The organism is Butyricicoccus sp. AM05-1 (genome assembly GCF_003474415.1).
GTDB classification, from domain to species: Bacteria; Bacillota; Clostridia; order Oscillospirales; family Butyricicoccaceae; genus Agathobaculum; species Agathobaculum butyriciproducens.
Map to the genome: position 1 here is coordinate 1 of NZ_QUDG01000008.1, position 115,343 is coordinate 115,343.

The 115,343-nt window shown below is 57.4% G+C and carries 109 protein-coding genes, 1 tRNA gene, 3 pseudogenes and 1 riboswitch (1 of these 114 running past the window's edge); of the genes and pseudogenes, 28 read left to right on the forward strand and 85 right to left on the reverse strand.

Annotation, left to right across the window (positions count from 1 at the left end):
• The first annotated feature begins 598 nt into the window (after positions 1-598).
• Positions 599-1,189, forward strand: coding sequence for a GerMN domain-containing protein (locus DW088_RS11020; RefSeq protein ID WP_118360759.1), 591 nt, complete (start codon positions 599-601; stop codon positions 1,187-1,189).
• 44 nt (positions 1,190-1,233) lie between these two features.
• On the opposite strand, the gene thiE is transcribed toward DW088_RS11020, so the two are convergent.
• Genes thiE through DW088_RS11045 form a run of 5 tightly spaced genes read right to left on the reverse strand, consistent with a single transcriptional unit; the run spans position 1,234 to position 4,206 of the window.
• The gene (gene thiE, locus DW088_RS11025) at positions 1,234-1,866 is read right to left on the reverse strand and encodes a thiamine phosphate synthase (protein ID WP_118360760.1); all 633 of its coding nucleotides are present in this window, start codon (positions 1,864-1,866) and stop codon (positions 1,234-1,236) included.
• Positions 1,867-1,886: 20 nt separating this feature from the next.
• Complete coding sequence (locus DW088_RS11030) at positions 1,887-2,441, reverse strand: DUF6652 family protein (RefSeq protein WP_118360761.1); 555 nt, start codon at positions 2,439-2,441, stop codon at positions 1,887-1,889.
• A gap of 33 nt (positions 2,442-2,474) precedes the next feature.
• Positions 2,475-3,197, reverse strand: a complete 723-nt coding sequence (locus tag DW088_RS11035; RefSeq protein WP_158574676.1) for a nitrilase-related carbon-nitrogen hydrolase — start codon at positions 3,195-3,197, stop codon at positions 2,475-2,477.
• The gene (locus tag DW088_RS11040; protein ID WP_118360763.1) at positions 3,194-3,670 is read right to left on the reverse strand and encodes a YbaK/EbsC family protein; all 477 of its coding nucleotides are present in this window, start codon (positions 3,668-3,670) and stop codon (positions 3,194-3,196) included. Before DW088_RS11040 ends, DW088_RS11035 begins: the two co-directional genes overlap by 4 nt.
• A gap of 5 nt (positions 3,671-3,675) precedes the next feature.
• Positions 3,676-4,206 carry a DUF1836 domain-containing protein gene (locus DW088_RS11045; protein ID WP_117492121.1) on the reverse strand — a complete coding sequence of 177 codons (531 nt, stop codon included), beginning with the start codon at positions 4,204-4,206 and terminating at the stop codon, positions 3,676-3,678.
• 196 nt (positions 4,207-4,402) lie between these two features.
• On the opposite strand from DW088_RS11045, the gene DW088_RS11050 reads away from it, so the two are divergent.
• The 4 genes from DW088_RS11050 to rbr all read left to right on the forward strand — a co-directional run bounded on the left by DW088_RS11050 (position 4,403) and on the right by rbr (position 7,768).
• Positions 4,403-5,368: a polysaccharide deacetylase family protein gene (locus DW088_RS11050; RefSeq protein ID WP_118360764.1), complete on the forward strand. Its 966-nt coding sequence runs from the start codon at positions 4,403-4,405 to the stop codon at positions 5,366-5,368.
• Positions 5,369-5,769: 401 nt separating this feature from the next.
• Positions 5,770-6,423 carry a PAQR family membrane homeostasis protein TrhA gene (gene trhA / locus DW088_RS11055; protein WP_118360765.1) on the forward strand — a complete coding sequence of 218 codons (654 nt, stop codon included), beginning with the start codon at positions 5,770-5,772 and terminating at the stop codon, positions 6,421-6,423.
• Between the two features lie 349 nt (positions 6,424-6,772).
• Positions 6,773-7,156, forward strand: a complete 384-nt coding sequence (locus DW088_RS11065; protein WP_118360766.1) for a Fur family transcriptional regulator — start codon at positions 6,773-6,775, stop codon at positions 7,154-7,156.
• Positions 7,157-7,228: 72 nt separating this feature from the next.
• Entirely contained in the window at positions 7,229-7,768 is a 540-nt protein-coding gene (gene rbr / locus DW088_RS11070) for a rubrerythrin (RefSeq protein ID WP_110437340.1), read from the forward strand.
• 233 nt (positions 7,769-8,001) lie between these two features.
• On the opposite strand, the pseudogene DW088_RS11075 reads toward rbr, so the two are convergent.
• The 5 genes and pseudogenes from DW088_RS11075 to nth all read right to left on the reverse strand — a co-directional run.
• Positions 8,002-8,403: pseudogene (locus tag DW088_RS11075) on the reverse strand (pyridoxal-phosphate dependent enzyme); the annotation flags it as partial.
• Positions 8,400-9,773: an anthranilate phosphoribosyltransferase gene (gene trpD, locus DW088_RS16750; RefSeq protein WP_118360767.1), complete on the reverse strand. Its 1,374-nt coding sequence runs from the start codon at positions 9,771-9,773 to the stop codon at positions 8,400-8,402. The pseudogene DW088_RS11075 and the gene trpD, both read right to left, overlap by 4 nt.
• A 117-nt stretch (positions 9,774-9,890) precedes the next feature.
• A pseudogene (locus tag DW088_RS11085) lies at positions 9,891-10,052 on the reverse strand (glutamine amidotransferase-related protein); the annotation flags it as partial.
• Positions 10,052-11,146, reverse strand: a pseudogene (locus tag DW088_RS16625) (anthranilate synthase component I family protein). The pseudogenes DW088_RS16625 and DW088_RS11085, both read right to left, overlap by 1 nt.
• Before the next feature lie 459 nt (positions 11,147-11,605).
• On the reverse strand, positions 11,606-12,244 hold the full coding sequence (gene nth, locus DW088_RS11100; RefSeq protein ID WP_118360770.1) for an endonuclease III: 639 nt from the start codon (positions 12,242-12,244) through the stop codon (positions 11,606-11,608).
• A 210-nt stretch (positions 12,245-12,454) separates the two neighbouring features.
• Between nth and glyA the strand changes: the two genes are divergently transcribed.
• From glyA to spo0A, 8 genes are all read left to right on the forward strand, one after another.
• Positions 12,455-13,696 carry a serine hydroxymethyltransferase gene (gene glyA / locus DW088_RS11105; protein WP_118360771.1) on the forward strand — a complete coding sequence of 414 codons (1,242 nt, stop codon included), beginning with the start codon at positions 12,455-12,457 and terminating at the stop codon, positions 13,694-13,696.
• Between the two features lie 223 nt (positions 13,697-13,919).
• Positions 13,920-15,266, forward strand: a complete 1,347-nt coding sequence (locus DW088_RS11110; protein ID WP_118360772.1) for a glucose-6-phosphate isomerase — start codon at positions 13,920-13,922, stop codon at positions 15,264-15,266.
• Between the two features lie 274 nt (positions 15,267-15,540).
• The gene (locus tag DW088_RS11115; RefSeq protein WP_117819228.1) at positions 15,541-16,068 is read left to right on the forward strand and encodes a DUF3592 domain-containing protein; all 528 of its coding nucleotides are present in this window, start codon (positions 15,541-15,543) and stop codon (positions 16,066-16,068) included.
• Positions 16,069-16,420: 352 nt separating this feature from the next.
• A complete protein-coding gene (locus DW088_RS11120; RefSeq protein ID WP_243029890.1) occupies positions 16,421-16,774 on the forward strand; it encodes a putative ABC transporter permease in 354 nt (117 codons plus the stop codon).
• 84 nt (positions 16,775-16,858) lie between these two features.
• On the forward strand, positions 16,859-17,629 hold the full coding sequence (locus DW088_RS11125) for a type III pantothenate kinase (RefSeq protein ID WP_158574677.1): 771 nt from the start codon (positions 16,859-16,861) through the stop codon (positions 17,627-17,629).
• Positions 17,630-17,723: 94 nt separating this feature from the next.
• The gene (locus tag DW088_RS11130) at positions 17,724-18,350 is read left to right on the forward strand and encodes an ECF transporter S component (RefSeq protein WP_118360774.1); all 627 of its coding nucleotides are present in this window, start codon (positions 17,724-17,726) and stop codon (positions 18,348-18,350) included.
• Between the two features lie 178 nt (positions 18,351-18,528).
• A complete protein-coding gene (gene spoIVB / locus DW088_RS11135; protein WP_118360775.1) occupies positions 18,529-19,536 on the forward strand; it encodes a SpoIVB peptidase in 1,008 nt (335 codons plus the stop codon).
• Between the two features lie 347 nt (positions 19,537-19,883).
• Complete coding sequence (spo0A, locus tag DW088_RS11140) at positions 19,884-20,645, forward strand: sporulation transcription factor Spo0A (RefSeq protein ID WP_118360776.1); 762 nt, start codon at positions 19,884-19,886, stop codon at positions 20,643-20,645.
• A 568-nt stretch (positions 20,646-21,213) separates the two neighbouring features.
• Here spo0A and DW088_RS11145 read toward each other — a convergent pair.
• Complete coding sequence (locus DW088_RS11145; protein ID WP_110435046.1) at positions 21,214-21,699, reverse strand: phosphate-starvation-inducible PsiE family protein; 486 nt, start codon at positions 21,697-21,699, stop codon at positions 21,214-21,216.
• Between the two features lie 359 nt (positions 21,700-22,058).
• On the opposite strand from DW088_RS11145, the gene DW088_RS11150 reads away from it, so the two are divergent.
• Complete coding sequence (locus tag DW088_RS11150) at positions 22,059-22,772, forward strand: helix-turn-helix transcriptional regulator (RefSeq protein WP_116704584.1); 714 nt, start codon at positions 22,059-22,061, stop codon at positions 22,770-22,772.
• A 106-nt stretch (positions 22,773-22,878) separates the two neighbouring features.
• Entirely contained in the window at positions 22,879-23,529 is a 651-nt protein-coding gene (locus DW088_RS11155; protein WP_118360777.1) for a YczE/YyaS/YitT family protein, read from the forward strand.
• 551 nt (positions 23,530-24,080) lie between these two features.
• Here the strand turns inward: DW088_RS11155 and DW088_RS11160 are convergent.
• The 7 genes from DW088_RS11160 to DW088_RS11190 all read right to left on the reverse strand — a co-directional run bounded on the left by DW088_RS11160 (position 24,081) and on the right by DW088_RS11190 (position 29,815).
• Positions 24,081-24,890 (reverse strand): zinc ribbon domain-containing protein, encoded by an 810-nt coding sequence (locus DW088_RS11160; protein WP_118360778.1) that lies wholly within the window; start codon positions 24,888-24,890, stop codon positions 24,081-24,083.
• Between the two features lie 92 nt (positions 24,891-24,982).
• Positions 24,983-25,783, reverse strand: coding sequence for a hypothetical protein (locus tag DW088_RS11165; RefSeq protein WP_118360779.1), 801 nt, complete (start codon positions 25,781-25,783; stop codon positions 24,983-24,985).
• A complete protein-coding gene (locus DW088_RS11170; protein WP_118360780.1) occupies positions 25,777-26,481 on the reverse strand; it encodes an ABC transporter ATP-binding protein in 705 nt (234 codons plus the stop codon). The genes DW088_RS11165 and DW088_RS11170 overlap by 7 nt, the downstream gene beginning before the upstream one ends.
• A complete protein-coding gene (locus DW088_RS11175; RefSeq protein ID WP_117492165.1) occupies positions 26,474-26,851 on the reverse strand; it encodes a GntR family transcriptional regulator in 378 nt (125 codons plus the stop codon). The genes DW088_RS11170 and DW088_RS11175 overlap by 8 nt, the downstream gene beginning before the upstream one ends.
• 989 nt (positions 26,852-27,840) lie before the next feature.
• On the reverse strand, positions 27,841-28,770 hold the full coding sequence (gluQRS, locus tag DW088_RS11180; protein WP_118360781.1) for a tRNA glutamyl-Q(34) synthetase GluQRS: 930 nt from the start codon (positions 28,768-28,770) through the stop codon (positions 27,841-27,843).
• A gap of 5 nt (positions 28,771-28,775) precedes the next feature.
• A complete protein-coding gene (locus DW088_RS11185) occupies positions 28,776-29,105 on the reverse strand; it encodes a TfoX/Sxy family protein (RefSeq protein WP_118360782.1) in 330 nt (109 codons plus the stop codon).
• Positions 29,105-29,815: a flavodoxin family protein gene (locus tag DW088_RS11190; protein ID WP_158574678.1), complete on the reverse strand. Its 711-nt coding sequence runs from the start codon at positions 29,813-29,815 to the stop codon at positions 29,105-29,107. Before DW088_RS11190 ends, DW088_RS11185 begins: the two co-directional genes overlap by 1 nt.
• A 234-nt stretch (positions 29,816-30,049) precedes the next feature.
• Here DW088_RS11190 and DW088_RS11195 point away from each other — a divergent pair, with 234 nt between their 5' ends.
• A complete protein-coding gene (locus DW088_RS11195) occupies positions 30,050-31,213 on the forward strand; it encodes a glycoside hydrolase family 3 protein (RefSeq protein ID WP_118360784.1) in 1,164 nt (387 codons plus the stop codon).
• An 883-nt stretch (positions 31,214-32,096) separates the two neighbouring features.
• Here the strand turns inward: DW088_RS11195 and DW088_RS11200 are convergent.
• From DW088_RS11200 to DW088_RS11330, 26 genes are all read right to left on the reverse strand, one after another.
• Positions 32,097-32,699: a Type 1 glutamine amidotransferase-like domain-containing protein gene (locus tag DW088_RS11200; RefSeq protein WP_118037485.1), complete on the reverse strand. Its 603-nt coding sequence runs from the start codon at positions 32,697-32,699 to the stop codon at positions 32,097-32,099.
• A 318-nt stretch (positions 32,700-33,017) separates the two neighbouring features.
• Entirely contained in the window at positions 33,018-34,037 is a 1,020-nt protein-coding gene (tsaD, locus tag DW088_RS11205; RefSeq protein ID WP_118360785.1) for a tRNA (adenosine(37)-N6)-threonylcarbamoyltransferase complex transferase subunit TsaD, read from the reverse strand.
• A 2-nt stretch (positions 34,038-34,039) separates the two neighbouring features.
• A complete protein-coding gene (locus DW088_RS11210; protein WP_118360786.1) occupies positions 34,040-34,495 on the reverse strand; it encodes a GNAT family N-acetyltransferase in 456 nt (151 codons plus the stop codon).
• A 14-nt stretch (positions 34,496-34,509) separates the two neighbouring features.
• Positions 34,510-34,941 (reverse strand): ribosomal protein S18-alanine N-acetyltransferase, encoded by a 432-nt coding sequence (gene rimI / locus DW088_RS11215; protein WP_118360787.1) that lies wholly within the window; start codon positions 34,939-34,941, stop codon positions 34,510-34,512.
• Positions 34,938-35,369: a low molecular weight protein arginine phosphatase gene (locus DW088_RS11220; protein WP_118360788.1), complete on the reverse strand. Its 432-nt coding sequence runs from the start codon at positions 35,367-35,369 to the stop codon at positions 34,938-34,940. Before DW088_RS11220 ends, rimI begins: the two co-directional genes overlap by 4 nt.
• A gap of 49 nt (positions 35,370-35,418) precedes the next feature.
• Complete coding sequence (polA, locus tag DW088_RS11225; protein ID WP_118360789.1) at positions 35,419-38,052, reverse strand: DNA polymerase I; 2,634 nt, start codon at positions 38,050-38,052, stop codon at positions 35,419-35,421.
• A 52-nt stretch (positions 38,053-38,104) separates the two neighbouring features.
• Positions 38,105-38,803, reverse strand: coding sequence for a TraX family protein (locus tag DW088_RS11230; protein ID WP_118360790.1), 699 nt, complete (start codon positions 38,801-38,803; stop codon positions 38,105-38,107).
• Positions 38,804-39,664: 861 nt separating this feature from the next.
• Positions 39,665-39,823, reverse strand: a complete 159-nt coding sequence (locus DW088_RS11235; RefSeq protein WP_242988278.1) for a FeoB-associated Cys-rich membrane protein — start codon at positions 39,821-39,823, stop codon at positions 39,665-39,667.
• Positions 39,824-39,854: 31 nt separating this feature from the next.
• The gene (gene feoB / locus DW088_RS11240; protein WP_118360791.1) at positions 39,855-42,368 is read right to left on the reverse strand and encodes a ferrous iron transport protein B; all 2,514 of its coding nucleotides are present in this window, start codon (positions 42,366-42,368) and stop codon (positions 39,855-39,857) included.
• Between the two features lie 288 nt (positions 42,369-42,656).
• Positions 42,657-42,878 (reverse strand): FeoA family protein, encoded by a 222-nt coding sequence (locus DW088_RS11245; protein ID WP_117752294.1) that lies wholly within the window; start codon positions 42,876-42,878, stop codon positions 42,657-42,659.
• Between the two features lie 21 nt (positions 42,879-42,899).
• A complete protein-coding gene (locus DW088_RS11250; RefSeq protein ID WP_188885631.1) occupies positions 42,900-43,109 on the reverse strand; it encodes a FeoA family protein in 210 nt (69 codons plus the stop codon).
• Positions 43,110-43,697: 588 nt separating this feature from the next.
• Positions 43,698-44,129 (reverse strand): flavodoxin, encoded by a 432-nt coding sequence (locus DW088_RS11255; protein WP_116704598.1) that lies wholly within the window; start codon positions 44,127-44,129, stop codon positions 43,698-43,700.
• 56 nt (positions 44,130-44,185) lie between these two features.
• Positions 44,186-44,746 carry a DUF3793 family protein gene (locus DW088_RS11260; protein WP_118360792.1) on the reverse strand — a complete coding sequence of 187 codons (561 nt, stop codon included), beginning with the start codon at positions 44,744-44,746 and terminating at the stop codon, positions 44,186-44,188.
• A 1,435-nt stretch (positions 44,747-46,181) separates the two neighbouring features.
• Positions 46,182-47,432, reverse strand: coding sequence for a DUF4317 domain-containing protein (locus tag DW088_RS11270; RefSeq protein ID WP_118360794.1), 1,251 nt, complete (start codon positions 47,430-47,432; stop codon positions 46,182-46,184).
• Between the two features lie 1,100 nt (positions 47,433-48,532).
• Entirely contained in the window at positions 48,533-49,120 is a 588-nt protein-coding gene (locus tag DW088_RS11275; protein ID WP_118360795.1) for a hypothetical protein, read from the reverse strand.
• A complete protein-coding gene (locus DW088_RS11280; RefSeq protein ID WP_118360796.1) occupies positions 49,108-49,833 on the reverse strand; it encodes a sigma factor in 726 nt (241 codons plus the stop codon). The genes DW088_RS11275 and DW088_RS11280 overlap by 13 nt, the downstream gene beginning before the upstream one ends.
• 424 nt (positions 49,834-50,257) lie before the next feature.
• A complete protein-coding gene (locus DW088_RS15910) occupies positions 50,258-50,470 on the reverse strand; it encodes an S-layer homology domain-containing protein (RefSeq protein WP_158574679.1) in 213 nt (70 codons plus the stop codon).
• 194 nt (positions 50,471-50,664) lie between these two features.
• The gene (gene fliB / locus DW088_RS11290) at positions 50,665-51,762 is read right to left on the reverse strand and encodes a flagellin lysine-N-methylase (protein WP_118360798.1); all 1,098 of its coding nucleotides are present in this window, start codon (positions 51,760-51,762) and stop codon (positions 50,665-50,667) included.
• A gap of 57 nt (positions 51,763-51,819) precedes the next feature.
• Positions 51,820-52,785, reverse strand: coding sequence for a DUF4373 domain-containing protein (locus DW088_RS11295; RefSeq protein ID WP_158574680.1), 966 nt, complete (start codon positions 52,783-52,785; stop codon positions 51,820-51,822).
• A gap of 245 nt (positions 52,786-53,030) precedes the next feature.
• A tRNA-Ser gene (locus tag DW088_RS11300) sits at positions 53,031-53,121 on the reverse strand.
• Positions 53,122-53,501: 380 nt separating this feature from the next.
• Entirely contained in the window at positions 53,502-54,128 is a 627-nt protein-coding gene (locus DW088_RS11305; RefSeq protein ID WP_117751971.1) for a cytidylate kinase-like family protein, read from the reverse strand.
• A gap of 50 nt (positions 54,129-54,178) precedes the next feature.
• Positions 54,179-54,886, reverse strand: coding sequence for an ABC transporter ATP-binding protein (locus DW088_RS11310; protein ID WP_110435076.1), 708 nt, complete (start codon positions 54,884-54,886; stop codon positions 54,179-54,181).
• A 17-nt stretch (positions 54,887-54,903) separates the two neighbouring features.
• Positions 54,904-55,662 (reverse strand): ABC transporter ATP-binding protein, encoded by a 759-nt coding sequence (locus tag DW088_RS11315; protein WP_110435077.1) that lies wholly within the window; start codon positions 55,660-55,662, stop codon positions 54,904-54,906.
• A gap of 3 nt (positions 55,663-55,665) precedes the next feature.
• The gene (locus DW088_RS11320; RefSeq protein ID WP_118360800.1) at positions 55,666-56,748 is read right to left on the reverse strand and encodes a branched-chain amino acid ABC transporter permease; all 1,083 of its coding nucleotides are present in this window, start codon (positions 56,746-56,748) and stop codon (positions 55,666-55,668) included.
• Positions 56,749-56,760: 12 nt separating this feature from the next.
• Positions 56,761-57,642, reverse strand: a complete 882-nt coding sequence (locus DW088_RS11325) for a branched-chain amino acid ABC transporter permease (RefSeq protein ID WP_118360801.1) — start codon at positions 57,640-57,642, stop codon at positions 56,761-56,763.
• 301 nt (positions 57,643-57,943) lie between these two features.
• Entirely contained in the window at positions 57,944-59,128 is a 1,185-nt protein-coding gene (locus tag DW088_RS11330; protein WP_118360802.1) for an ABC transporter substrate-binding protein, read from the reverse strand.
• A 377-nt stretch (positions 59,129-59,505) separates the two neighbouring features.
• On the opposite strand from DW088_RS11330, the gene DW088_RS11335 reads away from it, so the two are divergent.
• Positions 59,506-60,177, forward strand: coding sequence for a M23 family metallopeptidase (locus DW088_RS11335; RefSeq protein WP_118360803.1), 672 nt, complete (start codon positions 59,506-59,508; stop codon positions 60,175-60,177).
• Here the strand turns inward: DW088_RS11335 and DW088_RS15675 are convergent.
• Complete coding sequence (locus tag DW088_RS15675) at positions 60,162-60,551, reverse strand: hypothetical protein (RefSeq protein ID WP_147356565.1); 390 nt, start codon at positions 60,549-60,551, stop codon at positions 60,162-60,164. The two genes, DW088_RS11335 and DW088_RS15675, sit on opposite strands and share 16 nt — an antisense overlap.
• A gap of 394 nt (positions 60,552-60,945) precedes the next feature.
• On the opposite strand from DW088_RS15675, the gene ispD reads away from it, so the two are divergent.
• The 5 genes from ispD (at position 60,946) to DW088_RS11365 (ending at position 64,528) form a co-directional block, all read left to right on the forward strand.
• Positions 60,946-61,662: a 2-C-methyl-D-erythritol 4-phosphate cytidylyltransferase gene (gene ispD / locus DW088_RS11345; protein ID WP_118360805.1), complete on the forward strand. Its 717-nt coding sequence runs from the start codon at positions 60,946-60,948 to the stop codon at positions 61,660-61,662.
• Position 61,663: 1 nt separating this feature from the next.
• Entirely contained in the window at positions 61,664-62,137 is a 474-nt protein-coding gene (gene ispF / locus DW088_RS11350) for a 2-C-methyl-D-erythritol 2,4-cyclodiphosphate synthase (protein WP_118360806.1), read from the forward strand.
• Positions 62,138-62,214: 77 nt separating this feature from the next.
• Entirely contained in the window at positions 62,215-62,409 is a 195-nt protein-coding gene (locus DW088_RS11355) for a DUF951 domain-containing protein (protein WP_117488760.1), read from the forward strand.
• Entirely contained in the window at positions 62,403-63,164 is a 762-nt protein-coding gene (udp, locus tag DW088_RS11360) for a uridine phosphorylase (RefSeq protein WP_118360807.1), read from the forward strand. Before DW088_RS11355 ends, udp begins: the two co-directional genes overlap by 7 nt.
• Positions 63,161-64,528 carry an MATE family efflux transporter gene (locus DW088_RS11365; protein ID WP_118360808.1) on the forward strand — a complete coding sequence of 456 codons (1,368 nt, stop codon included), beginning with the start codon at positions 63,161-63,163 and terminating at the stop codon, positions 64,526-64,528. Before udp ends, DW088_RS11365 begins: the two co-directional genes overlap by 4 nt.
• Before the next feature lie 355 nt (positions 64,529-64,883).
• Here the strand turns inward: DW088_RS11365 and metK are convergent, their stop codons facing one another.
• The gene (gene metK / locus DW088_RS11370; RefSeq protein ID WP_118360809.1) at positions 64,884-66,071 is read right to left on the reverse strand and encodes a methionine adenosyltransferase; all 1,188 of its coding nucleotides are present in this window, start codon (positions 66,069-66,071) and stop codon (positions 64,884-64,886) included.
• Between the two features lie 80 nt (positions 66,072-66,151).
• A riboswitch (SAM riboswitch) is annotated at positions 66,152-66,256 on the reverse strand.
• Between the two features lie 273 nt (positions 66,257-66,529).
• Here metK and DW088_RS11375 point away from each other — a divergent pair.
• Both DW088_RS11375 and DW088_RS16555 read left to right on the forward strand, forming a co-directional pair.
• Positions 66,530-69,490, forward strand: coding sequence for an acyl-CoA dehydratase activase (locus tag DW088_RS11375; protein ID WP_118360810.1), 2,961 nt, complete (start codon positions 66,530-66,532; stop codon positions 69,488-69,490).
• Positions 69,468-70,736, forward strand: coding sequence for a 2-hydroxyglutaryl-CoA dehydratase (locus DW088_RS16555; protein ID WP_330423307.1), 1,269 nt, complete (start codon positions 69,468-69,470; stop codon positions 70,734-70,736). The genes DW088_RS11375 and DW088_RS16555 overlap by 23 nt, the downstream gene beginning before the upstream one ends.
• Before the next feature lie 54 nt (positions 70,737-70,790).
• On the opposite strand, the gene DW088_RS11385 is transcribed toward DW088_RS16555, so the two are convergent.
• The 5 genes from DW088_RS11385 to DW088_RS11405 form a co-directional block, all read right to left on the reverse strand.
• Positions 70,791-71,672 (reverse strand): aldose 1-epimerase family protein, encoded by an 882-nt coding sequence (locus tag DW088_RS11385; RefSeq protein WP_118360811.1) that lies wholly within the window; start codon positions 71,670-71,672, stop codon positions 70,791-70,793.
• Positions 71,673-71,868: 196 nt separating this feature from the next.
• Positions 71,869-72,216, reverse strand: a complete 348-nt coding sequence (locus DW088_RS11390) for an Hpt domain-containing protein (protein ID WP_118360812.1) — start codon at positions 72,214-72,216, stop codon at positions 71,869-71,871.
• 14 nt (positions 72,217-72,230) lie between these two features.
• Positions 72,231-74,612 carry a diguanylate cyclase gene (locus DW088_RS11395; RefSeq protein ID WP_243029891.1) on the reverse strand — a complete coding sequence of 794 codons (2,382 nt, stop codon included), beginning with the start codon at positions 74,610-74,612 and terminating at the stop codon, positions 72,231-72,233.
• A gap of 276 nt (positions 74,613-74,888) precedes the next feature.
• Positions 74,889-76,736, reverse strand: coding sequence for a ferrous iron transporter B (gene feoB / locus DW088_RS11400; RefSeq protein ID WP_243029893.1), 1,848 nt, complete (start codon positions 76,734-76,736; stop codon positions 74,889-74,891).
• Positions 76,733-76,972 (reverse strand): FeoA family protein, encoded by a 240-nt coding sequence (locus tag DW088_RS11405; RefSeq protein ID WP_117752354.1) that lies wholly within the window; start codon positions 76,970-76,972, stop codon positions 76,733-76,735. Before DW088_RS11405 ends, feoB (DW088_RS11400) begins: the two co-directional genes overlap by 4 nt.
• A 120-nt stretch (positions 76,973-77,092) precedes the next feature.
• On the opposite strand from DW088_RS11405, the gene DW088_RS11410 reads away from it, so the two are divergent.
• The gene (locus DW088_RS11410; protein ID WP_118360815.1) at positions 77,093-78,031 is read left to right on the forward strand and encodes a S1 RNA-binding domain-containing protein; all 939 of its coding nucleotides are present in this window, start codon (positions 77,093-77,095) and stop codon (positions 78,029-78,031) included.
• 57 nt (positions 78,032-78,088) lie between these two features.
• On the opposite strand, the gene DW088_RS11415 is transcribed toward DW088_RS11410, so the two are convergent.
• Positions 78,089-79,339: a replication-associated recombination protein A gene (locus tag DW088_RS11415; protein WP_181967685.1), complete on the reverse strand. Its 1,251-nt coding sequence runs from the start codon at positions 79,337-79,339 to the stop codon at positions 78,089-78,091.
• Positions 79,340-79,611: 272 nt separating this feature from the next.
• Between DW088_RS11415 and hisC the strand changes: the two genes are divergently transcribed.
• Entirely contained in the window at positions 79,612-80,667 is a 1,056-nt protein-coding gene (gene hisC, locus DW088_RS11420) for a histidinol-phosphate transaminase (protein ID WP_118360816.1), read from the forward strand.
• Between the two features lie 71 nt (positions 80,668-80,738).
• Here hisC and DW088_RS11425 read toward each other — a convergent pair whose 3' ends face one another.
• The 32 genes from DW088_RS11425 to DW088_RS11580 form a co-directional block, all read right to left on the reverse strand.
• The gene (locus DW088_RS11425) at positions 80,739-81,005 is read right to left on the reverse strand and encodes a phage holin (RefSeq protein ID WP_118285680.1); all 267 of its coding nucleotides are present in this window, start codon (positions 81,003-81,005) and stop codon (positions 80,739-80,741) included.
• Positions 81,002-81,247, reverse strand: coding sequence for a hypothetical protein (locus DW088_RS11430; protein WP_117752359.1), 246 nt, complete (start codon positions 81,245-81,247; stop codon positions 81,002-81,004). Before DW088_RS11430 ends, DW088_RS11425 begins: the two co-directional genes overlap by 4 nt.
• A gap of 93 nt (positions 81,248-81,340) precedes the next feature.
• Positions 81,341-81,931, reverse strand: coding sequence for an HD domain-containing protein (locus DW088_RS11435; RefSeq protein WP_118360817.1), 591 nt, complete (start codon positions 81,929-81,931; stop codon positions 81,341-81,343).
• A 59-nt stretch (positions 81,932-81,990) separates the two neighbouring features.
• Positions 81,991-82,446 (reverse strand): transcriptional regulator NrdR, encoded by a 456-nt coding sequence (nrdR, locus tag DW088_RS11440; RefSeq protein WP_117488782.1) that lies wholly within the window; start codon positions 82,444-82,446, stop codon positions 81,991-81,993.
• A gap of 286 nt (positions 82,447-82,732) precedes the next feature.
• Entirely contained in the window at positions 82,733-85,123 is a 2,391-nt protein-coding gene (secD, locus tag DW088_RS11445; protein ID WP_118360818.1) for a protein translocase subunit SecD, read from the reverse strand.
• Between the two features lie 176 nt (positions 85,124-85,299).
• Positions 85,300-86,730, reverse strand: coding sequence for an adenylosuccinate lyase (gene purB, locus DW088_RS11450; protein WP_110435104.1), 1,431 nt, complete (start codon positions 86,728-86,730; stop codon positions 85,300-85,302).
• 302 nt (positions 86,731-87,032) lie between these two features.
• Positions 87,033-88,232 carry a pyridoxal phosphate-dependent aminotransferase gene (locus DW088_RS11455; RefSeq protein ID WP_199720433.1) on the reverse strand — a complete coding sequence of 400 codons (1,200 nt, stop codon included), beginning with the start codon at positions 88,230-88,232 and terminating at the stop codon, positions 87,033-87,035.
• Between the two features lie 147 nt (positions 88,233-88,379).
• Complete coding sequence (locus DW088_RS11460) at positions 88,380-89,036, reverse strand: thiamine diphosphokinase (RefSeq protein ID WP_118360819.1); 657 nt, start codon at positions 89,034-89,036, stop codon at positions 88,380-88,382.
• Complete coding sequence (gene rsgA, locus DW088_RS11465) at positions 89,006-89,905, reverse strand: ribosome small subunit-dependent GTPase A (protein ID WP_243029895.1); 900 nt, start codon at positions 89,903-89,905, stop codon at positions 89,006-89,008. Before rsgA ends, DW088_RS11460 begins: the two co-directional genes overlap by 31 nt.
• A gap of 38 nt (positions 89,906-89,943) precedes the next feature.
• Entirely contained in the window at positions 89,944-92,049 is a 2,106-nt protein-coding gene (pknB, locus tag DW088_RS11470; RefSeq protein WP_118360820.1) for a Stk1 family PASTA domain-containing Ser/Thr kinase, read from the reverse strand.
• Between the two features lie 6 nt (positions 92,050-92,055).
• The gene (locus tag DW088_RS11475; RefSeq protein WP_118360821.1) at positions 92,056-92,808 is read right to left on the reverse strand and encodes a Stp1/IreP family PP2C-type Ser/Thr phosphatase; all 753 of its coding nucleotides are present in this window, start codon (positions 92,806-92,808) and stop codon (positions 92,056-92,058) included.
• Positions 92,809-92,852: 44 nt separating this feature from the next.
• Positions 92,853-93,902 carry a 23S rRNA (adenine(2503)-C(2))-methyltransferase RlmN gene (gene rlmN, locus DW088_RS11480; RefSeq protein ID WP_118360822.1) on the reverse strand — a complete coding sequence of 350 codons (1,050 nt, stop codon included), beginning with the start codon at positions 93,900-93,902 and terminating at the stop codon, positions 92,853-92,855.
• 123 nt (positions 93,903-94,025) lie between these two features.
• On the reverse strand, positions 94,026-95,372 hold the full coding sequence (gene rsmB / locus DW088_RS11485; RefSeq protein ID WP_118360823.1) for a 16S rRNA (cytosine(967)-C(5))-methyltransferase RsmB: 1,347 nt from the start codon (positions 95,370-95,372) through the stop codon (positions 94,026-94,028).
• Positions 95,362-96,072 (reverse strand): zinc metallopeptidase, encoded by a 711-nt coding sequence (locus DW088_RS11490; RefSeq protein WP_118360824.1) that lies wholly within the window; start codon positions 96,070-96,072, stop codon positions 95,362-95,364. Before DW088_RS11490 ends, rsmB begins: the two co-directional genes overlap by 11 nt.
• Positions 96,073-96,181: 109 nt before the next feature.
• Positions 96,182-97,102 carry a methionyl-tRNA formyltransferase gene (fmt, locus tag DW088_RS11495; protein ID WP_118360825.1) on the reverse strand — a complete coding sequence of 307 codons (921 nt, stop codon included), beginning with the start codon at positions 97,100-97,102 and terminating at the stop codon, positions 96,182-96,184.
• Complete coding sequence (gene def, locus DW088_RS11500; RefSeq protein WP_110435113.1) at positions 97,102-97,593, reverse strand: peptide deformylase; 492 nt, start codon at positions 97,591-97,593, stop codon at positions 97,102-97,104. The genes fmt and def overlap by 1 nt, the downstream gene beginning before the upstream one ends.
• A 4-nt stretch (positions 97,594-97,597) precedes the next feature.
• Positions 97,598-98,197, reverse strand: coding sequence for a GNAT family N-acetyltransferase (locus tag DW088_RS11505; RefSeq protein ID WP_118360826.1), 600 nt, complete (start codon positions 98,195-98,197; stop codon positions 97,598-97,600).
• Positions 98,198-98,232: 35 nt separating this feature from the next.
• On the reverse strand, positions 98,233-100,683 hold the full coding sequence (priA, locus tag DW088_RS11510; protein WP_118360827.1) for a replication restart helicase PriA: 2,451 nt from the start codon (positions 100,681-100,683) through the stop codon (positions 98,233-98,235).
• Between the two features lie 243 nt (positions 100,684-100,926).
• Complete coding sequence (coaBC, locus tag DW088_RS11515) at positions 100,927-102,123, reverse strand: bifunctional phosphopantothenoylcysteine decarboxylase/phosphopantothenate--cysteine ligase CoaBC (protein WP_118360828.1); 1,197 nt, start codon at positions 102,121-102,123, stop codon at positions 100,927-100,929.
• Positions 102,124-102,126: 3 nt separating this feature from the next.
• Positions 102,127-102,525, reverse strand: coding sequence for a DNA-directed RNA polymerase subunit omega (gene rpoZ, locus DW088_RS11520; protein ID WP_118285692.1), 399 nt, complete (start codon positions 102,523-102,525; stop codon positions 102,127-102,129).
• Between the two features lie 69 nt (positions 102,526-102,594).
• The gene (gene gmk / locus DW088_RS11525; protein ID WP_118360829.1) at positions 102,595-103,152 is read right to left on the reverse strand and encodes a guanylate kinase; all 558 of its coding nucleotides are present in this window, start codon (positions 103,150-103,152) and stop codon (positions 102,595-102,597) included.
• Complete coding sequence (locus DW088_RS11530; RefSeq protein WP_110435119.1) at positions 103,145-103,408, reverse strand: DUF370 domain-containing protein; 264 nt, start codon at positions 103,406-103,408, stop codon at positions 103,145-103,147. The genes gmk and DW088_RS11530 overlap by 8 nt, the downstream gene beginning before the upstream one ends.
• A 30-nt stretch (positions 103,409-103,438) precedes the next feature.
• Positions 103,439-104,314 (reverse strand): YicC/YloC family endoribonuclease, encoded by an 876-nt coding sequence (locus DW088_RS11535; protein WP_110435120.1) that lies wholly within the window; start codon positions 104,312-104,314, stop codon positions 103,439-103,441.
• Positions 104,315-104,332: 18 nt separating this feature from the next.
• Positions 104,333-104,839: a hypothetical protein gene (locus DW088_RS11540; protein WP_118360830.1), complete on the reverse strand. Its 507-nt coding sequence runs from the start codon at positions 104,837-104,839 to the stop codon at positions 104,333-104,335.
• A gap of 1 nt (position 104,840) precedes the next feature.
• The gene (locus tag DW088_RS11545; RefSeq protein ID WP_110435122.1) at positions 104,841-105,473 is read right to left on the reverse strand and encodes a J domain-containing protein; all 633 of its coding nucleotides are present in this window, start codon (positions 105,471-105,473) and stop codon (positions 104,841-104,843) included.
• Positions 105,460-106,392 (reverse strand): DUF5685 family protein, encoded by a 933-nt coding sequence (locus tag DW088_RS11550; protein WP_147356566.1) that lies wholly within the window; start codon positions 106,390-106,392, stop codon positions 105,460-105,462. Before DW088_RS11550 ends, DW088_RS11545 begins: the two co-directional genes overlap by 14 nt.
• Positions 106,393-106,509: 117 nt before the next feature.
• Positions 106,510-106,923 carry a SoxR reducing system RseC family protein gene (locus DW088_RS11555; RefSeq protein WP_158574681.1) on the reverse strand — a complete coding sequence of 138 codons (414 nt, stop codon included), beginning with the start codon at positions 106,921-106,923 and terminating at the stop codon, positions 106,510-106,512.
• A 113-nt stretch (positions 106,924-107,036) separates the two neighbouring features.
• Positions 107,037-108,608 (reverse strand): NAD(P)/FAD-dependent oxidoreductase, encoded by a 1,572-nt coding sequence (locus tag DW088_RS11560; protein WP_243029901.1) that lies wholly within the window; start codon positions 108,606-108,608, stop codon positions 107,037-107,039.
• 5 nt (positions 108,609-108,613) lie between these two features.
• Complete coding sequence (locus DW088_RS11565; protein ID WP_118360834.1) at positions 108,614-109,984, reverse strand: CdaR family protein; 1,371 nt, start codon at positions 109,982-109,984, stop codon at positions 108,614-108,616.
• Positions 109,981-110,841 carry a diadenylate cyclase CdaA gene (gene cdaA / locus DW088_RS11570; protein WP_118360835.1) on the reverse strand — a complete coding sequence of 287 codons (861 nt, stop codon included), beginning with the start codon at positions 110,839-110,841 and terminating at the stop codon, positions 109,981-109,983. Before cdaA ends, DW088_RS11565 begins: the two co-directional genes overlap by 4 nt.
• A gap of 175 nt (positions 110,842-111,016) precedes the next feature.
• A complete protein-coding gene (locus DW088_RS11575) occupies positions 111,017-112,144 on the reverse strand; it encodes an aminotransferase class V-fold PLP-dependent enzyme (RefSeq protein WP_118360836.1) in 1,128 nt (375 codons plus the stop codon).
• Position 112,145: 1 nt separating this feature from the next.
• A complete protein-coding gene (locus DW088_RS11580) occupies positions 112,146-112,355 on the reverse strand; it encodes a putative Se/S carrier-like protein (protein ID WP_158557323.1) in 210 nt (69 codons plus the stop codon).
• A gap of 134 nt (positions 112,356-112,489) precedes the next feature.
• On the opposite strand from DW088_RS11580, the gene DW088_RS11585 reads away from it, so the two are divergent.
• Together DW088_RS11585 and DW088_RS11590 are read left to right on the forward strand one after the other, a co-directional pair.
• Positions 112,490-112,720: a hypothetical protein gene (locus DW088_RS11585; protein WP_118360837.1), complete on the forward strand. Its 231-nt coding sequence runs from the start codon at positions 112,490-112,492 to the stop codon at positions 112,718-112,720.
• 110 nt (positions 112,721-112,830) lie between these two features.
• The gene (locus tag DW088_RS11590) at positions 112,831-114,033 is read left to right on the forward strand and encodes an ATP-binding protein (RefSeq protein WP_118360838.1); all 1,203 of its coding nucleotides are present in this window, start codon (positions 112,831-112,833) and stop codon (positions 114,031-114,033) included.
• 195 nt (positions 114,034-114,228) lie between these two features.
• Here the strand turns inward: DW088_RS11590 and DW088_RS11595 are convergent, their stop codons facing one another.
• On the reverse strand, positions 114,229-115,343 hold the 3' portion of the coding sequence (locus DW088_RS11595; RefSeq protein WP_118360839.1) for a trypsin-like peptidase domain-containing protein. 481 nt of this gene lie beyond the right edge of the window; the window shows 1,115 of its 1,596 coding nt (coding positions 482-1,596); the start codon falls outside the window, past its right edge; the stop codon is at positions 114,229-114,231.

Here is a 115,343-nt window from a genome sequence, read left to right on the forward strand (position 1 = left end):
AGGATAAATTGCACCGAACGCCTAATCCGTAGGTGCTGTCCGCAAACGCCAGACTTACGAGTTGCGCGACACTGTTATGTCGCGCCTGCTGGAAGTAGCCGACCTGTGTAGCAGAACGGTATCTGACACTGCGAACAGGTTGCTCAAGAGGACGGACTCCGAAGGTAGTTCGTCCTCAGCAGAGAAAAAATCCTCTGCCGTTCCCCTATTTCGCAGCGGTCACATGTCGGCAATCTGCGCCAGACCCTCCAAGGGAAAGGGGTGATTCACAAGAGGGTGGAAACCGTAGGTGTCTACCCTCTTGTGCCCCCGCCGGGTAGGCGCACGCCCCGCTGAGGTTCAGCGGAAAACTCTCCGCCCGGAAAGGGCGAACCCGCCTGTGGCAGTTCGCGTCCCCCGCTCAGCCGGTGCTGAAAACAAGCTGCCGCCCGGAAGGGGCGAACACGCCTGCGGCAGTTCGAGCCCCCCGCTTAGCCGGTGCTGAAAAAGGCTGCCGCCCAAACCGGGGCAAAAAGCCGCCGTTTGTTAACAGTATATCCCTTGTATTTTCCCGTCTGGCTTGATACAATAAGCTTGTAAGAGAAAGGAGGCGTTTACAATGAAACGCTCAAAAGTTATTATAGCCGTAATTGCGATCATTGCAGTAGTCGCCGCAGCCTGTGTATATGGATATGTCCGCAGCAAGCCCGCCGATGAGCCGGAAAAGCCTGCTGTTACCAAGCCGGAGAACCCGACCACGCCGGACGACAGCAATTCCGGCAAACCGTCCGATTCCAAGACAAATGAACCTGCCGTACAGCCGGAAAACCCCAATCCGAGCGGCACGGAATCGGTCACGATCTACGTTCCGGATGAACAGGGCGAAACGCTCACGCCGACCGGCGCAGACGCGAAGGACGACTCCGACCAGTCGCTCGTGGACGCACTCATCGCCGCAAGCTCTCTGCCCGAGGGCGTCAAGGTGCAGTCCTCGTCACTCGAGAACGGCACGCTCACGCTCGACATGAATGCCGCCTTCGGTGAGGCGATCCGCGCCTCCGGCACCGCCGGTGAAACGCTCAAGATCTACGCACTGGTCAACACGTTCGCGCAGGCGCGCGGCGCAACCGCAGTGCTCATCACCGTGGACGGCAAGGTGCTCGAAAGCGGACATGAGGTCTACGATTACGCGATCGAACCAAACAACTGACCTGCAAAAGAAAAGCTCCGAAACGCCTGTTTCGGAGCTTTTTCTTACTTATTCATCATTTTCAGGAATTTTTCCTTGATATACGCAGCTGCCGCGCACGGATCGTCTGCCTTCATGACGGCAGAGACCACGGCGATGCCCTTGATGGGGCTGTCGGCCAGCACGTCCATGTTATCCGCGTTCAGGCCGCCGATGGCAACCACCGGAATCGGGACCGCGCGGCACACATCGTTCAGCACGGAGACCGGCGTAACCTTGGTGGTAACGTGGGTGGTCGTCGGGTAAATGGCGCCGGTGCCGAGGTAATCCGCGCCGTCGTTGTACGCGGCAACGGCCGCTTCGACCGTCTTGGCAGTTGCGCCGACGATCTTATCCGGGCCGAGCAGCCTGCGGCAGACTGCCACCGGCAGGTCGCTCGCGCCGACGTGCACGCCGGCCGCATCGCAGGCAATGGCAACGTCCACACGGTCGTCGATGATGAGCGGCACGCTGTAGCGGTCGGTGACGGACTTGACCTGCTGCGCCAGCTCAAGGTAGCTGCGTCCGCCGGTGTCCTTCTCGCGGAGTTGAATGAGCGTTGCACCGCCCCTGCACGCCTCGTCCACCGCGCGGAGCAGGGTCTCGGTCGTGTGGTAGGTACTGTCCGTAATGACATACAATGTAGGATCAAACTGCATGATGATACTCCTTTTTTAACTTATTGTGCCGTTTCGCATTCTTTTACCGTCTTGCGAATGAAAAACAGGCTAATGACATCAACAACGTAAATAAATTGGGAAATGACCTGCAGGACTGCGGTTCCGGTGCTGATTTTGCCCTGCCTGCGCGCATACAGGATGAGCGCAATACAGTAGCCGGACGAGGCCATCATGGCAAACCAGGCAACCAGCATTTGTAAGAGCACGACCGGCAGCGTCATCGGGAAAATCAGCGTAAACATGCCGTAAATCATGCCGAAAAAGAAATTCAGCAGGAACATTGGAATCGCGATGCACTTCATTGCAATGATGCAGCGCCACAGCGTCTGCCGCACCGCCGGGTCGGACAGCCGCCTGTACATCACAGCAGCGCAAATCAGATTGCAGATTGCCAACGGCCCAATAAGCAGCCAGAACAGGAATAATCCCATCTGAAATATGTCCTTATCCGTTCCTTGCGCCACAAAAGCGCACAGAAATTCGCCTGCATACGACAGCGCCAGGCCGACAAAGCAAACGATTTCACAGATGCTGAAAAACCTTGCAGCCTTCATTCGCTCTCCCCTTTCACTGCATGTTAATTTTCATCAATTGATTTTCACGATAAGCAAATTCTGCTCTTCCCCGAGTTCACCGAGCGCGGTGCCGTCCGGCTGAAACGCCATGCTGTGCCCGACAAATTTTCCGGGCGCATACTGATCTGCACCGAGCACGGTCAGACCGTTCTCGATGGCTCGCGCGCACAGCAGGGTGCGCCAGTGCAGCAGCTTGTTCTCGCCCTGCACCCAGCCCGCCGGAACGAACAGCGTCTCGGCGCCGCGCGCCTTCTGCTCGGCGGCAAGCGCCGGAAACCGAAGCTCGAAGCAGGTAATGATACCCAGTTTTCCGACAGGTGTCTCGATGGGCGAAAACGGCTTGTCCCCTGCCCGGCACTCATCGGATTCCCGATAGCCGAACGCATCGTACAAACGGTTCTTGCGGTGCGTTCCGCGCAGGCGGCCGCGGTCGTCAAGAACCGCAATCGTGTTGTACGGCAGACCGTCCGTGCGCTCGTACATGCCTGCGGCAATCCACAGGCCGTATCTCCGGCAAAGCTCACCGAGCGCAATAATGAACGCGCCGTCACACGGCTCTGCGGCCTCGATATTTTTCGACCGTGCGTTCACTTTTGCGTAATACATGCTGTATTCCGGTAAAAACAGCATTTTTGCTTCATTTTCCGCCGACTTTTGTGCAAGGCGTTCTATTTCCCTGAGATTGGCATTTTTGTCCTCTCCGGCGCTGAACTGCCCGATGGCAACCGTGCTCACGCCTCTCTCCAGCCCTTGCAGATGTCCACCCATGCCTTGAAACTGGAGAATTTCTCCAGTTCCGGGATGGTGACCTCGATGGCTGAGTTAGACGAGCCGCACGCCGGGAATACCGTCTCGAACCGTCGGAGCGATTCATCGAGATAGACCGTTACGCCGTCGTTCACACCGAACGGGCACACGCCGCCGACCGCATGGCCGATCTCCGTCTCGACCTCCTCAAACGCGAGCATCCGCGCCTTGCAGCCGAACCGCGCCTTGTACTTCGGGTTGTCGATCTTGGTGTCGCCTGCCGCAACGATGAGGATCACGCCGTCATTCGTGCGGAACGACAGCGTTTTTGCGATGCGTGCCGGTTCGCAGTGGGCAGCTTCGGCGGCCAGCTCCACGGTCGCGCTGGACACCGGGAATTCGATCACGCGATCCTCTGCGCCGAACTGACGCAGATACGCTTTTGCTTTTTCGATGGACATGGATCTCAATCTCCTTCTGTCTGCTGCGGGATATCGTCGATCATGCTTTCGCACAGCCGACGTAAATAATTTGCAATTTCGCTGAGCGCAAGGCATGTGCACAGCCGCTCCTCCGGGTCATCCGGCGTCTCGGGCAGCTGGGCGGTCAGCAGCGGTGGAATGGCTTCGCGCATGCGCTTCTTGTCCGCGAGCAGATGCTCGTAGCACGCCGCAAAGTCCACATCGTCCCGACCGGTCAATGCCTTCACATCGTTTAAGCGCAGCGTCTGCTTCAAATGGTACACGCAGAGCAGCTGCATGATTTGCTGGCGCGTGTATTTTTTGCCCTTCACCGGCGTCATAAGCCCTTCCTTGACGTAGTTGTTGACCATGGTTTTTGTCAGCAGCTTATCCTCCGGCGTGCGCTTGCTGCCCGATAAGCACTGATCGAACAGCGTCAGCACCTGATCCATATACAGGTCAAGCTGCGGCACCTCGTCGGGCATGATATCGCGGTCGGCAAAGACCGCTTCTATGGTTTTCTCCAGCCGCGGCATGGCGTTCACCTCATCTTTTTACAAAATATTAACAATTGCAACATTGAACAGAAACACGCAATTTTTCGTCTGTCCATGCAGCCTGCAATGCTATTATTATAAGCCTTTTGCGCGCTTCACGCAAGAGTTATGCCGCTCGACAAACCCACTATATTATGGTATACTGAACGAACAATAAGCGGTAGGAGGCTTACATATGAAAAAATTCTGGCAACGCCTGGTTCTTTTCGGACTGACAGGTGCATTTTTTGTATCCTGCATCAGCTGCAGCGCGGCAAATACTGCCTCGAAGGTTCCGATTCTGATGTACCACAACCTGACGAACGACCCGTCCGCCGTGACGAGCATGACCATCACCGGCGAGCGGTTTCAGGAGGACATGGAATATCTGGAATACAACGGCTACACGCCGCTGCTCTCCTCGGATTTGATCGACATCCGAGCCGGAAGGGAGTCCATGCCCGAGCGGCCGGTCATGATCACCTTTGACGACGGTTATCGCTCCAATTACGATATTGCGTACCCGATTCTGCAGAAAACCGGCATGAAAGCCGTCATTGCACTGATCGGCAAAAGCATCCGCGCAAACGACAACACGGAAGCGAACCGCTTTTTCCTCAAGTGGGACGAGGCAGCCGAAATGGCTGACAGCGGTCTGGTAGAGCTGGGTTCTCATACCTACAACCTGCACAACCCGCAGTACGGCGGACTGACCGCACCGGACGGCATCAACGGCATCCAGCGGCTGAAGGGCGAGTCGCAGGCGGCGTATAACAAGCGCGTCGGCGAGGACCTCAAGCAGAGCATCGACCTCATCACGCAAAATACCAGCCAGAAAAACGTGCTGTTTTTCGCATATCCGTTCGGCGCGCGCGACGAGTGGATGCAGCCGCTGCTGCAAAAAAACGGTATTCAGGTCAGCGTGCTGACCAACACCGGAACGGCGTCTATTCAGCGCAAATTGACCGATCTGCCGCGTTACCGCATCACGATGGACACCAAACTGAGCGATATTCTTCCGGCGAACCCGAACGCCTCGCACGATATTACCGTGCGGGCGCACATGCCGACCATGATAAAAAATGAAAAAATCCGGCAGGAAGTCGCCCGGCATCTTCCCGCACAGGAGAGAACCATAAAGATTCCGAAATCGTATACCTGATTGCCCAAGCACTGTCTTTGATTAACAAAGACGGTGCTTGAGACTGTCGAAAAACTTTGTTTTCCGAACAGCCTCTCGCTCGAAACCACGCTTTCGAGCGAATCTCGAAGAAAAACCGCGTCCTGCGGACACATTTTTTCTTCCCTTGTATAAATTCCGAGATACATGCTCCCGGCATTTATGAATTTGCAAAGCAAATTCGATTGAATGTGTGCTGCCGCACGAAGCATAAAAATCGAATATTGCTTTTTCGACAAGCTGAAGCACTGTCTTTGATTAACAAAGACGGTGCTTTTTTCATGGTGACAATTTGGAGAAAGCACTTGCAATTTTCAGAAAATGTGGTATCATAACAGATGTGATATAGTTTTTAACTCTACATAGCAAAAGGAGGAGTTTGTATGCCTCGTGCATTTCTCAAGGCCCGTGAGCCGTTTTCCAGTTACTCTCATTTCATCGGTGCGGTGCTCAGCGGCGCCGGACTGTTCGTGCTGCTCGTGCGGCTGCTGTTCGATTCGTCCGTCACCGGCTCGCTGGCGGCTGCTGCCGTGGTGTTCTGCCTGTCGCTGATCGCGCTGTACTCCGCAAGCAGCGTGTACCATTTCTCCGGCCGCGGCGAAGCCGTCCTGCGGCGGCTGAAAAAGCTCGACCACAGCATGATCTATGTGCTGATTGCGGGCAGCTATACGCCGATTATTCTCAAATTCATGCCTGCGCCGCGCTGCTATGTCTTTCTCGGCGTGATCTGGCTGATTGCGCTGACCGGCATTGCCATCAAGCTGCTGTGGATTGACGCGCCGCGTCTCATCGGCACCGCGCTGTACCTCGCGCTCGGCTGGGCGATCGCGTTTGATTTCGGAGTTGTGCTGTCCATGCCCTCGCCTGCCATTGCCCTTCTGGCTGCCGGAGGTCTGGCGTATACGGTCGGCGGCGTGATCTATATCGCAAAAAAGCCGAATCTCGGACTGATGATCGGGTTTCATGAGCTGTTTCATCTGTTCGTAATCGTCGGCAGTGTTTGTCATTATCTGATGGTGTTTCTTTATGTACTATAACAAACGAGCCGTGAATCTTCATGTGATTCACGGCTCGTTTTTGTTTTCATCCGCACCCGGCAAACCATTTTTATTACTGCTATGGCGGAACACTCCATAATTCGGATACTTTATCCACGGATAATCCGGCTCTGTACCATAATTATTCCGTATATATTTTTTCTAACTCCGTTCGATTCATACTGCCATCTCCATTCCCCGGTTTATATTACTCTCCGTATCGCCTGCAACCTTTTCAAAATCTCCTCCCATACATTATTCAAAAAAGTATTTCTTACCGATTGACAAAAATACAAATTTACAATATACTCTTAATTAAGAAGTAATACTAATAAAGGAGGTGCATTTTATGCAGACCAGAAACACCATTCAGCGTCAGATTGTATTGCAGGCAGTGAATCAGCTGCACAACCACCCTACCGCGGATGCGATTTATGCCTTTATCGCGGCGCAGCACCCGACCATCAGCAAGGCCACGGTTTACCGCAATCTGAACCAGCTGGCAGCTCAGGGCGAGATTTTGCGCGTGCCTGTGCCGACCGGTGCCGATCACTTTGATTTCAACATCAAGCCGCATTATCATGTGCGGTGCACCAAGTGCGGCGGCGTTTTTGATGTATTTATGCCGCCTGTCACCGATCTCATCGACCGCGTGGAGGATTCCTCCGGCGTGGAGCTGCATCGGTACGAAATTCTGTTCGAGGGTATTTGCAGCGCTTGCAGGAAAGACTAAAAGAGCAGTCAGAACGGTCTGACCGTCAAGGGAGACTGGAAGAATAAGAAAAGTGGAGAAAGGATAACTGTTATGGCAGAACTCAAGGGCACCCGCACCGAAGCAAACCTGCAGACCGCATTCGCAGGAGAATCCATGGCACGCAACAAGTACACGTTCTTTGCCTCCAAGGCGAAAAAGGACGGCTATGTGCAGATTGCGAAAATTTTCGAGGAGACCGCTGCAAACGAGAAGGAGCACGCGAAAATCTGGTTCAAGCTGCTCAACGGCGGCATTGATGACACCGCCGCCAACCTCAAGGCTGCCGCAGAGGGCGAAAACTACGAGTGGACCGACATGTACGCTACCTTCGCCAAAGAGGCGCGTGAGGAGGGCTTCGACCACATCGCGGACCTGTTTGAGATGGTCGGCGCGATCGAAAAGGAGCACGAGGAACGCTACCGCAGGCTGCTCAAGAATGTCGAGGACAAGCTGGTCTTTTCCCGCGACGGCGACTGCGTATGGCAGTGCTCCAACTGCGGACATATCGTTGTCGGCAGACAGGCGCCGGAGGTCTGCCCGGTTTGTGCACATCCTAAAGCCTACTTTGAACTCAAGGCTGACAATTACTAATTGAAAATGGAGAATGGAGAATGAACCTTTTGATTTACCATTCTCCATTTTATTTACGAATGTGCAAACGGGTTGGGAAACGGCGGGATGAGGTCATCCCGCCCTGCGATAACATGAACAATCAACGCAAAACATTACACCATAATCAATATGAAACGAGGGAGAAACAACCGTTTCCCCCTCATTTTTGTTTAGTTTGCGGAGCGTACTGCGTCCTTCATGCTCTTGACGTACTCCTTGACGTGCGGCACGCAGTCCCTGCCCATGAGAGCGGCAGCGGTCGCGGTCGCAACGCCGTGCTGACCGGCGCCGCTCTCTGCGATCAGACGGGTCTTGCCCATCTTTTTCGCCAGCAGCGCCTGACCGAGCACGTTGTTGATTTTATGGGCGCCCGTGTGGTTCAAATCCTCGCGTTTGAGGTAGATCTTCGCACCGCCGAGGTCGCGGGTCATATGCTCCGCAAAGTACAGGCGCGACGGACGGCCTGCGTAGTTGTTCAGCAGCTCGGTCAGCTCTGCGTTGAATTCCGGATCGTTCTTATAGTGGTTGTAGGCTTCCTCCAACTCGATAACCGCGTTCATCAGCGTTTCCGGCATGTACTGACCGCCGTGTACGCCAAAACGTCCCTTGCTCATTGGTTTGCTCCTTTCACAAGCGCCGATACGCGGCGCATCTTGTCAATATCCTTTACATCGTCCGTTTCAATGCCGCTGGACAGGTCGAGCGCATACGCGACGGTCTGTGCGGCTCTTTGGACGTTGGTTTCATTCAGCCCGCCCGCGAGAAAATACGGGTGGTTTACCTGCCCGATCAGCGACCAGTCGAACGTCTTGCTGCTGCCGCCGTAGGCGTGCTTCACATAGGTAGCCAACAGCAGATAATCCACCGGCAGGGTGTCCGCCTGCTCAATGTCGCGGTGGGTCTCCACGCGCACCGCGTAGACGATGGGCGCGTTCGTCAGCTTCCTCAGCCTGTTTATATAATGTAAGCTCTCGCCGCCGTGCAGCTGGATAATGTCGATAACCTCATCGCGCACGAGCGCGGCAATATGCTCCGGCTCGTCGTTTACGAACACGCCGACCGCCTTGATGTGCGGGTCAAGGTGCTCCTTGAGCCGCGCCGCGTCTAAATCCGATACATGCCGGCGGCTCTCCGCGAACACAAAGCCGATGAAATCGGGTTTTACTTTGTTTGCGGCTTCGATATCCGCTTTGCGGGTCAGTCCGCAGCATTTCAGCTTCATTTTACCGCCTCCCGCAGGGCATCGAGCGCCTGTTTCTGATCTGCGGCACGCATGAGGTACTCGCCTACCAGAACGGCATCCGCACTGGTCTTTCGCAGTGCCGCCGCCGCAGACCACCATGCCGCGCGTTACGCCGAGGTTGGAGAGCACCTGCGCCATCGGCATGACCAGATTTTCGTCATACACGCCGAGCAGCTGCATCGTCGCGCGCGCCGGATTGGACAGCGGGCCGAGCACGTTGAAGATGGTGCGCTCGCCCATGCCCTTGCGGATGGGAGCCACGTTCTTCATCGACTTATGATAGCCCTGTACGAACAGGAAGCAGATGCCGGTGTCCGCAAGCACCTTCTCGTTCTGCTCGGGAGACAGAGAAAGGACAACGCCCAGTTCCTCGAGCACGTCAGCCGCGCCCGACTTGGACGAAACCGACCGGTTGCCGTGCTTTGCAACCGGCACACCGCCTGCCGCCGCCACGAATGCGGCGGTCGTGGAGATGTTGAACGAGCCGACTTCGTCACCGCCGGTACCGACAATGTCCATGACCGCGCCCTTCGGCTCAATGTGCGCGCCCTTTTCGCGCATGACCTCGGCGCAGGCGGTAATCTCGGTGATGGTTTCGCCCTTCATGCGGAGCGCCGTCAGCAGGGTTGCCATTTCGATGTCGGTCGCGGTGCCGTCCATCATTTCCTCCATTGTTGCACGAGCGATGGTGTAGTCCAAATCACGACCGTTGATCGCTTCGTGAATTGCAAGCTGAATCATTATATATCGACCTTTCTATTACATCTATTATATCATTACTAATTGATATCTTCTCCGTAGGGCAGCCCGCCCTACGGTTCTGGTCAAACTTTACATAGACAGAAAGTTTTTCATATAGCCAGGACCCGGAGAAAGAATGATGTGCGAGGGATTCAGTCCCTCTATTTCGCTGACGGTGAGCGCGTCATTGCGGACAACGCGCATATCCGGCTCGATAGCCGCCGCCTGCTGAAACAGGTTATAGGAAAAAGAATCGTAATTGTCGATCAGGAGAATCATTATCCGTCTACCTCCGATGCACGCTCGATGGCGTTCATAACTGCCTTTGCCTTGTTTGCGCTTTCCATATACTCGTTATACGGCACGGAATCCGCGACGATGCCGCCGCCCGCCTGTACGGTCACGATGCCGTCCTTCTTGGCAGCCATGCGGATGGCGATGCAGGTATTCCATATTGCCGGTGAAATCCAGATAGCCGAGTGCGCCGCCGTACACGCCGCGCGGCTCGCTCTCCTGCTCCTCGATGATCTCGCAGGCGCGGATCTTGGGTGCGCCGGACAGGGTGCCCGCCGGAAGCACCGCTTCGATGGCGTCGCACGCGTCGTACTTTTCGTCAATGTCGCCCTCGACCTGAGAGCAGATATGCATGATTTTAGAATACCGGTGTATCATCATGTAATCGGTGACTTCGACCGTGCCGATCTTGGAAACTCTACCGAGGTCATTGCGGCCCAGATCGACCAGCATGTTATGCTCGGAAAGTTCCTTCTCATCGGCAAGCAGCTCGTTCTCGAGCGCCTTGTCCTCCTCCGGCGTTTTGCCGCGCGGACGAGAGCCGGCCACCGGGAAGGTGGTCAGGCGGCCGTTATCCAGTCGGACGAGCGTTTCCGGAGAGGAACACATGATCTCGTCCCCATCAGATGTATTCGCGGGTTTTCTCCACGATGTCGGCGTACTGCGCCTCGGTGACGTTGCAGGTGAAGTTCGGCTTGCTGGTGACTTTGAGCGGCGGAAGCGGGGTCTGGTCGTTGATCAGCGCCGCCATGCCCTCGAGTGCCGCACACGCCTTGCCGTAATTCTCCATCACGCTGTCGGTCTTCATGTTGACCACGAGCACGATCTTCGCCCTCAAGCGTTACCGCGCCGTTTTTGCAAGTCGCACGGAGGATCGGGTCGTAGCCGAGAAACGAGTAGCGCGCCCATTTTTCGCCGCCCTCGACGCTCTCCAGCAGGAAAAAGCGGTCGGAACGCGTCTGCAGGCGGCGCAGCAGCGAAATCGGCGTTGTCATATCGGCGTAGATCTCGCGGCAGACCGGAATGGTCGTATACTCCTTCGCGAGTTCTAAAATCTCATCACAGCTTGGCGTAATCATTGTGTTTTCCTCCATCTGCATAACAAGCGCGGTAAAAACCGTATTCATCGGGTTTTATCTGTTGGGTTCGTGCAAGCGTCGTAGACGCAATAAAAAAGGCTCTTGTCTCACGATACAAACGTATCATGGGACAAAAGCCTGTTACTTCTGCGGTACCACCCAAATTGGCGTACAAAAACGTCCACTCTGTCGTGTGCAAACACACACGCTCCCATGATAACGGCGGGAATCCCGTCAGCCATACTCTCCCTGCGGATTTGAGGCTGCCCTCACAAGTCCATTCAGCAACGTCCTCTGCTGCTCTCCTCACACCACCGGAAAGCTCTCTGAAAGCGCAGTCTTGCTCTTACTCACTCTTGTTCTGCGGTTTTGCTTTTTCTGAAATCAGTATATTCCTACGATGAAAATTTGCCAAGTGGATTTTCTGTGTTTTTTCGCAAATCCCACTTTTTCTCTATGTTATTTCGCAATGGGATACGACGGGCACACCGCACCGAGCGGACAGCCCTCGCACTTCGGGCTGCGGGCGGTGCAGTGCTCGCGGCCGAACAGCACCAGCCGGTGGCAGAAGTCGGACGATTCCGCCGGGTTGAGCAGCTTTCGCAGGGCATTTTCGACCTTTACCGGGTCCTTCTCGTTCTTGACAAAGCCCAGCCGGTTGGACAGCCTGATGCAGTGCGTATCGCACACAATGGCCGGTTTGCCGAAAATATCCCCGAGGATGAGGTTGGCGGTCTTGCGGCCGACGCCCGGGAGCTTGAGCAGCTCCTCCATGGTATCCGGCACCTTGCCGCCGTAATTGGCAATCAGCATCATGGCGCACGCCTTGAGGTCGCGCGCTTTGGTGCGGAACAGGCCGCAGGTCTTGATGGCCTCGGCAATCTCCTCCTCGGACGCATCCGCGAAGCTCTGCAGGGTCGGAAACTGCTTGAATAATTTTTCTGTCACAATATTGACGCGCGCGTCCGTGCACTGCGCGGAAAGCCGGGTGGCGAACAGCAGTTCATAATCGTGTGTATAATGCAGGGCGCAGACCGCCTCCGGATAGACGGTTTTCAACAGCTCGGTAACGGTGGCGGCACGTTCTTTCTTAGTCATTTTGTTATCCTCTCTCCACAAGTTTTCCTACGATAATTGTAGCATATCGTCGAAAAAAGGGCAACTGTTTGCACAAAAATGCACAATGTAACAATTTCACTATAAACTGCTAAAGCGTTAACGCAAAAATCAGATGTTTGTCAATAGATTCCATGCGAAAAATGTGGTTTAATTATAATAGTAAATTCTTATCCGGCAGGAGGCTGTATCATGGTTCGTCAAGCAATGGACTTCGTGACAGCGTTCGACCCCGAACTCGGACGTATGATCGAAGCGGAATACAAACGACAGGCGCGCAACATTGAGTTGATCGCCTCGGAAAACATAGTCAGCGAGGCTGTTATGGCGGCAATGGGCAGCGTGCTGACCAACAAGTACGCCGAAGGCTATCCCGGCAAGCGCTACTACGGCGGCTGCGAATGCGTTGATGAGGTGGAAAACCTCGCCATCCACCGCGTGTGCCAGCTGTTCGGCGCGAAATACGCGAACGTGCAGCCGCACTCGGGCGCGCAGGCGAACATGGCGGTCTATCAGGCGCTGTGCAAGCCGGGTGATACCGTGCTCGGCATGAGCCTGGACAACGGCGGTCACCTGACCCACGGCTCGCCGGTCAATCAGTCCGGCCTGCTGTACAACATCGTGCCCTACGGCGTGGATGAGAACGGTCTCATTGACTATGATGCGCTCCGTGCCCTTGCAAAAAAGGAGCAGCCGAAGATGATCATCGCCGGTGCGTCCGCGTACCCGCGCGCCATCGACTTTGCAAAATTCGCCGAAATCGCACACGAGGTCGGCGCGTACCTGTTCGTTGACATGGCGCACATTGCCGGTCTGGTAGCTGCCGGTCTGCACCAGAGTCCGGTTCCCTACGCGGATGTCGTCACCACCACCACGCACAAGACGCTGCGCGGTCCGCGCGGCGGCGTCATCCTGACGAACGATGAGGAGCTGGCGAAGAAATTTGACAAGGCCATCTTCCCCGGCACACAGGGCGGCCCGCTCGAGCATGTCATCGCCGCAAAGGCGGTCTGCTTCGGTGAGGCACTCAAGCCGGAGTTCAAGGCATATCAGCAGAATGTTGTCACCAATGCCCGCGTGCTCGCGGACGCACTCCGGAAGCAGGGCTTCGATCTGGTCGGCGGCGGCACGGACAACCACCTGATGCTCATTGACCTGCGAAAGACCGGCGTGACCGGCAAGGAGCTGCAGCGCCGTCTGGACGAGGTATACATCACTGCCAACAAGAATGCCATCCCGAACGACCCGGAAAGTCCGTTCGTCACCTCGGGTATGCGCATCGGCACGCCCGCTGTCACCACCCGCGGCTTCGGTGCGCCGGAGATGCTCCGCATTGCCGAGTTCATCTGGCAGGCCGCAACCGATTTCGACAACAAGGCAAACGATATCCGCCGAAATGTACGCGATATCTGCGCAAATTTTCCAATTTACTAACAATTTTTGCCGATTCTCTACTATGGGAATCGGCTTTTTTGTTAGCTTTGTTCGGTTTGCATAATGCAAAATTACCTGTCAGAAACAGTCGAGCAGATAAAGTTTTTGTAAGGTTTGAACAAAATGCTTGCCTTTTTCCGTCAGTATGCTATACTTAGATACGAGAGGGAGAGCAAATCCCGCCAAATGGCTTGGAGGAAATAACAAAAGGGGAAATGCAGTAATGGGAATTAAACTGAAACTGACCGGTCTCCGGCGATTTGTCCGAACCGAGGCCGAGATTGCGGACTACACCGCGCAGGTCGCGGCAGCGCAGGACACGCTCGTGAACGGCACCGGCGCCGGAAACGATTTTCTTGGCTGGCTGAATCTGCCGGTGGATTATGACCGGGACGAGTTTGCGCGCATCAAGCAGGCGGCAAAGAAGATTCAGCAGACCTGCGATGTGCTGATCGTCATCGGCATCGGCGGCTCGTATTTAGGGGCACGGGCAGCCATCGAGTTCGTAAACGGTCAGTTCTACAACCAGACCCGCCCGGAGGGCATTCCGGAGGTGTACTTTGCCGGCAACAACATTTCGTCGTCCTACTTAAACGACATTATCAAGATGATCGGTGACCGCGATTTCTGCATTAACATCATCTCGAAGTCGGGCACGACCACCGAGCCTGCCATCGCCTTCCGCGAGCTGAAAAAGCTGTGCGAAAGCAAATACGGCAAGGAGGGGGCGCGCGAGCGCATTTTCGCCACGACGGATAAGGAGCGCGGCGCGCTCAAAAAGCTGGCGGATGACGAGGGCTACGAGACCTTTATTGTGCCGGATAACATCGGCGGCCGTTTCTCGGTGCTCACGCCGGTCGGTCTGCTGCCGATGGCTGCAGCCGGTCTGGATATTGACGCGGTGATGGCAGGCGCTGCCGCCTCCCGCGAGGACTATTCTCAGGGCTCCTTGCACGACTGCGCGCGCTATGCGGCACTGCGCAATCTGCTGCTGTTCAAGGGCAAGACCATGGAGATCATGGTAAACTACGAGCCGTCGCTCGTCATGCTCGGCGAATGGCTCAAGCAGCTGTTCGATGAGTCCGAGGGCAAGGACCATAAGGGTCTGTTCGTCACCTCGGCGAATTTCTCCACCGACCTTCATTCCATCGGTCAGTTTATTCAGGACGGCTCGCGCATCATGTTCGAGACCGTGCTGTGGGTCAAGGAGCCGCGCTCCGAGATTACCATCGAGCATACCGAAGAGGACATCGACGGCCTGAATTATCTGGCAGGTCAGACCGTACAGTACGTCAATCAGAAGGCGTACGAGGGCACGCTGATCGCCCATATGGACGGCGGCACACCGAATATCATCATTGAGATCGACCGCACGGATGCTTGGCATTTCGGCTATCTGGTCTACTTTTTCGAGAAGGCCTGCGGCATTTCGGGCTACCTGCTCGGCGTAAATCCGTTCAATCAGCCGGGTGTTGAGGATTATAAGAAGAATATGTTTGCACTTCTGGGCAGATCGGGTTTCGAGGAGCGGAGAAAATACCTTGAGGCTCGTGTCAAGCTGGAAGACTGATCGTCCCTTTTACCCTTTTTGTTGATGGGGTATAACTCCGGTGATTTCACTAAATCACGCACATAACCGATACTGGATACCCAAAAGATGCCGAAGGCAACTTCGGCATCTTTTCATGCCTCGAAAGAAGCACAAAAATATTGTATGATACGAAAGAATTCTCCCTTTTCAGAATTGTGTACTTATGGGAAATGAGCTTATAAATATACATTGCAAACAGCAGACATCTATTTTATAATCAAATATAAAAATCGGAACTTGAGGTGATGAAACTATGGCTGAAATACAAATTGCATGGTTAGAATTGATGACAGTTGGAGGTCTTGGTGTAATATTAGTTCTACTAGGAGTTACTTTCAATATCATTGTAAAAAGACAGAATAAATTGTGTACAAAAAAGACAGACGGTATTGTTAAACAATATGGGTTTCCTGGAAATGGAAGAGTGTACCCAATCGTTGAGTACTTTGTGAATGGAACTTGTTATAAAGCAAAGAAAAAATTTCGAGGAATTATAACAACGCAACTATCAGGAGTACCTGTACCGATGAAATCAGAAGTCTATGAAGATGAAAAAGGATGGCTACATGTAAAAACTGGAGCTATTGCAAATTTGCGTCAATTTGCGGAGCAGTTGTGGCCTATCAACAGTAAGATGACAGTTTATTATAATCCAAACAATCCTAAAAAGTGCTATGTTGATAGACCAATTTCAAAAAGTTTTACTTCCATGATGTTTATCATAATGGGGACAGTAACAATACTCTCGAGTGTACTGGTATTCTTTTTGATGCAGTTATAAATTGCAAAAGATAATTGCTAATCAGACAACTTCCAGTTTGTTGAACTGAATAGCATATTCTGACCGATAGGAGCAAGGTTAAAACCCATCTTGCTCCTTTTCCAATGCTTAAAGTTCCGTCCAATCGACGGAGGGATTGGCGGATAGGCTTATATCAACACAAAAGGTACAAGGGAGGACTAATCCCTCTGCCGTATTCAAGGAGAGCGCGCTGTGCTCCCTCCTTTTTATTTTGCGCGTATGCCAAATTGAGAATGGAAAATGCCAAATCTCCACGCTCATTCTCCATTCTCAATTACTCCACCCTTGCGTAAATCCAGCCATTCCGGGCAAAATAAATGCGGTGATGAAAATGAAACTGCAAACTCCCGCAGTCTTTGCACTGGGTGCGGTCGGCTACGCCGCGCTTGAGCTTCTCTGGCGCGGACGCACCCACTGGACCATGGCGCTGACCGGCGGTGCGGTTCTGGTCGGTCTGCGGCGGCTGCGGCGGCGCGTACACGAGGAAAACCCGCTCTCCCGCTGCTTATGCGGCGCGGCGTGCATCACGGCGGCGGAGTATGTGGTCGGCTGCACGGTCAACCGGCATTTCCGGCTGCGCGTGTGGGATTACTCGCATGAATTCGGCAACGTTCAAGGACAGATCTGCCCGAAATACGCGGCGCTGTGGGCGCTGCTCTCCGCACCGATCATGCTGCCGAAATAAGGCAGAAATGTGTACCTCTCCCCTTGCAATACGGTTTTCAATGTCTTATAATAGTGGTAAACTATGCAGAAAAGGAGACACACCATGCTGATTGCAGTCAATGCAGGAAACAGCCGCGTTTTGCTCGGCGGCTATGAGGAGGACGGACAGGTTTTCTCTGCCTCCATCGCAACCGAGCCTAAGCTGACGCGCGACGACTACGCCTGCAAGCTGCAGCAGGTGCTTTTGCTGTACGGCGTGAACGTGCGCCGCATCCACGGCGGTATTGTCAGCTCGGTCGTTCCGAGCATGGTCGGCGTGCTCGAGGGTGCGCTGCGTCTGCTCGGCATCCGCGATGTCATCGAGGTATCGAGCGGCGTCAAGACCGGACTCAACATCCGCTCCGAGCAGCCGCGGCAGGTCGGCTCGGACCGCGTAGCCGCTGCGGTGGCCGCCCGTGCCAAGGGAAAGCTGCCGTGCGTGGCGGTTACGCTCGGCACCGCGACCACGTTCACCGCGCTCGACGGGTCCGGTGCGCTGGTCGGCTCAGCCATCACGGCGGGCGTGCAGCTGAGTCTGCTCGCGCTCCGCGAGCAGGCAGCGCAGCTTCCGGCGGTCGCCATCGACGCCAAGGACGAGGGCATTCTCGCCCGGAACACGGTCGATGCCATGCGCGTCGGCGCGGTTTACGGTGCGGCGTCGCTCGTGGACGGTATGGTCGAACGCTTTGCGGAAGCACTCGGCGAAACGCCCTATGTGGTGCTCACCGGAGAGCTTGCGCCGCTCGTCACTCCCTATCTGCGTATCCCGTTCGAGTACGATGAAAGCCTTGTGCTCGATGGTCTGCACCTGATTTGGAAGAAAAATCGGGGTTGAAAGAGATTTGGCAGCGAATTTCTATCGCTGACCACCACAATTTTTGTATTGCGCTGTACCTGTCAAAGCAGGACGGCAGCAGGAGGAATTACAAATGAATAACAAAACTACCAATGTACGGTATCTCGCGCAGCTGGCGCTGCTGGCGGCGATCGAGGTCGTGATGAAGCTGATGGGTCTGGGCAGCGTGCCGGTTGGTCCGCTGTACATGTCGTTCCTGACCGTGCCGATCGCTGTCGGCGCGATGACCATGGGGCCGACCGCCGGTGCGATTCTCGGCGGCGTATTCGGCTGTGTCAGCTTTAAGGATGCGCTTGCAGGCGGCGGTATGACCGGCATGTTCTTCCAGATCAGCCCGATCAACACCTTCGTTCTGTGCGTTGTCATGCGCGTGCTGATGGGCTGGTGTGTCGGCCTGCTGTTCCGCGTGCTGCGCCGCATGGACCGCAAGAAAAGCTGGAGCTATTTCGTCGGTGCGATGTCCGCGCCGCTGCTGAATACCATTTTCTTCATGGGTTACATCGTTCTGGTGTTCTACAAGACCGACTACATTCAGGAGCGCGTTGCCTCTCTCGGCGTGGCTAACCCGCTGTCCTTCGTGGTTGCACTGGTCGGCGTGCAGGGTCTGATCGAAATTATCGTCGGCTGTGCGGTCGGCGGCGTGCTCGCCCGTGCGGTAGCATCGTTCCTCGGTCATCGTGCGCCTGCAAAAGCAGAATAAATGATTGCTAATTTCGGCAGTTTCTCTCATTTTTCGCAGAGAAACTGCCGTTTTGCGTTCCCGGAAAACCTTTCCGCGCCCAGAGAATTTCCGTGCCGCCAAATGTCCGGCAGAATAGAAAAGGTTCACAGCGTTGTTTTCATGCTCTGCGCGGCATAGTAATAGCGGAGGTGAAAAAATGCAAAAAAATCACGCAAAACGCACGGCGCTCGCTCTGTTCCTGCTGTTTGCGGTAACAGTCTCCGCGCAGGCGGCAAAAATCGCCGAGGTCATCCCGATCGGGCACACGGTCGGCATCAAAATGCAGGCGGAGGGCGTGCTGATCGTGCAGCTGACCGAGGTGCAGGGCGCGGACGGCACGCGCTCCCCTGCGAAGGAGGCGGGCGTGCAGGAGGGCGATGTGCTGTGCCGCGCCGGTGAGACCGCGCTGCACTCGAACGACGATCTGCAGAAGCAGGTCGCGCTCTCGGCGGGACAGCCGATCAAGCTGACGCTCGAGCGCGGAGACGCGGAGAAAAGCGTCACGGTGACGCCGTGCAGGGACAAAACCGGTGCGTACCGCATCGGCGTGCTCGCGCGCGACAGTCTGGCAGGAATCGGCACGCTGACCTACGTTGACCCGCAGACCGGCGCGTTCGGCTCGCTCGGTCACGGCATCTGCGACAGCGAGACCGGTGTGCTGCTGCCGCTGCAGGAGGGCACGATCATTCACTCGACGGTGAGCAGCGTGCAGCGCGGCAAAGCGGGTGAACCGGGTTCGCTGCAGGGCGAATTTTCGACCGAAAAACCGCTCGGAACCGTGGCGCAGAACACAGAAAGCGGCATTTTCGGCACCATAACGGACGATTCGCTGTACAGCGAGCTGCAGTGCGTGCCGGTCGCGTCGGCAGACGAAATCAAAGTCGGTGACGCGGAAATCCTGTCCAACGTGGACGGTGACAGCGTGCAGCGTTATTCTGTCCAGATCGTCAAGCTCTATCCGGCGAACGACGAATACGGGCGCAGCATGATGCTCCGCGTGACAGATTCGCAGCTTGCGGAGAAAACCGGCGGCATCGTGCAGGGCATGAGCGGCAGTCCGATCCTGCAGAACGGCAAGCTGATCGGCGCGGTAACGCATGTGCTGGTCGATAATCCGATGGAAGGGTACGGAATTTCGATGGAGAAAATGCTCAAAGCGAGTTAGCTTTCATGAGCAATCAGGAATCAGCAGTTCGTAATTTGTGATGGGTTTACCTTGCGTTTGGGCGCACATTGTGCGCCCTTTCTTTTGGGTTAATCGCCACTGTTTTGTTGTCGAAAACCGCAGTTTTGCTTGTATTTTGTCTATTTCCGGGGAATTTTGAAAATATGTAGAAATTGCAAAAGCGGTCGGTCTGACCGGTCGTTTCGGGTAAATCGACAGATTTTGTCGAATTCTGTCTGCAATTTTCCGTCCACATTTTTACAAAAGGTCTTGCAAGTTATGGTAGTATATGGTAATCTATTGCCAAGAAAAAGAGATAAACTTTATCGGAAAGCTGGTTATGACATATGGATGAGAAAATTAGAGTTTTACTTGCAGACGACGACACCGAATTTTGCGCGCGTATGTCGGCGGTACTGGACAGTGCGGACGATTTTGAGCTGGTCGGCATTGCGGAAAACGGTGAAAAGGCACTTTCCGCAGTCAATGAACTGCGGCCGGATGTACTTATCATTGAACTGATGCTGCCGGTGATGGACGGCATGAGCGTGCTCAGCCGCCTGCACGAACAGGACGGACCGCATCCGGCGGTGATGGTATTCTCGGCGTTTGCAAGTCCGCAGATCGGCGCGGAATGCGCGGCGCTCGGCGTGGATCTGTTCCTGCGCAAGCCGATGGAGCCGCAGGCGGTCTGCGAACGGCTTCGCCTGTGGCGGACCGGTCAGCTGCGCGCGGTCAAGGCCGAGGAAAGCATGGCGCTTGAGCTCCGCGTGACCGAGGTGATTCATCAGGTGGGTGTGCCGGCGCACATCAAGGGCTACCAGTATCTGCGCGAGGCCATCATGATGGCGGTCGAGGATATCGAGTCGGTCAGCGCCATCACCAAGGTGCTGTACCCGTCGATTGCCAAAAAGTTCAAGACGACCTCCTCTCGCGTGGAGCGCGCCATCCGGCACGCGATCGAGGTCGCATGGGATCGCGGTGACATCGAAACCCTGCAGAATTACTTCGGCTACACAGTTTCGGGCATCAAGGGCAAACCGACTAATAGCGAATTTATCTCGATGATTGCCGACCGGCTGCGGCTGCAGATGCGGTTTGGGGCGTAAAGCAAATTTACAACGCAAAAAGCAGTAATATCATTCAGAAAACGATTTATCGGTATAGTATGCGTACTATTTACGCTGTTATGTGAATCGCAGTAAATCACTTGCAAGCCTGCCAACATAACGAAAGTATGAGTGAAACGCAGGTTTAAGCCTATAAGCTTTTTCTGATATTGTGAATAACTGAAACAATTTATCTGCAGCCTTTCCAACGAAAAACCGCAGCGCCCTCTCGGGCGCTGCGGTTCAGCTTGTCGAAAAAGTTAGATTTCTATTTTGTGCTTCGTGCGACAGCACGCATAAAATAGAATTTGCGCAGCAAATTCATAAAACCCGGGGGCGTGGTCCAGACCCCCCTCTCTTGCCGCTATGCGGCAATTCACCTTGTGTACCTCGGTTTTTATACAAGGGAAGAAAAAATGTGTCCGGAGGACGCGGTTTTTCTTCAGCATTCGATCGAAAGCGTGGTTTCGATCGAGAGGCTGCTCGAAAAACGATAGTTTTTCGACAGCCTCAACCGCAGCGCCCTCTCGGGCGCTGCGGTTTTCAGGTGATATGCATTTTCCTTATGTCAAATCAATGAGCCAATCTCGGGCGGTTCCGGCTTTTTCGGCTCGTTACGGTTTTCCACGCCGAGAACCTCTGCGCGGATGTCCTCCTCGATCTCCTTCTTGCTGCGGCGGCGGTCCAGACGCGAAATATACAGATACTTCCGGATCACGAACAGGATGCCGATCGACAGCACGGCGATCAGGTTCTCGATCGGCGAGGTATGCTCGACGATCATCTGACGCGCGATGGCGAGGAGCATAACGTCAACCACCGAGTCGATGGTGTAGCTGGTGATCATCTTGATCAGCTCGATGCCGATGATGATCAGGCAGGCCGAGCTCATGCGCGCCTGCAGATACGCCGGATCACCGAACAGCTTGTTCATATCGGTCATGGCGACCATGCCGATACCGGACACGATGCACGCGATCAGAATCACCATGCCAAGGGTGATCTCAACCGCTGTTGCGGCGTTGGAGAGCTTGTCTCGAAAATCAGAATTCATGGCAGTCTCCCTTTCTCTACTCCTCATTCTTTACATTCCCTTTTCTTCAGTTTTGTAATTTTTTATCAGTCTGTGTCTCATTCCTTGATATAAATTTAACATAGTTTTCACGCCTTGTCAATTATTTTAACAAGTTTTGTATGGTTCACTGGTTTTTCACAAGTTTTTTATGCACTTTATCCTCATTTTAGTTATTTTGCATAATAACTTTTTATTTTTGTTGTGAGAAATTATTCGCGTTTATTTTTTGACAAACTTATCATTGTTAAGCTATAATAATATTAGAGTAAACTAATAAAAAGGCAATGCCATGCAATCAAAGGCACTGCAAAGAAAATTCTTTGAAACGGGGTGGGCAAATGGCTAATCCGCTGTTGCAGCACTACATCAAGCTGACAGAATTTCTCGGACAGGCACTTGGACCGGATTATGAGGTTGCTCTGCATGATATGACCGACAAAAACCGCTCTATAGTAGCCATTGCCAACAATCACATCAGCGGCCGGGAGATCGGCGCACCGCTTACCAATGTGGCGCTCAAAATCCTGATGGACAAAAGCTACGAAACGCAGGACTACCGCCTGCACTACTGCGGTCTCTCTGCCGAGGGCAAAACGCTGCGCTCGAGCACAATGTTCATCAAGCACAACGGCAAGCTGGTCGGCATGCTGTGCATCAACTTTGACGACAGCCGGTATCTGGCCGCCAGCGAAAACGTGCTGCGGCTGTGTCATCCGGATATTTTTATCGACGACCATATTGCACCGCAGCAGGCCGAACCCGGTGATCCATTCCCGCGAGCGGTTCCGGCAACGACCGAGAGCTTCCACAACTCGATCGACGCGGTGGCAGGCGATGCGGTCGGCCGCGAGCTCATCCGCCTCGGCGTGACCGCCGACCGGCTCACGCCCGATGAACGGATGCAGATCATTGCTTCGCTTGAAAACGGCGGTATCTTCCTGCTGAAGGGCGCGGTCAAGGATGTGGCCGACGCGCTGCACTGCTCGCAGGCCAGTGTGTACCGCTATCTTTCCCAGATCAAAAAGGACGACAGCAATTCCGCTTCGGAATAACATTTTCACAATGCAAATGACAAAAACGGCAGAATCCGAGCGGAATGCTCGCGGTTCTGCCGTTTCACTTTTTTATCTGCTAAATTGCTCACAGGAGGTATACATTATGTTTCGAGAGTACATCCACCGGTTATTCTGGCTGATCCTGGGTGTTGCGGTCAGCTCGATCGGCATTGCGATGATGCTGCAGGCGAATGTCGGACTCGAGCCGTGGAGCGTGCTGCAGCAAGGCATGTCGCTGCGAACCGGCATGACCTATGGTACGGCGTCCGCTATCGCAGGCGCGGCAGCCATCCTCACGGCCGTGCTCTTCGGTGAGAGCTTCGGCTTAGGCACGATCATCAACATTGCGGGCTGCGCAGTCATAATCGACGCGATTCAGGCGGCGCACCTCATCCCGCAGATGCACGGATTGGTGAGCGGCATTGCCATGCTCATCGGCGGTCTGGAGCTGCTTGCGCTCGGCACCTGGCTGTACATGAAAAGTGCGCTCGGCAGCGGCCCCCGTGACGCGCTGATGGTCGCGCTCGCGCGTAAGTTCGGGCGGTCTGCCGGCGTGTGCCGCGCGGTCGTGGATGTGCTCGTAACGGTCATCGGCTTCTTTCTCGGCGGTCCGGTCGGTGTCGGCACCATTATTTCCGCCGTCGGACTGGGTCCGCTGATCAACCTCAATTTTGCAGCCGTGCGGTTCCGTCCGGCAAAAGTGCATCAGGAAAATGTGGCGGAAACCATTGCGAGAATTTCCGGAAAACGGTAATTCTCCATTTTTCATCATCAATTTCAATTTATTTGTGGTCGCATCTCCGGCACTGAATCATCTCGCTCATTGGGTCTGCCTTGAAAAACGCACCCGACCACGCGCAAATGCTCTGCAGGATCGGCACGGCATCCGTTTATGAGTGACTTTTCTTTTGCATATGCACAAAATTCTCCCGTAAAAACGCAAAAACCGCCCATAAGGACGGTTGATTGACAGGATATTGTCCGCATGCTATAATCAAATCAGCAAACGGTGAAAAAAGGTTGTTCCTCCCTCGATGAGGAGGGAGGTGATCGTGATGTCGCTGTCCGAAGCACTGCTTCTGTTTCAGTTGATCGCCATGATCGTCTTTGGTATCCTCGGATACATGAAGAAATAAACCAACCGCACCCGTTGTAAAGAGCGGCTTTCTTCTCGACATAAAATCGATCTGAGGAACGACCGCTCGGTGCGAACGAGCCGCCGTTTGTAGCTATATTATAGCGCGGCGCCCCGGTTTTGTCAAGTGACAGAACCGGGGCTGTTGTTTTTCACGCTTTTTTACAAAATCACATATTCTGTGCCCGATAATACGGAACCGGATCTGTCGTGCCGAACAGGCCGATGCCATCCATATCCTCGATGAGCAGCGTATCATCGGTTTTGCTGACATACAAATTCAGCCAAATATCGTCGCCGCTATCGGCTATGGACTGACACCACTCGGGCAGGCTCCCTACCGCCTCGGTATCGTACAGCGTGAACGCAACCGTGTACATATCGTACTGATCGGACGGATACGCCTCCGGATAGTAATACTCGTCGGGGTCATCGTACAGACACCACGCGTCGGCCGTGCTCTTGAACGTGCCGCCGTCCGCCGAGGTATACAGAATCGCCCATTCATCATTCGACTGGTCATAGTGCAGACGGAAGGTGTCGCTGTTATCGATCACCATGCCGCTGTCCGTGCCGAGAATGCTGCTGAGATCCTGCGCCGCATAGCTGTAATCCGAATCATAATCCGGCGCGGGGGAATTTCCGAAGCTGCTCTCAATTTCCGGCACCAGATCATCCACCACAAACGCGATCAGCGTCGGCACAAACTGCAGCAGAGCGATAACAATTATCGCAATCACCGCACCCTTTGCGCGTTTTTTCTTCGGCTTATCCTGGATGGGACGCGCCTTGCTCTTCGCCGTTTTCGCCGAGCTGCTGTTCTCTATCGTCGGATGATATTCGGTGTAGGTCTCGCGCGGCTTGCCGTGCCATTTCGGCGCGGGCCTCGTCATGCGGCCCTTACTGCCCGCGCGTGCGCCGCACATCGGACATACGCGTTCCTCATCGTCAAAATGGATACCACAGTGCTGACATTTCACAGGACACACCTCCCTTTTACTACCTCCATCATACCAGAGATATACCGTTCAGGCAAGAGAAAAAGGATACACAAGTGTGTATCCTTTTTCTGTTATTCGAGATTGAGCTTGTGCGTGAGAATCCAGCGCGTCACAAGGAAATACACCGCATCGCTGATGAGTTCGAATACGCAGCAGAACCGCAGCATGAGATGCGCCGCATCCATCGGCGTGATGGTCTGCATGGTGCTGTCAAGCCAGCGTACTATCGCATCGGCAAGCGCCTCCGGCATGACATTGCCCCCGCCCATCATCACCAGAAGCAGGAGAACCTGCAGGGCGGTAGAAAGAACAACGTACCACACGACCGACATCAGCAGGCGGTGCTTGCCCGCCAGATGGCCGAGCGCCATGCACATATAGACGAACAGCGCCATGTCCGCAATGCCGAGCACCGCCAGCACGAGCAGCTCCAGCCCGAACAGCAGGCCGCCGCTCCGCGCCACACCCTTTATCATATCGACAAACAGGGTGCCGAAGGACATATCGGCAAAAATGCCGATGCTGAGGAACGCCGCGATGCCGCTCAGCGCGATCATAACCACCGCGATAATGGTTTTACTGAGCAAATGCTGCGTCACCGTGACCGGCAGGGTGAACATGAGGTAGCCCTCACTGCCGAGCAGGTTTTTGTAAAAACGCTGGATGAGAATGACAGCCGTTACCACAAATGCCGCCATCATCACGCCCATATACAGCATGGAGCTGATGGCCGGCATCATAAAGCCGAACGTGCTGTTCTGCGGGATACTGTACAGCAGGTGCGTGACGAACGACATGAGAATCAGCACGCCGTACAGCGGCAGACAGATACGCGCACAGGCTTTCCACTCATATTTCAACAGCTTTAACATGCAAACACCTCCCGGAACAGTGCGTCAACCGATTTTCCGTGTTCCTCGCGGATATGGTCAACCGTATCGTGCAGCACCATCGCGCCTTCCTTGAGGAAAATGACCTCATCGAGCACACGCTCCACATCCGCGATAAGATGGGTGGACAGCAGAACGGACGCGTCCTCGCTGTAATTCGAGAGAATGGTGCTGAGAATGTAGTCGCGCGCCGCCGGATCAACACCCGCGATCGGCTCATCGAGCACATACAGCTGCGCCTTGCGGCTCATGGTGAGGATGAGCTGCACCTTCTCCTGATTGCCCTTGCTGAGCGTTTTCAGACGGCTGAGCGGGTCGATCCCCAGCGAATCCAGCATATCAGTTGCCTTTACGCGGTCAAAATCCGTGTAAAAATCCGCAAAGAACGAAATCAGGTCGTTGACCTTCATCGCATCGTTGAGATAGTTTTTGTCGGGCAGATAGCTGATGATGCTGTGCGTGTAGGTGCCCGGCGTCTGACCGTCAATGAGCACCGAGCCGCTTGTCGGCTGCAGCAGACCATTCAGCAGCTTGATGGTCGTTGTTTTGCCCGAGCCGTTCGGGCCGAGCAGACCGATAAACTGTCCGCGGCCGAGCGTCAGATTCAGATTATTGAGCGCGGTCTTTTTACCGTAGTTTTTTGTCAATCCCTGACAGATAACCAGTTCGTTGTTATCCATTGTTCTTCTCCTCCCCACTGCGTTTCTCCAGAAGCGCCACAATGTCCTGCTCGGTGAAGCCAAGCTGGCTCATGCCGGACAGAAATTCCGTGATGCGTTCTCCTGCGATCTGCTCTCTTACCTTACCAATCATTTCTCTGTCCTCCGTTACATAGCGTCCGCTCGTGCGGTTGGTGAACATCAGGCCTTCGCGCTCCATTTCCGCAAGCGCACGCTGCATGGTGTTCGGGTTGACACCCGCCTGAGCCGCCAGCTCGCGCACCGGCGGTACCTTTTCACCCGCCGCAAGCTGTCCGCTGACGATCTGCTCGGTCAGCTTTTCCACAAGCTGTTGATAGATCGGACGATCCCCCCGCAATTCCCATTGCATAAGCTCTCTCCTTTCGTTTTATTGTATTATGATAATAATATAAGTATACAGATTTGTCAATAGCCTTTGCTGAAATTTTTCTGCACCGCCCTGCGGGGTGCGCGAACTGCGCAGGCGGGTTCGCCCCTAACGGGCGGCTCCTTTTTCTTCACCGGCTGACCGGGGCACACGAACTGCCGCAGGCGGGTTCGCCCTAACGGGCGGCTCCTTTTTCTGCACCGGCTGACCGGGGCACACGAACTGCCGCAGGCGGGTTCGCCCCTAACGGGCGGCTTCTTTTCCTGCACCGGCTGACCGTGGCACACGAACTGCCGCAGGCGGGTTCGCCCCTAACGGGCGGCTCCTTTTCCTGCACCGGCTGACCGGGGCACACGAACTGCCGCAGGCGGGTTCGCCCTTTCCGGGCGGAGAGGTTTTCGCTGAGATTCAGCGGTGGGGATTCGCCGTCTGCGGACGGCGGGAGCGTCACGGCACCCGCGGCGGGGGCAAAAAGGAAGGACAACCTGCGGTTTTCCTTCCTCTTTGGACTCCTACCTTTCCCTTGCTTCCTAATCTGGCGCAGATTGCCTACATGTGACCGCTCCGACATGGGAAACGGCAGAGGATTTTTTCTTCCGTGTCTTTCGTAACCTGTTCGCAGGGTCAGATAACGTACTGCTACACAGACCGGCAACTCTGCGCAGGCGCGACATACCCGTGTCGCGCAACTCGTTTGCACGTTATTACGCCCAGCACCTACGGGTTTTAATTGATAACAAATGTTACCGTAGGGTGCGACGACCTCGGCGCACCGTATCAAACGGTTGGTACAATCTATCCCGTAGGGGCGAACAGTGTTCGCCCACACAACGCCACATTTGACGGTTTTCCGGGCGCACAATGTGCGCCCCTACGGTTATGTGCGTGCAGAGGGCATACAAAAAGGGCGGACACACTGATCCGCCCCTACGGTATGCTCTACCGTAACGATAATTACTAATTTCTAATTTCTAATTACTAATTCCTCGAAACACGTTCGGCAGGTACAGCTCATGCTTCGGAATCTTCTCCCACGAAAACGCTTTCACGAGCTCCTTCACGGAGACCGGCTCTGCGGTGTCGGTCAGTCCTGCGGCGCAGGCGAGTGCGCCGATGACCTGCTCGGGTGTGAATTTCTCCCGCAGGAGGCCGAGGTCGAGGTCCTCATCGCGCTTGGACAGGCGGCGTCCGTCATGGTCGCACAGCAGCGGGATATGGATAAATTTCGGCGGCGTGAAGCCGAACAGCTCATACAGCCAGATTTGGCGCGGCGTACTGCCGATGAGATCGTGCCCGCGCACGACCTCGGTCACGCCGGACAGGCCGTCATCCACCACGACCGCCAGCTGATACGCGAACACGCCATCCGACCGCCGGATGATAAAGTCGCCGCACTCCTCGGTGAGCGTTTCGGTATACGCGCCGTACACGCCGTCCGTGAATGTGATGGTGCGCTCGGGCACGCGCACGCGCGTTGCAGGCGCACGCTTTCTGCGCTTTTCGGCCACTTGCTCGGGTGTTAAATCGCGGCAGGTTCCGGCGTAGACCACCCTGCCGTCCGACAGGTGCGGCGCGCTTGCGGCGTGCAGGGCCGCTCTCGAGCAGAAACACGGGTACAGCAGACCTTTTTCGCGCAGAATCGCCTCGTATTTCTCGTAAACAGCCGTGCGCTCGGACTGATACGGGATTTCGCCGTCCCAGTCTAACCCTAACCACCGCAGGTCGTCGATGATAAGCTCCGCGAAGCTGCGCGGACACCGCATTTCGTCCAGATCCTCAATCCGCAGCAGAAATTCGCCGTTCTGCTGCCGCGCACTCAGCCATGCCAGCAGCGCGCACAGCACGTTGCCGAGGTGCATGCGGCCGCTCGGACTGGGTGCAAAACGTCCGATGGTGTGCATGTTTTTCACTCCTTATTGCTTTTCTTCTTGGGTTTCGGTGCCGGAAGTTCGTCATACATGGCACGCAGCAGCTTCTGCAGGAAGGCGGCATCGTCGGTTTTCGTCACCCGCAGCATGGGTTTTGCGCCGTCGTACGGAAATTCATAAGGCGCATCCGGAAGGCAGCTTATCGCAGCTTTGACCGGCTTGACCAGCAGGCGGTTATCATAAATTCCGCCGACGATTTTGCCATTGTAGTAGAGTATGTACTCCCCCATCATGGCTCGATGCGCTACGCCGTCCAGTCCGGACAGGTGGTCTAATATTTCCGCGAGAAATTCCTTTGTGGTTGCCATTATCGTCCTCTTTTCCAAGGTTTCTCCGTCACATAGCCTTTTTGATACCAGTATTCATCGTCAACGGGATTCATTTTGCGCTTTTTATGGAACAGGCGGTACATGTAAAACAATCCCTTGACCTTCGCGCACGGCGTGACATTTCCGGCATTTTTCCGAATGGCAGAAACCGTTTTCTCCACCTTTTGCTGAATTTTGTGCATGAAATTCTCGGGCATGCTGCTCCAGTCATATCCCCAGACAGCCTGCGTGATAACATGCGTGCGGCCGACGCCCCAGTAGTTCATGCTGTCGCGCAAATCCCGGACGGTGGATTTCATGCCGCCGCCCGCCGCGGTCGTGATGATGAGCGCCTGCTTGCACATCAGCGACAGGTCGGGACGGTGCACCAGCCAGCGGTACGCAAAGTGGTCGAGCAGGGTCTTGACCTGCCCCGGAATGTGGTAAACGTAGGTCGGCGCACAGAAAATGATCAGCTCGGAGTCGTCCATCGCGGCGATGAGCTTCTGCATGTATTCGTGCCCGCCGCACTTGTTCTCGCGGCCGTTCATACATGCATAGCAGCCCGCGCAGACATGCGGCATATCCTGCGGCAGATAAAATTCGTGCAGCGTGCCGCCCGAAAGCAGGCGGTCGAGCACCATCTGTGCAATGCCGTAGGTGGACGATTTGGTTTTCCGTTTGTGCGGATAGATTATGGTTATGTTCATAGTGAACATCCTTTCTTGTGTGGAACAAGTGACAGGATTAGGGATTTCCGTTTTGTGGACGAACACGGTTCGCCCCTGCGGCTGCACAGGTGCAGATCATTGACGAGTGACACGCTCTCCGCTCTCACGCATCCTCCTGCCCTCAAACTCCTACCTTGTAATATTACCACATTCACTCTATGCTTTACAACTCCCCTGCTCTCTTGTATAATGTAGGCAAACGAGGTGATACACATGAAAAAACGAATGCTTGCGCTGCTGCTGGGTCTGCTCTGCACCGGACTGACGGCCTGCGGCAGCACGGACACCGCCGCAAAGGACGAAACGCCGTCCGCGCCGACCGTCGATCAGCCCGAGCCGGAACCCACGCCGGAGGAGATCCGCCGGACGGCGGCGGAGCAGTATGCGGACGGCTTGACGCTCGAGGAGCAGGTCGCGCAGATGTTCTTCGTGCGCTGTCCGGAGACCGACGCGGCGGCGCTGACCGCGCAGTACGACATCGGCGGCTATCTGCTGTTTGCACGCGATTTTGACGGACAGACCAAAGAATCCGTCGCAAACACCATCGCAGCCTACCAGAATGCCGCAAAAACGCCCATGCTCATCGGCGTAGACGAGGAAGGCGGCACGGTCGTGCGCGTCAGCTCCAACCCGGCGTTCCGTGCAGCGAAATTCCGCTCGCCGCAGGCGCTGTACAGCGAGGGCGGCTTTGACCGCATCACGAGCGACACCGCCGAGAAGGATGCGCTGCTGCGCGATTTAGGTATCAATGTTAATTTTGCGCCCGTGTGCGACGTTTCGACCGACCCGAGCGATTTCATTTACGCGCGCAGCTTCGGCATGGACGCCGAGCAGACCGGCGAATACGTCCGCACGGTGGTCACGCAGATGGTCAGCGACAAGACCGGCATGGTGCTCAAGCACTTCCCCGGCTACGGCAATAACGCGGACACGCATACCGGCATCGCCATTGACGAGCGGCCGATGGACACCTTCCGGCAGTCGGATTTCCTGCCGTTTCAGGCGGGCATCGAAAGCGGGGCGCAGTCGGTTCTCGTCAGCCATAATGTGGTAAACTGCATGGACGCCGACCGACCGGCGTCGCTCTCAGCCGAGGTGCACCGCATTCTCCGCGAGGAACTCGGCTTTGACGGCGTAATCCTGACCGATGACCTGATCATGGACGCCATCCGCGATTACACCGGCGGCGAAAACGCGGCGGTGCTTGCCGTGCAGGCGGGCAATGATATGCTCACCTCGTCGGATTTCGAGACCCAGTACAACGCCGTGCTTGCTGCCGTGCAGGACGGCACGATTCCCGAGTCTCAGATTCACGCTTCCGCCGTGCGCGTCATCGACTGGAAAATGCAGCTTGGACTGATTTCCTATGATGCGTAAACAACAGAGTCCCGGCCTTGTCGCTTGACAAAGCCGGGACTCTGCGCTATAATCTTAAGTACAAACGGCGGCCTGCTGGTAACGGGCGGTCGTTCCCCATAGTTAAGTGTTTGAGGAAACGCCGCTCCGGTTACGGGGCGGTTATTTCTTTATGTATCCTAAGATACCAAAGACGATCGTGGTGATCAACTGAAACAACAGCAGCGTTTCGGAAATTGACATCCAGATCACCTCCCTTTTTATCGAGGGAGGAACAACCTTTTTTCACCGTTTGCACTTTGATTATAGCATGTGTGTCATATTGTGTCAATCAACCGTCTTTTCAGACGGTTTTTATTTTTTGCTGCAAGAGACGGACGCATGTATCCGTCTTTTTTTCTGTCATAAAATGCAAAAAACCGCCCCAAAAGGCGGCTTATTGACAGATTTCGATTTCATATGCTATAATCGAAACGGACAAGTTCACATAGCGGTCAGACCCTCTGTTCCTTTCCCGCTGTCTGCGGCAGGAAGGAGGTGGCGCGAATGCGGAAAAAGGCATTTCAGCTTTTCGTATGTACAGTAATCCTGCTGTACATCTTCTGTATAAAAGCGCGATGACCGCTCGTCTGACTCACGAACGGTCATCATAACAAATTTCGATGACTGAGGGTCTGACTGCTGAACAGTGTCCTCTTGGGTATATTATACCCGAGCAGCCCCGGCTTTGTCAAGCGACAAGGCCGGGGTTCCCTTTTACCTTTTGTGTTGATATAAGCCTATCCGCCAATCCCTCCGTCGATTTGACGGAGCTTTAAGCATTGGAAAAGGAGCAAGGTGGGTTTCAACCTTGCTCCTATCGGTCAGAATATGCTATTCAGTTCAACAAACTGGAATTTTCAAATTAGTCTTTGCAAATAACCTTTGAATCTTCACCATCAATTACAATTCCCTGACGGTTGTTAATTGGGCATAGATTCAAATCCGAAAACTCAGTCATTATTTTCTCGGTAACTTTCTTAAATGGTGCTGTAAGATAATGCGGAAGAACATAGAAATCAATCAAATCAAGCCCTGCATCATCTTCTTGTGAGTAGTCCTCCGGCTTTTCATCCATTTGCTCGATATATTGGATGCTTGGAGCGCATATAATTGCGCCTGCCGACTCACCGATCATCAATTTTCCATTTGCCAATTCCTTTTTCAGCAGTCCATCAGTTCCCGTTTTACGGAGCTGGTCCATAAGAAAGAAAGAATTTCCGCCGGTAAAATATATCACATCTGCTTCTTCAAAAACAGACTGTATCGTTGAATAAGCCTCCGTTGAAATATCAATTTCAGTTACGATCGCTCCCAACTTTTTGAATAATTTTCGAGCCGAGCCGACATAACCGGTGTAGCCTTCACGCAGTGAAGCTGTTGGAATAAATGCGACTTTCTTATTTTCAATTTCTTCCTTTATCAGACTTCCTACACTTGAAAAGTGCGAACATAAAAATAATTTCATCAATATTCTCCTTTATAAATTTCGATTTTTATATTTGATTATAAAATAGATGTCTGCTGTTTGCAATGTATATTTATAAGCTCATTTCCCATAAGTACACAATTCTGAAAAGGGAGAATTCTTTTGTATCATACAATATTTTTGTGCTTCTTTCGAGGCATGAAAAGATGCCAAAGTTGCCTTCGGCATCTTTTTGGTATCCAGTATCGGTTATGTGCGTGATTTAGTGAAATCACCGGAGTTATACCCCATCAACACAAAGGGTAAAAGGGACGGCCGGGGTTTTGCTATGCAGACGAAGTGCATGCTCAATTCATCTCAATCGCAGATATTCTTTCCGATATCCGCGGTGGCGTAGGCATTCTGCAGGGTTTTGCCGCGGGTGCCCGCCTGATACTCATAATACGCCTGACTGCCGATCATGGCGGCGTTATCGCCGCACAGGTGCAGCGGCGGCAGGAACAGCTGGACGTGCTCGCGCTTTGCCATGTCCTGCAGGGCCGCCCGCAGGAAGGAATTGGCTGCCACGCCGCCTGCACACACAACGCGCCGTGCATGGGTCTGCTTGACGGCCATCTCGAGCCGCGGCACGAGCGTATGCACGACAGCCGCGCAGAACGAGGCCGCGAGACCGTTCCGGTCGATGGTTTCGCCCTTTTGCTCGGCGTTGTGCGCCAGATTGATGACCGCCGTTTTGAGTCCCGAGAAGGAGAAATCCAGCGGCGCATCCTTGATGTGCGAATCCGGCAGCTTGTACCGCTTCGGGTCGCCGTCCTGCGCCAGCTTGTCGATCTTCAGGCCGCCCGGATAGCCGACACCGAGCACGCGGGCAACTTTATCGAACGCCTCGCCTGCTGCGTCATCGCGTGTGCCGCCGAGGATTTCAAACTCGGTGTAGCTTTTCACCATCACGATCTCGCTGTGGCCGCCGGACGCGATCAGTGTCAAAAACGGCGGTTTCAGCTCCGGATACGCCAGATAAGTAGCCGCAATGTGTCCTCGGATGTGGTGCACCGGAATGAACGGCTTATTCATCGCAAAGGCGAGCGACTTGCCGAAGTTCGCGCCGACGAGCAGCGCACCGATCAGTCCGGGCGCACAGGTCGCGGCAACCGCGTCCACATCGTGCTTGTCCATTTCCGCGTCCTTGAGCGCCTGCTCGGTCACGCGCACGACCGCCTCCATGTGCCGCCGAGACGCGATTTCCGGCACAACGCCGCCGTACAGCGCGTGCGTGGCGATCTGCGTGTCCACCACGCTCGACAGGATTTTTCGTCCGTCCTCGATGACGGCTGCCGCCGTTTCATCGCACGAGGACTCGATTGCAAGTATTTTCATGGTTAATCTCCTAAATTTTTCTCAAAGCACAGGCAGTTTTCCGCGCCCGCCGGACTGCCGTAGTACGGAATGACGCGATAGCCGAGCTTGGTGTACAGCGCCGCCGAATCCTCGGTCGTGCGAGCGGTCTCGAGGATGGCCTTGGTGAAGCCGTGCTTTGCCGCGTCCTGCTCGAGCGCCGTAATGACCGCGCTCGCAACGCCCTTTCGGCGGAACTCCGGCGCGATGTAAATGCGCTTGACCTCGAATGTCCCCTCGTCGATCTTCTTCCACGCGCCGCAGCCTGCGGGCTTGCCGTCCTCGTACGCGACGATGCGGCAGTCAAACAGATGCGGCAGGTTGTACTTGGCGTAGCGCTTCTCCACCTCACCGACGAGCATGAAATAATACTCGTCCAGCTTGGCGGTCAGGTCGTGAAAATCTCTGTTTTCCGCGTCAACAAAGCGAAGCTCCAGCATGGCAAAATCCTCCTTCAAATCAGTGAAATCGTCATTAAAACCGCGTTTTCTGTGGGATTGCTGTAAAAATTCTTCCGTTTTCCGACCGGCACAAATCCGGCTCCGGTGTAGAGCGCTATCGCCGGCGCATTGCTCTCGCGCACCTCGAGCGTCACAAACGCCAGCTTGTTTTCTCCGGCTTTCGCTGTCAGCTCGGCAATCAGCGCCCGCGCGATGCCCTGCCGCCGGAAGTCGGGCGACACGGCAACATTGGTAATATACCCCTCGTCGAGCACGGTCTGGCAGCCGACGTAACCCGTCGTTCTGCCGTCCTGCTCCGCCACAAGAAAGATGCCCTTGCCCAGCTCCTCGCGCAGCATGTTCTCGCTCCACGGCGCGTGAAAGCACGCGCGCTCGATCTCCGCCAGCGCCGCGAGATGGCGCTCCTGCATCACGACGATGTTCATCGGCTCAGGTTCTTGATGACCGCCTGCACGCCCTTGTCGATCTCGGCGGCAGACCGGCGGTAGGTGGCGAGATCGCCGCCGAACGGGTCGGAAATGTCCTCGGGCAGCAGTGTGAAAATCTTGTCCGCGCAGTCCGGGAACAGCTCGCACAGCCGGTCGTAGTGCGCGCCGGTCATGCAGACCAGATACTTCGCGTTTTCGGCCATCTCGGCGGTCAGCTGACGCGAGCGGTGCGCCGAAATATCCGCGCCGCGTTCTCCGGCTGCGGCAACCGCGTTCGCGGAAGCCGGAAGGCCGTTTTCGGTGTATAATCCGGCAGAAGCCGCCGTTAAACCGGTCTTTTCCTCGCCGTTATGTGCGCGGAAGAAGCCTTCCGCCATCGGGGAACGGCAGGTGTTGCCGGTGCAAAGAAAAATTATGGTGTCCATTTTATCCCTTCTCTAATTCGGAATCTGTTTCGTAGGGCGGGGCAGCAAATTATTTCGCATCGTACCAGCTGTGCCCCGCCTTGGCCTCTGCCACGAGCGGTGCATCCATCTTGAATGCGTTCTCCATCTCCTCGGTGAGCAGACGCATGGCGGTTTCCTGCTCGTCCTTCGGTGTCTCGAGGATAAGTTCGTCGTGCACCTGGAGAATCAATCGGCTCTGCAGACCGTCTCTCAGCAGGCGGTCGCGGACGCGTACCATGGCGATTTTGATGATATCCGCGGCGGTGCCCTGAATCGGGGTATTCATCGCAACACGCTCACCGAACGAGCGCATATTGAAGTTCTTGCTCTTCAGCTCGGGCAGCGCGCGGCGGCGGCCGAACAGGGTCGTAACGTAGCCCTGCTCCCTGCCGGTCTGCTTGATGTCCTCCATATATTTTTTAACGCCCGGATAGGTGTCGAGGTAGGTTTTGATAAACTCGCCCGCCTCTTTGCGCGTTACGCCGATATCCTGCGCGAGCGAGAAATCCGAGATGCCGTACACGATGCCGAAGTTGACCGCCTTGCACGAGGAGCGCATCTGCGGCGTGACCTCCTCAAGCGGCACATGGTAGACCTTGGCAGCCGTCGCAGCGTGAATATCCTGCCCGTGCTTGAAAGCTTCGATCATGTGCTCGTCCTGCGAGATATGCGCGAGCACGCGCAGCTCAATCTGCGAATAATCCGCGTCAATCAGGACGTGATTTTCGTCCGGTGCGACAAACATGCGGCGCAGTTCGCGGCCAAGCTCGGTGCGGACCGGAATATTCTGCAGGTTCGGGTCGGTCGAGGACAGACGTCCGGTGGCGGTCACGGTCTGCTGAAAATGCGTGTGAATGCGTCCGTCCACCGGGCTGATGACCTTGAGAAGTCCCTCAACGTAGGTGCTTTTCAGCTTGGTCAGCTTGCGGTACTCGAGGATGCGCGGCACGATCGGGTGGTCCTCCGCGATACGCTCAAGCACCTCAACGTTGGTGGAATAGCCTGTTTTTGTCTTTTTCGGGGCGTGCAGGCCGAGTTTCTCGAACAGCACCTCACCCAGCTGCTTGGGACTGTTGATGTTGAACTCGCCGTCCGCGTCATGATAAATCTGCTCGGTCAGGTCGCGGATACGCACATCCAGCTTGTCACCGAAGGCACGCAGCTCATCCGGCTCGACCGCACAGCCCGCCGCTTCCATCTCAGCCAGCACGCGCAGGAGCGGCAGCTCGATTTCATAGTACAGCTTCCTCATGCCGAACTGCTCAATCCGGTCAGCCGCCTCGGCGTAAATGGCGCGCAGCGCACCGACATGCTGCGCCACGGCCTTCTCGGTGTCCTCCTGACCGCCGAGCAGCGAAACCGCCGCCGGATCGTCCAGATCCAGCTCCGGCAGCTCGGCATTGCAGTACGCGAGTGCAAGCCGCGGCAGGTCGTAGCCGGACTGGGTCGGGTCGAGCAGGTACGCCGCGATGGCAGTGTCAAACACGATGCCCTTCGGGTCCATGCCGCGCTGCAGCAGCGCCCGCACGGCGGCCTTCGCATCGTGCAGCACGAGGGACAGCGTGCCGTCGAACAGGCGGCGCAGAATGTCATCCCATGCCGCACCGAAGCTCTCCGCGAACAGGATGTGCGCCGTGTCGCCGTCCAGCAGGCAAACTGCACCTAAGGTCTCCGGCACGATGGCGTACACGCGGTCGCAGTCGGTCAACGAATCCATTAAGTTGAACGCTTCGAGCACATTCTGGGCTCGTTCTGTTTTCAGCTCCGGCAGACGCGGCGCGGACACGCTCTCGCCCGAAAGGTCAAACCGCTTGATGAAGTTCTTGAACTCCAGCCGGGTCAGCAGGTCGTAGAGCGCGGTCTCGTCGATGTCCTGCGCGGGCAGGTGCTCCACATCGAGGTCGAGCGGCACGTTGCGGTCGATGGTGGCGAGCCAGAAGCTGTCCTTCGCGGACTGCTCGCCGTTCTGCAGCTTGGTGCGCGCGCCCTTTTTGATGCGCTCGTCCTCGATATTCGCGTACACGCCCTCGAGCGTGCCGAAATCGTGCAGCAGCTGCATGGCGGTCTTTTCGCCGATGCCGGGCACGCCCGGAATGTTGTCCGACGAATCGCCCATGAGCGCCTTGAGATCAATCAGGCGAATCGGGTCGAAGCCGTATTTCTCGCGGAAAGCGGCGGTGTCGTAGGTCTGATAGGTGGTCTGTCCCATGCGGGTGGAGACCAGCATAACGGTCGTGCCGCCGCCGACCAGCTGCAGGCTGTCGCGGTCACCGGTTACGACCACACAGGTGTCGCCGTGCTCGTCCGCGCGGCGGCTGATGGTGCCGAGCAGGTCATCCGCCTCGTAGCCCGCCTTTTCGCAGCGTGTTACGCCCAGGGCATCGAGCACCTGCTTTGTCATCGGCAGCTGCGCCGCCAGCTCATCCGGCATGCCTTTGCGGGTTGCCTTGTAGGTGTCGAATTTGAGGTGACGGAAGGTTTTCTCCTTCACGTCAAAGCAGACGATGGTGCGGTCGGGCTGCTCCTCGTCCTGCAGTTTGAACAGCGTAGCCAGAAAGCCGTAAACCGCGTTGGTGGGCAGTCCCTCGTGGTTGGTCAGCTGCCGGATACCGTAAAACGCGCGGTTCAATATGCTGTTGCCGTCTATCACCATGATTTTCATGTGTATTTTCCTCGCTCATTGATACATTATATATAGTATACCACATTTTCGTTTATCCTGCCACTGCTTCAAGCGCCATCCGCATCGCGCCGATGAGCGCCAGATGGGCGGGATAGTAAATATAGAAAAAGTGCTTCATTTTCCATTTGCCGCGCTCATTGCCGAGCAGCAAAATCGGGAAGATCGCCAGCACGCAGAAGCGCTGCAAGCCGCCCATCACACCGGCAAGCGCCAGCAGACCGATCGCAAAACCGAGCCGCTCACCGATGACCGGCGGAATGTCGGCGAACACGCGCTCCCAGAGCAGACGTCCGGCTTCGGCGTACAGCGGCAGCAGCACGCCGGCGAAGCCGTAGTCGATGTAGACCGTCCGGCACAGCAGGTAAAATGCGGCGGCAAGCGCGGCTGTCAATGCCAGAAAGCGCAGTTTTCCGCTGCTTTCCCACGCCTCCATACCGTACAGCAGCAGAATGGACATACTCAGCGTGATAAGCGCGTTTCCGCAGAAGCCGCCGAACGGCAGGAACGCGATAACGCACACTGCGCCGCACGCGAACACGCTGCCGAAGTATCGGGCTTTGTTCCGCGTATAGCGGCAGCCCTCTGCGATGCAGTAGGAGAACAGCGGAAACGCCAGCCGTCCGATCACGCGCAGCCACACCGCCTGCGGAAAAAATGCCGCGCCAATGTGGTCGAGCGTCATGCACACCATGGCGAGAATCTTCAGTTGGTTCTTGGTCAGCAGTTTCACGCGCGTTCGCCACCTTTATGTATCAATTATAGCACGCCGAGTGGGAAAGGCAAAGGGCGTTTTGCGCCGTACCCACGGCGGTGGGCAAAAAGGGTAGACACCTACGGTTTCTACCCTCTTTGAACACCCGTTTCCCTTGGAAGCCTACCTTGGGTGCAGATAGTAGACTGCGTAAGCAGGAAAAGGAACGGCAGTCGGTCTACCTTTATTGTAGGGGCGCGCATTGCGCGTCCATTTCTCTACCTCTACGCAGTGTCGGATACCGTACTGCTACACAGGTCGGCTACTTCCAGCAGGCGCGGCACAAGGTGAATTGCCCGAAGGGCAAGAGAGGGTCCCCTGGGGGATCCCCGTGCCGCGCAACTCGTAAGTCTGGAGTTTGCGGACAGCACCTACGGATTAGGCGTTCGGTGCAATTTATCCTCATAGGTGCCGTGTGTTACAACGTGCCAAGGATTTGCGCGGCACTGCTATGCCGCGCTCTGCGTTGATTAACCCGCATGTGTAGCAGTACAGCAGCCGAAATGCGGAAAGGTGTTATACCACGCGGTAGTAAAAATCCTCTGCCGTTCCCTTTTTTCAACGCTTACGCAGTCTACCATCTGCACCCAATCCCTTGAGGGAAAAGGGGAGATTCACAAGAGGGTGGAAAACCGCAGGTTGTCTACCCTCTTGTGCGCCCGCCGCGCGTAGCGGCACTCCCCGTCGTGGTTCACGGCAAAACTCTCCGCCCGGAAAGGGCGAACCGCCTGCGCGGTTCGGGCACACCGCAAAAGCTCTGCCTGCGAATCCCTGTCCGAGAGTACGATCTTAACGCAAAAACCGTCCGGCACCGGAGTGCCGAACGGTTTAGAGAGGTGTTTACTTTTTCTTGTCCGGAGGCGCTGTGTGATGACAGCTGCCGCCGCAATGTGCGCAATCGCCGCTGCAGCCGACGGACTTCTTGACGAAGACCGAACGAACCGCGAAGAACACGACAGCCGCTACGATCAATACCAGAATGATATCACCAATACTCATGGTTAAAGCCTCCTTTCAAATCCGAAAGAAATCAGTTGGCGTCCACGCTCATGCGGCGCAGGCCCTCGGTGGAGTCAGCCTTGGCCGGCTTGCGGAACAGCAGGAAGATGATCAGCGCGATGAATGCGATGGCAACGACCGTGCCGACACCGAAGGTCAGCTCGCCGGTGATCAGACCGCCGATCTGATAAATGATGGTGGATACAACGTAAGCGTAAGCACACATATAGCCGATTGCGAAAGCAGTCCACTTGCCGTTGTTCATCTCACGCTTGATGGCGCCCATTGCCGCGAAGCACGGTGCGCACAGCAGGTTGAACGCCATGAAGGCATACGCGCCGACCTGCGTGAAGTCAGCAGCCAGCTCGCTCCAGATTTCGGAGCCGTCCTCGGCAACCTCGCCGACGAAATGATACAGCTGACCGAAGGTAGCAACAACGTTCTCCTTTGCGACCAGACCGGAGATGGCGGCAACGGTGGATTTCCATGTGCCGAAGCCCGGCAGCGTGAAGATCGGAGCGATAACAGAGCCGATACGCGCCATGATGGAGTTGTCGATATCGGCTACCGCGCAGAATGCGCCGTTCTCCCAGCCGTAGCCAAGGGTGAACCACATAAAGATAGTGGACAGCAGGATGATGGTGCCTGCCTTCTTGATGAAGGAGGAGCCGCGCTCCCACATGGAGCGGAATACGTTGCCGGCGGTCGGAACGTGGTAGCTCGGCAGCTCCATGACGAACGGAGCCGGGTCGCCGGTGAAGATCTTGAACTTCTTGAGCATGATGCCCGAGATGATGATGGACAGCACGCCCAGAACATAAGCGGAGAATGCGATGGTGCCGGAGCCGCCAAAGAACGCGCCTGCGAACATTGCGATGATCGGCAGCTTAGCGCCGCACGGTACGAAGCAGGTGGTCATGATGGTCATGCGGCGGTCGCGCTCCTGCTCAATGGTACGGGAAGCCATGACAGCCGGTACGCCGCAGCCGGAGCCGATCAGCATCGGGATGAAGGACTTGCCCGAAAGACCGAACTTGCGGAAGATACGGTCCATGATGAACGCAACACGCGCCATGTAGCCGCAGTCCTCGAGGATAGCGAGGAAGAAGAACAGGATGAGCATCTGCGGAACGAAGCCCAGAACCGCGCCGACACCGGCAACGATACCGTCCATTACCAGGCTGTAAACCCAGCCGTCCTCGTTAACGCCCATGGAGGCGAACAGCTTCTCCAGCAGCACCGGAATACCCGGCACCCATACACCGAAGTCAGCCGGGTCCGGCTCCTCGGCGGTCATGGTCTCCTCGAAGGTTGCAAGAGTAACGTCCTCGGTGGTGACTTCACCGGAGTCCTCGTCCTCGAACTCGGCAGTGCCGACAACCGATGCAGCAGCCGGGTCTGCCTCGATGGCAGCAGCTGCGTCAGCGATGGCGGTCTCGTCAGCCTCCTCGGCCTCGAGCGCCTCGGTCAGAGCAGCAGTGTCGATGCCGGCCTCGTCAGCAGCCTCGAGCCATGCATCGCGGCGGGTGATCTGGTCGTCGTACTCAGCGGTTGCTTCCTCATAGTCAGCAGCGCCGATGGTGAACAGATGCCAGCCCTCACCGAACACACCGTCGTTCGCCCAGTCGGTGAAGATGCCGCCCGCGGTGGTTACGGAAACGTAGTAGACCAGCCACATGACCAGTGCGAAGATCGGCAGAGCGAGGATTCGGTTGGTAACAATGTGGTCGATCTTATCCGAGGTGGACAGACCGGTCTTTTTCTTCTTTACACAGTCCTTGACCAGCTTGCCAATGTACTGATAGCGCTCATCGGTGATGATGGACTCCGCGTCGTCGTCAAGCTCCTCCTCAACGGCGGTGATGAGCTTCTCGATCTTGTCCTGCACGTCCTTGCCGAGCGTAAAGCGCGCCTGCACCTTGCTGTCGCGCTCGAACAGCTTGACAGCGAACCAGTGGCGCTGTGCCGGCTCGGTAACGTCTGCAATCAGCTTTTCGATCTCGTTTACCGCATTTTCAACGGTGTCGGAGAACTTGATGCGTGCCGGAGCCTTGCCTTCCTTGGCAGCCTTCTTTGCCGCCTCGACCAGCTCCTTGGTGCCCTCTCCCTTGATGGCTGCGGTCTCAACGACCGTAACGCCCAGTTCCTTGGACAGCTTCTTTACGTCGATCACATCGCCGCGCTTCTTGACGATATCCATCATGTTCAGCGCCGCAACGACCGGAATGCCCATCTCGAGCAGCTGGGTAGTCAGGTACAGGTTGCGCTCGATGTTGGAGGCATCCACCAGATTCATGATGGCCTGCGGCTTCTCGTTTACGAGATAATCACGCGCAACGACCTCCTCCAGCGTGTACGGAGAGAGGGAGTAGATACCCGGCAGGTCGGTGATCAGGACTTCCTTGTCGCCCTTGAACTTGCCTTCCTTCTTTTCCACGGTAACACCCGGCCAGTTGCCGACATACTGGGTCGCACCGGTCAGATCGTTAAACATCGTGGTCTTGCCGCAGTTCGGGTTGCCGGCAAGTGCCAAACGAATTGACATGTTTTTTCCCCTTTCTTGGGATTAGTATCTGCTAACCCCTATGTAAAAAAAATTTAACGAATTTTCGTCTGCCGCAAAGCGATATCCGCGCTTCGTGCGAAGCACGCATAAAATCGGATTTGCAGCGCAAATCCATAAATTCCGGGAGCATGGCCCAGGCCACCCTCTCTTGCCGCTATGCGGCAATTCACCTTGTGTATCACGGAATTTATACAAGGGACGAAAAAATGTGCCCAAAGGGCGCGGTTTTTCGTCAGCCCTCGATTGAAACCGTGGTTTCAATCGAAATCAGTCTACCTGAATCATCTCGGCGTCTGCCTTGCGAAGCGACAGCTCGTAGCCGCGCACGGTGATCTCAACCGGATCGCCCAACGGCGCTACCTTGCGGACATAGATCTCCGCACCGCGGGTGATACCCATATCCATGATACGGCGGCGGGTTGCACCCTCGCCCTCAATCTTGCGGACGGTTACGGTGGAGCCGACCGGCGTGTTTCTCAGATTGCTCATTTGCGTTTGCCCCCTTTGCAATTAAACCATAATGCGCGAAGCCATCTGCTCGGAGATTGCGACGCGCGCATCCTTCACGTTTACGATCACGTTGCCTGCCAGAGAAGACACAACAGTGACCTTTGCGCCCTCGACAAAGCCGAGATTCTGCAGGAACTTTCTCGTCTGGTCTTTTCCTCGAATGGTCTTTACGGTGGTCTCTACACCAACATCCATTAACGTAAGCGGCATAATGGTAATCCTCTCCTTTTCTGTAATCTCTGCGCGAAAAAAAGTGTTTTGTATCAGGTTAGACCGCTCTAACCTATTTATCATTTGAAGTTTACACCAGCTAACCTTTTGTGTCAATACGGAAAAAGCAAGTTTGTCAAAGCTAACTAATCTGCACAGAGTTTGCCGTGACTAATTGTGCAGTATGCTGTCGCTAACTGTGGGCATCCTGCAGATAGGAGGAAGCCCGCGGCCATTGTTCCGGATGACCGCGGGCTCATGTTATGTTTTGACATACCGGGCAGTATGCCATGGGGTTTCCCCCGGGACAAGAAAGGATATTTGTATCATAACTGATACCGTCGTATCAGTTACGACCGTGAGTTAATTCGTTTGAAACCACGGTTTCAAACGAGGGACTTTGCCGAACGGTGTTCGGACAAGGTCCGGGTCGCAATCTGCGCGCCGCACGCGGCACACAGCATTGCTCTTAGGAGTATAAAAACCGTGATTCATGCTCCCGGTTTTTATGGATTTGCCTTGCAAATCCTATCGAAATTGCGCTTCGCGCAGGTAATATGAAGCGCGTTAAGAGAATTGCGGGATTGTTTAGAATGCTGCGAAGCCCTTGCCGAACTCCTTGCACTTTGCGATGCCGTCGTCGTCCGGGGTTTCGTTGAGGATGAGACCCTCATCGGTGTAGATGACAGCGTTTGCGTCGTTGGTACGCTGTACCCAGTCACGCATCCACTGGCCGTCGCCCCAGCCGTAGGAGCCGAACAGTGCAACCTTCAGGCCGGAAATCTTGCTCTCCAGCTCGGTGAAGAACGGGTCAAACTCGGTCTCCTCGAGAACCTCAGCACCCATTGCCGGGCAGCCGAGAGCGATCTTTGCGTACTTAACAGCGTCAGCCGGGGTGGTGTCCGCAACGTTCAGTACGTCAACTTCCATGCCGCCCTCGCGGATGCCGTCTGCGATTGCGTTTGCCATCTGCTCGGTGTTGCCGGTCTGGCTCCAGAAAATAACTGCTGCTTTGCTCATGATAATTTTGCTCCTTCGCATGTATTGTTCTATATTTGTAGTTCTATCGAGTTATGCTATGCTGCAAACACTTCGAGAAGGGTTTCGCCCTTGTCAACGCGTCTGGTCACGGCGTGGCATACCCGCGATAGGCGGTCAAACAGCCGGGATGCCGCTTCGGCATCGCCGTACACCTTCCAGAGACCGCTTAATTTGCAGCCCTTTCCGGCGTATCGAATAAAGCCCACAACGTCCTCGATCGGGTATCCGAGGAACAGTCCGATCTCGTGCGGAAAGTCCTTGGACATGGCGATGCGGCGCTTGAGATTGCGCAGCAGTACGTCGAGCGGCTGACCGACCGGGTACGCAAAGTGCCGGAGCACATGCTGCACCTGCGGGTCCGCCATGCGGCGTTCAAGCTGCGGCTTGCTGTATACCAGTAAGAGGAAGCGTGCGCTGCAGGCGCAGACGATCTCGAAGTGAATCTCTCGCGCTGCGAAAGCATTGCGGTATTCGCTGAGCCGCTGCGGCAGATCGGGATATAAATTCCGGTCGCACGACACCAGACTTGCCGGTTTGATGCCCGCCAGCGTCGGCGAGCAGTAGGTCGCTAAAAGTCGATCCAAGCCATTTTGCATTGCTGATGCACCTCCCGTTTACAGTATTTCCGGTCTGTACGTTTGGTATGCGGTTTTCCCGAACCGCGCGGCTGCGGTTAGCCATTCAGCCGCGCAACGTTTTAACGGTTTTTGTTCGGAATGATGCGCAAAATACAGAGGAAGCTGTTTCTTTTATAACTTTTCAGCACGTTCCCGTTCCGTGAGGAAGCGTGCCGGTCAACGGGGCGTATCAGTAAGCCTCGGCTAACCATGTATATAAGTTAGCATATCCTAACCGATATGTCAAGCACTTTTTCGAGAGAAATTTTCGACCGGATTCCGCGTGGTTAGGTTTTGCTAACTATACCGTTCGGATAGACGTTTTCTCGGCGTGAGAATGGGCGTTTTTCTGTCTTTTCGGGCGGGAAAATTTTTTCGGGATTTCCCGGATTTTCTGTACCGACCTAACGGGGTGCGCGAACTGCCGCAGGCGGGTTCGCCCTGACGGGGCGGCTCCTTTTCTGCACCGGCTGACCGGGGGGCGCGAACTGCGTCAGCGTGTTCGCCTTGACGGGCGGCTCCTTTTCTGCACCGGAAAGCCGGGGCACGCGAACTGCCGCAGGCGTGTTCGCCCTTTCCGGGCGGCTCCTTTTCTGCACCGGAAAGCCGGGGCGCGCGAACTGCCGCAGGCGGGTTCGCCCTTTCCGGGCGGAGAGTTTTTCGCTGACCCTCAGCAGGGAGGATTCGCCGTCTGCGGACGGCGGGAACGTGCCGCGCCCCGCGGCGGGGGCAAAAAGGAAGGACAACCTGCGGTTTTCCTTCCTCTTTGAACTCCTACCTTTCCCTTGTTTCCTAATCTGGCGCAGATTACCGACATGTGACCGCTCCGAAATGGGGGAACGGCAGTCGGGTTACCGCAGCGTATCTTTCTCCGCCTTTTCGCAGTTCACAGACAGCGTACTGCTACACATACGGGCTACTCTGCGCAGGCGCGACATAACAGTGTCGCGCAAATCCTTGGCACATTGTAACGCACGGCACCTGCGAGGATAAATTTCACCGAACGCCTAATCCGTAGGTGCTGTCTATCATAACGCGCTAACGAATTGCGCGGCACGATTATGCCGCGCCCTGCGTAGATGAACCCACATGTGTAGCAGTAATGTATCTGACACTGCGAACAGGTTGAGAAAGATACGGAAGAGAAACTCCTCTGCCGTACCCCTATTTCGCAGCGGTCACATGTCGGCAATCTGCGCCAGACTATCCAAGGGAAAGGGGTGATTCACAAGAGGGTGGAAACCGTAGGTGTCTACCCTCTTGTGCCCCCGCCGGGTAGGCGCACTCCCCGCTGAGGTTCAGCGAAAAACTCTCCGCCCGTTAGGGGCGAACACGCTAACGCAGTTCGAGCACCCCGCTCAGCCGGTGCTGAAAAACGAAAAGGGCATACCTTTCGGTACACCCTATGTATAAATTATTCCACTTCCACGCCGTTGATACGCGCGGACTCATCCCCGGTGAGCGGTATGACAAGGCATTTCTGCCCTTCCACGACCTCGGTATGGACGTTTACGGCTCTCTCCTGCGGCATACGCACGTCGATGACCGTGCCGGTCTCCCACGGAACATCGTCCTCGTCCGTGTCGGCGGCGTTTGCCGCCTGATGTGCCAATTCCTGCTGCAGCACTGCCACCTTCTGCTCCAGGGCGGCGGTATGCGCCTTGACCGTGCCCTCCTCGACCAGACGGCTGTCCAGCACGTTATGCGCCTGCGGCGGCTGGTCGCCAAACACCTGCTCATACGACTTCTCGATCTGTGCGCGCACCTCGTCCGGCACCTCGGCCTCGGTCGCCAGACCGGAAACCGCCTCGGCGGTCAGCTCGACCGGCGGCAGGCTCTCGTCCTCCTCCCGCTCGGCCACCATCGCGCTGATAGTCTTCTGCATCTGGAAAAACGCCGCGTCCGCCTGCTCCTCATCCTCACCGAAGGCGTCGTGCACCACGTTCTTGAATGCCAGCTTGTCCTCGGCAGCCGTGCGCTGCGCGACACAGCCGAGCACATTCTCGATGAACTCCGGATGCGAGGGACGGCCGGTCTTGACGTAGTACATCACGGCGTTGACATCGCTGCCGCGGTTTGCAAACGCCGGGTACACAAAGCCGAGGTCGGGCAGACCGACCACCCAGTCGCGCTCCCGCGCACCGATGCGGTTTTCGTCCTCCTTATAGCCGAGCGCAGGCTTCGCCAGCTCGACCGGGCAGACCGCGCACACGCAGTACGCATACAGCTCGGTGGACTCGTCCTGGTCCTCGCCCGAGGTGGCCTTGCTCGGCACGTCGTACACATCGTGGTAAACCACGATCAGGTAGTTGCCCGGGTAGCTGTACTCCTCGATCACCTGCTCGTACAGGCGGTCGAGCAGCTCCTCGTTCGCCAGCTTGCTGTCCTTGAGCGTCAGCAGGTATTTCTGGTGCTCGATGCCGCTGTCGCTGCGGTCAAACTCCAATTCCAGCAGGTTTGCGCCGAGCGTGCCGCTGAACGTCTTTTTGGCGATCTCGAGGTACTTGTAGTATTCATCCTCTTCCAGTTCGGAAAACTGCTCGGTGAACTTGGTCACGATCTGCTTGCCGCTGTTGACGTAGCAGCCGCACAGACGCCCGAACGTGCATTCGGTCTTTTTCAAACGGCGGCGCAGCTCCTGCACATCGCCCTTGGTGATATTCATAGGTTTCGCTCCTTAGCGTGTGGATTCGGTATATACAAGTATACGGCATTTTCCATGCAAAAGGCAAGCATTTTCACACAAAAAGCGGCCGACCGGGTAAGGTCAGCCGTAAATTGACAGGTTTTGCGCCTGTGTGATATACTTGTCATAAGGAAACGCCTGTTTGCATGGACAAACGGTCAGCTCCTCTTTTCCTCCCTCGGTTTGAGGCGGAAAGGAGGTGGCGTAAATGCGGAAGAAAGCACTTCAGCTTTTGGTATGTGCAGTCATTGTATTGTACATTTTCTCCGTATATGCGCGATGACCGTCCGGCGGCAACCGTACGGTCATCTGTGAAAACTTTTGACTGAACTTGGGAGCTGACCGTCCAACGGACGGCGTTTCCCTTTAATTACATTATAGCACACTTTCAGGTGCTGTCAACCTGCGGAAATTGACATTTTTCGCACGTCCTGTTATACTTAACTCGTGGAAACGCTGTTGCACACGCAGTGAGCAATCACTGCAGGCGGTCAGATCTTCTTCTTCCCCACGGTCTGTGGGCGGAAGGAGGTGCTGCGCATGAGGAAGAAAGCCTTTAAGCTTTTTATCTGTGCGGTCATTGTACTGTACATGTTCCTTATAAATGCGCGATGACCGCTTGGCTCGTACCCCAAACGGTCATCGTCTTAAAACATGGTGATTAGTTGTAAGGTCTGACCGCTGTACACAGCGTTTCCCTTTAATTACATTATAGCACACTTTCAGGTGCTGTCAACCTGCGGAAATTGACATTTTTCGCACGTCCTGTTATACTTAACTCGTGGAAACGCTGTTGCACACGCAGTGAGCAATCACTGCAGGCGGTCAGATCTTCTTCTTCCCCACGGTCTGTGGGCGGAAGGAGGTGCTGCGCATGAGGAAGAAAGCCTTTAAGCTTTTTATCTGTGCGGTCATTGTACTGTACATGTTCCTTATAAATGCGCGATGACCGCTTGGGCTGGCCCCCAAACGGTCATCTAACAAATGACTACTTAGAAAGGGTCTGACCGCTGCGCACAGCGTTTCCCTTTAATAAAATTATACCACACTCCCGCGCAAAGTCAAGCGCGGGAGCATTTTTATGCCTGCTCTGCGCTCTCACTCGGCCGGCTCTCTCCCGGAGCGTTCCCCGGTTTCTCCGGCGGCTGCACCCTCACCTCGGGCGGGTTTCTCTTATCGCCGGACTGCCGGAACCGCTCGTCAATATGCTCACGGAGCCGTTCGGCGTGGCCGCTGCTGCGCGAGGTCACGGTGATGCTGACGCGCTCGCCTTCCTTTGCTTCCTGCCGGACGGTATGCTCCACCGCCTTGTCAATGTGTACAAACCGCGGAATTTTGCCGTCCGGCGGCTGCTCCTTGCCGGAAACGCGGGTGCCGAGCACCTGATCGAACCGGTTTACCGTATACTCCACGCTGTCCGTGCCGCCCACGACGCTGACGCTGGCATACGGCTCATACGCGGCGTACACGCCGGTGGTCGCCATGCCGCACAGGACAGCCGCACACACCGCCCATGTCAGCGGCTTTTTCCACCGTCTGCGGTGCTTCGCCGGAATACGAATCTCCTGTCCGACCGCTCTGTTCTTCGCGTCTACAAGGTGAACCGTGCCGTCCTCCGCGAGTGCGGCGGCCTTTCCCGCTCGAATATCCGTAATTATCGCACGCATTGCTCTGCCTCCTTGCGCATGGTCTGCAGATAGGTGCAAAGGATGGGGTAATCGCCGTCTATGAGCAGCGCCGCCGCTACAATGTAATCCCGGTGACGGGTTATCGTCCGCGCCGACACGCCGCACTGCTGCGCGAGCGCCTTGATCGGCAGGCTGTGCGCGCTCTGCATGGACGCAAACAGCACCGGCGAATGCAGCAGCGTGCCGACCGCCACGGCGCAGCTGCGGCGCGTCTTGTCCGACTTGGGCGAGCTTGCCGCTAAATCATAAAACGCGAATCCGTACTTCTCAAACACCGTGTTTGCCGCCTCGATTTCCTCCTGTGCGCTGATGTGCTTTGCTTCGCTCATCTGCTCCGCGACCGCCTGCTGCATGGCGGCGTCCGCGCTCTCGCGGTCCACCGTGCCGTCGAACGTCTGCGGGGCAAGCGGCGTTTCCACATCAAACCGGTGCTGACTGCGGTAATGGTCGGCAAGGCGTCTGCCAATCACAAGCGACGCATACGCGCCGAACGGCCCGCTTTCCGGGTCGTAGCCCTCGATGGCTTCGTAGAAGGCCAGCAGCGCGACCGAGTATTCATCGTCGCTGCGCGTGACCGCAAAGCCTGCGTGCCTGCTCGCGCACCGGAGAACGAACGCCTCGTGCGCCTGAATGAACCGCTCCAAAAACGGCTCGTCCGTGCGTGCGCGGACTGCCTGTATGCTCGTCTGCATGCCGCCGCCTCCCTTCCTTTTATATGAGACTATACCGCTATGTGGTATAGTCTTATTCTAGATTTGCTGTGTGTTGAAACGGTGTACCGACTGTTACCGTTCTGCGTAGACTTGCGTATGGTTTGAAGGACACAGACAGCAAAAAGCACCGCAGAATACAAGCTGCGGTGCTCTTTCATTCGTTCAGGCTGTTGCTTTCTCGTTCTCTTCGCGCGTTAGCGCGCATTCAATAGGATTGCATTGCAATCCATAAAAACGGGGAGCATGTATCTGCGCAGCGCGGTCAAGAAACCGCGCAAGGATAGCGCAAATTTTTATACTTCTGGAGGGAGAAAGTTTCAACCAACGGGCGGAACTTTCGGACGACTTTGGAACGGCCCACGGTCCGTTCCTACTTGTCGGCGAAACTGTAGTTTCGCGACAGTCAGAGTGCAGCGAAACGCTGCAGCATCGCCGCGCACTCCGCGCGGGTTGCCGTAGCCTTGGGCGCGAGTGTCGAGGACGTTTTACCGGTCAGAATGCCGTTCTTGACGCACCACTGCACCGCCTTTTCCGCATACGCGGAAACCGAGCCTGCGTCCGTGTACGCGGACAGGTCTGCCACACCGTCCGGCTCGCCGGCATAGCGGTACAGCATGGCGGCAAGCTGCTCACGGGTGATATTAGGGAAAGGTAGGAGTTCAAAGAGGAAGGGAAACCGCAGGTGTCCCTTCCTTTTTGCCCACTGCCGTGGGTACGGCGTCATCCCTGCGGCAAGTGCCGCACTCCCCCGCTGTGGTTCAGCACCGCAAACAAAAAACACCGCAGACCCCCAGTCCGCGGTGTTCTGTTTTATTCCATTTCGTCAAGGACGGAAAACGCGGCAAGCTGCTCGGTATTGTCCTCGTTATACTCAATCTCACGCGAGTACGCCTTGCAGATGCAGATCTGCGCCCAGTGCGTGAGTTCCCCGTTGATGAGCCACTCGTACACATCGAGCAGTTGAATGACCGCCGTGCTCACGAGCGCCAGCTGCACCTTGTCCTGCACAGCGTCGTCCCCGAGCGCCTTCATAAAGTGCCGGTACAGGAAGTACGTCAGCAGGTTATCGTATTCATGGCGTTTGCCCTGATACGCCTGCAAAAACGTCTCTCTGCGGGCTAAAATCTCCGGCAGACGCGCCTTTGCGCCGGTCAGCAGCGTGCGCCAGTCGTCCTTGTTGATCTCAAAGCCGAGCAGCAGCTCGAGCAGGCTCGTGAGCGTGCTCTCCCGCCAGAACGCCTGCGACCACGAAACCGTGTCCCCGTCCGTCTCGTCTGTATCCTCGTCCTCCCCCTCGGGGAACGGGAACAGCAGGTCGTCGTACTGCTCCTGCTGCGCCTTTGCCGTGCGGTAGAGCCTGTCGGCCTTTTCATCGAACGGCGCGTCCTCGCACGCCAGCCGGAACAGCGTATCGCGCATGGAGAACAGCACGTTCTCCAGTTCGGTTTCCGCCTCCGTGCCGGTTTCGGATACGCCGTCCGCCTCGGTCACGTCAAACGCCGGTGCGCCTGTCTGCGCGAGAATCAATTCGGCGGCAGCCTCACAGCACAAGCCGAGACCGTCCTCGCGGCCGTCGGAAAACCATTCGTAATACCGCGGGTGGTCGGTGCAGATCTGCGCCATTTTGTCCTCACCTAAGTGAAGCAGCACTTCACACAGGTTGCAGTCGTTCAGCAGCGGACACCGTTCCTCGGCGTCCAGACGAAAATGCGCCGGCTCTCCGGTCTGCTCGTCCGCAGGCGCAATGCTCGCGCGCAAACGCTCGCCAAAATCGCCGGGAACGGTCTCGTAGTACGCAAGGGAATCCTCATCTACGTCGATCTCCCAGCCGATACAGCAGTTTTCCGTGCAGTCCGAGCCGATGCACCGGAATGCCTTGTAATACGCAGGACGGCGAATGTAGCCCATCCTAATCACCTCTCTTGTCTGTCTCATTATAGCAGACACGGGCGCGGTTGAAAAGGGTTATGACGGCACCGCCTTCTCCCTTGTGTACCGCTTGACCCGCTCGTACCATTCCTGATCGAACGCGGACAGCTGTTCGCTCGACGGCCCGATTGCAGGCTGCGCCGGTGCGGGCTTTGCCCGTTTCTGCATATCCTCAGCGGTGAGAATGCCGTCACGCTCGCAGTTCTGCAGCAGCGTGCGGAAATACCCTGCCGGATTGCGCGGTGCATTCTCAGCCGTCTGTCGGGCGGTATCTAAGAACACCTCACGCTGCATACCCTTGTTCTGCAGCCTGCGCAGCTCCAGACAGAAATTATGGTCAAACTTACAATTCAGTTTTTCTTCCAGTTCGGTCGTCAGACCAGAATCAGCCGTAACTGCTTTCTCTTCTCTGGTCTGCTCTGCTCTACTGTCCTCTACTGTCCTCTGCTCTTCTGTTCTCTGCTCTTCTCTGCTCTGTGGATTTTCGGTACAATAAATCGCATTTTCCGTACGATAAATCGCATTTTCCGTGCGGGAAATAAATGCACGCAGCACAAAAGACTTGCCACTCGGATTCTTCTCCCGCATTTCCTGCTCGGTGAGAAGCCAAATGTCAAAATTGATGGGAACTGCATTGCGCGTCACGGTCGCTAGAAAATACCCCATCTGTATTCTTTTGGATGTGAGAAAGCCGCGTTCATATAACGCAGCATGGAACAGGCCGCTTGCCGCCAGCTGATCGACTACCGCGGCCAGTGTTTCGATCGTCACGTTTTCCAGTCCGGCGGTGTACTCGCGGAGCTGCCACAGCGTGTCCTCGCGGCCCTCGCCGCTGTAGGCGATGTAATAGCCCTTGTCGCCGTAGGCAATGTCGAGCAGGCATTCGTACACATACGGCCCGAGCACGCCGAATTTCTGCCGTGCGGCTCTCAGCTTCGGGTCACGGTACAGGCCGATGTCGCGCGGCCACCAGTCCAATCCAACTTTTCTGTTTCTGCCCATGTGAGCACCTCCCTTTACCCTACCGCCGGAACGGATAAAAAATTGACCACAAATGGTCAACTCCCAAAAAAATTTTCCGGGAAATAAAAAAACCTCCGCGTATTCGGAGAACATGCTCTATAAATGTTGTGCCACTTTTGTGCCATTTTCGATTTTTACCCTGCGTATGTCAGAAATTTACTTGCAACTTTTCCACGCCGCAGATAAACAAAAAGAGCTGAAACCTTACGATTTCAGCTCACTTTTGGCGGAGAGTTAGGGATTTGAACCCTAGAGACGCTCATCACGCCTACACGATTTCCAATCGTGCGCCTTCGACCACTCAGCCAACTCTCCATCTTGTTAAGTTGTTGTCGTTTTTGATGACTCATCGCTGACGACTTGTTTAGTATATAACAGAATCCCCGTTTCGTCAACCCCTTTTTTTAATTTTTTTGAAAAAGTTTTTTCAGGTCGAATCTGCACCCTTTTCCTGCCGTGGTTTACCGTTCTATCCGATCTGTACACGTTATCCCGCAGGGGAGCACATTGTGCTCCCACGTTATGGTTAACCGGGTGTGTGACCGTTTCTTACGCAGACTCTGGTCGCGCTGCGGGCGAACAATGTTCGCCCCTACGGGATAATTATGTGCCGGTGGTAAACATACGGCAAATCCCTTCAACCGCCAAACGCAAAAAAAGAAAACCGCCTGCTCTCACAGACGGTTCTCCCCTATTTACTTCTGAAACTGCTCGCGCACTTCCATATACTTGATGATCTCTTCAACCGTGCCGTCAAAGCCGAGCACGCCGCTGTTGAGCGACAGATCATAATTCCGCGCGTCATACCAGTCGTGGCCGGTGTGGTGCTTGTAGTAGCGGGCGCGGTACTCGTCGATCTCGGCGATCTTCTTTGCCACCTCGTTCTCGGGCAGCGAGTCTACCTTCATGGCCTGCTCGAGACAGAAATCCTTGTCCGCATGGACGAACACGCGCACAACATCCGGTCGGCCTGCCAGAATATAGTCGGCACAGCGGCCGATCATAACGCACGGACCCTGATCCGCCAGCCGGCGGATGATCTTCACCTGATAGGCGAACAGCGCCTCATCCTTGAGGTAGGACTTGGACGAGTCGTTCGGCACGGGCGTGTTGCCGTGATAATGCGCGCGCAGGCGCGTCAGGAAATCGCCCTTGAGACGCTCGTCCGAGAACAGCATGGCATTTACACCGCTGTCCTCACTCGCCATGGTGATGATCTCGCGGTTGTAGAACGGAATGCCCAGCTTGTCCGCCAGCATCTTGCCGACCGTCTTGCCGCCCGAACCGTACTGGCGCGCGATGGTGATAACGTATGGTTTCATTGTTTTTACCCCCTTTTATCAATGGGTCACGTTTTCCGCAGGGATTACCTTTATTCTCCCAGATAAGCCTTCTTAATAGAGTCATCATTCAGCAGGTCAGCTGCCTTGCCGGTCTTGACGATTTTGCCGGTTTCGAGGACGTAGCCTCTGTCCGCGATGGACAGCGCCTTCTTTGCGTTCTGCTCTACGAGCAGGACGGTGGTGCCTGCCTTGGACACTTCTTCAATGATCTTGAAGATCTCGCCGACGAACAGCGGCGACAGACCCATCGACGGCTCATCGAGCAGCAGGATGCGCGGCTTGCTCATCAGCGCACGGCCCATCGCGAGCATCTGCTGCTCGCCGCCGGACAGTGTGCCCGCTGCCTGATTTTTGCGCTCCTCCAGCCGCGGAAAACGCTCGTAGACCATTTTCAGCGACTCCGGGATCTCATTCTTCGGGCGGGTATACGCGCCCATACGCAGGTTCTCCGCGACCGTCAGACCCGCGAACACGCGGCGGCCCTCCGGAACGTGGCTCATGCCGAGCTTCACGATAGCATGACCCGGCTTGTGCGTAATGTCCTTGCCCTCAAACGTCACCGTGCCGCCCTTCGACGGCAGCAGACCCGTGACGGTGTGCAGCGTGGTGGTCTTGCCCGCGCCGTTCGCGCCGATGAGCGCCACGACCTCACCCTCGTTTACCTCGAAGGAAACGTCGCGCAGCGCATGGATCAGGCCGTAATACACGTTGATGTCCTTTACTTCCAACATTGCCATACTTGTTTCCTCCTTTCTTATTCGCCCAGATACGCCTTAACGACTTCCGGATTGCTCAGCACTTCCTTAGGCGTGCCCTCAGCGAGCAGACGGCCGAAGTTGAGCACATACAGGTACTCGCAGATGCCGGAGACCAGCTTCATGTCATGCTCGATAAGCAGGACGGTTACGCCGAACCTCTTGCGGACGATTTCGATCGTCTCCATCAGCTCCTCGGTCTCGTTCGGGTTCATGCCCGCGGCAGGCTCGTCGAGCAGCAGCAGCTTGGGGTTGGTAGCAAGCGCACGCGCGATCTCGAGCTTGCGCTGCTTGCCGTACGGCAGGTTTGCCGCCTTGTAGTCGGCTACGCCGTCCAGATCGAACACGCGCAGCAGCTCCATCGCCTTTTCGTCCATCTGCTTCTCCTTTTTGCGGTAGGAGCCGAGGTGAAACATACTCTCTGCGAACGAGTAGGTGATCTGATTGTGCAGACCGGTCTTTACGTTATCCAGCACGCTCAGCTGCGAGAACAGGCGGATGTTCTGGAACGTACGGGCAACGCCCAGTTTACAAATTTCATGCGGCTTTTTGCCGATGAGGTTCTGTCCGTCCAGACGGATGCCGCCGTCGGTCGGGCGGTACACGCCGGTCAGCATATTGAACGCGGTGGTCTTGCCTGCGCCGTTCGGGCCGATGAGGCCGACCAGACCGCCCTTTTCGATTTTCATGCTCAGCTCGTCAACGGCACGCAGACCGCCGAACGAAATGCCGAGCGAAGTAACTTCCAGCATTGCCATGGCTTACGCACCCTCCTTTTTGCCGCCGGCCTTTTCGGCCTTTTCCATCTGACGCATTGCGCGCTTCTCCAGCAGGCGAACCTTGAAGGAGGAGTTGTTGAACAGCATCATTGCAATCAGCAGGATTGCGTAGATGAGCATACGGTAGTTGCTCAGGCCGCGCAGCAGCTCGGGCAGCAGCGTCAGCAGTGTTGCGGCGATGATAGAACCCCAGATGTTGCCCAGACCGCCGAGAACGACGAATACGAGCACCAGAATGGAGGTGTTGAAGTCAAACTTGGCTGCGGTTACGGTGGAGAAGTTCATCGCGTACAGCGTGCCCGCCATGCCTGCGAACGCCGCAGAGACCACGAACGCGAGCAGCTTGTAGTGCGAGGTGGAGATGCCGATGGAGTCAGCGGCAATCTTGTTGTCGCGCACCGCCATGACAGCACGTCCCGTGCGGCTGTTTACAAAATTCAGCACAAAGAACAGGGTGACGAGGATGAGCACAACGCCCGAGGTGAAGGTGGAGAGCTTGGTGACGCCGGATACGCCGATCGGGCCGTTGATGATCATCTTGCCGCCGTCGCCCAGCTGGAAATTCTGGTTGACCAGGCTGAAATGCAGACCGGCATCATCCAGACCGAGATACATAACGTTTACAAGGTTTTTGATGATCTCACCGAAGGCGAGGGTTACGATGGCGAGGTAGTCGCCCTTGAGGCGCAGTACCGGCACGCCGACGATAACACCCGCAATCGCCGCGAACAGTCCGGCAACGACCATGGCGACAGCCAGACGCAGCGGTGCCAGCGGAATCGCATCCGCCAGACAGGTGGTGGTGACAATGCCCGCAAACGCGCCGACCGACATAAATCCCGCATGGCCGAGCGACAGCTCACCGAGGATGCCGACGGTCAGGTTGAGCGAGATCGCCATGACAACATACGCGCAGATCGGCACGAGCAGACCCTTGATCTGGCTGGAGATGCCGCCGCCCGCGATGGCAGCCTGCACGATGATGTACGCAATAATGACAATGCCGAAGCACAGCAGCGTGTCACGTCCGCGCTTGGACGCAGCATAGGATTTTAACTTGTTCATATGACTGCCCCCTTAAACCTTTTCGCTCACATGCTTGCCGAGCAGGCCGTCCGGCTTGACCAGCAGCACCACGATGAGCACTGCGAACACGATCGCGTCCGACAGCTGCGTGGAAATGTACGCCTTGGCGAAAATCTCGATGATGCCGAGCAGAATGCCGCCGATGAACGCGCCCGGAATCGAGCCGATGCCGCCGAATACGGCAGCGGTGAACGCCTTGATGCCCGGCAGCGAGCCGGTGATCGGCATCAGGGTCGGGTACGCGGAGCACAGCAGCACGCCCGCGATAGCGGCAAGACCCGAGCCGATGGCAAAGGTGATGGAAATGGTCGTGTTAACGTTGATGCCCATCAGCTGGGCCGCGCCCTTGTCCTCGGAAACGGCACGCATCGCCGTGCCAACCTTGCTCTTGCCGGTGAACAGCATCAGAGCGACCATGATGACAACGCACGCCGCGATGGCAACGAGCGTCACCTTGGAGATCTGCAGCTGACCGCCGAACAGGCTGAGCGCCTCGCCGGTAACGACCGAGGTAAAGGTCTTCGGGTTGGAGGACCAGATCAGCAGCGCCGCATTCTGCAGGAAGTACGAAACGCCGATGGCCGTGATCAGCACCGCCAGCGACGGCGCCATACGCAGCGGCTTGTAGGCGAGTCTCTCAATAACAACACCGAGCGCGGTGCAGACAATAACAGCCAGCACAACGCCCATCCACGCCGGCCAGCCGAGATAGGTGGTAGCGCAGAAGCACATATAACCGCCTACCATGATAACATCGCCGTGTGCGAAGTTCAGCATTTTGGCAATGCCGTAAACCATCGTGTAGCCGAGTGCGATGATGGCGTAGATGCTGCCCAGACTGATGCCGCTGATCAAATGATTCAAAAAGCTCATGGTTTGGAACACCCCATTCTTTCTTTTAAGGTAGGAGTTAGGAGGGAGGAGGTAGGAGTTTATCCGATGATTTACCCGTACCGTAGGGCGCGACGACCCCGGCGCGCCGTTCGTAACGATGTGCATACGGTTTATACGGCGCGCCGAGTCGTCGCGCCCTACGGGAAACGTTTATCGTCGTCCACTCCTACCTCCTATCTCCTACCTCCTATCTTCTTTATAATAGCGGTAAAGGAGGACTGCTGCCAGACCTCCTTTACTCGCCCTTGCGTTTATGCTGTTGGAACCCTACGGTTCTGTCTTACATACCAACGTAAGCGCCGTTCTCGATAACCATGCCCTTCGGGGACTTGGATACGGCACCGGTCTCATCCCAGGTCATGCCCTCGCCGGTCAGGCCGTCAAAGGTCATGGAGGTGAACTGCTCGATCATCTTGTCGCACAGGTCCTCAGCGGACATATCCGGCGTAGCGCCTGCATTCTCGAGTGCCTGCTTGTAAGCGTAAACACAGTCGTAAGCGTCGGCTGCGAACTGGTTCGGGGTCTCGCCGAACTGCTCCTTGTACTTCTTAACGAAGGAAGCGGTCTTGTCATCGGTTGCGTCTGCGTTGAACGGGGTCAGCAGCATTACGCCCTCGGCCAGCTTGGGATCAAAGCCTTCCATGGTCAGAATGCCGTCCATGCCGTCTACGCCGAAGAACTTCGGCTTGTAGCCCATGCTGTTTGCCTGCGTCAGGATCAGGGATGCCGGCTGATAGTATATCGGCAGGAATACCAGGTCAGCGCCCTTGCTCTTTGCTTCGTTCAGCTGAACGGAGAAGTCGTTCGCGGAAGCATCGGTGAAGGTCTTGTCGGAAACGACCTCGAGGCCCTTGGTCTTTGCCTCTTCTACGAACTTGTCGTGAATGCCGGTGGAGTAAACGTCATCGTTCTTCCAGATGATCGCAACCTTGGTGCCGAGCTTCTGCTCTGCGATGTACTGTGCGGATGCGGTGCCCTGGTTCGGGTCCATAAAGCACATCTGGAATACGTTGTCCTTGCCCTCGGTTACTGCAACGGAGGATGCGGACGGGGTCAGCGCGAAGATGCGGTCGCTGTAATTCTCAGCGGCGGTAGCCTCGCACGGCTTGGAGGTTACGGAGCCGAGGGACAGCTGCATGCCCCAGTCCTTCAGGGTGTTGTAGGCGTTTACCGCCTTCTCTGCGTCGCTCTCGTCGTCCTGATAGTTCAGCTCAAACTGAATATCGCCGCCCTCAGCGTTGATCTCGTCAACCGCGATCTGTGCGCCGTTCTTGCAGGCATTGCCGTAAATAGCATTCGCGCCGGTCAGCGGGCCGGTGCCGCCAATCTGGAAGGCAGTGCCGGAAGCGGTGCTGTCGGAGCCGCTGTTCTGCGAATCGGAGCTGCTCGAAGCGGAACCGCCGCAGCCGGTCAGCGCCGTAGCCAGCATAGCGCCGGCAAGAAGCATACTGAGTGTTTTCTTCATGGTGAAATCTTCTCCTTTGTTTCCCCCGAATCGGCATACCCTATCGGGTGTCTTGGATTATGCTTCACATTATACTACCATTTCCGCATTTCGGCTCACTTTTTTTGCGCTGAGAATACAATTTCAGATAATCTACTGATTATCTTTTGAGTAACTTTACGTTTTTTGTATCTTCTCACAAGAACACTTGTCCGCCCTACAAGGATTCCTGCAAATTACTTCCATTCTGCCGCCGTTTTTGCAGGGAGAGCCTGCAAAATTTTTCTCACGCTGAGAACATCATAGACCTTCTTCGCTATTCATAGGATATTCGTAGGGCGGGGTGCCCCGCCCTGCGGTGTTCATTCAATCTGTGCAACATTTCAAGGAGGTACCCCATGACCGAAAAACGCCACGGAAAAGGACTGTTATTCATCGTAACGCTGGTTCTCGCTGCCGGTGTGATAAAGTACGCCGATATCCCCTTCGCGCAGACCGTGCGCGAAAAGGCGGCTTCCGCCCTGTCCGGCGCGGCAAATGCTGACCATGTTCTTGCGGTATTCGGCGGCTCTGCCATGCCCGCAGATACCGTTCCTGCGGAATCCTCCGGCGGTGCGGACGATATTTTAGACCGCGACCAGACCCTGTTCCCCGACACGGTTGACCAGACCGTCTATCCGCTGGAGTTCGAGCACACCACGCCGACTTCCGGCACGCTGACGTCCTCTTTCGGCAGCAGGCTCAGTCCCATCACCGGCCAGCCGGGCTTTCACTATGGGCTTGACCTTGCCGCGGACGAGGGCACGCCCATCACCGCCTTCGCGGACGGCACGGTGCGCGAGACCGGCGAATCCGGCTACGGCCTGTATGTCATTGTCGATCACGCGGACGGTTTTGCAACCCTATACGCGCACTGCAGCAGCATTTCCGCCAAAGTCGGTGATAAAGTGACCTGCGGCGAGCAGATCGCCAAGGTCGGCCAGACCGGCAACGCCACCGGTCCGCACCTGCACCTCGAGCTGTGGCACAACGGCGCAGCGCTCGATCCCGCCGACTATCTCGCACTGTGAGCCGGATTCAGGTCCGCGACGGTTTTCTTGTGCTCATGGCTGCGCTCTGGTGCGCGGATGAGAGCGGCGTACTGCCCATTTTCCTGCTTGCGGCGGCTGTACACGAGTGCGGACACCTTTTCGTCATTCGTCTGTCCGGCGGCACGGTGCACGCCCTGTGCCTGACCGCCTGCGGCGCTGTCCTGCGGTGCAGCCTGCCGCCATCGCCGTTTTCGCGCGCCGCCATCTGCCTCGCCGGACCGGCGGCCAGCTTTGCGCTCACCGCACTGGCGAACCCGCTCGGCGCGTACCGGCTTGCCGGCGCGAGTGCCCTGCTCGGGCTGTTCAACCTGCTGCCCGTGCCCCCGCTCGACGGCGGCATGGCGCTCCGGCACCTCGCGGACGGGCGATGCGCTTTCCTGTTAGACGGGATCGCGGGCGTGTCCGTTCTCGTTCTCCTTGCGGGCGGTGTCCTCCTGTGGAAGTCGGGATTTGGCGGGTGGCTGTTTCTCGCTGGATTGATGGTCGCCGTTTCCTTTGGACGCGCATAACCGCAGGGGCGAACATTGTTCGCCCGCAAACCGTTCGATTTTACGCTGTTCGGGCGCACACTGTGCTCCTCTGCGGGATAATCGTTGCAGATGAAGCCGCTCCGGAGTGCCCCGCCCTACGATAAATTTTCACAAGCCTTGTAAATTTTGCCGAAATCGTGTAAAATAACGGTACAAAGATTTATCCAAACGAACCAAAAGGCTCACAAAGCCTTTTGATAGAAAGGACCGAACAATTATGCTGGGAAAACGCAGAAAAAAAACTGATCTCCCCGCCGTATGCGCTGTTATCGTAGCGGCAGGCTCCTCCCGCCGCATGGGCGGCGAAAACAAGCTGCTGCTCGAGATTGACGGCGTACCCGTCCTCGCACGCACGCTTTCCGCCTTCCAGAAATGCGCCGCCATCCGCGATATCGTGCTCGTCTGCCGCGAGCAGGACATCATGCCCTACACCGAGCTGGCGAAAGCCTTCTCCATTGACAAGCTGTGCACGGTGACGCGCGGCGGCGAGACCCGCACGGAATCCGTTCTCGCGGGCATCACGGCCGCACCGGAAAATGCCGTGCTTGTTGCCGTACACGACGGCGCCCGCCCGCTCGTCTCCGAGGCCGTTATTACCGAGGCGGTTACTACCGCCGCCGCGTGCGGTGCTGCCGCGCCGGTCGTTCCGGTCAAGGACAGCATCAAGCGCATCGAAAACGGCAATATCGCCGCCGATGTCGCCCGCGACACGCTTGCCGCGGTGCAGACCCCGCAGGTATTCCGCAAGGACCTGCTCCGCCGTGCGCTCACCTCGGCTGCCGAGCGCGGCTACAGCTTCACCGATGACTGCGCGGCTGTCGAGTCGCTCGGCACCATCGTCAAGGCAACCCACGGCAGCTACCAGAACATTAAGATCACCACGCCGGAGGACATTCTCGTTGCAGAAGCGCTCCTCACAAGGGAGGACAAGTAATATGCGCATCGGACACGGTTACGACGTACACAGACTGGTCTCCGGCAGACCGTGCATCATCGGCGGTGTGAACATTCCGTTTGAGCTTGGTCTGGACGGTCACTCGGACGCGGATGTGCTCACGCACGCCGTCATGGATTCCCTGCTCGGTGCACTCGCGCTCGGTGACATCGGGGGGCACTTTCCGGATACCGACCCGCGCTACAAGGGCGCGGACAGCATCGCGCTGCTGCGGCACGTTGCCGCGCTCGTGCGCGAAAGCGGCTGGCAGCTCGGCAATCTGGATGCGACCGTGCTCGCGCAGGCGCCCAAGCTCGCGCCGCACATTCTGCAGATGCGCGAAAACTTAGCGGCCGCCATCGGCTGCGCGGTCGAGCAGGTTTCGGTCAAGGCCACCACCGAGGAGGGACTGGGCTTTACCGGCTCCAAACAAGGCATTGCCGCGCACTGCGTGTGCCTTTTAGAGCGAATCTGAACATCCCCATCTACTATGATAATAGGTAGGGGTAACACCGCATAGCGGTATTGCTCCCACCAAAGGAAGTGAACCCAATGGATATACAGGTAAACGACATTCTTACCATGAAAAAACAGCACCCGTGCGGCAGCAAGCAGTGGCAGGTGCTGCGTATCGGTATGGATTTCAAACTGAAATGCCTCGGCTGCGGGCATGAGGTCATGCTGCCGCGCAGCAAGGCGGAGAAAAACATCAGAACCGTAGAACGGGAGGGTGAAATCGTATGTTGATCGACGGCAAGCAAATGCACATTCAAATCACCAAGGGCGATATCGGGCGGTACGTCATTCTGCCCGGCGATCCGGCGCGGTGCGAGAAGATCGCGCAGTATTTCGACGACCCGAAGCAGATCGCGCACAACCGCGAGTACACGCTGTGGACAGGCTCTCTGGACGGCGTTCCGGTTGCGGTCTGCTCGACCGGCATCGGCGGTCCGTCGGCTGCCATCGCCATGGAGGAGCTGGTCGAGTGCGGCGCGGACACGTTCATCCGCGTGGGCACGTCCGGCGGCATTGTGGACAAGGTAAAGGGCGGCGATATCGTTATCGCCACCGGCGCCATCCGGCAGGAGGGCACGAGCCGCGAGTACCTCCCCATCGAGTTCCCGGCAGTCGCGGATTTTTCCGTTGTTTCCGCGCTGCATGAGGCGGCGCAGGCGCTCGGCTTCCCGTATCACACGGGCGTAATCCAGTCCAAGGACAGCTTTTACGGCGAAATCCGTCCCGCGCAGATGCCCATTGCGGACGAGCTGACCGCCAAGTGGAAGGCATGGAAGGCGGCAGGCGCGCTCACCAGCGAGATGGAGACAGCCGCGCTCATGATCGTCGCGCAGGTGCTGCACGTCCGGTGCGGCGCGGTGCTCAACGTGCTGTGGAACGCGGACAACGATGATGCTCCCGCTATCCCGCCTGACGCCACCGAGCGCGGCGTAAAGGCCGCCGTGGAGGCCATCCGCGTGCTCATCCGTGAGGACAGCAAGGCATGAGTGAACAACAGAATCAGCAGACAGCGGCCCTCGGCACAGCACCCGTAGGGCCGCTGCTGTTTCGGCTGGCGCTGCCGACCATCACAGCGCAGGTTGTCAACCTGCTGTACAGCATCGTGGACCGCATTTACATCGGACGCATCCCGCTCGAGGGCAAGCTGGCGCTGACCGGCATGGGCGTCACCTTCCCTGTCATCACGCTCATCTCGGCGTTTGCGGCGCTGATCGGCATGGGCGGCGCACCGCGGGCGTCTATCGCGCTCGGCGCAAAGGAGCACGACCGCGCAGAACGCATCCTCGGAACGTGTACGGCGGCGCTCTGGGCGCTGGCGCTCGTGCTGACAGCACTTTTCCTGCTGTTTCAGGCGCCATTACTGAAACTGTTCGGCGCATCTGCCGACACCCTGCCGTATGCGATGCAGTACCTCAACCTCTACGTTCTCGGCACGGTTTTCGTGATGACATCGCTCGGTCTGAACGGCTTCATCACCGCGCAGGGCCGCTCCTCGGTTGCGATGAAAACCGTTGTCATCGGTGCGGTGCTCAACACCGTGCTTGACCCGCTGTTCATCTTCGTGCTGAAAATGGGCGTGCGCGGCGCGGCTGTGGCGACAATTATCTCGCAGGCGGTGTCTGCGGCATGGGTTCTGCGGTTTCTGACCGGAAAGCAGACGGTTCTGCGCTTAAAACGCGCGTATTTCCGCATCGACCGACCGGTTCTGGCATCCGCAGTCGGTCTGGGCGCGTCCCCGTTTGTCATGCAGTCCACAGAAAGCCTGCTCACCATCGCGTTCAACGTATCGCTGCAAAAGTACGGCGGCGACGCAGCCGTCGGCGCAATGACCATCCTGACCTCGGTGGCGCAAATGGTGCAGCTGCCGCTGACCGGTCTGGCGCAGGGCGCGCAGCCCATCCTCAGCTACGCCTGCGGCGCGAAGCGACCCGACCGCATGAAGCGCGTCGTGCAGCTGAATCTTGCGGCGGCGTTCGTGTTCGCGTTTTCGATCTGGGCAGCTGTGCAGCTGTTCCCGCATACGGTCGTGCACCTGTTCACCTCGGATGAGGAACTGGTCGAACGCACCGTCTGGGCGCTGCGCGTGTACTTTGCGCTCGGATTTACCAATGCGTTCCAGACCGGATTCCAGCAGTCGTTTGTGTCGCTCGGCGAGGCGCGTATCTCGCTTTTTCTCGCGCTCGAGCGCAAGGTTTTCCTGCTGATACCGTTTATTTTAGTCCTGCCGCACTTTTTCGCAGATAAGCTGTTCGCCGTGTTCCTCGCAGAGCCGGTCGCGGATTTATTAGCCGCGGCTACAACAACAACACTGTTTTTGCTGCGGTTTCGGCAGATCACGCGAGATATGTGAACCAATTTCCCTGCATCGGCTCAATCCCTGCCGCGAAATTTTGAGATACAAAAAAGGCTCCGGATATGCTCCAGAGCCTTTGAGGCTGTCGAAAAACTATCGTTTTCCGAGCAGCCTCTCGCTCGAAACCACGCTTTCGAGCGAATACTGAAGAAAAACCGCGCCCTGCGGGCACATTTTTTCTTCCCTTGTATAAATTCCGCGATACATGCTCCCGGAATTTATGAATTTGCTTCGCAAATTCTATTTTATGCGTGCTGTCGCACGAAACGCAATACGCCAATCTGACTTTTTTGACAGACTAAAAGGCTCCGGATATGCTCCAGAGCCTTTCTCTATGCAATTTCAGCGCAAATTAACCGTTTACCGCTGCCTTAAGCGCCTCAACCTTATCGGTATTCTCCCACTTGACGCCAAGCTCCTCGCGGCCCATGTGGCCGTAAGCTGCCAACTGCTTGTAGATCGGCTTGCGCAGGTCAAGCTGCTCGATGATTGCTGCCGGACGCAGGTCGAACACCTTCTCTACGGCCTTCTCAAGCACATCGTCGCCAACAACGCCGGTGCCGAAGGTCTCTACCATGATGGAAACCGGCTCAGCAACGCCGATGGCATACGCCAGCTGAATCTCGCAGCGCTTTGCCAGACCTGCCGCTACGATGTTCTTCGCAACCCAGCGAGCCGCATACGCGCCCGAGCGGTCCACCTTGGTCGGGTCCTTGCCGGAGAACGCGCCGCCGCCGTGACGGCCGATGCCGCCGTAGGTGTCCACGATGATCTTACGGCCGGTCAGACCGGAGTCGCCGTGCGGGCCGCCGATAACGAAACGGCCGGTCGGGTTGATGAAATACTTGGTATTCTCATCCAGCAGATGGGACGGAATGACCTTCTTTACCACCTGCTCGATCATGTCCTTGCGGATCTGCGCGAGGGACACCTCCGGGCTGTGCTGGGTGGAAATGACAACGGTATCCACGCGGACAGGCTGATTGTCCTCGTCATATTCAACCGTAACCTGGCTCTTGCCGTCCGGACGCAGATAGTCGAACATACCGTTCTTGCGTACCTCAGTCAGACGCTTTGCCAGCTTGTGCGCCAGAGAGATCGGCATCGGCATAAGCTCCTTGGTCTCATCGCACGCATAGCCGAACATCATGCCCTGATCGCCTGCGCCGATAGCGAGGTCAGCCTCAGAGGCACCCTCCTTGCTCTCAAGGGAGTTGTCAACGCCGAGTGCAATGTCGGCGGACTGCTCGTCGATCGCGGTCAGGACAGCGCAGGTGTCGCAGTCAAAGCCGTACTTCGCGCGGTCGTAGCCGATCTCACGAACCGTGTCGCGGACAACCTTCGGGATGTCCACATAGCAGGAAGTGGAAATCTCGCCCATTACCTGAACCATACCGGTGGTGCAGGTGGTCTCACAGGCTACGCGGGCATACGGATCCTGCGTTAAAATCTCGTTAAGGATCGCGTCCGAGATCTGGTCGCAGATTTTATCGGGATGGCCTTCCGTAACCGATTCCGAGGTGAAAAAATGATGTGCCATTAAGTATCAGTTCCTTTCTCCAGTTCATTTTCAGAGCATTAAAAAACGCTCCTCAGCGGGAGCGAAAAGTTCGTTTTGCTCCCTCATCTTTCGTATTCTTACGCCGGATTTGGCACCTTACGTTGCAAAACAACGCAGGTTGCCGGGTTTCACAGGGCCGTTCCCTCCACCGCTCTCGATAAGGACATGTATTCACTTACGCCGTATATTTTATATAAAAATTCCGGCTTTGTCAAGGGGTATTTTCGGCATCCAAGGAGAAAATCGCCGCATTGACATTTTCCGCTTGCACCGTTATAGTAATAGAGGTAAGAATTTGCCCTGCATATTTATCACATCATATGGCCTTCTCAGGCTGACGCACGGCAGCACTTACCCGCATTCACTTTGCGCCAGGGCGATACCTTATTATTGCCTGAACGGCGCTCTGTTTTGTTATGGGAGAGATCAAGGGTATTATGAATGTAAATGTTGGAATCGACATCGGCTCAACGACCGTCAAGATCGTCGTTGTCCGCGATGGAGAGATTATCCACAAGCACTACGAACGGCATTTTTCCAAGGTGCGTGAAAAGGCGGTCGAGCTGGTGCGCGCGGCGCGCGAGCTCATCGGCACGGACACGCCCCTCCGCTGTTCGATCACCGGCTCGGCCGGTTTAGGCGTGGCGAAGGCCGCGGATATTGATTTTGTACAGGAGGTGTTCGCCACCCGCAAGGCGGTAGGCGTGCACGTTCCGCAGGCCGATGTTGTTATTGAGCTGGGCGGCGAGGACGCGAAGATCGTATTCCTCACCGGTCAGCTGGAGGAGCGCATGAACGGCTCCTGCGCGGGCGGCACCGGCGCTTTCATCGACCAGATGGCGGTCCTGCTGGATGTTACACCGTCCGAGCTCGATGAACTCGCGCAGGGCGCGGAGCGCATCTACACCATCGCGTCCCGCTGCGGCGTATTCGCCAAGTCGGATATTCAGCCGCTGCTCAACGAGGGCGCGCGCAAGGAGGACGTTGCCGCGTCCATCTTTCAGGCGGTCGTCAACCAGACCATTGCCGGTCTGGCGCAGGGCCGTGAGGTCAAGGGCGATGTGCTGTTCCTCGGCGGTCCGCTGTTCTTCTTCAAGGGTCTGCAGAAGCGCTTTCAGGAGACGCTGAAGCTGGACGACGCGCACGCGCACTTCCCGGCTCTCGCGCCGTATGCCATCGCGGCGGGCGCAGCGGAGTACGCAGGCGGCACGCAGAAGACCTACACGGTCGATTCGCTGCTCGCGGCGCTCGAAAAGGCGGCAGACGCTCCGGTCGTTGCCAACTACCTGCCGCCGCTGTTCGAGGATGAGCAGCAGTACGAGGAATTCAAGCACCGTCACGCCATGCACGATGTCATGACGCAGAACGTCACCATGTACGAGGGCGACGCATATCTCGGCATCGACTGCGGCTCCACCACCACCAAGCTGGTGCTCATCGGTGCGGACGACCAGATTTTGTTCCACCACTACCAGTCCAACAAGGGCAATCCGGCGGACGTTATCCGCGAGCAGCTCACCCGCCTGTACGAGCTGTGCGGTGACCGCGTACATATCGTGTCCTCGGCGGTCACCGGCTACGGCGAAGCGCTCATCCAGAATGCCTTCGGCGTGGATTTCGGTCTGGTCGAGACGGTCGCGCACTTCCGCGCGGCGCGCCATTTCTGCCCGGATGTTGATTTCATCATCGACATCGGCGGTCAGGACATCAAGTGCTTCAAAATCCGCAACAAGTGCATCGACAATATTTCGCTCAATGAGGCGTGCTCGTCCGGCTGCGGCTCGTTCATCGAGACGTTCGCCCGCTCAATGGGCTACTCCATCGAGGAATTCTGCAAGCTGGGTCTGTTTGCACAGCACCCGATTGATTTGGGTTCGCGCTGCACGGTGTTCATGAACTCCTCGGTCAAGCAGGCGCAGAAGGACGGCGCGGGCATTGACGCGATTTCCGCCGGTCTGTCGGTATCCGTCGTCAAGAACGCGCTGTACAAGGTTATCCGCGCCCACTCGCCGGACGACCTCGGTCAGCACATCGTTGTACAGGGCGGCACGTTCCTCAATGATGCCATCCTGCGCTCGTTCGAGCAGGAAATCGGCCGTGATGTTACCCGCCCGGCAATCTCCGGCCTCATGGGCGCTTATGGCGCGGCGCTGCACGCCAAGGACAACCGCAGGGACACCACCACGCTCATCGGCACGGATATCCTCGCAGGCTTCGAGCACAACGTGCGCTCCACGCGCTGCGGTCTGTGCGAAAATCACTGCAATCTGACGATTAACGACTTCGGCGGCGGCCGCCGCTTCATTTCGGGCAACCGCTGCGAGCGTCCGCTCGGCGGCACGAAAAAGGCCGACCTGCCCAACCTTTATAAATGGAAGCTGGAAAAGCTGAAAAGCTACGGTGAGCCGTCCGGCATTGCAAACCCGATTGCAAAAATCGGTCTGCCGTTCGGTCTGAACAACTTCGAGCTGCTGCCGTTCTGGACGGCATTCCTGCGTAAACTCGGCTTCGAGACCGTCCTCAGTGACGTTTCCACCCGCGATATGTACATGCAGGGTCAGCATTCCATCCCGTCCGACACGGTTTGCTATCCGGCAAAGCTGATGCACGGCCACATCGAGAACCTGCTCGAAAAGGGCGTGGATGCCATCTTCTATCCGTGCATGACCTACAACCTCGATGAGGAACGCGCGACCAACCACTATAACTGTCCGGTCGTTGCCTACTATCCGGAGCTTTTGAAGGCGAACGTCTCCGCACTCGCGGACTTCGACTTTATGATGCCGTACTTTGAACTCGCGGACAAAAAGCGCTTCACGAAGCACGCCGTTAAGTATTTCTGCGGCAAATACCCGCAGATCAAGAAAAAACAGGTCATCGCCGCTGTCGAGGACGCATACATGGCGCAGGACGAATACTACATTGACGTTCGCATCGAGGGTCAGCGCGCCATCCGCTACGCGGACGAGCACGACCTTGACGTTGCCGTTATTGCAGGCCGTCCGTATCACGTTGACCCGGAGATCAACCACGGCATCGACCAGCTGATCGCGTCGTTCGGTCTGGTCATCGTGTCCGAGGACGCGGTCTGGCAGCTGACCGATGCACCCGAGGTACACGTTCTCAACCAGTGGACATACCACTCGCGTATGTACGGCGCAGCCAAGTACGTCACCCAGAAGGAGAACGCCCAGCTCATCCAGCTGGTGTCCTTCGGCTGCGGCATTGACGCCATCACGACCGACGAGATGCGCGCCATCTGCGAAAACGGCGGCAAAATTTACACACAGCTGAAAATCGACGAGATCAGCAACCTCGGCGCGGCAAAAATCCGTATCCGCAGTATGCTGGCCGCCGTAGAGGAGGGACGCAAGCTTGCAGAACAGCAAAACGCCTGAGGCAACGCCCGCATATTCCTACCCGCAGTTCACGGAGGAAATGCGAAAAACCTATAAGATACTGGTGCCGAACATGCTGCCCGTGCAGCTCGGACTCATCTGCCGCCTGATGAAAAACTACGGCTACGACATGGAGCTGCTGCACACCGAGGGTCCGAACATCGCGGAGCAGGGTCTGCGCAACGTGCACAACGACACCTGCTACCCCGCCCTGCTGGTCATCGGTCAGCTGATGGACGCGATCGAATCCGGCAGGTACGACATTCACAAAATCGCGCTCATCCTGCCGCAGACCGGCGGCGGCTGCCGTGCGTCCAACTATATCCATCTGCTCCGCAAGGCACTGGAAAAGAACGGCTACGGCTTCATTCCGGTCATTTCGCTGAACTTTTCCGGTCTGGAGAGCAACCCCGGCTTCAAGCTGACCAAGACCATGCTCGTGCAGGTGGCGTACGCGCTTCTGATCGGTGATCTGATCATGATGGTCGCCAACCAGTGCCGTCCGTACGAGATCGTGCCCGGCTCGACCGACAAGGCGATCGACATCTGCATGGACGCGGTCATCAAGCGCTTCACCGGCGAGCGCATGGTGCGCTACGGCGAGGTAAAGCACCTGTTCCGGTTCGTTCTGGCCGTATTCGGCAAGCTGAAGCTGGATAAAACGCAGAAGAAAAAGCTGGTCGGCATTGTCGGTGAGATCTACGTCAAGTTCTCACCGCTCGGCAACAACCGTCTGGAAGAATTCCTGCTCAGCGAAGGCTGCGAGCCGGTGCTGCCCGGTCTGATGGACTTCTGCCTGTACTGCATCTACAACTCGGTCATCGACCACGAGCTGTACGGCCGCAACGGCAAAACCGCCGCCGTCTACAAGATGGTGTACCAGTTCGTGCTCGGCAAGCAGGCCGATATCATCAAAATGATGAAAAAGGACGGTCATTTCCGTCCGCCGATGCCGTTTGACGAGGTACGCAAAAAGTCGCACGCCATTATCGGTCAGGGCGTCAAGATGGGCGAAGGCTGGCTGCTGCCCGCTGAAATGGTCGAGCTGATCAGCGAAGGCGTAACCAACATCGTCTGCACCCAGCCGTTCGGCTGTCTGCCGAACCACATCGCGGGCAAGGGCATGATCCGAAAAATCCGCGAGGTGTACCCGCAGGCGAATATCGTCGCGGTGGATTACGACCCGGGCGCGTCCAAGATCAATCAGGAAAACCGAATCAAACTCATGCTTTCGAGCGCAGAGTAAAGCAAAGAGGACTGCAAACGCAGTCCTCTTTTTTATCCACAGACGGTGGATAACTTATTCATCGATGATGGTGGTGAACGTCAGGGTTTCGCTCTCGTTTGGATTCAGCTTGCGGATGCCCTGCTTGTGCTCAATGGCATGGTCAAGGTGATTGCCGTCCGGCAGGGTGCTCCACGGCTCGAGGCAGACGAATGGCACCTCGAAATCCTTGTACGGGCTCCACACTGCAAAATAGTCGAAGTCGGTGAAGTCCATCGTCACACGGCGGCGGTTCTTCGTGCTGGCAATGGTTGCCGTGCGGAACGGCAGACCCTCGGTCATGACCGCATCGTTTGCAAACAGCTCGCGGGAAATCGGCAGCCTGCCGTCGGTCAGCGGAACGGAAACGCGGTCGGCGGTCAGCATGACGTTCTCGTCGGTTGCAATGCGGCTGAGCGCGTTCGTGCCCTCAAACTCCACATAGTAGTCGGTTATCTTCTCGCCGTCCTCCCAGCAGAGCGTGTAGGCGTCATGGCCGCCAACCTCATAATACATCACGGAATCGCTCGTATTCTTGACGATATGCTCCTTTTTCAGCGCATTTCCGTCCAAAGTATAGCGCACGGTGCAGATAAAATCCCACGGATACATCTTCTTCGTGTACTCGCTCGGCGTGAGCGTGAATTCCGCACAGGTGCCGCTGATTTTCTGTGCCTGCCACTCCAGATCGCGCCCGAAGCCGTGCTGCGTGATCTCATACGGCTTACCGTCCACCGTATAGGTCTTATCCTTGAGCCGTCCCACGATTGGGAACAGAATGGGCGCATGGCGTTTCCATGCCGCCGGATCGCCCTTCCAGACGTATTCCGTGCCGTCCTTTTTGCTCGTAAAGCGGGTCAGTTCGGCACCGAATTCGTTAATTTCCACGCAAAAGCGTTCGTTTTCCAATACCTGCATGGGTCTTTCCTCCTTTACTTGAGGCAATACCACATAATTAAAGCTGCGGCTCCTTGCGCAGGCTCCGGTCGCGCTGCCGCGGCGCTTTACGCAAATCGCTCTTGTTCAATTATGTGGTATTACCTTAAGTTCAGGATACCCACTTTATCCGGTAAAGTCAAGAAAAAAGGACGAACCAACGGTTCGTCCTTTGCTTTTACTCAAGCTCCGAAATCGCTCTGCGGATTGCGGCATCCTGCTGCTCCACAGCGTCGAGCAGGCTCCTGTCCTCGAGCGGCTTATTGCCTCTCATGGCCTCGGTCAGCACAGCGCTGACCTGATACAGCCGCTCAAAGCCAAGGTTCTGCGCTACGCCCTTGAGGGTATGCGCACCGCGGAAGGCAGCCTCCCAGTCCTGCTGCAGGGCCGCGTTGTGCAGGTCGGCGCAGGTCGGGTCGTCCTGATACTTCTTCACGAACTTTTTCACCATGTTCTCATTGCACAGGCGCTGCAGCGTGTCCGCATAATCGCCGCCGATCTGTGCGTAAAACTCTTCCAGATTCATGTATGTACTCCTCCTCAGGTCTGTACGTCGTTGCGCTTTTGCTTTGCCCAGTACATCAGCTTGTCCGCCCGGCGGATGGCCTCGACCAGCGGATGCGCCTGATACACACCGCCGATGCTGACGGTCGGGTGGATATTCTCGTACTGCGGTATTTCGGTTGTGTACACGGCTCCCCGAATGCGCTCGAGTGTCGAACGGAATTTCTCCGCCGGGATATGCGACAGCAGCAGCACAAATTCATCGCCGCCGTAGCGGACGAGTGTGTCCGCTATGTTGACGCGCGAGAGAATGACGTTCGCAACGTGCCGCAGCACCGCGTCGCCCGCAAGGTGGCCGTATTCGTCGTTGATCTCCTTAAAGTTGTCAATGTCGATCACCGCCAGTGCCTCCGCCTTTTCCAGCTCGGGCTGCTGGTCCTCGAGGTAGCGGCGCCCGTACGCGCCCGTCACCGGATCCAGATAAAAATCCTCTCCGTGCGAGGCATCCAGCCGGAACTGCCGCCCGCCGCTCGTCACCCAAACGCTGTCGCTGAGCCTGCTGCCCAGCTCGAGCACGCACTCGCGTCCGTCCACGAGCAGATAGCGCGAAATCAGCTGATACGCGCACTCGTCGGTAAGCTCCAGCTTGCTCATGCGCGTCTTTTCCTCCATGCAGCGGCGGGAAATACATCTGCTGCATCGCTTTCCGTGATTCCACACCGGAGAGCACGGCAGGACGCGGTCCGAGAACGTGCCGTCCGCATTCAGCTGCAGGATTTCGCCCCTTTTCGGATCAACCAGCCGCACCACATCAAAAATACGGCTCATGCCCTCCATTGAAGCCGCAAGCTGTCTTCCGGTGACAGCGCCGGAATCCGGCAGCGCCATTTCCGGCAGCATGATATCGGTCTGCATCTCGCGGAACTGACCGACAGCGCCGAGATACCGCGGCTTGGCGTCACTCGACCAGAGCGCACGAGCCGCGAGCATGTACTCGTGTTCCCAGCCGTTCTCCGGAAACCGCAGGGTGATCGGCATGCTGACATCCGGAGCATCCCGCGTGGTAACATACAGCGCGTTTTCCAGGCGATGAAGGTCATCCTTGCTGAAGATCGTGAATTTTTCCGTATCCGCCGCATCATACAGACGGCTGCCAAACGGCAGCGTATCCGTGTGGTCCGTCACAGAGATGGTGCGCGTTGCCGCATCATAGTCGAACTGAATGCCGCAGGACTGCTTGGCAAAGAAGTCGGTCTTGATACGCTCGGTCTCGAGCGCCTGAATCGAGCGCCCGACCTGCGGCGTCGCCTGCTTGAGCATCATTTCGGTCGAAAGCTGCTGCGTGTGCGCCGTGCTGTGCATATATCCCTCGTTGGCCTCGCGCAGACGCTCCCTGATCTGCAGCGACGCATCGAGCAGGCACTCGAGCAGCAGCGGATTGAACGTGCCGCACTCGCCGTTTACGATCATCCGCAGGGCGGTCTCGTGGTCATACGCGGACTTGTAGCAGCGCACGCTTGTCAGCGCGTCGTACACATCGGCAACCGAAACGACCTGCGCCGCAATCGGGATCTCCTCGCCGGTCAGGCCGTCCGGATAGCCGCGGCCGTCGTAGCGCTCGTGATGCCAGCGCGCGATCTCATACGCGGTCTTGAGCAGCGGCTCCTCATTCGAGAACGGCAGGTCGTGCAGGATATCCGCGCCGACCGTCGTGTGCGACTTCATGATCTCAAACTCTTCCTTTGTCAGCTTGCCGGGCTTGTTGATGATCTCATCCGGAATACTGACCTTGCCGATATCGTGCAGCGCGGACGCACTCGAGATCAGCTGAATGTCCTCCTGCGTCAGCGAATAGCGGTCGGTCTTCTGCACCAGACGGTTCAGCAGCACCTCGGTAATGGTGCGGATGTGCAGCACATGCGGGCCGCTCTCGCCGTTGCGGAACTCGACAATATGGCTGAAGATATTGATCATCAGGTCGCTGATCTTCTCTTTTTCGTAAATCTGCTCGGCGGCCAGCCGCATCAGCCGCTTCTGCTTGGCAGCCAGTATCAGCGCGTTGACCACGCGGCGGCGCACGACCATGCAGTCGAACGGGCGGCTGATATAGTCGATAACGCCGAGGTCGTACGCGCGCTCGATGTGCTCGATGCCGTTCTCCGCCGAGATCATCACCACCGGGATATCCTCGATCTGGCGGTTGTTGTTCATCGCGGTCAGTACGTCAAAGCCGTTCATCTCCGGCATGACCATATCCAGCAGGATAAGGTCGATATCGGTGTGCGCCCGCAGCAGCTCGATCGCGCGTGCGCCGTTTTCCGCCTCGATAAAATTGTATTCATCACCAAGAATATCGGCTAAGATCGTGCGATTCAGCTCGGAATCATCTACGATCAGAATCGTGCTTTTCTCTTTCATTCGTGCTAAAACCTCCTGCCGGTCAAGCAATAGATACCGTGATTGATTGATCACAGGCCGCATAAAACAAATCGTGTTCCTGCATGCATCTGCATGCATAAAAGCCGAGGTCTGCAGGGCAGAAAACCGGCAGGGATAACGCTAAAATAATCCATTAGTATGATAACATTCTTTACAGGTTTATGCAAGCTATTTTGTTTTGAAAATGCAGATTTTTTAACATTTCACACGTTTTACCCTAAAAAAAAAAAAAAAAACGCACTTTTTTCCTGCTTTTCAGCCTGCCGAAGCAAGCATGCAGCGTATCAATATGCAAAAGGCAAGCCCGACTCCCGCAGGAATCAGCACCGCCGCCAGTGTCCACTTTGCGCTGCGCGTCTCCTGCAGGATGGTAAGGCAGGTTGTCGAGCACGGTGCATGCGCCACGGTGAGCACCAGTGTGCAGAGCGCGGTCTGCACCGTCCAGCCGTTTGCCAGCAGCAGCGCACGGAAGGAGGCAAAGTCCACGCCGGAGACAATCGTGCCGGACGAGAGGTAGCCCATCACGATGAGCGGCATGACCAGCTCGTTCGCCGGAAAGCCGAGGATGAACGCAAGCAGAATCACGCCGTCTATTCCGAACACCCGCGCTGCCGGGTCTAAAAATGCCGTGATGTGCGACAGGATAGCTGTATTCCCGATCTGCACATTGGCGAGCAGCCAGATGAGCACGCCCGCCGGAGCCGCCACAGCGGCGGCTCTCGCAAGGACGAACAGCGTCCGGTCGCGCACGCTGCGCACGATAACGCGCCCGATCTGCGGCATGCGGTACGGCGGCAGCTCGAGCGCAAACGACACCGCCTCTCCGCGCAAAACCGTTGCCGAGAGAATGCGCGACACGAGCAACGTCAATCCCACGCTTGCCGCGATGACGCCGGTCAGCAGCAGCGCGCCGCCTGCCGCGCTGCCCGCGAAAAACACCGCGCACAGAAAAATAAGCAGCGGAAACCGTCCGTTGCACGGCGCAAAGCTGTTGGTGAGGATGGCGATCAGCCGCTCCCGCGGCGAGTCGATGATGCGGCAGCCTGTCACGCCGCAGGCGTTGCACCCGAAGCCCATGCACATGGTCAGGCTCTGCTTGCCGCTCGCTCTCGCGCACTGGAAGGCGTGGTCAAGCTGAAACGCCACGCGCGGCAGGTAGCCCGCGTCCTCGAGCAGCGTGAACAGCGGGAAAAAGATCGCCATCGGCGGCAGCATGACCGAGACCACGGTTGCCAGTACGCGCCACAGCCCGTCGGTCAGCATCGAGACGAAAAACGGCGGCAGTCCCAGCTTCGCAAGCGCACCCGCAAACGGCGTGCCGAGTGCCAGAAGATGCGTGCTCAGCCACTCGCTCGGCACGTTTGCGCCGAATAGAGTGATGTAAAACACGCCTGCGAGCAGTAAAAGCATGAGCGGCACGCCGAGCCTCCGGCTGAGGATCACATCGTCCGCTTTATCATCCCGCGCGCAGACGCATTCCGACTGCTTGACGCACGTCAGCGCGATCTCCTCCGCGCGGAGTGCCGCCGCTGCGGTTGCAATATCGTCCCTCTGCTCCTCCGTCAAATCCTCGTCCATCGCCGGATAGCGGATAGCGGTCGGGTGCGTTTCATTTTCGCCTGCCGCCGCTCGGCGTATCGCGGCTTCGAGCTCGTGCAGACCCTTTCCCTGCCGTGCGGCGCACGGTATCACCGGTATGCCAAGCTCCCGCTCGAGCGCGGCAACATCAATCTCAATGCCCTTTTTCGCGGCTTCATCCATGAGATTCAGGCACAGAATGGCGTTTTTCTGTACCTCCAGTACCTGCAAAGCAAGGATGAGGCTGCGCTCCAGACAGCCCGCGTCCGCCACGAGCACCACCGCGCACGCCTGACCCGAAACCAGAAATTCCCGCGCGGCACGCTCCTCCTCCGAGTGCGCCCGCAGCGAGTAAGTACCCGGCAGGTCGGTCAGCGTCAGACCGCCGCCGCGCAGCCTGCCCTCGGCGCACGCGACTGTTTTTCCGCTCCAGTTGCCGGTGTGCTGACGGCTGCCGGTCAGGGCGTTGAACACGGTCGATTTGCCGACGTTCGGGTTGCCCGCCAACGCCACGGTGCGCCTCATGGCTGCACCTCGATTTGAGCGGCATCGCATTTACGCAGGGCAACCACCGCGCCGCGTATCCGGTACGCGATCGGGTCGCCCGAGAGCGCACGCCGCACACAGGTTACGCGCGTGCCCGGCACTAACCCTAAATCCTGCACGCGCCGCCGCATGCCGCCGCTGAGGTGCAGCGCCGCGACCCGCGCCCGCTGTCCGTCCCGCAGCGCCGACAGCGAAATATTTGCCGAATTCGCCATTCCAATCAGCCCCTTATCCATAATTTCTGCTTACAGACTATGCGCTTTTGCGAAATTTGGTGCTACTCTGCCCTGCCTGCACATATAGTAAGGCAGACCCCAAAGGAGGCTCGGCTGCATATGAAAACAAGCGAATCCTATCTGCCCGAGGGCAGCTACATGGTACAGCCTGCGGTTCGGCAGGCATTTTCAACGCTCGGCGCACTGCGGCAGGCGCAGGACGAGGGACGCATTCTGGAAGCTGTCGCACAGCGGTGCACCGCCGCGCACGACCTGCTGTTCGACCTCGGCATCGCGCAGGGCATCCTGCCGCGCGTGTCCTGCGCGCTCGGCGTGGCGGAGGGCGACACGCGCGAGATTGCCATCCTGTCGCGTGTAGGCAAGCCCACCTGCTTCGTCGTCACCGATATCGACGAGAGCACGGACCCGCCCACGGCATGGCTGTCGCGCACCATCGTTCAGCAGAAGGCGCAGGACCGGCTGCTCGATTCCCTCCGTCCGGGTGACGTGATTCCGGCGCGCGTAACGCATCTGGAGCCGTTCGGCGCGTTCGTGGACGCAGGCTGCGGCGTGCCGTCGCTCATCGGCATCGAAAATCTGTCCGTGTCGCGCATCTGCCACCCGAGCGACCGATTGACCGTCGGGCAGTCCATTCTGGCGGCTGTCCGCACCGTGGAGCCGGAAAACCGAAGAATTTCGCTCACCCACCGCGAGCTGCTCGGCACCTGGGCGCAGAACGCGGCGCTGTTCTCCGTCGGTGAGACCGTGCGCGGCGTTGTCCGCTCCATCGAGCCGTACGGCGTGTTCATCGAGCTTACGCCCAACCTGTCCGGCCTTGCGGAGCCGCGTGCGGATCTTCATCCCGGCATGGCGGTATCCGTGTACATCAAGTCCATCCTGCCGCAGCGGATGAAGGTAAAGCTGACCGTCATCGACGTTCTCTCGCCGTATGACGCACCGACACCGCCACGGTATTTCATCACGGGCGGACATATTGATGCGTGGACCTATACGCCGGTTGGATGCGATAAAAAGCCGGTTAAAACCGTTTTCGAGTAAACAGCAAAAAATGGAGAATGAAACCGTCACGTTCATTCTCCATTTTCCATTTTTCAATTATTTCTGATTTTTCACTCTATCCCAGTACGCTTTTGCGGCCTGTTCGGTCTTATTCGGGCCGTATTCGTAGTATTGTGCGCCGCGCAGCTCCTCGGGCAGATACTCCTGCTGCACCCAGTGATTAGGATACATATGCGGATACTGATACGTCAGTCCGCGGCCTAATTTCTTTGCGCCGCCGTAATGCGCATCCTTAAGGTGCGCCGGAATATCGCCTGCCCTGCCCGCCCGAATATCGGCAATGGCGGCATCAATACCATTGATGGCACTGTTGGATTTGGGCGCAGTTGCCATCAAAATGATCGCCTCCGCGAGCGGAATCCGCGCCTCGGGCAATCCCAGCTGAAACGCGCTGTCCACGCACGCCTTGACGATGGCGGCGCACTGCGGGTACGCCAAACCGATATCCTCACTCGCAATAACGAGCATGCGCCGCGCCGCGGAGATCATATCGCCTGCCTCGAGCAGCCGCGCGAGATAATGCAGGGCGGCATCCGGGTCGGAGCCACGCACGGACTTCTGCAGCGCCGAGAGGATGTCATAGTGGCTGTCACCGTCGCGGTCGTAGCGCATATTCGAGCGCTGCGCCGCCTGCTGCGCGTCCGCGAGCGTGATGCCGTCCGCCCCCGCACCGGAGACGAGCAGCTCGACCGCGCCGAGCGCCTTTCGCACGTCGCCGCCGACCGCCTGCGCGATGTAATCCGCCACGCCGTCCTCGACCGGCTTTGCGTCCTCGCCCATCGCAAGTTTCAACGCACGTTCCACTGCACGGCGCATATCGGCAGCCTCGACCGGCTTGAACTCGAATACCGTGCAGCGGCTTAAAATCGCGTTGTAGATGTAAAAATACGGGTTTTCCGTCGTGGATGCGATGAGCGTGATCTTGCCGGTTTCGATGAACTCCAGCAGGCTCTGCTGCTGCTTTTTGTTGAAATACTGGATCTCATCGAGGTACACGAGCGCACCGTTCGGCGCAAGGAAGGTGTCCAGCTCGTCAATGATCGCCTTGATGTCGGCAATGCCCGCCGTGGTGGCGTTTAAGTGGTATAACTTGCGGTCGGTCTGCTGCGCGATGATGGACGCGACCGTGGTCTTGCCCACGCCGGACGGCCCGTAAAATATCAGGTTCGGGATGCTGCCGCTTTCAATGACGCGGCGCAAAAGGCCGTTTTCGCCCAGTAAATGCCGCTGCCCGACCACATCGTCCAAAGTCTTCGGACGGATTTTGTCTGCTAAAGGTTGGTACATAATTTCACCTTAACCATTTTTTTCGTAGGGCGTGACAAGGTGAATTGCCCTGCAGGGCAAGAGATGGTCCTCTGGAGGACGACCTCGGCACGCCGTTGTAAACCATCTGCATACCGTTCAATGCGGCGCGCCGAGTCGTCGCGCCCTACGATTATCGTTCATATGTTATGAATTATATCATAAATTTTCGTTATCGACAAACCCTCTTGACTTTATCGCTTTATTATGATAAACTATCCCCATCAAAGAAAACGAACACAGGAGGTCTCCCCATGGACAAGCCTTTTCTCGATAAGCTGCGCAAGATCGACCCGTATGTGCCGGGCGAGCAGCCGAAAACCGACAATATCATCAAGCTGAACGCCAACGAGAACCCGTACCCGCCCGCGCCGTCCGTGACCGAGGTTCTGCGCACGTTTGACGCCGCAAAACTTGCGATTTACCCGGATGCGAACGCGAAAGCACTCAAAACCGCTATCGCAGAGCGGTTTGACCTGCAGCCGTCGCAGGTATTCCTCGGCAACGGCTCGGATGATGTGCTCGCGCTAGCGTTCCAGTCGTTCTTCTGCTCGGACAAGCCCATTCTCTATCCGGACATCACCTACTCGTTCTATCCGGTGTGGTGCGATCTGTTCCGCATTCCGTACGAAAACATGCCGCTCGACGAGGATTTCTGCGTCAATGTGCGTGATTACGACAAGCCGAACGGCGGTATCGTGCTGCCGAACCCGAACGCGCCGACCGGCCGCGGCGTAACGCTCGAGTTCCTCGAGGACCTGCTGCAGCACAATCAGGACTGCGTTGTCATCATCGACGAGGCGTATGTGGACTTCGGCGCGCAGAGCGCGGTTCCGCTGCTCGGCAAGTACGAAAACCTGCTCATCGTGCAGACAACCAGCAAGTCGCGCTCGCTCGCGGGCATGCGCATCGGCTACGCACTCGGCTCGGAGACGCTGATTTCCACGCTCGAGGCGGTTAAAAACTCGTACAACTCGTACACGATGGACGCGATCGCACTTGCTGTCGGTGAGGCATCCATCCGTGACGAGGATTACTTCCAGCAGACCTGTCGTAAGGTCTGCACCACCCGTGACCGCTCGGCGGAGGCGCTGCGAGCGCTCGGCTTTACCGTACTGCCGTCGCTGACAAACTTTCTGTTTGTCACCCATCCGAACAAGAAAGCGCCGGATATCTTCGCCGCCCTGCGCGAAAAGGGTATCTTTATCCGCTATTTCAAGCTGCCGCGCATTGATAATTACCTGCGTATCACCGTCGGCACGGATGAGCAGATGGATAAGCTTATCGCCGCGCTGAAAGAGATTCTGTAAGAAAAAACCCTCTCAAACGAGCAATGTCAGTAAGTTAAGCTGGCATTACTCTATGAGAGGTTTTTTTCTGTTTACTTCTGCGGAATGGTATACTGCCTTGCCCGTTCGCTGTCCGCGACACCCTTAGTTGTCGGGTCATTGACGGCGTTCCACACGCTCGACAGCACAAGGAACAGGCAATACGGATTGCGCACCGCATTGCAGAGCAGCGCGCCGACGCTCTCCCAGGTGGTGAGGTCAGCGGCGGTCAGACCGGCATACGCCAGCACCGCGGCGAACGCACTCACGACGATCTGCACCCAGAATACCGGATTCCTAAGCCGCACCTTCCAGTTCACTCGACTTCCTCCTTTTCTAAATCACTGATGCGGTGGTTAGCCACGCGGACACGCTCGTCCAGCAGCGCGACTGCCTGCTCCAGCCTGAAGGTTCGGGTGATGAGGTTATTGTGCTTTTCGACCTTCTTTTCAAGCTGCTCGATGCGGTAATTGACCAGCTTGCCGGAGACGATAATGCCGCCGGCCGTGCCCGCCAGCGTCCCCAGCAGGCTCAGTCCCGCAATGATGATCTCAGCTGACACGTTTTCACCTCCTTGCTTCGCATAAGTGCCTGCACCCATACGCCGTTCGGCGGCGAAAATTGACCACGAATGGTCAACTCGATCGAAATTTTTTTATTTTTCTTTGAGCGCACCCTTTTTGATGTTCGCCTGCAGAATGTTATCCGTCAGCTCATACAGGTACGCCGAGCCTTTCTCCGTGCGGCTCTGGCGGCCGTAGACCTGCTTGGCGGTCACATCGTGGTCAGCCCAGTCGCTGCCGCCGTTGCTGTTGTTGAGCAGGAGCGGCTGCAGATTGTCCATCGCGTGGGCAAAGTGCGCCTCGGCGGTCTCATCGGCCTCAAATTCGTCAAAAACAGCCATCAGCTCGTGCTTCTGGTCGTCCGGCAGGAGCGAATAAATGCGCTGCTTTGCCGCGTCCTCGCGCGTCTTCTGCGTCTGCAGACCGTCGGCGTCGTAGGCGTAGGTGTCACCTGCGTCAATCTCCACCACATCGTGCAGCAGGCACATGAGCATGACCCGCGCCACATCCACCGGCTCGTTGGAATATTCCTGCAGCAGATACGCCATGATGGCCATGTGCCATGCGTGCTCGGCGTCGTTCTCGCGGCGGCCGTGGCCGGAGAGATGCGTCTGCCGGAAAATGTTCTTCTCCTTGTCGATCTCAAGAATGAAATCCAGCTGTTTCTGCAGCCGTTCGTCCATAAATCTGCCTTCTTTCTGCCGAAATGAAAACGGGTACAGCCTGCGCCATACCCGCCGAATTATTTATCTTTGAGGAGCGTGTTCAGCTCTTCCATAAAGGTGTTGATGTCCTTAAACTGGCGGTAGACCGAGGCAAACCGCACATACGCGACCTCATCAACCTTACGCAGCTGCTCCATGACAAGCTCACCGATGACCTTGCTGGAGACCTCGCTTTCGAGCGAGCTGAACAGCTTCTGCTCGACGTAATCGACGATCTGTTCCATCTGCATCAGCGAAACCGGGCGTTTCTCGCAAGCCTTCACCAGACCGTTGAGCAGCTTCTGTCGGTCGTACGCCTGCCGCGTGCCATCGCGCTTGATCAGCATAAGCGGCATTCGCTCCACCGTTTCGTAGGTGGTAAAGCGTTTTCCGCAGTGGAGACATTCACGTCGGCGGCGGATGCTGGTACCCTCGTCCGTCGGACGGGAGTCCACGACCTTGCTGTCTTCAAAGCTGCAAAATGGGCACTTCATCGTACTTCCCCCTTGTGAACACCGCTTCACGCGCGTGGTTTGTTATCTGTCTGCTGTTATTATACTACGCGCGGTGCTGTTAAGTCAATTTTTTATTGTGATAAAGCGGCACCTTTTCCTGCCCTCCGGGCGGCTTCTTTTCTGCACCGGCTGTGCGGGGTACTCGAACTGCCGCAGGCGGGTTCGCCCCTGACAGGGCGGCAGCTTTTTTCAGCACCGGCAGTTCGAGTGCCCCGCTCAGCCGGACGCAAAAAAGGCACCCGAACGGGTGCCTTTTCGATAGTCGTTAGATCTTGCGACGGCGGCGGAACTTCTTACGGAAGAAGCCCCACAGACCGGTAGACAGCATAACGGACGACCAGCCGCCGGCCAGGATACCGACGATCAGCGGCAGGGTGAACTGCTTGAGCGACGGAACACCGAGAATGTATACCATGCCGATGGTGAACAGCGTGGTAAGCGTGGTGTTGATGGTACGGCCCATGGTCTGCCAGATGCTCTTCTCGCCGATGACCTCAAACGGCTCCTTGCGCGCGGTGCGCAGGTTCTCACGAACGCGGTCGAATACGATGATGGACGCGTTGATGGAGTAGCCGAGGATGGTCAGTGCAGCAGCGATGAAGTTGCTGTCGAGCGGAATCTGCAGCAGAACGTAAACGCTCAGCATAACGAGCAGGTCGTGAACCAGGCAGCAGATCGCAGCCAGACCACTGGTCAGCTCGAAGCGGAAGGTGATGTACAACAGCATCAGCAGGATTGCAAGGATCGAGCAGAGGAATGCCGAACGCTGCAGGTCGCTGCCGACAGAAGCGGATACGTCGTTGTTGTTGAGGATATCGGTATCGGCAAGGCTGTACTTCTCCAGCATCTTGTCGATCACGGCAGCACGCTGCTCGGAATCGATCGAGGTGGAGCGGATCAGCACGTCCTCGTTGCCGTCACCGGAGGAGGTTACAGAGGATGCGTCCACGCCGGTTGCGTCCTTGAACAGATCGCTGACCTCGGTCTGGATATCCTGCGTAACAGCGGTATGCATGTTGAACTCCATCTCGGTACCGCCGGCAAAGTCGATGCTCAGGTTGAACAGGTTCTTGCCGAACGGCAGCAGGATCAGCGCGACAAGGCCGGTAGCGACCAGTACGACAGAGATACCGCCAAAGATCTTGAAGTTCTTGAGGATCGGGAAATGCTTCTTCTCTTCCTTGCGCTCGCGCAGGCCGTAAGCCTTCGGATTGCGGATGTGGAAATCAACCATGCGGTTGAGCAGGAAGTGCGTGATGGTCAGCGCGGTGAACATGGACACGATAACACCGATGCCCAGCGTGGTAGCGAAGCCGACGATCGTGCCGGTGCCGAGGAAGAACAGCACGCCGCACGCGATCAGGGTGGTGATGTTGGAGTCCAGAATTGCGGTGAACGCACGCTTGAAGCCGGAGTCGATGGCGCTCTTGACGGTCTTGCCGGCAGCCATTTCCTCCTTGATGCGCTCGAAGATAATGACGTTTGCGTCAACCGCCATACCGATGGACAGGATGATACCTGCGATGCCCGGCAGGGACAGGTTTACGCGGATAACGCTGAACAGCAGCGCCTCGATAACCATGTAGAAGCACAGAGCGAAGCAGGAAACAACGCCCGGAACGCGGTACATGATGATCATGAACAGCATAACGAGGATCAGACCGATCATACCTGCCTTCAGGCTGGAGCTCATCGCGTCTGCGCCCAGCTGCGGGCCGACAGAGCGAAGCTCTACCTGCTTGAGCGAGAACGGAATCTGACCTGCGTTGATGAGGTTTGCCAGCTCGGTCGCGCTGTCGCGGGTGAACGAGCCGGAGATTACGCAGCTGTCGCTGTCGATCTTGGAAGAAACGGACGGTGCGGAAATAACCTGATCGTCCATGACGATAGCCATCACGTTGGTGCCGTCAGTGCGGGCCGCGATGCTCTCGGTCGCTTCAGCAAACTTCTGCTTGCCCTCAGAGGTAAACTGTACCTCTACATAATGGGTATCCGCAACTTCGTTGCCGGTCGGGCGGCCATAGCCGTAAGTAGCTTTCTTAACGTCAGAGCCGGTCAGCCACTCCTTGCCGTCAGCATCAACAAAGGTGAGCTGTGCGGTGGTGCCGAGGGTCTGTACGGCCTCCTCCGGGTTGGTGATCTGCGGGATTTCGACCGTTACGCGGTTGTCGCCGCTGAGGGATACGGTAGCCTCGGTAAAGCCCTTACCGGTCAGTCGCTGACGGATGACCTTCTGTACCGAGTTCATGTCGTCGGATAGGTTGTTGGTGTCGTAGCCGTCCGGGATTTCGGCCTCGTATACGATACGGGAGCCGCCGACCAGATCCAGACCCAGACGGATACCGTTGTCGGTATCGAGTACGCTCGGGATGATGGCCTTCAGACCGGAGTCTGTAGTGTCTGCGGAATCGGTCGAAGCCGAGTCAGCAGAGGTGTCAGCAGACGCATTCGTGCTGTCTGCCTTGTTGTCCGCCTTGTCTGCGCTGCTGTCGGTAGACGAGGTATCGCTCGTATCCGTCGCAGACGTGTCGGACGTTGCCGTGTTCCGGAACGGCATGGTCCAGCCGCCCGGAATGTACACTCCTGTTACCGCCGTCACGCCGAGGAAAATGATGATCAGCATGACCGCGATAAAGGAAGTTACACTCTTTTTCACTTGCAAGTGCCTCCTTTAATTTTTTTGTTACACAACTGATTTAGTATACAGCATAATAGCCAAAAAGTCAATCATTCTGCATGAATTGTGCAACATTTATGCGCCATTGACGCATAAGCGGCAGAATATCCCGCGTGAGCGGGATATCTGTCAATTTCAGGGATAAACTTTCCGGTTTACAGGTTAATCTCAACCTTTACATCTTCGCCAGTCAGATAAGGTGCAATGGCAGGACGAACACACTCGCTCAGGAACTCATCTACCTGAGACGGGCAGCGGCCGATGTAAGCGGACGGGTCGAGGTGCTCGAGGATCTGCTCACGGGTCATGCCGAACATCGGGTCGCCGGCAATGCGGTCAACCATATCGTTCTCGAGGCCCTCCTCCTTGATGCGCTTGCCCGCAGCCATGGAGTGCTCGCGGATGCGCTCGTGCAGGTCCTGACGGTTGCCGCCGCGCTTTACGGCGTCCATCATGATGTTCTCGGTTGCCATGAACGGCAGCTCGTTCATAACGTGCGCCTCGATGACCTTCGGGTAAACGACCAGACCGGAAACGACGTTGATCATGATGTTGAGGATTGCGTCAACGGCAAGGAATGCCTCCGGCACAGAAATGCGCTTGTTCGCAGAGTCGTCGAGCGTGCGCTCGAACCACTGGGTAGCCGAGGTGAACGCCGGGTTCAGGCTGTCGCAGATGACGTAGCGCGCCAGTGCGCAGATACGCTCGGAACGCATCGGGTTGCGCTTGTACGGCATGGCGGACGAGCCGATCTGGTTCTTCTCGAACGGCTCCTCTACTTCCTTCAGGTGCTGCAGCAGACGCAGGTCGGTTGCGAACTTGGAAGCGGATTCTGCGATACCGGCGAGCGTTGCGAGCGTCTGTGCGTCGATCTTGCGGGAGTAGGTCTGGCCGGAGACCGGAACCACGCCTGCAAAGCCGAAATCATCGGCAATGCGCTTCTCAAGCTCCTTAACCTTGCTCTCGTCGCCGTCAAACAGCTCCATGAAGGACGCCTGCGTGCCGGTCGTGCCCTTGCTGCCGAGCATGCGCAGGTTTTCGATGCGGTATTCTACCTCATTCAAATCCATCAGCAGCTCGTTCATCCACAGGGTAGCGCGCTTGCCGACGGTGGTCAGCTGTGCGGGCTGGAAGTGGGTGAAGCCGAGGGTCGGCTGGGACTTGTGCGCATCCGCGAACTGCGCCAGCTTGTCCAGTACGGTCGCCAGCTTTTTGCGAACCAGCAGCAGACCCTCGCGGATCTGGATGATGTCGGTATTGTCGCCGACATACGCGCTGGTAGCGCCGAGGTGGATAATGCCGGCCGCCTTGGGAGCCGCCTTGCCGAAGGTGTAAACGTGCGCCATAACGTCATGGCGTACCTCCTTCTCGCGCTGACGGGCCACATCATAGTCGATGTCGGTCAGGTGCGCGGCCATCTCGTCCACCTGCTCCTGCGTGATCGGCAGACCGAGCGCCCGCTCCGCCTTAGCCAGCGACAGCCACAGCCGACGCCAGGTGGAGAACTTCATATCCGAGGAGAAGGTGTAGAGCATCTCCTTGGAAGCGTAGCGCGAAGAAAGCGGGCTTTCGTACACGTTGTTCATGTTATTCGTCCTTTCCGGTGTGTATTTTATCCAAATTATAACGAAATAACGGACTTGGATGGTATCTAATCTTCCATAACAGTCCGATTTTAGTTTAACACTTTGCACCGGTCATTTCAAGCAAAACCGACCGGTTTTGCGCTATCTTGTAGCAATAAACAAAGTTTGCAGCGGTTTCGCCGTTAGATTTTGCGTCCTTCCCTTTTTCCTGCACCGCCTGCGCGGTTCAAGTGCCCCAGAGGGTCGGTGCAGAAAACAAAAAGCAGCACCCTTTTCAGAGTGCTGCTCGGAATTACGAATGCTTACGCGTTCTTGATAAACGCTTCGAGGCGGTCGAGACCCTTGTCAATCTCGGTGAGCGAGGTCGCATAGCTCCAGCGGATGAAGCCCGGCGCGGCAAATGCGGTGCACGGAACGGTCGCGACCAGACCCTTCTCAAGAAACAGCTGCGCGAAGTCCTCGGCGCTCTCGATGACCTTGCCGTACATGGTCTTGCCGAGGAAGCCGGTCATGTTCATCATAACATAGAACGCGCCCTCCGGCTTGATGCAGGAAACGCCCTCGATCTGGTTCATGCGCTCTACCAGATGGTCGCGGCGCTGCTCGAACGCCTGCTTCATCACCTGCATATCCTCCTGCGGGCCGGTCAGTGCAGTGATGGCCGCCTGCTGGGAAATGGTGGACGGTGCAGAGGTGGAGTGGCTCAGGTAGTTCGCCATCACCTTGGCCAGCTGCGGATTGGACGCGCTGTAGCCGATACGCCAGCCGGTCATCGCGTAGCTCTTGGATACGCCGTTGACCAGAATGGTGCGCTCCTTCACGTCCTCGCCCAGAGAAGCGAAGGAAACGAACTCATTGTTATCATATACAAGGTTGCAGTAAATCTCATCCGCGATAACATAGATGTTATGGCGGCAGCAAACCTCAGCGATCGCCTCCAGCTCGGCCTTGGTGTATACCATGCCGGTCGGGTTGGACGGAGAGTTCAGCATGAACACCTTGGTCTTGTCGGTGATGGCGGCGTCCAGCTGCTCTGCGGTGATTTTGAAGTCCGCCTCCTCGGTTGCGGCTACGATGACCGGGATTGCACCTGCCTGCTTTACCATCTCGGAGTAGCTTACCCAATACGGAGCCGCGATAACGACCTCATCGCCCGGGTTGCACAGCGTCATCAGCGCGATATAAACCGAGTGCTTTGCACCCGAAGCAACGACGATCTGTGTCGGCTCGTAGTCCAGACCGCAGTCCTCCTTCAGACGGTAGCAGGCTGCCTTGCGCAGGTCCATCAGACCGGCTGCCGGCGTGTACTTGGTCTGGTTGTTCTCAATGGCCTCAATACCGGCCTGCTTGATGTGCTCCGGCGTCGGAAAATCCGGCTCACCGGCACCAAAGCCGACAACGTCCTTGCCCTCTGCCTTCATCTGCTTGAACAGCGAATCAATGGCCAGCGTCGTGGACGCCTGCACACCTGCTGCAATCTTGGAAATCGGCTTCAATGCCATGCTCAGCACTCCCTTATATCTCTCATCAGTTATCATGTGTTTTTATTATATGCCTGCGAACTTATTTTTGCAAGTCCTGACTTAATAAATTGCAAAATCGACACAATAAAAAAACCCGCCGATATTGGCGGGTCAGGTGTGGAATTTTCACAAAACACGGTCGCGCGAGAAGATAATCAGAGCCGTTCCCCGTTCAATCGTGACGGCAAAGCGGCTGTTCGGTTTTGCCTCGTTCGAGGTGGAGATCATGCCGACACGGGTAACCGTGCCGTTCGTTAATTCATATTTTGCATTCTCGATGGTCACGCCCTCGAGCACCGCGTCCATCGGCACGACCGAGAAGTAGGTAAACGTCTCCGGCATGATGAATTCCTGCCGTCCGCCCTGATGCAGCTCGACGCGGTTGTACGGATCGAGAATGGTCAGGTGACCGCCGAGCGTCTTTGCTTCCTCAAGCAGCGAGAGATTTGCCAGCATATGGTCGATGCGCCCGCCGGTCGCACACACGAGCGTCGCCTCGCGGCAGCCGCGGCGGAACACCTCCCGCAGACAGCTCTGCGAATCCGTGTCGTCCTTCTCAGGTCTCAGCAGGATCACATCGTCGCCCTCTACCTCGGTCATGGAATCCCGGTCGGAGATCATGAAATCCGGGTGCAGACCGAGCGCCCGCGCATGCCGCAGGCCGCCGTCCGCACACGCAACGAGCGCGTCCGGATGCTCGCGCAGAAACGCGCGGATGTAACCGTAATCGGTTTCCGGTGCAGCCGCAAAAATCAGCGCGTGCCGCCCTTGGTAAGTTCCCATTCCTTCAGATCCTTTACACTTTCGTACAGCTTTACATAGCTTTCATGACGGGTTTTCGCAATTTCGCCGTTTTCCACCGCCGCAAGGATGGCGCAGCCCTTCTCCTTGACATGCGCGCAGCCGGTAAATTTACACTGCCCGATGTACGGCTCGAACTCCGGAAACGCATACTGCAGATCCTCGGCAAGAACCAAATCCATCTGCTCGGTCTCAAACGAGGAGAAGCCGGGCGTGTCCGCGATATAGCCGCCGCCTTCGATCGGGTGCAGCTCCACATGACGGGTGGTGTGCTTGCCGCGGCCGATCTTATCCGAAATCGCACCGACCTCAGCGCCGAACGAGCTGTCCAGACGGTTGAGCACGCTCGACTTGCCGACACCCGAGTTGCCCGCAAACGCGCTCACCCTGCCGCGGATGCGCTCGCGCAGTGCGTCAATGCCCTCGCCGGTGTGCGCGCTCACGCGCAGCACCTCGATGCCGCTCCTGCGGTAGGTTTCATACAGCTCGTCACCCGGATTCGCGTCCGTCTTGTTGATGACGACCAGTGCGTCCATGTTCTTGTGCACCGCGATCGCCGTTACCTTGTCGATCAGGAACGGGTCGGTCACCGGCGGTGCCGCGCTCGCCACGGCAACGACCAGATCCAGATTCGCCACAGCCGGCCGGATCAGGCTGTTCTTGCGCGGCGTGATCGTCTGCAGATAGCCGGTGCCGTCCTCCGGCTGGATTTCCAGCGTCACACGGTCCCCGACGATAGGCTTGCCCACGGTCTTGCGGAACCGTCCGCGTGCTTTGCATTCAATGAGACCCTCGGCGGTATCCACATAGTAGAAACCGCCGATGCCCTTCAGAATGATCCCTTCGATCAAACTTAATTCCTCCGTTTTTACGCTTTGAACGTAATTTCTTAGCTGAATGTGTACGTCTGCGAGGTAGTCGAACCGTCCACGCTGACCGTAACATCATGGTCGCCCACCGAGCCGCTCACCGAGATGGACGTGCTGCCGCCGCTCGTGCTGCAGGTGTCGTCATACTGGATCACGCCGTCCACATAGATGATAACATGCGCGGTATCCGTGTTGTCCGGCAGCGAAACCGGAATGGTCGCACTGCCGAGGCTCGGCGTATCGTCGTAGTCGCCATCGCCGTTGTCCTGACCGCCGGAATTGCCGCCGCTGTTATTATCCGGCGAGTTATTGTTCGATGTGCTCTTGCCCTTGGAGATCTGGATGTTGACGACAGTGCCCTTTGCGACCTCCGCGCCCGCATCCTGCGACTGCCATACGACCGAACCGGCCTCAGCGGTGCTCTCGACCTCGTTCACCGAGCCGATGGACAGACCCTTTTCCGTCAGGGCCTTTTCCGCATCATCCTTTGTCATGCCGAGCAAACCGGGCACAGCAACGTTTTCGTTATCGTCCTTCTGCTTGCCCTTGCTGATATAGACGGTCAGCGTCGCGCCCTTTTCCAGCTCAGCGCCCGCCTCCGGGTCGGTGCGGATTACCTTGCCTTCCTCCACGTCGTCGCTGTATTCCTCAACAACCTCGCACTTGATGTCGTGCGATGCCAGCGCCGCCTGTACATAATCGAGCGTCTTGCCGGTAAAGTCGATCACCTTGTAGGTATCCTTGACGTTTTCGCCGCCCGAGGACACCGTTACCGTGATGATCGTACCCTTGGTTGCCTTTTTCTTACCGTCGCCGTCCGGGTCCTGCTCGAGTATCTCACCGACCGGACGGTCGGATTCCTGCCGTTCGGTTGCTTCCTTTACCGTGAAGTTGTCGGTTATATCCGGGTCGGCCAGCACTTCGTCGATATTGCGCCCGATGAGGTCGGGCACGATAATCTTCTCCGACTTGTCGCTGCTGCCGGTGAGCATCAGAATGCCGACCAGCAGCAGACTGATCACCGCAATCACGCCGACCGCCATGCCGACCGCCATCCCGGGCCGTTCGGCCAGCTTTTCAAAAAAGCCGTTCGGCTCATCCTGCTCTTTTTTGCGGAAACCGGTGCGGGTGCGGGTCTGGGTCTGCGTGCGGGTGCGGGTGCGCGGCGCAGCTGCGCCCTCAACGGAAGCGGCTTCATGCTCTGCCGCACTGCGGCGCGCCGCACGCTGAATGTCCGCACCGATGATCTGCGTCTCGCCCGAGTTATCCTCGCTTGCCACATAGTGGAAGCGTGCGTTCGGGTCCGAGCGGAGCACCTCCATGTCCTCGTACATCTTTTCCGCGGATTCATACCGGCGGCTGATGTGCGCACTCATGGCGTGCATGACAATGTCGTCCATGCCCTTGGGAATGCCCGGCACAAACGCGCTCGGGATGATCGGCACCTCATTGATGTGCTGCATGACGATCTGAAGCGCGGTTTCGCCCTCAAACGGCAGCTTGCCGGTCAGCATTTCGTACATCATCACGCCGAGCGAGTACAGGTCGGTGCGGTAGTCGATCTTGCTGCCCTTGGCCTGCTCCGGCGAGATATAGTGCACCGAGCCGATGGCCTCCTGCACCACGCGGGTCTCCTGCGCGGCAGCGAACGAGGCAATGCCGAAATCGGTCAGCTTTGCCGTACCGTCCCGCAGAATGATAACGTTCTGCGGCTTAACGTCCTGATGGATGATGCCGCGCGAGTGTGCGTGCATGAGTGCGCGGGCAACCTGCTCAGCGAAGAAAATGGTCTCCTCCCACGACAGATGGCCCTTGCGCTGCAGATACTGCTTGAGGGTGATGCCCTCGATCAGCTCCATAACGATATAATCCGTGCCGTCCTCGCTGCCGACGTCGAACACGGAAACAATATTGTGGTGGCTCAGCTTGGCAACGGCGCGCGACTCAATGGAGAACCGCTTGCGGATATCCGGGTCCTCCGCAAACTCCTTTTTGAGCACCTTGAGTGCCACATCGCGCCCGAGAATGGTATCCCGCGCCCGGTAAACGACCGCCATGCCGCCGACGCCGACGATTTCCTCAATCTGATAGCGTCCGCCGAGCATACTGCCGATATATTTATCCATAGTCCGTCACGCTCCCTGCTTTTTACCGAGGGTGAACAGCGCAACGGTGATGTTGTCGCGGCCGCCGCCGTCAAGCGCCAGCTGCAGCAGCGCGTCACCGGCCAGCTCGAGCGTCGGCGCGTTTGCCAGCACCTCCGCGATCCGGCTGTCCTCCGCCATGCCGGTCAGACCGTCCGAGCAGAGCAGCAGCATGTCCTTTTCGGTCAGGCGCACCTCAAACAGGTCGCCTTCGACATACGGCTCCACGCCTACCGCACGGGTGATGAGGTTTTTCTGCGGATGGGTGCGCGCATCCGCCTCGGTGATCTTGCCGCGGCGGCGCATTTCCTCCACATAGGAGTGGTCCTCGCTGATCTGGTGCATGGCTTCGCCGTCAAAGCGGTACGCGCGGCTGTCGCCCACGTTGATAACGGTCGCGCAGTCGCCCTGAATGAGCGCGGCAACCAGGGTCGTGCCCATGCCGCGGAACTCCGGCTGCCTGCCCGCCAGAGAGAAAACCGTCTCGTTCGCCTGCTTGAGCGCCTGCGTCAGCAGGTTCTGCCGAGCCGTTTCGTCCAGCGTGCCGCTTAAAGCGTCACCCACCGACTCGATAAAGCTCTGCGCGGCAAAGCGGCTGGCTACGTTGCCCGCATTTGCGCCGCCCATGCCGTCGCACACGACGAGGAGCGCGGTCCGGTTGTCCTCCCGCGCTTCGATCTGAAAAATATCCTGATTGGTCGGGCGCACCCGTCCCTTATCGGTCAAGCCGAAATATTCCATTTCACAACCTCCTTCGATTGTGTTTATATGTGAGAATATTCAAGTTAATCACGAGAACTGCTCTTACCGTCCTCCTTCAGCTGCCGCTGACGGAGCTGACCGCACGCCGCGTCAATATCCGGACCCAGCTTGCGCCTTACAGTCGCGGTAACGCCGCGCCTCTCGAGCGCCTGCTGGAACTTGCGGACGGTTTCCGGTCTGGACGGTTTCAGCGGGCTTTCCGCCACCTCATTCAGCGGAATGAGGTTGACGTGCGCCGGACGGCCCTTGAGCAGCTTCGCCAACAGGTCGGCCTGCCACGGGCGGTCGGTCTTGTCGCGCGCCATCATGTACTCATAGGAAATGCGCCGTCCGGTGGTGTCGAAATAGTAACGGCACGCCTTCATCAGGCGCTCGACCGGATACGCGTCGTTCACCGGCATGATGGATGAGCGTGTTTCGTCATCCGGCGCGTGCAGCGACACAGACAGCGTGATCTGCAACTTTTCCCGTGCTAACATCTCTATTCTATCAGCAATTCCACTGGTTGACAAGGAGATATGGCGCTGTCCGATGTTGATTCCCTCCGGACAGCTCACCAGATGCAGGAACTTGAGCACGTTGTCGTAGTTATCGAGCGGCTCGCCGGTGCCCATCAGCACAATGTTGGAGACCTTTTCGCCGCTGTCCTTCTGCATGAACAGGATTTCGTCCAGAATCTCGCCTGCGGACAGACTGCGCGTGCGTCCGTTCAGACCGGAGGCACAGAACTTGCAACCCATCCGGCAGCCGACCTGCGTCGAAACGCAGACGGACACGCCGTGCTCGTAGTGCATCAGTACGGACTCCACGCAGTTGCCGTCCCGCAGACGCCATAGGTATTTCACCGTGCCGTCAACGCGGCTCACCTGCTTGCGGGCGACTTCCGGTACGGTCAGCAGAAAATTTTCCGCTAAACGCGCCCGTAAGTCCTTGGATAAGTTGGACATCTCTTCAAAGGACTCCACACCCTCGTGAAGCCATTTGAAGATCTGTCCCGCACGGAACGGCTTTTCGCCCATTTCCTTCAAAGCGCTTTTCAGTTCATCTATTGTAAGGGATTTGATTTCGATCATGTGTCTCTCCTTCAAATCTTCTCTTGTTTCTTATATGGCGAAATGTTCCGCCGATTGTCAATTTATTATAACCGTTTAACAGATATACCGTAGGGCGGGGTGCCCCGCCCTACAGTTCCGCTATCACTTCCGGTGCATTTTCGCAATAAAGAATCCATCCGTATTGTGAACGGGCGGCAGCAGCGTCACCATACCGTCTGCCCTCTCTCCGCAGACCGGATGCGTCCACGAAACCGCTTCAAACTCCGGATTTTCGGTGAGAAACGCGCGGACAACGTCCTCGTTTTCCCGCTGCAGGATGGTACAGGTCGAGTAGACGAGCGTGCCGCCCTTCTTTACATACTGTGCACAGTTTGCAAGGATTCTCGCCTGAATCTCCGGCAAAGTCCGGATTTCGTCCGGATTCTTGAACCGGATTTCGGGTTTCTTGCGGATAATGCCCAGTCCCGAGCAGGGCACGTCGCACAGCACAACGTCCGCGCTGTCCTTCCACTCCTCGCGGCAGACCGAGGCGTCCTGCAGCTCGGTGCGGATATTCGGCAGTCCGAGGCGGGCTGCGCCGTCGCGGATGCGTTTCAGCTTGTGCTCGTAAATATCGCACGAGGTGACGCTGCCTTTCCCCTGCATTTTTTCAGCCATGGCAAAGCTCTTGCCGCCGGGCGCCGCGCAGCAGTCGAGCACGGTGCTGCCCAGTTTCGGGTCAGCGACCGCCGCCGCGAGTGCGCTTGCCGCGTCCTGCACGGTCACGCGGCCCTCTATAAACGCCGGAAGCGCGGCTGCGTCTCCGCCGCTGCACAGCAGGATTTCCGGGAACGCCTCGTGCGGCTGCACGGTCAGTCCGGCGGCTTCCAGCTCTGCCTGAGCCTCGGCAGGCGTGCATTTCATCGTGTTCACGCGCACCGAAATCGGCGCGTCCGCGTTATCTGCCTGACAGATTTTCTGCGTCAGCTTCTGACCGTACTGCTCGGAAAGCAGGCGCACGAGCCACTCCGGGTGGCTGTACTGCAGCGCGTAGTAGCTTTCCTTATCCGGGCAGTTCAGGCGCGGCAAAGAGCCGTTTTGAGCCGCATTTGCGGCATTTCTCAGCACCGCATTGGCAAAGGCGACCGTGCGGTCATTTGCGTGGCCGTAGTGCTTGACCAGCGCGACCGTCTCGGCAACCGCCGCATGCGCCGGTATCTTGTCCATCAGGATCAGCTGATACAGACCCATCCGCAGGCACGCCAGCACACGCGGCGCGATCTTTTTCAGCCGCACGCTCGAGAAGTGCCGCAGGTACCAGTCCAGTAAAATTTGGTTCTGCACCGTGCCGTAGGTCAGCCGCGAGGCCAGCGCCGCGTCGCGGCTGTCCAGTCCCGCGCGGGATAAATAGTGGTGCAGCGCACCGTCCGACCAGGCGGCCTCCTCTGCCATGGAAAACAGCGAAAATGCCGCCACCTCACGCGGTGTTTTGGGGCGTTTATCTATCATTTCGGTCTCTTCCTCCAAAAATCAGCACCAGACGCAGCAGCTGTGCCAGCGAGGTCGCCAGTGCGGCAACATAGGTCAGCGCCGCCGCCGTGAGCGTCTTTTTCGCCATCGGGTACTCGTCTGCGGTCAGCAGGCCGTTCTGCTGAATGGTCTGCAAAGCGCGGCGGGACGCGTCCAACTCCACCGGCAGGGTCAGCAGCTGGAACAGCGTGGAAAGACCGAACGCCGCAATGCCGATCGTGACGAGCGTGCTCGTGTTAAGGAGCAGGCCGAGGATCAGCAGCGGCATCGCCGCCATCGAGCCGAACTGCGTCAGCGGGATGATCGCCGCGCGCAGCTTGATCGGTGCATAGCCGATGGCGTACTGCACAGCGTGCCCTGCCTCGTGCGCGGCAACGCCGATGGACGCCACCGACGTGGACGAGTACACCGCACTCGATAAGCGAATAACATTGCTTCTCGGGTCAAAATGGTCGGTCAGCTTGCCGGAAACGTACTCAATGCGCACGCCGGACACGCCGTTGTACCGCAGCACCGCCTCCGCCGCCTGTGCGCCGGTCAGTCCCCGCAGATTTTGCACCCGCGAGTAGCGGTTAAACGTGCTGTTTACCTTGTTCTGCGCCCAGAATGCAAATAAAACGCACGGCAGAACCAGCACGATGTAGTACATGTCAATTCCGTAATATCCATAGTAAGGCATAATAAATCCCTCCGGATGCTTTTAATGGAAAATTGAAAGCGATATCGCCCTACGGACGATGATTTAATAACGGCGCATGCGCCGCACATTCATTTTCCATTATTCATTCTCAATTCAGCTTAGTGCCGACTTCGATTGCGTGCCCACGCAGAAAGTCCGTAGCCTTCATGCGTTTGCCGCCGACCAACTGAATCTCGGTCAGTTTGAGCGCGTCCTCTCCGCACGCCACGGTCAGGCCCTTTTTCGGGTCAGCTTCGAGCACCGTGCCCGGCTCTCCCCTGCCGTTTGCCTTTTCGGCGGCAAACACCTTCAGCCTTTCACCGGAAAGCGTGGTCAGCGCGATCGGCCACGGATTCAAGCCGCGAATCAGACAGTCGATCTCGTGCGCGGACTTGTTCCAGTCGATCACCGCCATCTGCTTATCCAGCATATGGGCGTAGCAGCTCTGCGCATCATCCTGCGGGCGCGGCGTGATCTCATCTAATTTGACGAGCGTTTGGGTCAAAAGTTCCGCACCGGACTGTGCCAGACGGTCGAAAAGTTCGCCTGCGGTCTCCTTCGCACCGACCTTGGTCTCATAGGTGAGCAGCATATCGCCGGTGTCCAGACCCTCCGCCATCTGCATGGTGGTAACGCCTGCCATTTCATCGCCCGCGATGACCGCCCACTGGATCGGAGCGGCGCCGCGCCAGCGCGGCAGCAGCGAGCCGTGCACGTTGATGCAGCCGTGCGGCGGGATATCGAGTACCGCCTTGGGCAGCAGCTTGCCGTATGCCACTACGATGATAACCTCGGGTGCCAGCTCACGCAGACGCGCCTGCTCGTCCTCATTTTTGAGGGTATTCGGCTGGAAAACCGGAATATCATGCTCGAGTGCGAGCGTTTTCACCGGCGGTGCAGTGAGAATCTGCTTGCGGCCCTGCGGCTTATCCGGCTGCGTGTACACGGCGCAGACGTCATGTCCGGCGTCGATGAGCGCCTGCAGGCTCGGCACGGCGAAGTCCGGCGTGCCCATGAATACGATACGCATTATTCCTCGTCACCACCCTGCATTGCCTCCGGGTCGATATACTCCTCGACCTTCTCGGTGAACAGATGACCGTCCAGATGCTCGGTCTCGTGGCAGAAGCACTGCGCTACAATGCCCTCGCCCTCACGCTCGAACCAGTTGCCATTGCGGTCCTGTGCGCGAATCTTCGCCCAGGTCGGACGGGTCACATAGCCGTAAACGCCCGGCACGGACAGGCAGCCCTCGACAACGCGCTCGGAGCCTTTCTGCTCGATGACTTCCGGGTTTACCAGCTCGACCATCTCCTCCGGCTCCTTGTTCACATCCAGCAGCACAACAACGCGGCGCAGGATTCCCACCTGCGGTGCTGCCAGACCAACGCCGCCGGAGTTCTCGAGCGTCTCACGCATATCGTCGATCAGCGTATGCAGGCGGTCGTCAAACTTCTCTACCTTGCGGCTGTGCTTTAAGAGCTGCTCGTCGCCCTCGGTCAAAATCTTTCTCAGTGCCATTGTTTTATTCCTCCACTTGATTCAGCTTATCCATGTATTTTTGTAAACATTCCTGTATATTTTTCTCATCGAGCGCCGGAAACGGCGTCACCGGCTGCGGTTTTCCGCTGCCGATATGTTTTTCCAGCCATGCCACATCGTGCCAGCCGTCAAACTTCCAGCCGGAGTCGTGCCACACGCCTGCGTCCGCAAAGCCCAATCTGCGCTGCATGCGGATGCTCTTTTCGTTCGGCAAGGTAACGCAGCTGTACAGGTGGCGCAGCCCCTGCAGCTCGAGCAGGTCGATCAGGCACGCCAGCACGGTCGTGCCCACACCGTGTCCGTGGGTGCTCTGTGCCAGATAGATGGACAGCTCCGCATCCCAGTCGTATGCCGCACGCTCACGAATGCGGTGCGCGTAGGCGTAACCCATGATAACGCCGTCACACTCGCAGACGAGATACGGAAACGCAGCCGCCGTTTCGCGGATACGGCCCGCAAACGCCTCAGCCGTCGGCACATCATATTCAAACGTGATGGTTGTATTCGTTATGTAAGGCTCGTAAATCTTCAAAAGCGATTCTGCATCGTTTTCTGTTGCCTTGCGAATTACAAATTTGCTCATTGAATTAACCTTCTTTGCCGGGGTCTCAATTACTGCTACATTTCATTATTGGAATCCGCGAACACGGTAACGCCCCGGTTTTTACCATCCTGCATAAACTCCCGCAGCACGCCCGAGATGAGCCTGCGCCATCTTGCACAATCCTTCGCACGGATGGTGAGGTGGTAGCGATACCGTCCCATCACCTTGACCATCTGCGCCGCGGCGGGGCCGAGCACGGGTGCTTTCACATCGGCAAACTGCCCTTCCATCAGGCTCTGCAGGCGTGTTTTGAGCGCGAGCAGACTGCTGAGCACCTGCTGCTCCAGTTCACCGACGGCGGTTATCATGGTGATGTCGCACACGGGCGGGCACCGAAGCGCTTCACGCGTCTGCATTTCGCTCTCGTAGAACGCCTCGTAGTCCTGCCGCGCGGCGGTCAGGATGACCGGATGCAGCGGGCTGTACGTCTGGATCACGGCGCGGCCGGTGTCAAATCGCCGTCCGGCGCGGCCGACCACCTGCGTGATGAGCGAAAACGTGCGCTCATGTGCGCGGTAGTCCTGCGCATATAGGCTCTGGTCTGCGTCCAGCACACCGACCAGCGTGACGTTCTCAAAATCCAGTCCCTTGGTCACCATCTGGGTGCCGATGAGGATATCAGCTTCGCCTTTGCCGAATTGATTCAGCAGGCGTTCGTGTGCGCCCTTGGCGGTCATGGTGTCCGCGTCCATGCGGAGCACCCGTGCGGACGGAAACCGCTCGTGCAGCTCCTCCTCCAGCTTCTGCGTGCCGGGCGTTTCGGTGAACAGGCTCGTGCTGCCGCAGGACGGGCACTTGCCGGTTATCTTGACAGATGCGCCGCAGTAGTGGCACATCGCGCGGCCGGACACCGAATGGTAGGTCATGGTGGTCGAGCAGGACGGGCACTCGGGCACCCAGCCGCACACGCCGCAGCCGATCACGCGGCTGTTGCCGCGCCGGTTGAGGAACAGGATGGCCTGTTTGCCCTTTTCGAGCGTGCTGATAAGCTCGCGTTCCAGATTCGGGCCGATAATGCCGCTCCGTCCCTCGCGTGCCAGACCGCGCATGTCCGAGATGATGACCTCAGGCAGTCCGGCACCGAGAAACCGCTCTGTGAGCGTGAAAACCGGATATTTTCCCTGTTTTGCGCCGTAATAGGTTTCCACAGACGGTGTTGCCGAGCCGAGCACGAGCAGCGCGTCCGTCTGCGCCGCCCGGTACTTTGCCACATCCCGCGCATGGTAGCGCGGCGACTGCTCCGAGCGGTACGCCGCGTCCTGCTCCTCGTCGATGATGATAACGCCGAGGTTCTTCGCGGGCGCGAACACCGCCGAGCGTGTGCCGATGACCACCCTTGCTCTGCCGGTTTTTATCTTCTTGAAGCTGTCGTACCGCTCACCGGCGGACAGCGCCGAGTGCAGAACCGCGACTTCTTCGCCAAAACGAGCCGCAAACTGCCGCAGAAGCTGCGGTGTCAGTCCGATCTCGGGCACGAGCACAATGGCGCTCTTTCCCTGCTCGAGCGCGTGCGCGATCAGCTGCAGGTATACCTGCGTCTTGCCGCTGCCGGTCACGCCGAACAGAAGCGCCGCACGAGGCGCGTTTTCGTCCATGAGCGCCGCCATGCCGTCATACGCCTGCTGCTGCGCCGCCGAAAGCACCGGAGCCGCGGTGCGCGGCACCTCGGAAAAGTCCGGTGCGCGCAGCACTTCCTCGTATTCCGCGCGGAGGATGCCCTTTTTCGTCATGTCGCGCAGCGCAGCGTCGCTCACGCCGGTCATGTAGACGATTTCCTTCTGGCTCATCGTACCGCCGTCCGACAGCAGCGACACCACGTCCATCCGCGCCGGACTGCGGCGGCTGATATGCGACATGGCTTCACTCGCTTCCATGTCCAGACGGAGCATTTTTTCGGTCTTATCACCGGTTTTCTGCGCCGTATTGCTGTGGTAGACGAGGATTCCCTCGCCTGCCAACGCGTCCAGCGTCTGTCCCGCGCCTTTGCCGAGCCGATCGCGTATCTCGCTCACCGAGAGCGTCTGTCCCGGCTGCTCAAACAGCGCCAGCACCTGACCGGCTTCGCCGTCCCGCTCCCGCAGAGCCGCCAAATCCGCGTCCGGCGCGAGCGTGTACGTCTCGTTTCGCTTGAACCACAATCCGGCGGGCAGCATGGCGTGTACACAGTCGAAGTAGGTGCAGTACAATCTTTCCCGCATCCACGCCGCGAGTCTCAGCTGCTCGGCGGTCAGAATCGGCGTTTCGTCCAGCACCTCCACGATGGGCTTGAGTTTGAACTCGCCCGCATCCTCTCGGAAGGCGAGCACCACCGCTTCCGCCCGTTTATTGCCAAAGCCGAACGGCACGAGAACGCGGGTGCCGATCTGCACCTGTTCCCGCAGCTCGTCCGGCACACGGTAAGAGTATAGCTTGTCGATGGCGTAGGTCGCTGCATCCACAGCGACTGCACAGATTTTTTCCGCCATAGACTCACAACCTTTCGCTTCTTCTTTTATCGTCGCTTGCAGTTTATCGTAGGGCGCGACAAGGTGAATTGCGGCAACGCCGCAAGAGAAGGTGCCCTGGGGTACGACTCGGCGCGCCGCTGTCAATCGGTGCATACCGTTCCATACGGCGTGCCGGGGTCGTCACGCCCTACTGCATTGTTTTCATCGGTTGCGGATAAACGGAAAACATGACGTTAATTCTCTATTTTCCGTTCTCAATTCTCAATTACTCATCGAGAGAAGTCTATCGAGAATCAGGTCCGCCAGATCTTCCTTGCTCATCATCGGCGGGGTCTCTCTGTGTCCGTCCTTGAACAGCAAGGTAGCCACATTGGTATCCGTGCCGAAGCCCGCGCCCTTATCGCGCAGCGAATTCGCCACGAGCATATCGCAGTTCTTGCGGCGCAGCTTGCTCTCGGCATTGTCCAGAAGGTTCTGCGTTTCCATCGCAAAGCCGCACAGCAGCTGTCCCGGCTTTTTATCCTTGCCGAGTGCGGCGAGAATATCCGGATTGCGGGTCAGTTCGATATTCATCTCGCCGTCACCCTTTTTGAGCTTTTCATCCGCTGTCTGCGCCGGACGGTAATCACCGACGGCGGCAGCCTTGATGATGAAATCCTGCTCGGGTGCGCGGCTCGTCACCGCGTCGTACATATCCCGCGCGGAAACAATATCCACACGCGTGACACCGTGCGGCGTATCGAGTGCGGTCGGTCCGGAAACAAGCGTTGCGTCCGCGCCGCGCATGGCTGCGCGAGCCGCGATCGCGTAGCCCATTTTGCCGGTGGAGTGATTGGACAGGAACCGAACCGGGTCCATGGCCTCCTGTGTCGGACCGGCGGTGACAAGAACGTGCCTGCCTGCCAGATCCTGCTCGGTCAGCGCCTTTTCAATGCCCCAGAGGAGCGTCGGCGTGTCCGGCAGCTTGCCGCGTCCGCTGTCGCCGCAGGCGAGGTGACCTGCGTCCGGCTCGATGATGTGGAAGCCGCGCTTTCTCAGCGCAGCGAGATTCTCCTGCGTCACCGGATTGTCATACATGCCGGTGTTCATCGCGGGAGCGACAACGACCGGCGCCTTAGTGGCAAGCAGCGTGGTCGTCACCATGTCGTCCGCGATGCCGTGCGCCGCCTTGGCGATGACGTTGGCGGTCGCGGGTGCGATAACAAACACGTCAGCGGCCTTCGCGAGCGAAATGTGCTCCACCTCCCACGGAAAGCTGCGGTCGAACGTATCCACGACCGCGCGGTTGCCGGACAGTGTTTCAAACGTCATCGGCGCGATAAACTGAGTCGCGGACTCGGTCATCAGCACATGGACAGTCGCGCCGTTCTGGTGCAGCTTGCTGGTGAGATCGGCAGCTTTATAGGCCGCAATGCCGCCCGTCACGCACAGAACGACCGTTTTCCCTGCAAAACGCATGGCTTAGAGGTCCTCCTCCGGAATGTCACCGTCGCTCAGAGAGCCGTCATCAAACTCGTTCAGGCGGCGCACCTCGTCCGCATTCTCATCCTTGTCCTCGTCAGCCTCGGAGTCGGTGTGCTCCTCGTCCTCATCCAGATCAAGGGTGTCGTCCACGTCAACCATAGCGGCTGCAATGGCATTGTTCTGCGGAATGGCAGTCTCCACACGCGGACCCGGACGGTAAACGATCTTGCCGGCTGCGATCTCATCGAGCGCCAGCTTAACAGCCTTGTCCGGCAGCGGCTCGCCCTTTTCCTCTGCCTCATCGGCAATATCGCGGGCACGCTGCGCTGCCAGGTTTACCAGCAGATAGCGGTTGCCTACTCGTTTCATCAGTTCCTGCATAGAAGGGTTCAGCATAGTAATCAGTTCTCCTTATTTACCAGATATAGTTTTATTTTATGAAAGTTTCTGTTTATATAATGTCGCTTATCGACGCTTGGCGAGAATGCCGTGCAATTCTTCAACCGCACGCTCCACCGTGTCGTTTACGACGACGTAATCGAATTTATCCTGCTGCGCAAGCTCGCCCTTCGCCGTTTCCAGACGCTTCTGCACCTTGGCTTCGTCCTCGGTGCCGCGTCCGCGCAGACGGTTGGCCAGCTCCTCGAACGACGGCGGCGCAATGAACACCATCACGGCATCCGGACGCTTTTCATGCACCTGCATCGCGCCCTGCACCTCGATCTCGAGGATAACATCGCAGCCTTCCTCCAGCTTTTCGTTCACCGGAGCCTCCAGCGTGCCGTAGTAGTTATCAACGTACTTCGCGTGCTCGAGGAACGCATTGGCGGCGATCTTCGCCTCAAAGTCCTCTTTCGTGAGGAAATAATACTGTACGCCGTCCTTTTCGCCCGGACGCGGCGCACGGGTCGTCGCGGAGATCGAGAAGAACAGCTTCTCGTCCTCGCTCAGCAGCCTGGACAGCACGGTGCCCTTGCCTGCACCGGACGGTCCGGTGAATACATACAACGTTCCCTTACGCATCTTCTGGTTCTCCTTCCTCGGTCTCGCCCGCAAAACGAGCCGCAACGGTCTCCGGCTGCAGAGCACTGAGCACCACATGGTCGCTGTCCATGATGAGTACAGCGCGGGTGCGTCTGCCGTAGGTGCCGTCCACGACCATGCCGCGGTCGCGGGCCTCCTGCACGGTGCGCTTGACCGGTGCGGATTCCGGGCTGACAATGGCGATCAGCCGCGACGAAGCGACCATATTGCCAAATCCGATATTGATGAGCTTCATCGCTGACCTCACTCCTCGATATACTGTAAATTACTCGATATTCTGAATCTGTTCGCGGATTTTTTCAATTTCGCTCTTGATATTGACCACGATCTGCGCCATGGACACATCGTTTGCCTTGGAGCCGATGGTATTGGTCTCGCGGTTCATTTCCTGCACAAGGAAATCCAGCTTGCGGCCGACCGGCTTGACCTCATTCAGCATGCCGTCCAGCTGCTGCAGATGGCTGCGCAGACGCACGGTTTCCTCGTCCACGGCGGTCTTGTCCGCGTAGATGGCCGCCTCGGTGACGATGCGGGTCTCGTCGATGGACGTATCCGCCAGCACCTCCTTCATGCGGGCGAGCAGCTTCTCGCGGTACTCGCGCACGCGCTCCGGCGAGCGGACCTCCACCTCACCGACCATGCGCTCGATCTCGGACGCGCGGTTTCGCACATCCTCAGCCAGTTTAGCACCCTCGCGGGTACGCATTTCGTCGAAATTGTCGCAGGCTTCGCCAAAGACGGACAGCACATCGCGGGTCATCTCGTCCGCGTCCTGCTCGATGCGCTCGGAGCCGAGCACGTCCGGCAGCTTCGCCAGACTCATCACGCTCACGTCGTCGCGCAGACCGTACCTGTCGGCCAGCTCATGCAGCGCCGCCAGATAGTGCTCCGCGACCGCATGGTTCACCGTAACCGCAATGTCGCCGCCCTCCTGCGTCTCCACGCCGATGTAAACCTCAACCTTGCCGCGTGCAATGCGCGCCGCGGCGGCTTTTTTCACGGCATCATCCAGAAAGCCGTACTGACGCGGAGCCTTTACCGTGCAGTCCAGATAGCGGTGGTTGACCGCACGCAGCTCTGCTGTGATGGTTCTGCCGTGCAGCTCCTGCTTGGCACGTCCGTAGCCGGTCATACTCTTCATAGATATCTCTTTCCCTTCTTATTCGGGCGGCAGGGTGCGGCGCAGCAGCGCGATCACCTTTGACAGCCCGATATCATATACAATAAAGCCGATATTTGCCGCGATCCACAGTCCGGCAAGCCGGAAAATACCCGGCATTTCCAGCTGCGGAAACAGACCGCAGCTTACCAGAACAGCCGCGAGCACCAGCACAATGTTAAAATACGCCAGCTTGCCGCTCAGCTGCGTGAAAACCGGCAGACGGCACTCGATCAGATATTTCACGATCGGGTACAGGCCGAACAGCAGCACATAGGCCGCCGCGATCAGCTTGCGCGGTGTCAGCAGCAGTCCCAGCACCGAGGTGACGAGGTACAGCAGCACAGCCGTTTTTACGTTCGCGCGGCGCAGCAGCGGTATCGCTGAGGCCACACCTGCTATCAGGCAGGCCGCCGGTCCGATCTGCGGCATCACACCGCCGAAATACAGCCACGCCGTGGCCGCCGCTGCCAGAAGTCCGCCGCGGGCGATCTCGCGCGTGCTCATATCAGCAGCCGCCTCCGCCGCAGCACATGTTCAGGCAGCAGTTGCAGATGAGCGTCTGCACACAGCAGTCGCACATGCTTGTCTCCTGCATGGGCCGGTAGCCGCCGTAGCCGCCGGACAGATGGAGATTCTGCAGCGCGTGCTGGTACTCCGCGTTGTTCGGGTCCATCTGACACGCCTGCGTGTACGCGCGGGCGGCCTCATCGTACCAGCCCTTGCGGTAGTACACCGTGCCGGTCAGATAGAACCACTCCGCATCCCGTCCTGCGGCTCTCTGCAGCAGCGCCTCCGCCATGCCGAGGTTGCCCTGATTGATGGCCTGCCGCACCTGACTGTACAGCGCGGCATTCGCACCGGTGTAGGTGCGCTGCTGATAGCCGCCGTACTGCTGTCCGTTGTATGCGCCGCCATAGCTCTGCTGCTGTCCGCTGCTGCCTCCCGCCGGATTCCTGCGTTCGTTCATGATCATGTCGTACGCTTCGTTGATCTCCTTCATGCGGGTTTCGGCCAAATCTGCCAGCGGATTGTTTACATAGTTATCCGGATGATACTTGCGCGCCAGCTCACGGTACGCGCGCTTGACGTCATCATCACTCGTTTGCGGTGTTACACCGAGCACTTTATAGGGATCCATGTTTGCCCCTTCCTTCGTTCGTCTGGTAGGTGCCGTTCAGTACCTGTCGGGTAACGGTCGGCATACCAAGAAAAATGATATTGCGGATCAGGTCCGCATCTCTCCGGGGACTCAGCAGGTCAAATGCCATGCAGATATCCGCCAGTGAGCGCTCGAGCGTGCGCTCGAGCGGTTCCCTTACCGCAGAGATGTCCGGCGTTTGCAGTTCATACCGCAGAACGACCGGATTGTAGCTGTTCTCTTCCATATCCTTTTGGATGTCCTGCACCGCATCGACAAGGTAGATCCATCTGCCGATCTGATAGAACATCTGGTGCAGAATACGCTCGCGGGTGTCTCCGGTGCGCGGCACAACGGCAGCTGTCATGCGCGAGGACGTATCCGCCGCACGGTCCATGGACGGGCAGCGTTCCGCCTCCAGACGGCGCAGATCCTCGAGTGCCTGCCGGATGTCCTCGTCCGCTTCGGGCATGCGTGCGCGCGCCTTCTCATAGCCGCGGCGGCCGAGGCGGCACAGCAGCGCCGCAAGCGCGCGTTTCGCGCCCTTTTCGTCCGCCAGATCATCCTGAAACTTGTGATAGGTCAGCAGGATGCTCGCGTCCGCCGCCAGACGAAGTGCATCGTCTGTCTCGGCGCAGCTTTTCCGCCGAAACGGAGAAGCGTCGCATCGTTTTCTGCACGGCGGAGCAGTCTCCGCCTCCTCACTTCCTGCAACAAGTGCAAAAAACGTCATATCGTAGCTTAAAAACAAGGTGTAAAATCTGCCGTATTCTGCGCGGATCGCGTGGCATAAGCCGCAGTAAACCTGCTGAAAACGGTCAGCCTCCTTCACCCGCAGCTCGGCCTTCACCGGACGGATAAAGCCAAACATCGCATAGCCCTTTCCCGCCGTGCGGTGTGCACGGACTTTCGTATTCAATCTATTTTACCGAACTTTTGCGTATCTGACAAGGGCGAACACAGAAAATTGGCGAAAATTCATAAAAAATTAAAACTGCCTGTCGTGAAACCACGGTTTCGCCGACTCTATTCCGCATCAAAGCCGCTCTGTGATGGCAAACGGCGCTTCATTTCTGAGCTTCAGCTTATGGCTGTACCACATCGCCGCCAGAATGCCGCCGACGAACAACACGCCGCCGATGAGCGCGGACAGTCCGCCGCCAAGTTTCATTCCTGCGCCGACGCCGTAGCCGACAAAAAACAGCACGAGCGGCAGCAGATACACGAGCACGGCAAAGCCGAGCACCTGCTTGGTCTCGCCCTCGAGCAGCACGCGGTCGCCGACGGACGCATGCGCGTGATTGCGCGCGGTAACGTAAAGCGTCTGGGTTTCCAGACCGCCGCAGCCGCCGCACTTGGCACAGTCGTGGCCGCACGCCGAGCGGCGCGTTACCTCGACCTCTGCCAGGCCGTTCGGCAGCAGCTTTTTGATGGTTCCCTGTTGGGTCACGTTGAAATCTTCCTCTCTATTATTCAAAACCAGTTGCAGTAATGGGGAATTGAGAATGGAGAATTGAAAATTATGGTCATGCACAAAGCACATTCATTCTCCATTTTCCATTCTCAATCTGCAAACTCTTCCATAATCCGAAATGCCGCTCTGATTCCGTCCACGGCGGCAGACATAATGCCTCCGGCGTATCCGGCGCCTTCGCCGCACGGAATGATGCCGCTGCAGCCGAGTCCGAACAGATCCTCGCCGCGCGTCATGCGCACCGGAGACGAGGTCCGCGTTTCCGGACCGGTCAGCAGCGCGTCCGCCGTGTCATAGCCGCGGATTTTACGACCGAAATACGGCAGGCTGTCCCGCAGCATGGTCTGCGCGAAGTCCGGCAGGCAGGCTGCCGCCTCTCCAAGCTCCACGCCGATGGGATAGCTGGGCTTGACCGCACCGAGTTTTCGGGTCGGCTTGCCGTTCAGAAAATCCCCGACCTTCTGGCACGGCGCGCGGTACGAGCCGGTCTGCGTGTACGCCGCGTGCTCGATCCGGCGCTGCAGCGCCACGCCGCCGAACGGCGTGCCGTCGTCGTAGTCCTTCGGGTCAACCGACACGGCAAGCGCCGCGTTGGCGTTTTTGCCGTCGCGCGCATGATAGCTCATGCCGTTGGTGACGACCGTATTCTCCTCGCTCTGTGCCGCAACGACCACGCCGCCCGGGCACATGCAGAAGGAATAGCACGCGCGTCCGTCGGCTCTGCGCGAGAGATTGTACTCCGCAGGCGGCAGCATGGGATGTCCCGCCGCCTTTCCGTACAGAGCGCGGTCGATCTCGGTCTGCAGGTGCTCGATGCGCACGCCCACCGAGAACGCCTTCGGCTCAAAGTACACGCCGTTTCCGTGCAGCGCGGCAAAGGTGTCGCGCGCCGAGTGACCGATGGCCAGCACCGCCCGCTCGCAGGCGATGTCCTGCCCGTCCGCCTGAACGGCGCAGAGCGCACCGTTTTTGACCGAAACGCCGGTCAGCGGCGTGCGGAAGCGCACTTCACCGCCGTTTTTGATGATCTCGCGGCGCATTTCACGAACTACATTCTTGAGGATATCCGTGCCGACGTGCGGCTTCGCCTTTTTGACGATATCCGCCGGAGCACCGTGCGCGGCAAGGATTTCCAGCACGTTGTCGCACAGCGGATCACCGATGCGCGTGGTCAGCTTGCCGTCCGAGTAGGCGCCGGCGCCGCCCTCACCGAACTGGATATTGCAGTCGGTATCGAGCGCACCGCCCTTCCAGAACGCATCCACAACCTTGTCGCGCTCGTCCAGATCTCCGCCGCGCTCGAGCACGAGCGGACGGTAGCCGTGCTTTGCCAGCACATAGGCGGCGAACAGTCCCGCAGGGCCGAGACCGACCACCACCGGACGGTGCTCGAGCCGCTTTTCGCCGTGCGGAATGACGATTTTCGTATTGGGTTTATAACGCACGAAGGGCATTTGCAGTTTTTCCGCAAATGCCTTTTCGTCGAACGGCGCGTCCAGACGCACCGAATATACCCGGCTGATCTGTCCGCGCCGCGCGTCAATGCTGACGCGGCAGACCGCCGCTTGTATGTCGTTTGCCGTGAGACCGGTCAGCCGACGTGCCTCCGCAATGGCGGCCTGCTCCGGCAGATCAAACGGCAGACGGATGCCGGTTACCATCAGGCTCACTGGCTGCCACCGCCCTTTCTTGTACGGTGCACGGTCGGCTCTGCGACCGTGCTGTCCGTATCGTCTGTGCTGTCTGTCTTATCCGAGGTGATCGTCTCATCCGACACATGCGGGTCGGTGATCTCAATCTCGACCTCAATATCCTCCTCGACGAGCGTTACGCCGCTCGGCAGACCGACGGTCGTAGCCACGCCCTTGACCTTGTGCCTGCCGACGCCAAGCGATACCGAATCGTAGGTCAGACCGATGGACAGGTTATTCACATCGACCTTCTGCAGCTGGCTTTCACTGCCGCGCAGCTCCATCTCGACCGACTTGGTGAGGATGGAAACCTTGTACGGCGTATTCTCCTGCGCGGTGTCGTTCCACGCGAACTTGGAGACCTGCACCTTGCGGGTTGCAATACCGTCCACCGAGATGGTGACGTTTGCCGTTTCCGGCTGACCGCTGACGAGCGAAACGCCGCTCGGCAGCTTATCCTTGATGGACATGGAGATCGGCGTGCCCGTGTGGACGCTGCCGAGGTCGATCTCACCGAGGTTGATTTCCTTGATGTCGCTCAGCACCGCCTGATCGCTCGCAATAACCTCTACGTTCTCCGGGTCGATGACGCACTGTACCTGATTCTGCGTCAGGCTGCCGCCGTCCTTGAGGGTAACGGTCAGCGGAATTTTGTTGACGCGGTAGATCGGAACCGAAACCTTGATCTTTTCGGTCTGGCTGGTGATATAGTTCGAGGTGAACGCCGCACCGTCCTGATCATACAGGGTTATCCTGCATTCGTAGTTGGTCAGCGAGGAATTGCGGCCGGTAACATCCACGGCTGCAACCGCCTTGGCCACCTGCGCCAGATCGGTTGCCGGACCGAAAACGGTGACCTTTTTGGTTGCCGCGGTCGGCTTGCCTGCGCGGTAGCCATCGCTCGGTGTGCCGGTCACATTGACCTCGATCGGAACATCCTTGCTCTCCACGCGGTCCACGCGGACGTGCACCTTGCCGGGATTGACATAGTTAGTCTCCACGCCGGACTTGCTGACCGACACGGTGACCGGAAGATCGTATTCATTCGCCTCGGTCAGACCCGAGATATCCACCGTTGCGGTGATCTGGCTGGCGCGGACCTCGCCGACGCTCTTGCTCTGACCGCGCAGGCTGACAGTGACCGTTGTGTTCTCGCCCTCGATGAGTTCCAGACCGGTCGATGCTTTCAGCTGCGACGCACCGATGACGCGCACCGGCACATCGTCAAAGCGCATGTTGCGCTCAGGATTGTCAATATCCATAACAACTGCCCACAGAACGATAGACAGCGCCAGCGACAGGAGCTTCAGCAGAAAATCCTGCTTTTTGATAAAATTCTTCTTCACTTGCCGGCACCTCCCTTCCACTTGTCGCGGATGGCGGCAATACGGCTTTTTTCGTTCCTGTTCCTGAGTTCATCGCCGAGCAGCTCGCTCTCGAGCATCTTCTGCAGAATCTCGGGCGACAGATGGCGCTTGAGCATGCCGCCGATGGCGACAGAGATCGCGCCGGTCTCCTCGGAGACAACGACGAGCACGCTGTCCGCGGTCTCGCTCATGCCGACAGCCGCGCGGTGGCGCGTGCCGAGGTCGCGCGACAGCCCCTGATTGCCGGAAAGCGGCAGCACGCAGCCTGCAGCGCACACCCGTCCGGCACGGACGATCATGGCGCCGTCATGCAGCGGGCTGTTCTTGAAGAAAATGTTCTTGATGAGCTCGGCAGACGGTGCTGCGTCCACTCTCGTGCCGGTGGCGATGATCTCGCCGAGACGCTCCTTGCGCTCGAACACGATGAGCGCGCCGGTCTTGGTCCTGGACATATCCGCGCACGCGGAAACGGTTGCAACGATCATGCTCTCCACCACATTCGGGTCGGTATCCGGAATCAGCATGCGGCTGAGGTTTCCCTTGCCGAGCTGCTCGAGCAGGCGGCGCAGCTCCGGCTGAAAAATGACCACAACGGCGAATACGCCGACGCTGAGCGCGTTGCGCAGCAGCCACGAGATCATGGTCAGATGCAGGAAGCTGGCGAACAGCATGATAAGCACCAGAACAAGAATACCCTTGGCCAGTCGTGCGGCGCTGGTATCCTTCAGCAGCTTCATAACACGGTAAATGATATACGCCACGACGAGGATATCCACCACGTCGATCGGCGTCATTGTGCGGAATTGATCAAACGCACTGAAAAAAGAACTTATCATGGTCCGCCATGATAAATTCGGTGAGAATACATTTTGCAGCGCTCCCATTTTGTCACCTATCCTAACTTGCTCCTCATATTCGCGGGCATTTGCGGATGCACGCAGCAGATTGCACGCAAACACCATGTTTTACCTTACTTATACTACCACAAATCCGGCTTTCTGTATAGCGTGTTCACAGTTTTTTTACCAATCTGCAAACTTTGTCTGCGGCCTGCTCCAGCTGCCGCGCCGTCGAGTAGAACGACAGGGACAGCCGCACGGTTCCGGTGTCCTCCGTGCCCGCCGTCCGGTGCGCGAGCGGCGCACAGTGCAGCCCCGCCCTGGTGCACACGCCCTCGTCCGAGAGCATATCCGCGAGCACCTCACTCGGCGTGCCGGGAACGCGAAAGGACAGCACGCCGGTCTGCTCCTTTCCGGCAAAGCACTCGATTTTGCTTTCGCGGGAGAGCGCACGGGCCAGCTCATGCACCAGCCGTCTCTCCTGCCCGGCAATGTGCGCTGGCGTGACCGCCCGGACAAAGGCGATGCCCGCCGCGAGTCCCGCGATGCCGGGCACGTTCGGCGTGCCGCTCTCGAGCGCATCCGGCAGAAAATCCGGCTGACGCAGCTCCTCGGAGAGACTGCCCGTTCCTCCGGTCAGCAGCGGCTTCGCAGCAATCCGGTCGTCGAGCGCCAGCAGAATGCCCGTGCCCATCGGTCCGTACAGCGCCTTGTGTCCGGGCATGCACACCGCCGCAAGACACGGATAGCGCTTTACGTCAATCTCCGCCACGCCCGCCGACTGCGACGCATCCAGGATGAGCGGCACGCCTGCCGCCGTCAGCAATTCCGCGATTTCGTCCAGCGGCGCAATGCTGCCGAATACGTTGGAAACGTGGCTCAGTATCATCAAGTCGGCGCCCTGCACAAGCGCCTGTTTCAGCGCGGAAACCATAACCGCGCCGTCCCACAGCGGCGTATCCAGCACGGTCGGCTCAATATTTCGAGCCGTCAGCGGCCGCATGACCGCATTGTGCTCGTAACCGCTCACAATGACGCGGGAATCCGGTTTTACGAGCGCATTTACCGCAATATTAAGCGCATGTGTGGCGTTCAGCGTAAAAATGACGCGCTCCGGCTCGCCCACGCCGAACAGCGCCGCTGCCTGCTCCCGGCAGGCGTACACCAGCTCTCCCGCTCGACCGGCTGCCGCGTAGCTGCCTCGTGCGTAGCCTGCCGCGCCGTACATCGCACGGCGAACCGCTTGCTCGACCGCCCGCGGCTTATACAAGGTGGTGGCAGCATTATCCAGATAAATCATGTCAGTCCTCCCGCAGCACGCGGCACGGCGGCGCACCAAGCTGACGCAGCCGATGCACAGCCCAGTCCGCCTGCTGCGCGCTCACGCGCACCGCCCATCCGCAGGATTCGGTTCGTTCGTGACGCGGTGGACGCGCGACCTCTCCCGGTACACCCAACCGCGCCAAATGCCGCCGCAGGCCGATGGCCTCGGTCTGACTGCGGCAGATCAACAGCGCATAACCGCCCATAAGGGCACTCCTCCCTCCCAATTCTGAGAAACTAAGGCAATACCGCATAATTGAACAAAAGCGATTTGTGAGTAAATTTTGCGGACTGACGAGGCGCAGTTTTGCGGTAATACTTGATGTATTACCGTGAAATCTCGGCAGCGCGGACGGAACTCGCGCAAGGAACCGAAGCCAAAGTCAGGGCACAAAATTTCCGCAAAGCGCCGCGGCAGTGCGACCGGAGCCTGCACAAGGAGCCGCGGCAGCGCGACCGGAGCCTGCGCAAGGAGCCGCGGCAGCGCGACCGGAGCCTGCGCAAGGAGCCGCGGCAGCGCGACCGGAGCCTGCGCAAGGAGCCGCAGCTTTAATTGTGCGGTGTTGCCTTAAGGTTTCTCCCCTCATACTATGTTGAAATGAGCAAAAAAGTGTGCTATGCTGATTAGGTTATAAACTACAATCCCGACTGGAGCTGAAAACAATGGAGCTTTCTGCCCTTTCCCTGCGTCTGCGCGCGCTTTCCGTGCTGCGCGGACTGCTTTCCCATCCGCTGGTGCGCGCCTACGGCGACACGCTGACCGCGCTCGACGGCACAGCCGCCGACTTTGCCGACCGCTACGGCGCACTGTGCGCGACCCGCTTCTCCTGCGGCGATATCGCGCAGGCAGTGCTCGATGCCGTGCACTTTGACACCAACACCCTGACCGATACCATCAACGCACCGGAAGCGGCTGTGCTCAACGCCGCAACCCACGATCTGGACGTGCTGAACGCTCTGCTTGCGCTCGACGGCGAAGCCTTCAAGTCCGCAGCAGCGGACAAGTTCTACGAGCCTGCACTTGAGGATCTGCCGGACTTCGAAGCCGCGGACTCGCTTCCGTTCTCCACCGGTGCGGCTCTTGCCGATTACTACCGCGAGGAGGGCTACGGCTTCTTCGCACAGTCCTCGGCGTTTGCTATGCAGGACGACGGCTCGGCGACCCCGATCGTGCATCCGGACGCCATCCGTCTGCACGACCTGCCCGGCTACGAAATGCAGAAGCAGAAAATCCTCAAGAACACGCTTGCCTTCCTCGACGGACGCGACGCCAACAACATCCTGCTCTACGGCGACAAGGGCACCGGCAAGTCCTCGACCGTCAAGGCGGTTGCCAACGAGTACGCCGACCGCGGCCTGAAGATCATCGAGATGTCTCCGCGGCATATCACCAACTTCCCCAAGCTGTTCGAGCAGACCCTGCGTTCGCCGTTCCGCTTCATCGTGTTCCTCGACGACCTGACCTTCAGCAGCGAGGACGACAACTTTGCCGCGCTCAAGGCGTTTATCGAGGGCGGTCTGGCCGGAAAGCCGTCCAATCTGGTCATTTACGCAACGTCCAACCGCCGTCATCTCATCCGCGAGAGCATGGCCGACCGTCAGGGCGATGAGGTGCGCGTGCGTGATACCCTCGAAACCGTCACCTCGCTGTCCGACCGTTTCGGTCTGGAGATCACCTTCTCCGTGCCGGATAAGGACGAGTACCTGTACATCGTCGAGCAGCTGGCCAAGGAGAACGACCTGAACCTTGATATCGACGAGCTGCACCTGCTTGCAGAGCGCTTTGCGCTGCGCCGTAACGGACGTTCGCCGCGTACCGCAAGACAGTTTATCAGCCAGCAGCTGGCGGAGCAGTATGGAAAATAATCAAGAATTATTTTCTCATTCCGAATGCAAAAAGCAGACTTTCAAAGCGAAAGTCTGCTTTTTTGTTTGAATCTGTGCTGTTTTCAGGAAAAAGGGCGGACACGCCGGTCCGCCCCCGCGAAGGCGCAAACCTCCGTTTTGTCTTATTGTCGGAGCTGTACCGGCGCGGCAGCGCCTAATTCCTAATCAGAAGAATTACCAGCCGAACGAACCAAACGGACTGGAGAACCGATAGCTGCCGTAGCCGTCATCCTGCTGCGAATTATCGCTCTGGCTGCTCCGGCTCTGCTGAGTCTGGGCATTCGGGTCATCACCCTCGAGGTCGTGCGAATCGGTCAGCGTGATGGTGATATTGAGCGTCTTGCCGGTCGAAATGCGGTATACGCTCAGCGTCAGCTTGTCGCCGGCCTTCTTATCCTGCTTGAGTTCGTTTACCTTATCCATGTCCGGGGTCGGGGTACCGTCAACGGCGGTGATGACATCACCGACCTGCAGACCCTCACTGGCTGCCTTTGCGCGGGAATCAATGGAATATACCTGCACGCCGGACACCTTGCCGTCCGCGGACTCGACGTTCTGGCCGGTGATGCCGATGGACGGACGGCCGGAAACGTAACCGTTCTGAATCAGCTCATCAACAATATCCTTGGCGGTGTTGATCGGGATGGCAAAGCCCATGCCCTCAACGGTGGCGCTGCCGAACGCATTGCCGGACAGCTTAGCGGATGTGATGCCGACCACCTGACCGTACTTATTGATGAGTGCGCCGCCGGAGTTGCCGTTGTTGATGGAAGCATCGGTCTGAATCAGCGTCATAACACGGTCATTGACGGTCAGATCGCGGTTGATGGCGGAAATACGGCCGCCGGTGATGGTGTTCGCAAACTGCACGCCGCCGGGAGAACCGATCGCGTAGGCATACTCGCCCGGCTCCAGCTCATCCGAGTCACCGAACTCTGCGGCGGTCAGGTCGCTTGTCGGCGTTACCTTGATGACCGCAAGGTCGGTCTGCTCATCCGTGCCGATGATCTCGGCATCAAGAGAGGTGCCGTCGCTCAGCTGTACGGAAACCGACTGTGCGCCGTCCACAACGTGGTTGTTGGTGATGATGTAGCCGTCCTTGCTCATGATGACGCCCGAGCCGCTGCCCGTGCCCTCCGAGGTGGTGGAGATAACCGATACGACCGACGGGTTGACCTTTTTGTAGATATCCTCACCGGCCATGCCGTCCGCGGTGTCGTAGTTGTCCGAAGAATTACTCGAATCCGACTCCGGCTTACTGTTGATCTGCAGCGTCGGCGCGGAATCCG

Excerpts from the sequence above, each read along its gene's own strand:
- udp (WP_118360807.1), top strand. The coding sequence starts at position 62,403 with ATGTTGATCGACGGCAAGCAAATGCACATTCAAATCACCAAGGGCGAT.
- DW088_RS11185 (WP_118360782.1), bottom strand. The coding sequence starts at position 29,105 with ATGGCAACCACAAAGGAATTTCTCGCGGAAATATTAGACCACCTGTCC.
- DW088_RS11220 (WP_118360788.1), bottom strand. The coding sequence starts at position 35,369 with ATGGACACCATAATTTTTCTTTGCACCGGCAACACCTGCCGTTCCCCG.
- DW088_RS11320 (WP_118360800.1), bottom strand. The coding sequence starts at position 56,748 with ATGAACAAGTTAAAATCCTATGCTGCGTCCAAGCGCGGACGTGACACG.
- rimI (WP_118360787.1), bottom strand. The coding sequence starts at position 34,941 with ATGAACATCGTCGTGATGCAGGAGCGCCATCTCGCGGCGCTGGCGGAG.
- DW088_RS11165 (WP_118360779.1), bottom strand. The coding sequence starts at position 25,783 with ATGTTAAAGCTGTTGAAATATGAGTGGAAAGCCTGTGCGCGTATCTGT.
- DW088_RS11190 (WP_158574678.1), bottom strand. The coding sequence starts at position 29,815 with ATGAACATAACCATAATCTATCCGCACAAACGGAAAACCAAATCGTCC.
- DW088_RS11130 (WP_118360774.1), top strand. The coding sequence starts at position 17,724 with ATGAATAACAAAACTACCAATGTACGGTATCTCGCGCAGCTGGCGCTG.
- coaBC (WP_118360828.1), bottom strand. The coding sequence starts at position 102,123 with ATGCGTTTTGCAGGGAAAACGGTCGTTCTGTGCGTGACGGGCGGCATT.
- DW088_RS11590 (WP_118360838.1), top strand. The coding sequence starts at position 112,831 with ATGGAGCTTTCTGCCCTTTCCCTGCGTCTGCGCGCGCTTTCCGTGCTG.
- fmt (WP_118360825.1), bottom strand. The coding sequence starts at position 97,102 with ATGCGTATCGTATTCATGGGCACGCCGGACTTCGCCGTGCCGAGCCTG.
- DW088_RS11040 (WP_118360763.1), bottom strand. The coding sequence starts at position 3,670 with ATGTCCATCGAAAAAGCAAAAGCGTATCTGCGTCAGTTCGGCGCAGAG.
- DW088_RS11535 (WP_110435120.1), bottom strand. The coding sequence starts at position 104,314 with ATGAAGAGTATGACCGGCTACGGACGTGCCAAGCAGGAGCTGCACGGC.
- trhA (WP_118360765.1), top strand. The coding sequence starts at position 5,770 with ATGCCTCGTGCATTTCTCAAGGCCCGTGAGCCGTTTTCCAGTTACTCT.
- thiE (WP_118360760.1), bottom strand. The coding sequence starts at position 1,866 with ATGCAGTTTGATCCTACATTGTATGTCATTACGGACAGTACCTACCAC.
- DW088_RS11065 (WP_118360766.1), top strand. The coding sequence starts at position 6,773 with ATGCAGACCAGAAACACCATTCAGCGTCAGATTGTATTGCAGGCAGTG.
- tsaD (WP_118360785.1), bottom strand. The coding sequence starts at position 34,037 with ATGAAAATACTTGCAATCGAGTCCTCGTGCGATGAAACGGCGGCAGCC.
- cdaA (WP_118360835.1), bottom strand. The coding sequence starts at position 110,841 with ATGATAAGTTCTTTTTTCAGTGCGTTTGATCAATTCCGCACAATGACG.
- DW088_RS11210 (WP_118360786.1), bottom strand. The coding sequence starts at position 34,495 with ATGCTGGAGCTTCGCTTTGTTGACGCGGAAAACAGAGATTTTCACGAC.
- DW088_RS11120 (WP_243029890.1), top strand. The coding sequence starts at position 16,421 with ATGAAACTGCAAACTCCCGCAGTCTTTGCACTGGGTGCGGTCGGCTAC.
- nrdR (WP_117488782.1), bottom strand. The coding sequence starts at position 82,446 with ATGAAGTGCCCATTTTGCAGCTTTGAAGACAGCAAGGTCGTGGACTCC.
- spo0A (WP_118360776.1), top strand. The coding sequence starts at position 19,884 with ATGGATGAGAAAATTAGAGTTTTACTTGCAGACGACGACACCGAATTT.
- nth (WP_118360770.1), bottom strand. The coding sequence starts at position 12,244 with ATGACTAAGAAAGAACGTGCCGCCACCGTTACCGAGCTGTTGAAAACC.
- DW088_RS11505 (WP_118360826.1), bottom strand. The coding sequence starts at position 98,197 with ATGAGCAAATTTGTAATTCGCAAGGCAACAGAAAACGATGCAGAATCG.
- metK (WP_118360809.1), bottom strand. The coding sequence starts at position 66,071 with ATGGCACATCATTTTTTCACCTCGGAATCGGTTACGGAAGGCCATCCC.
- hisC (WP_118360816.1), top strand. The coding sequence starts at position 79,612 with ATGGACAAGCCTTTTCTCGATAAGCTGCGCAAGATCGACCCGTATGTG.
- DW088_RS11170 (WP_118360780.1), bottom strand. The coding sequence starts at position 26,481 with ATGGATAACAACGAACTGGTTATCTGTCAGGGATTGACAAAAAACTAC.
- DW088_RS11315 (WP_110435077.1), bottom strand. The coding sequence starts at position 55,662 with ATGGCAATGCTGGAAGTTACTTCGCTCGGCATTTCGTTCGGCGGTCTG.
- DW088_RS11250 (WP_188885631.1), bottom strand. The coding sequence starts at position 43,109 with ATGCCGCTTACGTTAATGGATGTTGGTGTAGAGACCACCGTAAAGACC.
- polA (WP_118360789.1), bottom strand. The coding sequence starts at position 38,052 with ATGAAAATCATGGTGATAGACGGCAACAGCATATTGAACCGCGCGTTT.
- fliB (WP_118360798.1), bottom strand. The coding sequence starts at position 51,762 with ATGGGCTACATTCGCCGTCCTGCGTATTACAAGGCATTCCGGTGCATC.
- DW088_RS11375 (WP_118360810.1), top strand. The coding sequence starts at position 66,530 with ATGAATGTAAATGTTGGAATCGACATCGGCTCAACGACCGTCAAGATC.
- DW088_RS11270 (WP_118360794.1), bottom strand. The coding sequence starts at position 47,432 with ATGAATATCACCAAGGGCGATGTGCAGGAGCTGCGCCGCCGTTTGAAA.
- DW088_RS11235 (WP_242988278.1), bottom strand. The coding sequence starts at position 39,823 with ATGAGTATTGGTGATATCATTCTGGTATTGATCGTAGCGGCTGTCGTG.
- gmk (WP_118360829.1), bottom strand. The coding sequence starts at position 103,152 with ATGCGTAAGGGAACGTTGTATGTATTCACCGGACCGTCCGGTGCAGGC.
- DW088_RS11020 (WP_118360759.1), top strand. The coding sequence starts at position 599 with ATGAAACGCTCAAAAGTTATTATAGCCGTAATTGCGATCATTGCAGTA.
- purB (WP_110435104.1), bottom strand. The coding sequence starts at position 86,730 with ATGAACAACGTGTACGAAAGCCCGCTTTCTTCGCGCTACGCTTCCAAG.
- DW088_RS11050 (WP_118360764.1), top strand. The coding sequence starts at position 4,403 with ATGAAAAAATTCTGGCAACGCCTGGTTCTTTTCGGACTGACAGGTGCA.
- DW088_RS11475 (WP_118360821.1), bottom strand. The coding sequence starts at position 92,808 with ATGGAATATTTCGGCTTGACCGATAAGGGACGGGTGCGCCCGACCAAT.
- DW088_RS11355 (WP_117488760.1), top strand. The coding sequence starts at position 62,215 with ATGGATATACAGGTAAACGACATTCTTACCATGAAAAAACAGCACCCG.
- def (WP_110435113.1), bottom strand. The coding sequence starts at position 97,593 with ATGGCACTGAGAAAGATTTTGACCGAGGGCGACGAGCAGCTCTTAAAG.
- DW088_RS11280 (WP_118360796.1), bottom strand. The coding sequence starts at position 49,833 with ATGCAGACGAGCATACAGGCAGTCCGCGCACGCACGGACGAGCCGTTT.
- DW088_RS11395 (WP_243029891.1), bottom strand. The coding sequence starts at position 74,612 with ATGAAAGAGAAAAGCACGATTCTGATCGTAGATGATTCCGAGCTGAAT.
- ispD (WP_118360805.1), top strand. The coding sequence starts at position 60,946 with ATGCTGGGAAAACGCAGAAAAAAAACTGATCTCCCCGCCGTATGCGCT.
- spoIVB (WP_118360775.1), top strand. The coding sequence starts at position 18,529 with ATGCAAAAAAATCACGCAAAACGCACGGCGCTCGCTCTGTTCCTGCTG.
- DW088_RS11585 (WP_118360837.1), top strand. The coding sequence starts at position 112,490 with ATGTATTACCGTGAAATCTCGGCAGCGCGGACGGAACTCGCGCAAGGA.
- DW088_RS11145 (WP_110435046.1), bottom strand. The coding sequence starts at position 21,699 with ATGAATTCTGATTTTCGAGACAAGCTCTCCAACGCCGCAACAGCGGTT.
- DW088_RS11125 (WP_158574677.1), top strand. The coding sequence starts at position 16,859 with ATGCTGATTGCAGTCAATGCAGGAAACAGCCGCGTTTTGCTCGGCGGC.
- pknB (WP_118360820.1), bottom strand. The coding sequence starts at position 92,049 with ATGGATAAATATATCGGCAGTATGCTCGGCGGACGCTATCAGATTGAG.
- DW088_RS11305 (WP_117751971.1), bottom strand. The coding sequence starts at position 54,128 with ATGAAACCATACGTTATCACCATCGCGCGCCAGTACGGTTCGGGCGGC.
- priA (WP_118360827.1), bottom strand. The coding sequence starts at position 100,683 with ATGGCGGAAAAAATCTGTGCAGTCGCTGTGGATGCAGCGACCTACGCC.
- rpoZ (WP_118285692.1), bottom strand. The coding sequence starts at position 102,525 with ATGCTGAACCCTTCTATGCAGGAACTGATGAAACGAGTAGGCAACCGC.
- DW088_RS11335 (WP_118360803.1), top strand. The coding sequence starts at position 59,506 with ATGACCGAAAAACGCCACGGAAAAGGACTGTTATTCATCGTAACGCTG.
- DW088_RS11390 (WP_118360812.1), bottom strand. The coding sequence starts at position 72,216 with ATGAATCTGGAAGAGTTTTACGCACAGATCGGCGGCGATTATGCGGAC.
- DW088_RS11365 (WP_118360808.1), top strand. The coding sequence starts at position 63,161 with ATGAGTGAACAACAGAATCAGCAGACAGCGGCCCTCGGCACAGCACCC.
- DW088_RS11560 (WP_243029901.1), bottom strand. The coding sequence starts at position 108,608 with ATGGTAACCGGCATCCGTCTGCCGTTTGATCTGCCGGAGCAGGCCGCC.
- DW088_RS11175 (WP_117492165.1), bottom strand. The coding sequence starts at position 26,851 with ATGCAATGGGAATTGCGGGGGGATCGTCCGATCTATCAACAGCTTGTG.
- DW088_RS11330 (WP_118360802.1), bottom strand. The coding sequence starts at position 59,128 with ATGAAGAAAACACTCAGTATGCTTCTTGCCGGCGCTATGCTGGCTACG.
- DW088_RS11045 (WP_117492121.1), bottom strand. The coding sequence starts at position 4,206 with ATGCCGCGGCTGGAGAAAACCATAGAAGCGGTCTTTGCCGACCGCGAT.
- DW088_RS11110 (WP_118360772.1), top strand. The coding sequence starts at position 13,920 with ATGGGAATTAAACTGAAACTGACCGGTCTCCGGCGATTTGTCCGAACC.
- ispF (WP_118360806.1), top strand. The coding sequence starts at position 61,664 with ATGCGCATCGGACACGGTTACGACGTACACAGACTGGTCTCCGGCAGA.
- DW088_RS11115 (WP_117819228.1), top strand. The coding sequence starts at position 15,541 with ATGGCTGAAATACAAATTGCATGGTTAGAATTGATGACAGTTGGAGGT.
- DW088_RS11295 (WP_158574680.1), bottom strand. The coding sequence starts at position 52,785 with ATGGGCAGAAACAGAAAAGTTGGATTGGACTGGTGGCCGCGCGACATC.
- DW088_RS11385 (WP_118360811.1), bottom strand. The coding sequence starts at position 71,672 with ATGCAGGTATTGGAAAACGAACGCTTTTGCGTGGAAATTAACGAATTC.
- DW088_RS11150 (WP_116704584.1), top strand. The coding sequence starts at position 22,059 with ATGGCTAATCCGCTGTTGCAGCACTACATCAAGCTGACAGAATTTCTC.
- DW088_RS11410 (WP_118360815.1), top strand. The coding sequence starts at position 77,093 with ATGAAAACAAGCGAATCCTATCTGCCCGAGGGCAGCTACATGGTACAG.
- DW088_RS11540 (WP_118360830.1), bottom strand. The coding sequence starts at position 104,839 with ATGAGCACGCGCGAGATCGCCCGCGGCGGACTTCTGGCAGCGGCGGCC.
- DW088_RS15910 (WP_158574679.1), bottom strand. The coding sequence starts at position 50,470 with ATGCTGTACCGCTATGCCGGCGAGCCGGACGGTGTGGCAGACCTGTCC.
- feoB (WP_243029893.1), bottom strand. The coding sequence starts at position 76,736 with ATGAGGCGCACCGTGGCGTTGGCGGGCAACCCGAACGTCGGCAAATCG.
- DW088_RS11155 (WP_118360777.1), top strand. The coding sequence starts at position 22,879 with ATGTTTCGAGAGTACATCCACCGGTTATTCTGGCTGATCCTGGGTGTT.
- DW088_RS11200 (WP_118037485.1), bottom strand. The coding sequence starts at position 32,699 with ATGAAATTATTTTTATGTTCGCACTTTTCAAGTGTAGGAAGTCTGATA.
- DW088_RS11530 (WP_110435119.1), bottom strand. The coding sequence starts at position 103,408 with ATGAAGCTCATCAATATCGGATTTGGCAATATGGTCGCTTCGTCGCGG.
- DW088_RS11030 (WP_118360761.1), bottom strand. The coding sequence starts at position 2,441 with ATGAAGGCTGCAAGGTTTTTCAGCATCTGTGAAATCGTTTGCTTTGTC.
- DW088_RS11575 (WP_118360836.1), bottom strand. The coding sequence starts at position 112,144 with ATGATTTATCTGGATAATGCTGCCACCACCTTGTATAAGCCGCGGGCG.
- DW088_RS11455 (WP_199720433.1), bottom strand. The coding sequence starts at position 88,232 with ATGGCATTGAAGCCGATTTCCAAGATTGCAGCAGGTGTGCAGGCGTCC.
- DW088_RS11405 (WP_117752354.1), bottom strand. The coding sequence starts at position 76,972 with ATGGCGAATTCGGCAAATATTTCGCTGTCGGCGCTGCGGGACGGACAG.
- DW088_RS11195 (WP_118360784.1), top strand. The coding sequence starts at position 30,050 with ATGAAAAAACGAATGCTTGCGCTGCTGCTGGGTCTGCTCTGCACCGGA.
- trpD (WP_118360767.1), bottom strand. The coding sequence starts at position 9,773 with ATGATTCAGCTTGCAATTCACGAAGCGATCAACGGTCGTGATTTGGAC.
- DW088_RS11310 (WP_110435076.1), bottom strand. The coding sequence starts at position 54,886 with ATGGCAATGTTGGAAGTAAAGGACATCAACGTGTATTACGGCCTGATC.
- DW088_RS11460 (WP_118360819.1), bottom strand. The coding sequence starts at position 89,036 with ATGGGAACTTACCAAGGGCGGCACGCGCTGATTTTTGCGGCTGCACCG.
- glyA (WP_118360771.1), top strand. The coding sequence starts at position 12,455 with ATGGTTCGTCAAGCAATGGACTTCGTGACAGCGTTCGACCCCGAACTC.
- DW088_RS11490 (WP_118360824.1), bottom strand. The coding sequence starts at position 96,072 with ATGCCTTACTATGGATATTACGGAATTGACATGTACTACATCGTGCTG.
- gluQRS (WP_118360781.1), bottom strand. The coding sequence starts at position 28,770 with ATGCACACCATCGGACGTTTTGCACCCAGTCCGAGCGGCCGCATGCAC.
- rsmB (WP_118360823.1), bottom strand. The coding sequence starts at position 95,372 with ATGATAGATAAACGCCCCAAAACACCGCGTGAGGTGGCGGCATTTTCG.
- feoB (WP_118360791.1), bottom strand. The coding sequence starts at position 42,368 with ATGTCAATTCGTTTGGCACTTGCCGGCAACCCGAACTGCGGCAAGACC.
- rbr (WP_110437340.1), top strand. The coding sequence starts at position 7,229 with ATGGCAGAACTCAAGGGCACCCGCACCGAAGCAAACCTGCAGACCGCA.
- DW088_RS11325 (WP_118360801.1), bottom strand. The coding sequence starts at position 57,642 with ATGAGCTTTTTGAATCATTTGATCAGCGGCATCAGTCTGGGCAGCATC.
- DW088_RS11245 (WP_117752294.1), bottom strand. The coding sequence starts at position 42,878 with ATGAGCAATCTGAGAAACACGCCGGTCGGCTCCACCGTAACCGTCCGC.
- DW088_RS11415 (WP_181967685.1), bottom strand. The coding sequence starts at position 79,339 with ATGTACCAACCTTTAGCAGACAAAATCCGTCCGAAGACTTTGGACGAT.
- DW088_RS11260 (WP_118360792.1), bottom strand. The coding sequence starts at position 44,746 with ATGCAAAATGGCTTGGATCGACTTTTAGCGACCTACTGCTCGCCGACG.
- DW088_RS11255 (WP_116704598.1), bottom strand. The coding sequence starts at position 44,129 with ATGAGCAAAGCAGCAGTTATTTTCTGGAGCCAGACCGGCAACACCGAG.
- DW088_RS11435 (WP_118360817.1), bottom strand. The coding sequence starts at position 81,931 with ATGGACGAACGGCTGCAGAAACAGCTGGATTTCATTCTTGAGATCGAC.
- DW088_RS11545 (WP_110435122.1), bottom strand. The coding sequence starts at position 105,473 with ATGGATCCCTATAAAGTGCTCGGTGTAACACCGCAAACGAGTGATGAT.
- DW088_RS11275 (WP_118360795.1), bottom strand. The coding sequence starts at position 49,120 with ATGCGTGCGATAATTACGGATATTCGAGCGGGAAAGGCCGCCGCACTC.
- rlmN (WP_118360822.1), bottom strand. The coding sequence starts at position 93,902 with ATGATCGAAATCAAATCCCTTACAATAGATGAACTGAAAAGCGCTTTG.